The 115,343-nt window shown below is 49.4% G+C and carries 97 protein-coding genes (1 of these 97 cut by a window edge); 74 read left to right on the top strand and 23 right to left on the bottom strand.

Annotation, left to right across the window (positions count from 1 at the left end; genetic code table 11):
- Window positions 1–134: 134 nt before the first annotated feature.
- Both BBD41_RS10225 and ilvA read left to right on the top strand, forming a co-directional pair.
- Complete coding sequence (locus tag BBD41_RS10225) at window positions 135–2,165, top strand: DUF2264 domain-containing protein (RefSeq protein ID WP_099477517.1); 2,031 nt, start codon at window positions 135–137, stop codon at window positions 2,163–2,165.
- A gap of 461 nt (window positions 2,166–2,626) precedes the next feature.
- Window positions 2,627–3,895 (top strand): threonine ammonia-lyase IlvA, encoded by a 1,269-nt coding sequence (gene ilvA, locus BBD41_RS10220; RefSeq protein ID WP_077569728.1) that lies wholly within the window; start codon window positions 2,627–2,629, stop codon window positions 3,893–3,895.
- 395 nt (window positions 3,896–4,290) lie between these two features.
- On the opposite strand, the gene BBD41_RS10215 is transcribed toward ilvA, so the two are convergent.
- The 4 genes from BBD41_RS10215 to BBD41_RS10200 form a co-directional block, all read right to left on the bottom strand.
- Window positions 4,291–4,557 (bottom strand): YfzA family protein, encoded by a 267-nt coding sequence (locus BBD41_RS10215; RefSeq protein WP_223260678.1) that lies wholly within the window; start codon window positions 4,555–4,557, stop codon window positions 4,291–4,293.
- A gap of 111 nt (window positions 4,558–4,668) precedes the next feature.
- Window positions 4,669–5,601, bottom strand: coding sequence for a hypothetical protein (locus tag BBD41_RS10210; protein ID WP_099477516.1), 933 nt, complete (start codon window positions 5,599–5,601; stop codon window positions 4,669–4,671).
- A gap of 130 nt (window positions 5,602–5,731) precedes the next feature.
- Window positions 5,732–6,394, bottom strand: coding sequence for a DUF1129 family protein (locus BBD41_RS10205; RefSeq protein WP_099477515.1), 663 nt, complete (start codon window positions 6,392–6,394; stop codon window positions 5,732–5,734).
- Window positions 6,391–6,732: a PadR family transcriptional regulator gene (locus BBD41_RS10200; RefSeq protein ID WP_099477514.1), complete on the bottom strand. Its 342-nt coding sequence runs from the start codon at window positions 6,730–6,732 to the stop codon at window positions 6,391–6,393. Before BBD41_RS10200 ends, BBD41_RS10205 begins: the two co-directional genes overlap by 4 nt.
- Before the next feature lie 642 nt (window positions 6,733–7,374).
- Here BBD41_RS10200 and BBD41_RS10195 point away from each other — a divergent pair.
- The 7 genes from BBD41_RS10195 (at window position 7,375) to BBD41_RS10165 (ending at window position 15,983) form a co-directional block, all read left to right on the top strand.
- Complete coding sequence (locus BBD41_RS10195; RefSeq protein ID WP_099477513.1) at window positions 7,375–9,420, top strand: penicillin-binding transpeptidase domain-containing protein; 2,046 nt, start codon at window positions 7,375–7,377, stop codon at window positions 9,418–9,420.
- Between the two features lie 154 nt (window positions 9,421–9,574).
- Window positions 9,575–9,958 (top strand): penicillinase repressor BlaI, encoded by a 384-nt coding sequence (gene blaI, locus BBD41_RS10190; RefSeq protein ID WP_099480556.1) that lies wholly within the window; start codon window positions 9,575–9,577, stop codon window positions 9,956–9,958.
- Window positions 9,959–10,334: 376 nt separating this feature from the next.
- A complete protein-coding gene (gene bla, locus BBD41_RS10185; protein ID WP_099477512.1) occupies window positions 10,335–11,276 on the top strand; it encodes a class A beta-lactamase in 942 nt (313 codons plus the stop codon).
- A gap of 67 nt (window positions 11,277–11,343) precedes the next feature.
- Window positions 11,344–13,116, top strand: a complete 1,773-nt coding sequence (locus BBD41_RS10180; RefSeq protein WP_099477511.1) for a BlaR1 family beta-lactam sensor/signal transducer — start codon at window positions 11,344–11,346, stop codon at window positions 13,114–13,116.
- Window positions 13,117–13,563: 447 nt separating this feature from the next.
- Window positions 13,564–13,815 (top strand): hypothetical protein, encoded by a 252-nt coding sequence (locus BBD41_RS10175; protein WP_099477510.1) that lies wholly within the window; start codon window positions 13,564–13,566, stop codon window positions 13,813–13,815.
- A gap of 492 nt (window positions 13,816–14,307) precedes the next feature.
- Window positions 14,308–15,129: an alpha/beta hydrolase family protein gene (locus tag BBD41_RS10170; protein WP_099477509.1), complete on the top strand. Its 822-nt coding sequence runs from the start codon at window positions 14,308–14,310 to the stop codon at window positions 15,127–15,129.
- Between the two features lie 77 nt (window positions 15,130–15,206).
- Window positions 15,207–15,983: a DODA-type extradiol aromatic ring-opening family dioxygenase gene (locus BBD41_RS10165; RefSeq protein ID WP_099477508.1), complete on the top strand. Its 777-nt coding sequence runs from the start codon at window positions 15,207–15,209 to the stop codon at window positions 15,981–15,983.
- 910 nt (window positions 15,984–16,893) lie between these two features.
- On the opposite strand, the gene BBD41_RS10160 is transcribed toward BBD41_RS10165, so the two are convergent.
- The 3 genes from BBD41_RS10160 to BBD41_RS10145 all read right to left on the bottom strand — a co-directional run bounded on the left by BBD41_RS10160 (window position 16,894) and on the right by BBD41_RS10145 (window position 19,022).
- The gene (locus tag BBD41_RS10160) at window positions 16,894–17,436 is read right to left on the bottom strand and encodes a DoxX family protein (RefSeq protein WP_099477507.1); all 543 of its coding nucleotides are present in this window, start codon (window positions 17,434–17,436) and stop codon (window positions 16,894–16,896) included.
- Between the two features lie 238 nt (window positions 17,437–17,674).
- Window positions 17,675–18,199 carry a DoxX family protein gene (locus BBD41_RS10155; protein ID WP_099477506.1) on the bottom strand — a complete coding sequence of 175 codons (525 nt, stop codon included), beginning with the start codon at window positions 18,197–18,199 and terminating at the stop codon, window positions 17,675–17,677.
- 283 nt (window positions 18,200–18,482) lie between these two features.
- Entirely contained in the window at window positions 18,483–19,022 is a 540-nt protein-coding gene (locus BBD41_RS10145; RefSeq protein ID WP_099477504.1) for a DoxX family protein, read from the bottom strand.
- Between the two features lie 408 nt (window positions 19,023–19,430).
- Here BBD41_RS10145 and BBD41_RS10140 point away from each other — a divergent pair, with 408 nt between their 5' ends.
- From BBD41_RS10140 to BBD41_RS10120, 5 genes are all read left to right on the top strand, one after another.
- The gene (locus BBD41_RS10140) at window positions 19,431–20,777 is read left to right on the top strand and encodes a DUF3048 domain-containing protein (protein ID WP_472462629.1); all 1,347 of its coding nucleotides are present in this window, start codon (window positions 19,431–19,433) and stop codon (window positions 20,775–20,777) included.
- 215 nt (window positions 20,778–20,992) lie between these two features.
- Window positions 20,993–21,607 carry a DUF47 domain-containing protein gene (locus BBD41_RS10135; protein WP_077569712.1) on the top strand — a complete coding sequence of 205 codons (615 nt, stop codon included), beginning with the start codon at window positions 20,993–20,995 and terminating at the stop codon, window positions 21,605–21,607.
- A 14-nt stretch (window positions 21,608–21,621) separates the two neighbouring features.
- Window positions 21,622–22,602 carry an inorganic phosphate transporter gene (locus BBD41_RS10130; RefSeq protein WP_077569711.1) on the top strand — a complete coding sequence of 327 codons (981 nt, stop codon included), beginning with the start codon at window positions 21,622–21,624 and terminating at the stop codon, window positions 22,600–22,602.
- Between the two features lie 108 nt (window positions 22,603–22,710).
- Window positions 22,711–23,667: a magnesium/cobalt transporter CorA gene (gene corA / locus BBD41_RS10125; RefSeq protein ID WP_077569710.1), complete on the top strand. Its 957-nt coding sequence runs from the start codon at window positions 22,711–22,713 to the stop codon at window positions 23,665–23,667.
- Between the two features lie 227 nt (window positions 23,668–23,894).
- Window positions 23,895–24,260 carry a YrhK family protein gene (locus tag BBD41_RS10120; protein WP_077569709.1) on the top strand — a complete coding sequence of 122 codons (366 nt, stop codon included), beginning with the start codon at window positions 23,895–23,897 and terminating at the stop codon, window positions 24,258–24,260.
- Window positions 24,261–24,537: 277 nt separating this feature from the next.
- Here the strand turns inward: BBD41_RS10120 and BBD41_RS10115 are convergent, their stop codons facing one another.
- Window positions 24,538–25,164: a hypothetical protein gene (locus BBD41_RS10115; RefSeq protein ID WP_099477502.1), complete on the bottom strand. Its 627-nt coding sequence runs from the start codon at window positions 25,162–25,164 to the stop codon at window positions 24,538–24,540.
- A gap of 300 nt (window positions 25,165–25,464) precedes the next feature.
- On the opposite strand from BBD41_RS10115, the gene BBD41_RS10110 reads away from it, so the two are divergent.
- The 6 genes from BBD41_RS10110 (at window position 25,465) to BBD41_RS10080 (ending at window position 32,118) form a co-directional block, all read left to right on the top strand.
- Window positions 25,465–25,755 (top strand): YerC/YecD family TrpR-related protein, encoded by a 291-nt coding sequence (locus tag BBD41_RS10110; RefSeq protein WP_028406870.1) that lies wholly within the window; start codon window positions 25,465–25,467, stop codon window positions 25,753–25,755.
- A gap of 2 nt (window positions 25,756–25,757) precedes the next feature.
- Window positions 25,758–26,522: a sirohydrochlorin chelatase gene (locus BBD41_RS10105; protein WP_099480555.1), complete on the top strand. Its 765-nt coding sequence runs from the start codon at window positions 25,758–25,760 to the stop codon at window positions 26,520–26,522.
- Window positions 26,523–26,540: 18 nt separating this feature from the next.
- Window positions 26,541–27,422: a diacylglycerol kinase gene (locus tag BBD41_RS10100; RefSeq protein ID WP_099477501.1), complete on the top strand. Its 882-nt coding sequence runs from the start codon at window positions 26,541–26,543 to the stop codon at window positions 27,420–27,422.
- A 484-nt stretch (window positions 27,423–27,906) separates the two neighbouring features.
- Complete coding sequence (gene rlmD, locus BBD41_RS10090; protein ID WP_099477499.1) at window positions 27,907–29,622, top strand: 23S rRNA (uracil(1939)-C(5))-methyltransferase RlmD; 1,716 nt, start codon at window positions 27,907–27,909, stop codon at window positions 29,620–29,622.
- 155 nt (window positions 29,623–29,777) lie between these two features.
- Window positions 29,778–31,138 (top strand): IS1182 family transposase gene (locus tag BBD41_RS10085; protein WP_099476497.1). Its coding sequence is split into 2 segments (ribosomal slippage): window positions 29,778–30,345 and window positions 30,345–31,138, totalling 1,362 coding nucleotides; the frame shifts between segments, so codons are not numbered across the junction.
- Window positions 31,139–31,329: 191 nt separating this feature from the next.
- Window positions 31,330–32,118 (top strand): class I SAM-dependent methyltransferase, encoded by a 789-nt coding sequence (locus tag BBD41_RS10080; protein WP_099477498.1) that lies wholly within the window; start codon window positions 31,330–31,332, stop codon window positions 32,116–32,118.
- A 401-nt stretch (window positions 32,119–32,519) separates the two neighbouring features.
- Here BBD41_RS10080 and BBD41_RS10075 read toward each other — a convergent pair whose 3' ends face one another.
- Window positions 32,520–33,335 (bottom strand): class I SAM-dependent methyltransferase, encoded by an 816-nt coding sequence (locus BBD41_RS10075; protein WP_099477497.1) that lies wholly within the window; start codon window positions 33,333–33,335, stop codon window positions 32,520–32,522.
- Between the two features lie 211 nt (window positions 33,336–33,546).
- On the opposite strand from BBD41_RS10075, the gene BBD41_RS10070 reads away from it, so the two are divergent.
- The 7 genes from BBD41_RS10070 (at window position 33,547) to BBD41_RS10040 (ending at window position 39,538) form a co-directional block, all read left to right on the top strand.
- A complete protein-coding gene (locus BBD41_RS10070; RefSeq protein ID WP_157929288.1) occupies window positions 33,547–34,242 on the top strand; it encodes a hypothetical protein in 696 nt (231 codons plus the stop codon).
- Window positions 34,243–34,388: 146 nt separating this feature from the next.
- On the top strand, window positions 34,389–35,387 hold the full coding sequence (locus BBD41_RS10065; RefSeq protein ID WP_099477495.1) for a hypothetical protein: 999 nt from the start codon (window positions 34,389–34,391) through the stop codon (window positions 35,385–35,387).
- Window positions 35,388–35,529: 142 nt separating this feature from the next.
- Complete coding sequence (locus BBD41_RS10060) at window positions 35,530–35,778, top strand: hypothetical protein (RefSeq protein WP_099477494.1); 249 nt, start codon at window positions 35,530–35,532, stop codon at window positions 35,776–35,778.
- 215 nt (window positions 35,779–35,993) lie between these two features.
- The gene (locus tag BBD41_RS10055; RefSeq protein WP_099477493.1) at window positions 35,994–36,698 is read left to right on the top strand and encodes a response regulator transcription factor; all 705 of its coding nucleotides are present in this window, start codon (window positions 35,994–35,996) and stop codon (window positions 36,696–36,698) included.
- Between the two features lie 4 nt (window positions 36,699–36,702).
- Entirely contained in the window at window positions 36,703–38,151 is a 1,449-nt protein-coding gene (locus tag BBD41_RS10050; protein WP_099477492.1) for a sensor histidine kinase, read from the top strand.
- Window positions 38,144–39,175 carry a hypothetical protein gene (locus tag BBD41_RS10045; RefSeq protein WP_099477491.1) on the top strand — a complete coding sequence of 344 codons (1,032 nt, stop codon included), beginning with the start codon at window positions 38,144–38,146 and terminating at the stop codon, window positions 39,173–39,175. Before BBD41_RS10050 ends, BBD41_RS10045 begins: the two co-directional genes overlap by 8 nt.
- A gap of 117 nt (window positions 39,176–39,292) precedes the next feature.
- On the top strand, window positions 39,293–39,538 hold the full coding sequence (locus BBD41_RS10040) for a hypothetical protein (RefSeq protein WP_099477490.1): 246 nt from the start codon (window positions 39,293–39,295) through the stop codon (window positions 39,536–39,538).
- A gap of 149 nt (window positions 39,539–39,687) precedes the next feature.
- Here BBD41_RS10040 and BBD41_RS10035 read toward each other — a convergent pair whose 3' ends face one another.
- The 5 genes from BBD41_RS10035 to BBD41_RS10015 form a co-directional block, all read right to left on the bottom strand.
- Complete coding sequence (locus tag BBD41_RS10035; protein WP_099477489.1) at window positions 39,688–40,668, bottom strand: BtrH N-terminal domain-containing protein; 981 nt, start codon at window positions 40,666–40,668, stop codon at window positions 39,688–39,690.
- Entirely contained in the window at window positions 40,652–41,224 is a 573-nt protein-coding gene (locus BBD41_RS10030) for a PadR family transcriptional regulator (RefSeq protein WP_099477488.1), read from the bottom strand. The genes BBD41_RS10035 and BBD41_RS10030 overlap by 17 nt, the downstream gene beginning before the upstream one ends.
- Window positions 41,225–41,590: 366 nt before the next feature.
- Complete coding sequence (nhaC, locus tag BBD41_RS10025) at window positions 41,591–42,967, bottom strand: Na+/H+ antiporter NhaC (RefSeq protein ID WP_099477487.1); 1,377 nt, start codon at window positions 42,965–42,967, stop codon at window positions 41,591–41,593.
- Between the two features lie 231 nt (window positions 42,968–43,198).
- On the bottom strand, window positions 43,199–43,843 hold the full coding sequence (locus BBD41_RS10020; RefSeq protein ID WP_099477486.1) for a nitroreductase family protein: 645 nt from the start codon (window positions 43,841–43,843) through the stop codon (window positions 43,199–43,201).
- Window positions 43,844–43,873: 30 nt separating this feature from the next.
- Window positions 43,874–44,857, bottom strand: coding sequence for a DMT family transporter (locus BBD41_RS10015; RefSeq protein ID WP_099477485.1), 984 nt, complete (start codon window positions 44,855–44,857; stop codon window positions 43,874–43,876).
- Window positions 44,858–45,062: 205 nt separating this feature from the next.
- On the opposite strand from BBD41_RS10015, the gene BBD41_RS10010 reads away from it, so the two are divergent.
- Together BBD41_RS10010 and BBD41_RS10005 are read left to right on the top strand one after the other, a co-directional pair.
- Window positions 45,063–46,403 (top strand): aminotransferase-like domain-containing protein, encoded by a 1,341-nt coding sequence (locus BBD41_RS10010; protein ID WP_099477484.1) that lies wholly within the window; start codon window positions 45,063–45,065, stop codon window positions 46,401–46,403.
- Window positions 46,404–46,524: 121 nt separating this feature from the next.
- Entirely contained in the window at window positions 46,525–47,232 is a 708-nt protein-coding gene (locus BBD41_RS10005; RefSeq protein WP_077569685.1) for a DNA alkylation repair protein, read from the top strand.
- A gap of 150 nt (window positions 47,233–47,382) precedes the next feature.
- Here BBD41_RS10005 and BBD41_RS10000 read toward each other — a convergent pair whose 3' ends face one another.
- From BBD41_RS10000 to BBD41_RS09985, 4 genes are all read right to left on the bottom strand, one after another.
- Window positions 47,383–47,565, bottom strand: coding sequence for a hypothetical protein (locus BBD41_RS10000; RefSeq protein WP_077569684.1), 183 nt, complete (start codon window positions 47,563–47,565; stop codon window positions 47,383–47,385).
- Complete coding sequence (locus tag BBD41_RS09995; protein WP_099477483.1) at window positions 47,546–48,706, bottom strand: hypothetical protein; 1,161 nt, start codon at window positions 48,704–48,706, stop codon at window positions 47,546–47,548. The genes BBD41_RS10000 and BBD41_RS09995 overlap by 20 nt, the downstream gene beginning before the upstream one ends.
- 45 nt (window positions 48,707–48,751) lie before the next feature.
- Window positions 48,752–50,005: an MBOAT family O-acyltransferase gene (locus tag BBD41_RS09990; protein WP_223260643.1), complete on the bottom strand. Its 1,254-nt coding sequence runs from the start codon at window positions 50,003–50,005 to the stop codon at window positions 48,752–48,754.
- A gap of 396 nt (window positions 50,006–50,401) precedes the next feature.
- Complete coding sequence (locus BBD41_RS09985) at window positions 50,402–50,797, bottom strand: winged helix-turn-helix transcriptional regulator (protein WP_099477482.1); 396 nt, start codon at window positions 50,795–50,797, stop codon at window positions 50,402–50,404.
- 208 nt (window positions 50,798–51,005) lie between these two features.
- On the opposite strand from BBD41_RS09985, the gene BBD41_RS09980 reads away from it, so the two are divergent.
- Window positions 51,006–51,608, top strand: coding sequence for an NAD(P)H oxidoreductase (locus BBD41_RS09980; RefSeq protein WP_099480553.1), 603 nt, complete (start codon window positions 51,006–51,008; stop codon window positions 51,606–51,608).
- A gap of 35 nt (window positions 51,609–51,643) precedes the next feature.
- Here BBD41_RS09980 and BBD41_RS09975 read toward each other — a convergent pair whose 3' ends face one another.
- On the bottom strand, window positions 51,644–52,261 hold the full coding sequence (locus tag BBD41_RS09975) for a hypothetical protein (protein ID WP_157929287.1): 618 nt from the start codon (window positions 52,259–52,261) through the stop codon (window positions 51,644–51,646).
- A gap of 344 nt (window positions 52,262–52,605) precedes the next feature.
- Between BBD41_RS09975 and BBD41_RS09970 the strand changes: the two genes are divergently transcribed.
- From BBD41_RS09970 to BBD41_RS09915, 12 genes are all read left to right on the top strand, one after another.
- A complete protein-coding gene (locus BBD41_RS09970) occupies window positions 52,606–53,775 on the top strand; it encodes a DUF4317 domain-containing protein (RefSeq protein ID WP_099477480.1) in 1,170 nt (389 codons plus the stop codon).
- A 305-nt stretch (window positions 53,776–54,080) separates the two neighbouring features.
- Complete coding sequence (locus BBD41_RS09965) at window positions 54,081–54,785, top strand: ABC transporter ATP-binding protein (protein WP_099477479.1); 705 nt, start codon at window positions 54,081–54,083, stop codon at window positions 54,783–54,785.
- Window positions 54,785–57,112, top strand: a complete 2,328-nt coding sequence (locus BBD41_RS09960) for an ABC transporter permease (RefSeq protein WP_099477478.1) — start codon at window positions 54,785–54,787, stop codon at window positions 57,110–57,112. The genes BBD41_RS09965 and BBD41_RS09960 overlap by 1 nt, the downstream gene beginning before the upstream one ends.
- 167 nt (window positions 57,113–57,279) lie before the next feature.
- Window positions 57,280–57,849 (top strand): SF0329 family protein, encoded by a 570-nt coding sequence (locus BBD41_RS09955; protein ID WP_099477477.1) that lies wholly within the window; start codon window positions 57,280–57,282, stop codon window positions 57,847–57,849.
- 204 nt (window positions 57,850–58,053) lie between these two features.
- The gene (locus BBD41_RS09950) at window positions 58,054–59,214 is read left to right on the top strand and encodes a cobalamin-independent methionine synthase II family protein (RefSeq protein WP_099477476.1); all 1,161 of its coding nucleotides are present in this window, start codon (window positions 58,054–58,056) and stop codon (window positions 59,212–59,214) included.
- A 286-nt stretch (window positions 59,215–59,500) separates the two neighbouring features.
- Window positions 59,501–62,953: a HEAT repeat domain-containing protein gene (locus tag BBD41_RS09945; RefSeq protein WP_237087052.1), complete on the top strand. Its 3,453-nt coding sequence runs from the start codon at window positions 59,501–59,503 to the stop codon at window positions 62,951–62,953.
- Window positions 62,954–62,968: 15 nt separating this feature from the next.
- A complete protein-coding gene (locus BBD41_RS09940) occupies window positions 62,969–63,778 on the top strand; it encodes an AAA family ATPase (RefSeq protein ID WP_077569674.1) in 810 nt (269 codons plus the stop codon).
- A 218-nt stretch (window positions 63,779–63,996) separates the two neighbouring features.
- Complete coding sequence (locus tag BBD41_RS09935) at window positions 63,997–64,578, top strand: TetR/AcrR family transcriptional regulator (RefSeq protein ID WP_077569673.1); 582 nt, start codon at window positions 63,997–63,999, stop codon at window positions 64,576–64,578.
- A gap of 39 nt (window positions 64,579–64,617) precedes the next feature.
- Window positions 64,618–65,907: a cytosine permease gene (locus BBD41_RS09930; RefSeq protein ID WP_099477475.1), complete on the top strand. Its 1,290-nt coding sequence runs from the start codon at window positions 64,618–64,620 to the stop codon at window positions 65,905–65,907.
- A gap of 4 nt (window positions 65,908–65,911) precedes the next feature.
- Window positions 65,912–67,027 carry an S-methyl thiohydantoin desulfurase family protein gene (locus tag BBD41_RS09925; RefSeq protein WP_099477474.1) on the top strand — a complete coding sequence of 372 codons (1,116 nt, stop codon included), beginning with the start codon at window positions 65,912–65,914 and terminating at the stop codon, window positions 67,025–67,027.
- Complete coding sequence (locus BBD41_RS09920; RefSeq protein WP_099477473.1) at window positions 67,024–68,601, top strand: hydantoinase/oxoprolinase N-terminal domain-containing protein; 1,578 nt, start codon at window positions 67,024–67,026, stop codon at window positions 68,599–68,601. Before BBD41_RS09925 ends, BBD41_RS09920 begins: the two co-directional genes overlap by 4 nt.
- Before the next feature lie 511 nt (window positions 68,602–69,112).
- The gene (locus tag BBD41_RS09915) at window positions 69,113–70,081 is read left to right on the top strand and encodes a tRNA dihydrouridine synthase (protein WP_099477472.1); all 969 of its coding nucleotides are present in this window, start codon (window positions 69,113–69,115) and stop codon (window positions 70,079–70,081) included.
- Window positions 70,082–70,359: 278 nt separating this feature from the next.
- Here the strand turns inward: BBD41_RS09915 and BBD41_RS29980 are convergent, their stop codons facing one another.
- Both BBD41_RS29980 and BBD41_RS30640 read right to left on the bottom strand, forming a co-directional pair.
- Window positions 70,360–70,533 carry a hypothetical protein gene (locus BBD41_RS29980; RefSeq protein WP_167392967.1) on the bottom strand — a complete coding sequence of 58 codons (174 nt, stop codon included), beginning with the start codon at window positions 70,531–70,533 and terminating at the stop codon, window positions 70,360–70,362.
- 331 nt (window positions 70,534–70,864) lie between these two features.
- Window positions 70,865–70,939 carry a putative holin-like toxin gene (locus tag BBD41_RS30640; RefSeq protein ID WP_397311365.1) on the bottom strand — a complete coding sequence of 25 codons (75 nt, stop codon included), beginning with the start codon at window positions 70,937–70,939 and terminating at the stop codon, window positions 70,865–70,867.
- 304 nt (window positions 70,940–71,243) lie between these two features.
- On the opposite strand from BBD41_RS30640, the gene BBD41_RS09910 reads away from it, so the two are divergent.
- The 5 genes from BBD41_RS09910 to BBD41_RS09890 all read left to right on the top strand — a co-directional run bounded on the left by BBD41_RS09910 (window position 71,244) and on the right by BBD41_RS09890 (window position 74,409).
- Window positions 71,244–71,534, top strand: a complete 291-nt coding sequence (locus BBD41_RS09910; protein ID WP_077569668.1) for a type II toxin-antitoxin system Phd/YefM family antitoxin — start codon at window positions 71,244–71,246, stop codon at window positions 71,532–71,534.
- Window positions 71,512–71,829, top strand: coding sequence for a type II toxin-antitoxin system RelE/ParE family toxin (locus tag BBD41_RS09905; RefSeq protein WP_099477471.1), 318 nt, complete (start codon window positions 71,512–71,514; stop codon window positions 71,827–71,829). Before BBD41_RS09910 ends, BBD41_RS09905 begins: the two co-directional genes overlap by 23 nt.
- A gap of 308 nt (window positions 71,830–72,137) precedes the next feature.
- Window positions 72,138–72,989, top strand: coding sequence for a P-loop NTPase family protein (locus tag BBD41_RS09900; protein ID WP_099477470.1), 852 nt, complete (start codon window positions 72,138–72,140; stop codon window positions 72,987–72,989).
- A 31-nt stretch (window positions 72,990–73,020) separates the two neighbouring features.
- Window positions 73,021–73,464, top strand: coding sequence for a YhfM domain-containing protein (locus BBD41_RS09895; RefSeq protein WP_007131066.1), 444 nt, complete (start codon window positions 73,021–73,023; stop codon window positions 73,462–73,464).
- Window positions 73,465–73,659: 195 nt separating this feature from the next.
- On the top strand, window positions 73,660–74,409 hold the full coding sequence (locus tag BBD41_RS09890) for a superoxide dismutase family protein (protein WP_007131067.1): 750 nt from the start codon (window positions 73,660–73,662) through the stop codon (window positions 74,407–74,409).
- 114 nt (window positions 74,410–74,523) lie between these two features.
- Here BBD41_RS09890 and BBD41_RS09885 read toward each other — a convergent pair whose 3' ends face one another.
- Window positions 74,524–75,180: a helix-turn-helix transcriptional regulator gene (locus tag BBD41_RS09885; RefSeq protein ID WP_007131068.1), complete on the bottom strand. Its 657-nt coding sequence runs from the start codon at window positions 75,178–75,180 to the stop codon at window positions 74,524–74,526.
- 164 nt (window positions 75,181–75,344) lie between these two features.
- Between BBD41_RS09885 and BBD41_RS09880 the strand changes: the two genes are divergently transcribed.
- From BBD41_RS09880 to BBD41_RS09795, 18 genes are all read left to right on the top strand, one after another.
- A complete protein-coding gene (locus BBD41_RS09880) occupies window positions 75,345–75,959 on the top strand; it encodes an FMN-dependent NADH-azoreductase (RefSeq protein WP_007131069.1) in 615 nt (204 codons plus the stop codon).
- Window positions 75,960–75,997: 38 nt separating this feature from the next.
- Window positions 75,998–77,536 (top strand): DHA2 family efflux MFS transporter permease subunit, encoded by a 1,539-nt coding sequence (locus BBD41_RS09875; RefSeq protein ID WP_077569662.1) that lies wholly within the window; start codon window positions 75,998–76,000, stop codon window positions 77,534–77,536.
- Between the two features lie 38 nt (window positions 77,537–77,574).
- The gene (locus BBD41_RS09870) at window positions 77,575–78,714 is read left to right on the top strand and encodes an NADH:flavin oxidoreductase (RefSeq protein WP_099477469.1); all 1,140 of its coding nucleotides are present in this window, start codon (window positions 77,575–77,577) and stop codon (window positions 78,712–78,714) included.
- Window positions 78,715–78,911: 197 nt separating this feature from the next.
- The gene (locus BBD41_RS09865) at window positions 78,912–79,307 is read left to right on the top strand and encodes a hypothetical protein (protein ID WP_099477468.1); all 396 of its coding nucleotides are present in this window, start codon (window positions 78,912–78,914) and stop codon (window positions 79,305–79,307) included.
- A gap of 512 nt (window positions 79,308–79,819) precedes the next feature.
- Entirely contained in the window at window positions 79,820–80,773 is a 954-nt protein-coding gene (locus BBD41_RS09855; RefSeq protein ID WP_099477466.1) for a carbohydrate ABC transporter permease, read from the top strand.
- Window positions 80,770–81,615 carry a carbohydrate ABC transporter permease gene (locus BBD41_RS09850; RefSeq protein ID WP_099477465.1) on the top strand — a complete coding sequence of 282 codons (846 nt, stop codon included), beginning with the start codon at window positions 80,770–80,772 and terminating at the stop codon, window positions 81,613–81,615. Before BBD41_RS09855 ends, BBD41_RS09850 begins: the two co-directional genes overlap by 4 nt.
- A gap of 113 nt (window positions 81,616–81,728) precedes the next feature.
- A complete protein-coding gene (locus BBD41_RS09845) occupies window positions 81,729–83,453 on the top strand; it encodes a sensor histidine kinase (protein ID WP_099477464.1) in 1,725 nt (574 codons plus the stop codon).
- A 112-nt stretch (window positions 83,454–83,565) separates the two neighbouring features.
- Window positions 83,566–84,891 carry an ABC transporter substrate-binding protein gene (locus BBD41_RS09840; RefSeq protein ID WP_077569655.1) on the top strand — a complete coding sequence of 442 codons (1,326 nt, stop codon included), beginning with the start codon at window positions 83,566–83,568 and terminating at the stop codon, window positions 84,889–84,891.
- A gap of 207 nt (window positions 84,892–85,098) precedes the next feature.
- A complete protein-coding gene (locus BBD41_RS09835) occupies window positions 85,099–86,721 on the top strand; it encodes a response regulator transcription factor (RefSeq protein WP_099477463.1) in 1,623 nt (540 codons plus the stop codon).
- A 410-nt stretch (window positions 86,722–87,131) separates the two neighbouring features.
- Window positions 87,132–87,458 carry a hypothetical protein gene (locus BBD41_RS09830; protein ID WP_099477462.1) on the top strand — a complete coding sequence of 109 codons (327 nt, stop codon included), beginning with the start codon at window positions 87,132–87,134 and terminating at the stop codon, window positions 87,456–87,458.
- A 3-nt stretch (window positions 87,459–87,461) separates the two neighbouring features.
- Complete coding sequence (locus BBD41_RS29780) at window positions 87,462–87,755, top strand: hypothetical protein (protein WP_157929286.1); 294 nt, start codon at window positions 87,462–87,464, stop codon at window positions 87,753–87,755.
- Between the two features lie 331 nt (window positions 87,756–88,086).
- Entirely contained in the window at window positions 88,087–88,530 is a 444-nt protein-coding gene (locus BBD41_RS09825; protein ID WP_099477461.1) for a DUF6308 family protein, read from the top strand.
- A 73-nt stretch (window positions 88,531–88,603) separates the two neighbouring features.
- On the top strand, window positions 88,604–89,110 hold the full coding sequence (locus tag BBD41_RS30115) for a hypothetical protein (protein WP_206098297.1): 507 nt from the start codon (window positions 88,604–88,606) through the stop codon (window positions 89,108–89,110).
- 68 nt (window positions 89,111–89,178) lie between these two features.
- Window positions 89,179–89,454, top strand: coding sequence for a hypothetical protein (locus tag BBD41_RS09815; RefSeq protein WP_099477460.1), 276 nt, complete (start codon window positions 89,179–89,181; stop codon window positions 89,452–89,454).
- A gap of 237 nt (window positions 89,455–89,691) precedes the next feature.
- Entirely contained in the window at window positions 89,692–90,042 is a 351-nt protein-coding gene (locus BBD41_RS09810; protein WP_099477459.1) for an HIRAN domain-containing protein, read from the top strand.
- A 101-nt stretch (window positions 90,043–90,143) separates the two neighbouring features.
- On the top strand, window positions 90,144–93,032 hold the full coding sequence (locus tag BBD41_RS09805) for a PD-(D/E)XK nuclease family protein (RefSeq protein ID WP_099477458.1): 2,889 nt from the start codon (window positions 90,144–90,146) through the stop codon (window positions 93,030–93,032).
- On the top strand, window positions 93,025–96,324 hold the full coding sequence (locus BBD41_RS09800) for a UvrD-helicase domain-containing protein (protein ID WP_099477457.1): 3,300 nt from the start codon (window positions 93,025–93,027) through the stop codon (window positions 96,322–96,324). The genes BBD41_RS09805 and BBD41_RS09800 overlap by 8 nt, the downstream gene beginning before the upstream one ends.
- Window positions 96,325–96,513: 189 nt before the next feature.
- The gene (locus BBD41_RS09795; RefSeq protein ID WP_099477456.1) at window positions 96,514–97,470 is read left to right on the top strand and encodes a helix-turn-helix transcriptional regulator; all 957 of its coding nucleotides are present in this window, start codon (window positions 96,514–96,516) and stop codon (window positions 97,468–97,470) included.
- A gap of 9 nt (window positions 97,471–97,479) precedes the next feature.
- Here BBD41_RS09795 and BBD41_RS09790 read toward each other — a convergent pair whose 3' ends face one another.
- Window positions 97,480–98,142 (bottom strand): 3'-5' exonuclease, encoded by a 663-nt coding sequence (locus BBD41_RS09790; protein ID WP_099477455.1) that lies wholly within the window; start codon window positions 98,140–98,142, stop codon window positions 97,480–97,482.
- A gap of 401 nt (window positions 98,143–98,543) precedes the next feature.
- Here BBD41_RS09790 and BBD41_RS09785 point away from each other — a divergent pair, with 401 nt between their 5' ends.
- From BBD41_RS09785 to BBD41_RS09745, 9 genes are all read left to right on the top strand, one after another.
- The gene (locus BBD41_RS09785; protein ID WP_099477454.1) at window positions 98,544–100,217 is read left to right on the top strand and encodes a hypothetical protein; all 1,674 of its coding nucleotides are present in this window, start codon (window positions 98,544–98,546) and stop codon (window positions 100,215–100,217) included.
- 20 nt (window positions 100,218–100,237) lie between these two features.
- A complete protein-coding gene (locus tag BBD41_RS09780; RefSeq protein WP_099477453.1) occupies window positions 100,238–101,827 on the top strand; it encodes a hypothetical protein in 1,590 nt (529 codons plus the stop codon).
- Entirely contained in the window at window positions 101,820–106,955 is a 5,136-nt protein-coding gene (locus tag BBD41_RS09775) for an FtsK/SpoIIIE domain-containing protein (RefSeq protein ID WP_099477452.1), read from the top strand. The genes BBD41_RS09780 and BBD41_RS09775 overlap by 8 nt, the downstream gene beginning before the upstream one ends.
- A gap of 32 nt (window positions 106,956–106,987) precedes the next feature.
- On the top strand, window positions 106,988–107,863 hold the full coding sequence (locus tag BBD41_RS09770; RefSeq protein ID WP_099477451.1) for a DUF4007 family protein: 876 nt from the start codon (window positions 106,988–106,990) through the stop codon (window positions 107,861–107,863).
- A complete protein-coding gene (locus tag BBD41_RS09765) occupies window positions 107,863–111,207 on the top strand; it encodes a hypothetical protein (RefSeq protein ID WP_099477450.1) in 3,345 nt (1,114 codons plus the stop codon). Before BBD41_RS09770 ends, BBD41_RS09765 begins: the two co-directional genes overlap by 1 nt.
- Before the next feature lie 33 nt (window positions 111,208–111,240).
- Entirely contained in the window at window positions 111,241–112,038 is a 798-nt protein-coding gene (locus BBD41_RS09760; RefSeq protein ID WP_099477449.1) for a phosphoadenosine phosphosulfate reductase domain-containing protein, read from the top strand.
- A gap of 82 nt (window positions 112,039–112,120) precedes the next feature.
- Entirely contained in the window at window positions 112,121–112,510 is a 390-nt protein-coding gene (locus BBD41_RS09755; protein WP_099477448.1) for a hypothetical protein, read from the top strand.
- A gap of 249 nt (window positions 112,511–112,759) precedes the next feature.
- On the top strand, window positions 112,760–114,919 hold the full coding sequence (locus BBD41_RS30260; RefSeq protein ID WP_237087051.1) for an McrB family protein: 2,160 nt from the start codon (window positions 112,760–112,762) through the stop codon (window positions 114,917–114,919).
- On the top strand, window positions 114,891–115,343 hold the 5' end (the start) of the coding sequence (locus BBD41_RS09745) for a restriction endonuclease-like protein (RefSeq protein ID WP_099477447.1). Its footprint extends 1,971 nt past the window's final position; only the first 453 of its 2,424 coding nucleotides appear in the window; the start codon lies at window positions 114,891–114,893; the stop codon falls past the right edge of the window. The genes BBD41_RS30260 and BBD41_RS09745 overlap by 29 nt, the downstream gene beginning before the upstream one ends.

Genomic DNA, 115,343 nt, shown 5'->3' with positions numbered 1-115,343 from the left:
CTGCATACTGCGTGTCCGCAGCTGCATGGCCAGAGCGGCCGCCGATATGATGTATGGTTCGAAGCACGGAATGCCGCCCGGCCATATGTCCCGGGCCCGGAAAGTTGAAGCTTGGCGAAGGAGCGTGAAGCAAAATGAGTCTTCAAGGAAATAGGAGTATAGATAGGACGAACTGGCCTGCAGCCGGCGCTGGCCTGCACCCTGTTGCGCGGAATCCGCTGAAGAGCCGGCAGGATATGTACCGTGCTCTCGGCGAGCTACTTGCACCCTTGCAGCCGTATTACAGCAAAGGGCATGCGAGACTGTCCATCGGGAGCACGGGCACCGGCTATTCGGCGAATGTCGCGGAAATGGAGGGCTTCTCCAGGGTGCTCTGGGGGCTTGTTCCAGCCATTGCCGGCGGCAGCCATGAGGAGCTGTGGGAACGGTGCCTGGACGGCATCCGCGCAGGCACCGATCCGGAACATAAGGAGTATTGGGGAGACGTCGCCGATTATGATCAGCGGCTTGTCGAGATGGCTGTCTTCGGTTTGGCGCTGGCTCTCGTGCCGGACCGGATCTGGCATCCGCTGAACGAGCAGGAGCAATCCAACCTGTATCAATGGCTGAATCAAATCAACCGGCATCCTTGTTACGACTGCAACTGGCTGTTCTTCAACGTGCTGGTCAACATCGGCTTCCGAAAGGCGGGCCTTCCTTACGATGAGGAGCAGGTGGAACGAAACCTGAACCGGATCGACGAATTCTATCTGTCAGGCGGGTGGTACAGTGACGGTATCGGTGGACACTGCGATTACTACGGGCCTTTTGCGATCCATTATTATGGCCTGGTCTATGCCCGGCTCATGGCAAAAGAGGACCCGAAGCGCGCCGAGCGGTATCTGGAGCGGGCCGCTGCCTTTGCCTCGGACTTTGTCTATTGGCATGCGCCGGACGGTGCCGCCATCCCCTACGGCCGGAGCCTGACCTACCGGTTCGCGCAATCCGCTTTCTGGTCGGCTGCGGCGTTCGCAGGCATGGCTGGGTTCAAGCCGGGCGAGCTCAAGGGCCTGGTGCTTAGAAATCTGCGATGGTGGTTCCGGCAACCAATCTTTGACCGCGGCGGCATTCTAACGATTGGGTATGCCTACCCGAATCAAATTATGTCCGAAAATTATAATTCACCGGGCTCCTCTTACTGGGCGCTAAAAACCTTCCTCGTACTTGCATTGGCAGAAGACGACCCGTTCTGGGCAGCGGAGGAAGAGGAGCTTCCGGCGCTTAAGACTATCTCGGTGCAAGAGCCCGCGCATCTGGTCGTCTGCCGGGAGCCGGAGACCGGTCATGCGGCAGCTTTTAATACGGGGCACTTATCCTCCAATGAGCATACGCACACGTCGGCCAAGTACGAGAAGTTCGCCTACTCAACCGCCTTTGCGTTCAGCGTACCGCGGGCTGAGTGGGGGCTTTCCCAAGGCGCCTTCGATTCCATGCTCGCCCTCAGCGAAGGAGATCAACTGTTCAGGGTGAAGCGAACGTGCGAGGAAGCATGGATTCGGGATCAGGTGTTGTATGTCGGATGGAAGCCATGGGCGAACGTGGACGTCCGTACCTGGCTGGTGGCGGGACTGCCTTGGCATATTCGGATTCATCGGATTCATACCGAAAGGACGCTGGAGGCGGCAGAGGGAGGTTTTGCCTTAGGGCTGGGCGACCATGGTGTGGGGGTGGCCGAAGGCGGCGGAGCTGACGTCGAAGGCCGAAGGGCTGCGGCTTCTACCGTCTGGGGAGCAAGCTCTGTGCACGGCCTGCTCGGTTATGACGCAGCTGAGCTGATCTATCCGCAGGCGAACACGAATCTGCTGCATCCACGCACCGTCATTCCAACGTTAAGAGCAAGGCTTGATCCCGGTACCCATTGGCTGGTTTCAGCAGTATACGGAAAACCGCGGGGGATACGATCGACATCAAGCCAAGCCTGCCTTGTTTCGAGCATTAAAGGTGTCGATTCGGCGGTTATGGCCGGCAATGATCCTGCTTCACAGCAGCGACGTTTCTCGTTGGGTGAAGGTGCTGATCAAGGTGCCGGTCAGGCTGCCGCGGAGAAGCTTGGGGTACGCATCGGGCAGGGGAACATTATTATCACTTCTCTGTCCGGAACCCCGATTACGATCACGATGGATTAGGCGCAGCGTCTTTGCAGAAGCCAGATTACGGCAGCGTATCTAACAGGGGAAACAGGCCTATCGCCTCTTGGCGGTTTATTTTACAGTACGGATGAGGTTTACCTTACCTGCAAAAAACGGATCAGGCTGGAGAACACGCCGGCCTTTTTTGTTTGGGAAGTCATCGGTGTCTGGAGAAATGGTGATTGAAAGTGATTGTTTGCATTTCGTTCACTTTGTTTTTCGCTTAGGTCAGAATCGTGCGTTTGCGGGTGATCCAAATGGCTGGTTAGCCAACGAGTTAGGCGTCTCTTGTTTTTCCGATGGATACTATTAGAGGGAGGAGCGGATTCCGGGCTTAAATTCGTGTAAAATGACCCGAGAAATTACGATGAAAAGTGTTACAATAGGAGAAATAAAAAAGTTCAAGGGTAGAGATAAAGGCGATTTTGCCGCCCGGACGGTGAAGTGGAGTGAGAGAAGTGAAGGAATTGCAAGCTGAGCGCAAAGCCGTCAGCATGGAAGATATCGTACGTGCGCACCATGTGCTTCGCGAAGTGATCGTCCGCACCCCGCTGCAGCGGGATGCCGTATTATCAGCCAAATATGATTGCGATGTGTATTTGAAGCGGGAGGATCTGCAGGTGGTCCGGTCATTCAAGATCCGGGGCGCTTACAATATGATTCGCAGCTTGTCCGATGAGGAACGCCGTGCTGGCATCGTATGCGCCAGTGCCGGCAATCACGCCCAGGGCGTGGCGTTCTCATGCAATGCGTTGAACATCAAGGGCAAGATTTACATGCCAAGCACCACCCCGAACCAGAAGGTGAAGCAGGTGAAGCGTTTCGGCGGGGACAGCGTCGAGGTGATTTTAACGGGGGATACGTTTGATGATGCCTATCATGAAGCGATTAAGGCTTGCGAGGAGCATGGAATGGCCTTTATCCATCCGTTTGACGAAGCGAAGATTATCGCCGGGAACGGGACGATCGGCATGGAGGTCATGGAGGACCTTGATGCTCCGGCTGATTATGTATTTGTGACGATCGGCGGCGGCGGACTTGCGGCCGGGGTGGCAACCTATGTGAAAACGGTAAGTCCTGCGACCCAAGTCATCGGTGTTGAGCCGCTTGGCGCGGCCTCCATGCTGGAGTCGAAGAAGCAGGGCGAGGTTGTCACGATGGATGAAATCGACAAGTTTGTGGATGGAGCTGCGGTTAAGCGCGTCGGGCAGCTGACCTATGATATTTGCAATGAGCTGGTGGACGACATCGTGATGGTACCGGAGGGGAAAGCCTGCACAACCATCCTGGAGCTGTACAACGAGAATGCAATCGTAGTTGAGCCTGCCGGCTCGCTGGCGGTGGCTGCACTGGACTTGAACCGGGATAAGATTCGCGGCAAAACTGTTGTGTGCATCATCAGTGGCGGCAACAATGACATCGACCGGATGCAGGAGATCAAGGAGCGCTCCCTGATCTATGAAGGGCTGAAGCATTACTTCATGATTAATTTCCCGCAGCGTGCAGGGGCTCTGCGCGAGTTCCTCGAAGAGGTGCTCGGCCCGGACGACGACATCGCCCGGTTTGAATATACGAAGAAGCACAACAAGGAGAACGGGCCTGCGCTGGTAGGCATCGAGCTGCTGCGACCTGAGGATTACGGCCCTCTCATCGAGCGGATGCAGCGCAAGGGTCTTGACTATACCGAGCTGAACAAGAACATGAACTTGTTCAACCTGCTGATCTGATTGGGGTGCGGAAAAACGGAGGCCACGCGTTGAAAAAGTGGGCTTGACGGAGCGGGGAAGGTGACCGCTGGCGTGCCAGCGGCGTATTCCCGTGAACCAGTCCCTTTTGGGACTTGTAAGTGCTTAGCGGCGGGAGATTCCGCAAACAAGTCCCTTTTGAGGACTTGTTGGTGCGTCGCGGCGTGAAATCCCGTGAACCAGTCCATTTTTGGAACTTGTAAGTGCGAAGCGTTGACTTGCGCCCACATTGAAAAGCCGGATTCCCCTTCCAGGAATCCGGCTTTTTGGTTGTGCTCCAAGTGTTTAACCTAATGCTATTAAACCAATTGGACACATAACAATTAGAACGTAAATCAGCAATCGGTATTTGCTTTCCTAATGTGTGGGAGAGGTTCTTAAACTTTGCGAGAAAAAACCTTTGTTAGCACATTTACTATTCCAGGAACAAGAAAAAAGATGCCAAAAAAGACAGTAAGTAAATTATATTGGGGCGTTTCGTAGAAATTAAACCATTCAGTAAAAATCGTAGAGTCAAGGATCCTTCCAAATAACGTTCCATCCGTATCTCTGTAGTTAAGGATCCAACCTGTTGCTTCAGATGTGAAAAAGAATATTTGTGATAATAAAAATACGCCAATAGTAGATACCCAATAGCTTTTCAAAAATGGTACAGTCGTTTGTTTCCTAACCAAAGTAATCCCATCCTAATCAAGTTACTATTCTCTATATAGTACAAAATAAATATGGATATTTAAGAATTAAGTTCCAATCGATTATTCCAGCGGGAACTCCTTTTGACGGTAGTCCTCGACTTCCTTTGTCAGCTTGTCATTGTTGCTTTTAAGGACGTCGGACCAGGCTTTTAGCTTTTTCAGGAACGGGCTGTTCTCGATGTCATTGCTCTTCAAGGCTTGATCCAGCGCTTGGCGCACCTCGGGATCGAGGAGGTTATCTTCATATGCGAAGAGCGGCGTGTTGTTATAGCCGTAGAACAAGCTGAACTCCATGAACCACAGCATGCGCTCCACTTCTGCGGCACGGTTTGATTTGGGATAGGCTTTCAGGAAAGCTTCCTGGACAAGCCCCCGATCGATGACGTCCGACCAAGGAATAATGAGTGCGGCATCGCTGACGGATACCTTCTCGGATTCAACCACCATGATGTCGATATAGGCTTGAATATCTTTGTTAAGATACGGCTTGTAAGACACCAGCGACTTATAGTCGACGATCGGGAACACGACGCCTTCGGCCGTGAACAACCGGTAGCCGCTGTCGCGCAAATTGATCAGGACCTTTCTGAGATTGTCGTCCTTCGTGCGGCTGAGCGTAGCGCTGATGGGCTCATTGTATTTGTAAATGTTCATTAGTTTATCTTGGATGCCGGTCTTATAGACGATGTCGGTCTTGGCAGACAGCTGCTTTTTCATCGCATTCTCCAGCTTCAGCACGAGCATGGTCGCCTGATAACGGGTTACGCTGCGAATATGCTTGGTGATATACGTCTTGGCATATGCCACATCTTTCTCCTTCAGTAATTTGCTGGCCTTGTTATATACGGCATTGCCGAAGGCAGTGGCTTTACTTGAGGCGGCTGTTGATGCTGATTTGGCTTCCGCAGCAGGGGCCGCACCCGCGATGACCCCCGTCGGGAGGGATAGAGCAAGGGCAAGGATCGCAGCCACGGCGGACTTTTTGGATTTCATAAAGGGATTTCCTCCTTTTACCACGCATTACCCTTATCCTACCACCTTCCGATGGACATTGGATTACAATATTTTTGGAAAATATTAAAAAAATCTTCATGAACTATAACGAAATTGCGGCGATTTTGCCTTATTTGCTCGAAAAAAGCAGCTTCGTTCCCAAGAGCCCGATGACAAAAATGACAAGGCTGACCCAAGGCTGAATATGAAGCACAGGGAGGAGCCGTCCCAGCCATACGCCGCCGACAAGAATGACTACAGCGATGACGACGTAAATGCCCATATGGCGGAAATTGATTTTGCGCCGCTCTTCTTCCGGCTGGAACGTTCCGTTCTTCATCCATTTCATTACCAGTTGAATCAACACGTAGGAGCCTCCGGCCAGGAGAACCAGCGTTGAAACCCGTACCTGCGTCATCCGCTCGACCGGACCTCCCGTCCAAGTGACAATAAACCCGGCGATTGCCTGCACGAAAAAGAACCAAGTCAATGCGATCCATGGAATCATAACGTGTAGCTGCAGCTTGTTAAGGCCCTTCATTGGCGGGAGCTGCTCCACCAGGTCTTTGCAATAGGCTTCCGGATCGCTGCCGAAGACTTCTTCCGCAGTCTTTCCTTTAGCTTGGGCATCCAGCAAATGCTGGCCGATTTCCAGCAGCAGCTCCTCGCCCTTGGCTTCATTGACGGAACTGCTTCGTATATAGACAACCATGTCCTGATAATATGACAAATTGCCGGGTGTCATTGCATCCTGAAGCCGGTTGTTTTCTTTAATCATCTGTTTAATGTTCATGCTTGTTGTCCTCCGGAAGTTAAAATAAAGTCCACGCTCTCTTTAAGCGTTCCCCAATGCTGCTTGAATTGCTTTAGTGTCTCCTGTCCTTTGTCGGTCAGCCTGTAGTATTTGCGCGGTGGTCCGCCTGCACCCGGCTCGGAGCGCAGGGTGCCTTCGATTAATGCTTCTTTCTGCATACGAAGCAGGAGCGGATAGATGCTGCCCTCGCTTACAAACGTCAGCCCGCTGTTTTCCAGCAAGGTGCTGAGCTCGTAACCGTACACTTCCCGGTGCTCCATAAGCGCCAGGATGCAGCCTTCGAGAATGCCCTTGAGCATCTGGCTCTGAGTTGTCATAGATGGTCTCCTTTTCCAGGTGGGTTGCTATGCAAGGTACTTGGGTACGGCAGAGAATCCCGATTTCAAGGAGTCCCCTCGGCTGGCGATTACCTTACATTAACCACTACCTTGTTATGCAACCTATCTTAGCATGGGTTGACTTGCAATGCAAGATAGTCGATCCAATCTACCCGCATGTGCCTGCCGTGAGGAGGTGTGAACAATACGCGCCCCTGCCTACAAGGGAGAATCTGTTTTCCTTCGTTGTTTGGCCACCGTTGCCGAGCCATGTCATCGAGCCGAAGTCGTCCAGCTTCCGTTTATGGAGCTACCGACTGTGTCATTGAGCGAACAATGTGGAGCCACCAACGAGGTGCCTTCGTTGGCGAGCCACGTTGTCGAACCACCATCACCCGAGCAACCATTTCCGCAACCAAAACGTCCATCGCGGGAAGCGAACCGTGACGGGATTCCCATTAGCAACGATCAAATCGAGTTATTGACACATTTTGATTACAAATGTAGTATTCAATTTGGATTACATTAGTAATCCGTTTGGGGGAATGCATTTGAAAAGGCAGTAACAAGAGAGCCGGAAACTTCGGCAAGCTCAAATCTAAGGGCTGCCATCCTATCAAGCAGCGGAAAAGAGGGGATTTCATGCGTTTTGTTCGATATGCGGGCTGTATCCTATTCATCCTGATCATGTTTACGGGCTGCAAAGAGAAAGAGACCCTGCCGGAAGACGTGTTCGATCGCTACATCGGGCTCTGGCAGCAGGGACAATATGAAGCCATGTACGAGCTGGTCTCGGGAACGGCAAAAGAGACGGCTTCCGTAGAGACATTCGCGGCTCGCTACCGTTCCATTTACGAGGGCATCGGCATGAGCAATCTGAGCGTGACCGCGCTGCCTCAAGCCGGCGAGCCGGCGAATGACGACGGATTAAGCGAAAAGACGTTTGCTTATCAGCTTAAGATGGATACGAGCGCAGGCCCGATTGACGTTGAAGGGGCCATGCGCGTGGCGAGGGACCAGGAGACGGGCGAATGGAAGGTGGATTGGAAGCCATCCTTGCTCTTCCCATCGATGGAAGAAGGGGATAAGGTGACGGTTCGCACGCTGCAATCGAGGCGGGGGGAAATCTATGACCGGTCGGGCAACGGGCTTGCCGTGAACGGAAGCATTGAAGTGATCGGGATCGTGCCGGGGGAACTTGGAGAGGCCGGGGAGAAGACGATCGCCGAGCTAGCGAGAAGGCTTGAGGTTCCGGAATCGTTCATTCGGGAAAAGCTTGCAGCATCATGGGTCAAGGATAATGTGTTCGTGCCGATCGTCAATGCAACGGGGGATCGGGCCGGCCTTGATCTCAGCGATTTACAGGGCGTAACGAAACGGGACAAGAGCGCAAGGATTTATCCTTACGGGGAAGCGGCTGTCCATTTGACCGGATATATCAGGCAAGTCACGGCGGAGGATATGGAGAAGCATAAGGACAAAAACCTGGAAACCGATGACGTGATCGGAAAAGCCGGACTCGAACAAATGTACGACGACCGGCTTAGAGGAAAGGACGGCGTCCAAATCTCGATCGTCGCGGCGGACGGTATGGTGCGTGAGACGCTGGCGAAGGTCGAGCCGGTAAACGGCGAGGACATCCGCCTGACCATCGATGCCGATCTGCAAGAATCGATGTATCACTCGCTGGATGGTGACGCGGGAACGGGGGCAGCCATTCATCCGCGGACGGGGGAGATTTTGGCGCTGGTCAGCAATCCGGCATACGATCCGAACCTGTTCATCCAAGGGTTATCGGAGGAGCAGTGGACATCGTGGAACGAAGACCCCAAGAAGCCGCTATTGAACCGATTTACGAAGCTGTACGCTCCGGGGTCGGTGTTTAAGCCGATTACCGCTTCCATCGGATTGCAGCTTGGCGTGAGCTCCGTCGATGAGGTCAAAACGATCGAGGGATTGCGGTGGGCCAAGGACGGCAGCTGGGGCAGCTACTATGTAAAACGGGTGAGGGACGTTCCCGTCGAGGATCTTACGGACGCGATCGTCAATTCCGACAATATTTATTTGGCGCAGGAAGCGCTCGAGATGGGCGCGGACGATTTCACCAGAGAGGCTGAAAAATTCGGGTTCGGCCGGGCGTTGCCGATTGACTATCCGTTCCCGAAGGCCAGCCTGTCCAACGATGGGATCACGAACGAAATCCTGCTGGCCGATTCCTCCTATGGTCAAGGGGAAGTCCAGATGAGCCCGCTGCATTTGGCTCTGTCCTACACCCCGTTCATCAACGACGGGGAGCTGATTGCCCCCGTATTGGAGCTTAAGGAAGAAAGGGGGGTTAAGGAAGGCAAGGAGCTTAAGGGGGAAGCGCAGGGGGAGCGGGTTCTGGCGCCGGATACGGCCGAAGCCATCCATCGCATGCTGCTTAGGGTCGTCGATGATCCGAAAGGGACAGGGCACGGCGCGTATATCCCGGGCCGCAAAATTGCGGGAAAGACCGGCACCGCAGAGCTGAAACGAACGAAAGCGGAAAGCGGGCAGGAGAACGGGTGGTTCGTCGTGTATGACGCGGAAGGATTCGATTTTTTGATGGCCGTCATGATCGAGGACGTGCGCGAGCGCGGCGGCAGCAGCTACGTCGTTCGCAAAACTGCTCCCGTGGTGAAGGGGTATGTAGAGAACCGGAACTAAAACGTCCGGTTTGAAAAATCGCAACAGACATGCGATATTAAGATCAGCAGCCGGATCGGGAGCGATTGTGTCCATCCGGGATTGGACCGCGAAGGTATGGCGGCATGCCCCTTCAATCAGCGGCGGAGTCAAAATAAATCGGGAAGTGATGAAAGTGCCTGAGCAAGTGCCAAAAATTTCGGAAGCGGAATGGGAAGTCATGAACGTGCTGTGGGAGAAGTCTCCGCGTACCGCCAGCGAGGTCATACAGTCGTTACAGGAAAAAACCGATTGGAAACCGAAAACGATCCGTACCTTGCTTGATCGTCTGGTCAAAAAAGAGGTCGTCGGCGTCAACCAGCATCAAAAAGTGTACACGTTCACGCCGCTGTATTCCCAGAGCGAGTGTCAGCGGGCAGAGGCGAAGTCGTTTCTCAATCGCATCTACGGCGGGACGATGAAATCGATGCTTGTTCATTTTTTCGAAGAGGAATCGCTAACGGAAGAGGAAATCAAGGAGCTGCGCAATATGCTAAATGAGAAATCCGACAAGCGGTAACCGATGGCTTTTAGCGGAAATAGCGGTCTCGCCGCTGCCTCTCCCGGCGCGCGGTGTAATGATGACTGCTGCATGATGCTAAAGCGTCGACGCTTGGACGACAAGCCAGCGGTAGAGGCCCGAAAACAGCGGATAAAGCGATAGTTGTATAGCCAAGGGGAGTTCGTTCTGAAGGTCGGAACGGGCTCTCTTTTTTTGAAAATAATAGGGTCAACTTGCATAACCGAACGTTTCGAAACGAGATTAGGGGGAGCATTTGACAATGACGGATTACAAATGTAGTATGTTGTTACGGATTACAAAAGTAATCCAGTTCGCGGGAAAGGAGGGTTAAGGGGACACTTGGATCTAGATCAAACCGAAATGAGGATTGCATATGTTAAACGAAAAACATTCCTATCATTTTCGGACCCGTCCGAAATGGACCATAGTACCGATGATGCTAACTGCTATACTTACACTTGTTGGTTGCATGAAGAATGAAGCTCCAGCCGCTGAAATGGGGAAAGACGCGCCGACGCCGACCGTGGAAGCAGCAACCGACTCTTTGTTCAAAAGCCTGGAGAACGAATATGACGCGAGGCTCGGCGTTTACGCCATCGACACGGGATCGGGGGAGACGATCGCTTACCGGGCGGATGAGCGTTTTGCGTATACGTCGACCTTCAAGGCGCTGGCTTCGGGCGCAGTGCTGCTGCAGAATTCCATCGAGGAGATCGACGAGGTTATCTCCTATTCCGCCGAGGACCTCGTGACCTATTCGCCCATTACGGAGAAGCATGTTTCGACGGGCATGACGCTCAGGGACATTATGGATGCAGCCATTCGCTATAGCGACAACACGGCAGGGAATCTGCTGCTTGAGCAGCTGGGCGGACCGGAGGGGTTCGAAGCGGCTTTGCGGCAAATCGGCGATACGGTTACGCAGGCCGATCGTTACGAAACCGAGCTGAACGAGGCCGTGCCCGGGGATGACCGGGATACGAGCACGGCCCGGGCTTTAGCGACCTCGCTCAATGCCTTTGCCCTTGGCGATGTGCTTCCAAAGGACAAGCAAACGATACTCACGGATATGCTGCGGGGCAACACGACAGGCGATGAGCTGATTCGCGCGGCCGTCCCCGAAGGCTGGGCCGTCGGGGATAAGACCGGGGCCGGTAGTTACGGAACGCGGAACGACCTCGCGATTGTCTGGCCTCCGGAAGGCGATCCGGTCGTGCTCGCGGTTTTATCGAGCCGGGATACGCAGGATGCGGAGTACGACAATGCGCTGATCGCTAAGGCAGCAGAAGCTGCGCTTTCGGCCTTGAGGGATTGATTTGATATATCGCCCGGGTCATGCGATAGTGGTAGTATCTCATGAAGGAAGAAGGGAGAGCGGCGACATGTTGTTTTCGATGTTGGTCGCAGGCTGTATCGTATCTAGTATTTCAGCTGCGGGAATGATGGGCATCAAAGCCGTGTTCCGAAAACAGCTTACCGCGAAGTGGCACTACCGGATTTGGATGCTGCTATTGCTCGCGTTAGCGATTCCTTTTATGCCGGGGCATTTATTTCAATTCTCATCGTGGTTTCCGGTCTTGGGCGGCCCGCTGCACCGTGACACCGGCGTTACCGGAACCGGGGCCGGGGTCCAAGACGCAGCCGATGCGAATATGCTTCAGGACTTCACCATCTCCGTGAACCGGGGAACGCCGGAATTTCTGCAAACCATGACGGTTGCCGTATGGATCGCGGGTTTGCTTGTTTTTGCCCTGATGATCATGCGCGCTTGGCTGGATATCAGACGGATGAAAAACGCGGCCCGGCCCGTATCGGATGAAGAAGTGCTGGCCGTATTGGAGCAGTGCAAGCAGCAGCTTCATATCACCCGGGAAATGGTGGTTCTGGAGTCGCCGCTTGTTCAATCGCCCATGCTGGCCGGGGCGCTGAAGCCCTGCCTGATGCTGCCGTCCCGGTGCACGGACTGGGTTTCCACGGATGAAATCCGATATATTTTGCTGCATGAATTGAACCATTGGAAATCGAGGGATAACCTTACGAATTACGGGATCGTGGCCTTTCAAGCGATCTACTGGTTCAACCCGCTCATCTGGATGGCCCTGAAGCAAATGAGGCTGGATCGTGAAATCGCCTGCGATCATGCGGTGCTGCAATCCCTGGACGAACGCTTCCACGGCGATTACGGACAAACGATTCTCCGCTTTGCAAGCCGGGCGTCGCAGTCGGCGCCTTTCCCGCTGGCGAGCCCCTTTGTCGGCCCGAAGAGCCCGATCCGGCATCGGATCGAAACGATTGTCCGGTTTCGGGCGGACTCCAGGCGGCAAAACATCAAGAGTCTAGCGGTCGTTGCCCTTGCAACTCTCATGGTGGCAAGCCAGCTTCCCGTTGCAGAGGCCGTGAACCGGAACGACTCGCGATACGTTTTTTCGGATGAACGTACCGAATACGAGGATTTGAGCGCCTATTTTTCGGATTATGAAGGATCGTTCGTGCTGTATGACTTGAATGCCGGTCAATATCGCATCTACAATGAATCGCAGAGCACGCGGAGAGTGTCTCCGGACTCCACCTATAAAATCTACAGCGCTTTATTCGGGCTTGAATCAGGTGCCATTGCGGATGAACACTCGACCATCGAATGGAACGGCCAAATTTATCCGTACGATGCATGGAACCAGGACCATAACCTGTTTACGGCAATGGCGAGCTCGGTCAATTGGTATTTCCAAGCGATGGAGAACCGGATGGGCCGCGGCGAGCTGCAGGGGTATCTTGAGCGAATCGGGTACGGCAATGCCGATCTATCCGGCAAGTCCGAGCCGTTCTGGCTGGAGTCCTCATTAGCGATATCGCCCGTTGAACAGGTTCAATTGCTGAAGGCGCTCTATACGAACCAATTCGGATTCAAGGATAAGCATATCGAGACGGTGAAGCAAGCGATCCAGCTGCAGGAGCGGGGCGGTGCCCGCCTGTTCGGCAAGACCGGCACTGGAACGGTTCATCATAAGAACACGAACGGTTGGTTTGTCGGTTACGTCGAGAACGGGGGCAACGTCTACTTTTTTGCAACGAATATTCGTCATGAAGATCAAGCGAGCGGGAGTAAGGCGGCCGACATTGCTTTGCGGATTTTGCAGGATAAAGGCATCTATTGAGGTTGGGAAAAAGAAGTGAGGCGTTTTTATCCGGTTAACAAGCAGTTCTAGACTGGAAAAGCTTGCTGCCCGATCTGCATCTTTATTCATGGATAAGGCCATGAGGAAGCACACTCACGGTACGCCGGTTGAAAACAAGTTACGGCGAGTATCTTACCCTGAACAGTTATTCCCCCTTCAATTCGTCAATTGAAGGGGGATATTTTTTTATATAGCAGGGCTCCAAAGCTTCATGGTGCCAATGCCGCAGTATCCTAAGAATCAGGGCTCTGCTTCTCGTTGCGTCGCTGGTATTTTGCATGTGCTGCTGGTATTTTGCATGGCTTGCTGGTATTTTTGCATATTTGGGAGCGGGGGTATAATTCGGCCTTTCGTATTTCACAATAATAAGCATTCGGAAATGACCATACAGCACCTCGCCATGCGGGGCAGAAGGAGGATTTTCAGATGAGTGCTTACTATAACGATCCGTATAACGAGAATGAAACCGTATCCTCCGGATACGCCGTAGAGATTGACCCGGACTATGCCTCCGGTGGACAGGAAGGCGCTGAAACCGCGCGAGACGCCGTGCATCCGGATCAGACGGGAATGTCGGATCCGTCGTTATGGAACGACGGGGCAGATGGGGAGAACTGGATGAATGGCTGGGACGGCCGTGAGGAGACCCATGCGATGTTCCGCCAAAGCTATGAGTAGGACGCAGGATATCAGCAGGATACAAGCAAGATAAGGCTCAAGGATAAGGATGTACCAGACATACGAAGGGAGTCCTTTGAATCCTCGAGCGAAAACGTAAATCCGGCTTAGGCGGCATTAGACGCCAACCACATGGTCCGGCTATTCAGGTGAATCCGGCAAAAGGCCTGTGTTAGCCCGTTAAACCGCCGGCAACCTCCGGTAATCCCGGTAACGCCAGGTACTCCGGCAACTACGGTAACCCTCGGTAACTCACGGTACCCCCAGGTACCAAGGTCCCCCGGTAACCATTGATAACTACGGCAACCCCCGGTGTTAGCCAGCATTCGGGGAATTACCGAATCGAGCAGCAGCCACCTTTTTGGATCCGATTTATCGCACGTTGACAACCCGCGCATCATGATGCTAAGATAAGCTTAATTAATTCATATTAAACTTATCGGAATTGTTATAGTATCTAAAAAGCGTCTGATTTCGCGGGGAGGAATTAGAATGGAGCGTCAAATTACGATCCGGCATCGTCAAGAGGAGCTGACAGCAACGATACATTATCCGCAGAAGGAGGCGGATGCGGGCAGCCGCCGGGTGCCGCTGATTATTATTTGTCACGGATTTGTGGGGAGCCGTATCGGGGTTGACCGCCTGTTCGTAAAAACCGCGCGTGAGCTCGCCCAAGACGGGCATATGGTCATCCGGTTCGATTATATCGGCTGCGGCGAAAGCTCGGGGAGCTACGGCAGCGAGGGACTGGAGTCGATGATCGCCCAGACGCGGACCGTTCTGGACTATGCGCTCAGCTGCACCGATGTCGACCCTCAGCGAATTACGTTGATCGGCCACAGTCTGGGCGGCGCGGTCGCGCTCCAGACCGCCGTGCGGGACCGCCGGGTGAAGAATCTCGTGCTGTGGTCGGCGGTAGGCTATCCTTTTAACGACATTGTGAAGATCACGGGCCGCGACGTTTATGACACCGCCGTTCAATCGGGTGCCGCCGATTATTTGGGGTACTCGTTCACCCCGGTGTTTTTTGAGTCATTGGCGCAGGGTCAGCCGTTCCAAGAGGCTCTGAAATTTACGGGCAATGTCCTGGTCGTCCACGGCACCTCGGATGATATCATCCCGGTGGACTATGCTTTTCTGTATCAAAAGGTGTTCTGGATGCGCTCGGAAGGCCGGTGCGATAAGGAGATTATTTTTCAGGCGGATCATACGTATTCTGCAGGCCCGCAGCGCGAGCTGCTGCTGAAGCGAACCCGGGATTGGCTGGAGGAGCAAGAGCATATTCAGCAGGAGTGGCAGCATTGGAGCATTTGAGGAAGATATTTGGCATATTGGGCAGAATAACGGTACAATAGAGTTGTCCCTTGATTTTGAAGCTGGAGGTGGCATCCATGACGTTACCTGCTCTATTTATTGCACACGGTTCGCCGATGATGGCGCTGGAGGACAACGAGTATACCCGTTTCCTCGCACGTTTGGGACGGGAACTGCCGAAGCCCCGCGGCATTGCGGTATTCTCAGCTCACTGGGATGATCCGGATCAGCGCCTGACTGACGATGCCGAGCATGGCACAATGCATGATTTTTATGGATTTCCCGAGGAGATGTACCAGATCACCTATCCGGCCAAAGGCAGCGCGGAGCTGACGAATCAGATCATGCAGCGCTTCGAGGCAGGCAATCTTCATGCCAAACCGGTTACCGGCAGGGGATTGGATCATGGGGCCTGGGTCATTTTGCGCAAAATGTATCCGGATGCGGATATCCCCGTCGTTGCTCTATCCATCGATTCCAAGCGCTCGCCGAGCGAGCAGTACTCCATCGGCGCGATGCTGTCCGATCTGCGTGAGGACGGTATCCTTATCATCGGCAGCGGCGGCCTCGTGCACAATCTGCGGATGGTGCATCCGAGCGACGAGCCTGATGATTGGGCGGTCCAGTTTGATGAATGGATCGCGGAGCAGCTGGAGACGTGGAATCTCCAATCGTTATTCGCGTATGACAAGAAAGCGCCTCATGCCCGCGAAGCCGTACCTTCTTACGGGACGGAGCATCTGGTTCCCCTGTTCTATGCCATGGGGGCCGCCGATAACGGCCGCAAGGCGGAACGGTTGTTTCAATCTTATCAATATGGCAGTTTGAGCTTGAACTGCTGGTCATTTCAATAAAAAAAGGAAGCCGGGCTTGGCGATCAAGCCCGGCTTTATTGTGCTTTGGGTGTGGCGGGGAGGGGGAGCGGGAGCTTGGGCCGGTGCACTTGGGGGTGTCGTCCGGAACCCCCGTCTCTGCGCTCGCTTGTTGTCCGCCCTTTGCCTGAACGTATATTGTGTAAAGGTAGCAAAGGGCTCCCAAAGAGCGACCGCTGCGCTGCTCCGAGACGGGGGCCCTCCCTGCAGGTGCACCGGCCCGCTCCGTAGGTTGTAAGCCGCCCCAGGAAGCACAAAGCAGCCCGGCTTGAGAAGCCCAGCCGGGCTTTGGGTGTGGGCGGGGAGGGGGAGCGGGAGCATGTGCCGATGCACTTGGGTGTGTCGTCCGGAGCCCCCGTCACTCGCTCGCTTGTTGTCCGCCCTTTGCCCGAATGTATATTGTGTAAAGGTAGCAAAGGGCTCCCAAAGAGCGACCGCTGTCGCTGCTCCGAGACGGGGGCCCTCCCTGCAGGTGCACCGGCTCCGCTCCGTTGGTTGTAAGCCGTCCCAGGAAGCACAAAGCAGCCCGGCTTGAGAAGCCCAGCCGGGCTTTGGGTGCGAGCGGGGAGGGGGAGCGGGAGCTTGGGCCGATGCACTTGGGGTGTCGTCCGGTCCCCCCGTCACTCGCTCGCTTGTTGTCCGCCCTTTGCCCGAATGTATATTGTGTAAAGGTAGCAAAGGGCTCCCAAAGAGCGACCGCTGTCGCTGCTCCGAGACGGGGTTCCTCCCTGCAGGTGCACCGGCTCCGCTCCGTAGGTTGTAAGCCGCCCCAGGAAGCACAAAGCAGCCCGGCTTGAGAAGCCAAGCCGGGCTTTGGGTGCGGGCGGGGAGTAATGCATGTTACTCTGTGGCCTTTTACCAACTCCCTCGTCCCTGCATCAGCGGATGCCGGTTAAGCGGTTTGCTTTGTCAAAGGCGTTGGCGTTGTGCCGCCGTCATGGCGGGTCGTTCTGTGCGTCCATCTGTTCCACAGGCCGCGGAGGTAAGGGATCACCCAGCGGTCGAGGCCGATTTTACCGGCATTCGCCGCAGCAACCAGGATGAACATTTGCAGCAAGAGCATTTGCGCATTCGTGCTTACGGTGCCCGAGAAGAGGAACGCGGCGTTCATCACGATGCCCATGAGAGCGGCGAAGGTGGTGAAGGTACCCAGGATCAGCCCGAGGCCGACGAGGAATTCACCGAGCGGGACGATGAAGTTAAAGATCTTTACGCCCGGCAGGGCCGCGTGCTCGAGGAAGGCTGCCCACCAGCCTTGTACGGCGGGATGGTCACCGGTCGCCTTGGCAATGGCTCCTTGCAGGAAGCCTGTCGCTTCAAATCCACCGGTCAGCTTGCCCCAGCCGGCCACCATCCATTCGTAACCGATGTAGACCCGGATGAAGGTCAGCAGCCACATTGCCACTTTGTTTGTTCTCAGCCAATTGTTAAACATATCAACCACTCCTTGGGATGAAGATTTTTTATTAAGTCTATTGTTGTTGCTTGCCCTCAACCGACTTTATGGGTGCTGCCGGGATGAGGGAGGAAGATGATCATCTCTTTCTGATTTCATTATAAGTGAAACAAATCACAATATATGTGATTAAAATCACATTTGTGATAAAAATCATAATTTAATTCAAAAAAGAAATAACCCTGGGCTCGTAAGTGGAGCACACAGGGTTACGCGGCTAAGCGGTCTGATTATTCATAAGAGGTTCATGATGACTGACATTCATTTGACGGCCAAACTTCCGTTTGAGCAAAGGCATAAGCCAGCGGTCCAGCCCGATCTTCCCGGCATTGGCTGCAGACAGGATAAGAAGGAATTCAAGCAGCAGCAGCTGACCGTTCGTGCTGATCGAGCCGGAGAAGAGATAGGCAAAATTCATCACCAGTCCCATGAGCGCGGCAAAGGTGGTAAACGTACCGAGGATTAAACCGAGCCCGACAAGAAACTCCCCAAGCGGGACGATGATGTTGAAGAATTTTACGCCCGGCAGGGCCGCATGCTCCAGAAAAGCCGCCCACCACCCCTGCACCGGCGGATGCTCACCGGCTGATTTGGCGATCGCTCCTTTCAAAAAGCCGCTGGCATCGAAGCCCCCCGTCAGCTTGGACCAGCCAGCGGTCAGCCACTTATACCCGAGCCATATCCGGATCATCGTCAATACCCACATTGCGATTTTGCTTGTCTGAAGCCAGTTCATCCACATCCAACACCACTCCTCCATGAATAATCATTCTTTATTTTGTTTTCGGATTTTTGCGAAAATGAAAATAATTACCGCGGATAGCGTGAATGTATCAAAGGATTTGGCTCACGCTAAGAAAATGGATGTCAATGTATATTTACAAAAATCCGTATTAAAATACAGTATTCATTTCAGCCTGGCTTATGCCTGTGCGTTTTGGAATGCGATCCGGTCATACAAAAAAGTGATGAAGAACACAAGGTTCTCCATCACTTGGATGCTGTCTAATTAAGGTCGCAGCCGATTAAGCGGTTTGCTTCTTCAGCGGCGTTGGCGTTGTGTCGCCATGGTGGGCCGTTTTGTGCGTCCATTTGTTCCACAGGCCGCGGAGGTAAGGGATTACCCAGCGGTCGAGGCCGATTTTACCGGCATTCGCCGCAGCAACCAGGATGAACATTTGCAGCAACAGCATTTGTGCATTCGTGCTTACGGTGCCCGAGAAGAGGAACGCGGCGTTCATCACGATGCCCATGAGAGCGGCGAAGGTGGTGAAGGTACCCAGGATCAGCCCAAGGCCAACGAGGAATTCACCGAGCGGTACCATAACGTTGAAGATCTTTACGCCCGGCAGGGCCGCGTGCTCGAGGAAGGCCGCCCACCAGCCTTGTACGGCGGGATGGTCGCCGGTCGCCTTGGCAATCGCGCCTTGCAGAAAGCCTGCAGCCTCGAAGCCGCCGGTCAATTTGCCCCAGCCGGCCACCATCCATTCGTAACCGATGTAAACCCGGATGAAGGTCAGCAGCCACATTGCCACTTTATTTGTTCTCAGCCAATTGTTAAACATATGAACCACTCCTTAATTGAGTTATTTTTCGTTAGCATTTTAAGTGATCACCTTTCTTACACTTTCATTATACGTGAATTAATTCACAATACAATGTGATAAAAATCACAAATTTGTGAACGTTGCATTCTCCCTCATAGTAGGCCCAGCGTTGCGTTCTCCCTCATAATAGGCTCAAGCGTTGCATTCACCCTCCTCCCAATAAAGCCGTAGCATTTCATAGCCCTCAAAAGAGACTGAAACATTACACTCATTCTCTCAACCAGGCTGATGAATCCACCCGTCACAGGATTGGTTCTTTATTACAGACAAAGCGTGGCGTTTGTGATTAAATGTAAATTAAAGTTGAATTGTCGGTTGGAAATTTCGGGTAATAAGTATTTGGGAGAGTCCATAGGGGGAAATGATATGCGCAGTAAACATCGACTTGGCAAGTTTGTATGGAGGACAAGCTTCATGGCGATTGCGGCCGTCCTCGCATTGTCTGCCTGCGGGGGGAAGCCGCAGGCGGAGCCGGTAGAGGGTCCCGAGGTGCACAGTCCGGTACAGCCTCCGGCTGAGGATGTGCCGGAGCCGGCGGCACCGGAACCGGCTCCGTATACGGCGCCTTTAACCGGTCTGGCGGTTGAGGCGCCGGTCACGCAGCGACCGCTGGCGGTCATGATCAATAACGCGCCGGCGGCACGGCCGCAGTCGGGTCTGAGCCAAGCCGATATCGTATACGAAGTATTGGCCGAGGGCGGCATTACGCGATTGATCGGGATTTTTCAAAGCCAGGCAGGCATCGAGAAGATTGGACCGATCCGCAGCATTCGTCCTTATCTGATCCGTCTTGGCGAGAGCTATGGCGGCGTTCTGGTTCATGCCGGCGGGAGCCCGGAGGCTTATTCGATCATTCAGAAGCAGGGGAAGCAGGATCTTGACGAAATCGGCAATGCCGGTGCTTTCTTCTGGAGAGCGAAGGACCGCAAGGCACCGCATAATCTGTACTCCAGCGATGAGAAGCTGCGTGAGGCAGCCGCCAAGCTTGGCTATGATCAGCAGGTTCAGGTTCCGCAATACAGCTTCCTTGCGGAAGAGCCTGCAGGAGGCACGAGTGGAACGAATGGCACCGAGGGTACGAATAGCACCGATGACACCCCATCCTCCGGTGGAACTGCGGACGGCACGGAGGGTTCGACACAGCGAGACGGAACGACGAATAGCGGGAAACCATCTGCTGATGCTGCGGAAAATACAAGCAATGCGGAGCAATCTTCAGCATCTGCGAACAGCGCAGGCGGTGCAGGACAATCGGCAAATGCCGGGAATGCAGGCAGCGAAGCGGGGTCCCAAACGGAGGCAGCCGGAGAAGCCGCGGGCAAGGTGGACATTACCTTTTTGCTGAACAGTTATGTGGTTTCCTATGAATACGATGAAGCAACGAGCACGTATAAGCGATCCATCAATGGGTCTCCCCATGTCGATCTTAACAACAATGAGCAGCTGGAAGCTGCCAATGTGATCGTGCTCGGAGCCGACCATAAAGTGCTGGATGATATAGGGCGTCTAGCCGTGGATGTAGAAACCGGGGGCGAGGCCATGCTGTTCCAACGGGGCGAGGTGATCCGGGGGCAGTGGGTCAGAGCCGCGAATGATGCGATCCGGTTCGTCAAGGACGGAGCAGAGGTGGCGCTTGTTCCGGGAACGACATATTTCAACATTGTGCCTAACTCTCCGTCATTTGAGAGCCATGTGAGCATATCCAATCCATAATTCATGGGCGGCGGGATAATATATCCTTTTACGGGGATGTTAAGTATCAGGCATAGAGGTGTGGAATAGCCTAGGGATGCGCTTCCTTGTTAGTTTCTTACTTTTTTGAGTGTTAGTTTTCTATACACACCCTGCGGCGGATGTGATAAGATATTCAAGGTTGTCTATCTTTTCTTTCGTTCGCGGCAATTTATCCGGTAAAGGGGTTAAAGAGTATGAAAATGAAGAAAAAGGATATATTTTTCCAATGCCTGGAGAATATGGCCGACACGGTGGTTCAAGCCGCAGATTATTTTTCACAGCACGTTTCCAATCTTCAGGATGTGCTAGAATTCGCCAATGAAATGAAAAAATTTGAGTCCCAGTGCGATTCCTATACCCATACGATCATCACGGAGCTCAACAAAACATTTATAACGCCGATCGAAAGAGACGACATCATGGACCTGGCAACCAGCATGGACGATGTGATGGATGGGCTGGAGGCCACCGCATCCCGGTTTTATATGTACCAGCTCGGACAGCCTGATGAATATATCGTGCAATTTGCAGAAATTCTTCGTCAATCGGCCTACGAAATTCAGAAAGCCATTCATTTGCTCTCGCAGAAAAAACTTCTGGCGATCCGCGAATACACGATCCGCTTGAACGATCTGGAGAACCAGGGCGACGAGCTGCTGCGTATCTGCATCAAGGATCTGTTCGCGACCGTTTCCGATCCGATTCTGCTGATCAAGAAGAAAGAGATCTATGAGCGTCTTGAGACGACCACGGACACCTGCGAAGACGTGGCGAATATGCTGGAATCCATCATTATGCGTAACTCGTAAGGGAGTCCTGAACTATGGATATCGTAATCATTCTCGTTGTTTTCCTGGCACTCGCCTTCGACTTTATTAACGGGTTTCACGATACGGCTAATGCCATTGCCACATCGGTGTCGACCCGGGCTTTGAAGCCGCGAGTTGCCATTCTGCTTGCAGCCTCGATGAACTTCGTCGGTGCGATGATGTTCACAGGCGTTGCCAAAACGATTGGCGGCAGCATTGCAGACCCCGCTACGCTGGATAACGGAATCCAGGTTGTTATCGCAACGCTGTTGTCCGCGATTATCTGGAACCTCGTGACCTGGTGGTTCGGCTTGCCTTCTTCCTCCTCGCATGCCCTGATCGGTGCATTGACCGGTGCGGTCTTCGTCGGAGCGGGAAGCGATAAGCTGAATTACGGCGGCTTTACGGATATCGTATTGGCGCTTGTCCTTTCGCCGATCATCGCATTCGTAATCGGTTATCTGGTGATGCAGCTGCTCAAAGTGATCTTCGCCAAACGCAGCCCGCATACCGTAAACAAAGGCTTCCGTACGATGCAGATCTTTACGGCGGCGCTCCAATCCTTCACGCACGGCACGAACGATGCGCAGAAGGCGATGGGGATCATTACGTTCGCTCTCGTAACTTCCGGTCATCTCTCGGAGATGGAAGTTCCGTTCTGGGTTAAGCTGGCGGCCGCAACCGCAATGGCGCTGGGTACCTCGATCGGCGGCTGGAAGATCATCAAGACGATGGGAACGAAAATTTTCAAAATCGAGCCGATTAACGGATTTGCCGCAGATTTCTCGGCAGCGTCTGTTATTTTCTCGGCGACACTGCTTCATTTGCCGATCAGTACGACCCATGCGATTACTTCGGCAATACTCGGCGTAGGCTCGGCGAAACGCTTCTCCGCCGTGAAATGGTCCCTGGCAGGGCGGATTGTCGTAACTTGGTTCATTACGATTCCGATTACGGCTGTGCTGGCGGGACTTATCTTTACAATTTTCTTCTAGAACCAATACTTACTTATCAGATAGATAACGGATAGATGTGGAGCCAATCAGCATACGATTGGCTTTTTTTAATAGACGATTACATATGTACAGAGGGGAGGACGCCCTATGATTCGCACGTTGGCCATCACGCCGAGCTATGAGCCGGTGCTGGGACTGCCGCTGGCCGAGTTGAATATGGCGGAGTACGCCTGGGTCTGGGTGGACTTCAGCGAGCCGACGCCGGAGGAGGCACGGATGCTGGAGACGTATTTTCATTTCCATCCGCTGGCTATTGAGGATTGCCTGCATTTTCTCCAGCGCCCCAAGCTGGATTATTACGGCGAAATGCAGTTCTTCGTCCTGCATGCACTGCATCCGAGTACACTCCAGGCGGTGGAGGTGGATCTGTTCCTCGCGCCAAAGCTCGTCGTGTCGTTCCATCAGCAGAATCTGCCGGAGGTAAATGATGCCTGGGATCGGGTCGTGGAGGTTGCCAGGAAGGGATCGGTTGGCGAGGAGGGTCCCAGCTTCACCGCTTATACGATCATGGATAAGATGGTGGATCAATATTTCCCGAGCTTGTACGCGATCGAGGACGAGCTGGCCGATCTGGAGAACGAAGGAGAACGGGAGTCGATAGAGGAGCTGATGAATCAGGTGTTTGCCCTACGCTCGCGGCTGCTTCGCCTCCGGCGGACGGTTGTCCCGATGCGGGATCTGCTCTACCGGATTATCAACTCGCAGCATATGAAGCATCATGTGCATCTTGCGTATTTTTCCGATATCTATGACCACCTGCTCAAGCTGTCCGACATGATCGAGACCAATCGCGAGATGACGGCCGATCTGCGCGACAGCTACATCTCCCTGAATTCGAACCGGATGAATCAAATCATGAAGACGCTGACCGTGATCACGACGATCTTCATGCCGCTGACCCTGATCGCCGGTATCTATGGCATGAACTTCGAAGTAATGCCGGAGCTGCAGTGGAGGTATGGTTACTTTGCCGTCCTCGTTCTGATGTTCCTGCTCGGCGGCGGCATGGTGATGTGGTTTATACGCAGAGGGTGGTTTAAATAATGGAGCTGCTGGAAAATGACGGGGTTAACCCAAATGCATGCAGGGGAAAGGATGCGCCGGGTGAAAAGCTCTATTTGGCTTGAGACAAGCCCAAAGACGAAACCAGGATCAGGCTAGCGGGCCTTAATCGTCAAGGATTTCGTTCGGCGTACGCCCCTTCGGGTGCTTGGCTGCCGGGGTTTATGGATGGTCCATCACGGGTAAAGCTTCCTGAGGAGGGAGTTGCGATGGTATCCGGTCCGAATCAACAAGGCAAACATCATAGAAAACGGCACCTGGGCCTGATTGGAAATACCGGAAGGCTGCGCCGGCTGCTCCGGTTGTCGCGGGCACGAAAGCGCCGACTCACTGTCACCAGCCGCTTCGAGGCGGGGATGATGCTTAGCGAGCTGCTGACCGGCTTGCTGTTCATTACAGGGAGCATCTTAATGTTCTACCCGGGGACAAAACGCTTCTCCACGGTGCTGTATCTGCTCGGCAGTATTATGATGCTGCTGCGCTCCGGCATTCGAGGCTCGTATTGGTTCCGGTTAAAATCGCTCGAGCATTCATCCGACGCGGAGAGCAGCTCGGATCAGAATTGGTCGCGTTGAAGAGCGAACGTGCACGCGCGCAAAAAGAACCACGCCATTTGAAACCTTTTGCAAGCCCGTAGTCCTCATGATCCGTTAGACGAAAGGCTCTGAGGCTCTGCTTGGCGCAAAATAGTGCCCCAGCCCTGAAGCTTCCAGGGCTGGAGCTGTTCATGGAGCGGTCATATGCTGCAGCCGCTTATCATGTCTGTATCGGGGCAAGCCGGACGGTGCCCTGCGCTTACATACAAGGGCTCTGCGGGGGGATTGCATTGCCCTCGCCTCAGGGCGCTGGCGGCTACCGCCGGCGTCTGCGTTTGCTGGAGCCGGACGACTTGCGCGAGCCGGTCCGGCGTTTGCCGCCTCCGGATGAACGTCGTCTTGGCGGCGAATACTCGTAGTTCCCGCCGCCGTCGGCGTAATCAGCCGATGGCGGACTGTTTTTCTTCTTGAACGCTCCTGCCAGCAGGGACACCATCGGCGCTAGCTGCTGGAAGCCCTGCATGACCTTTTGAACCTTGCCGAGATTGTTGACGATGCCGTCAATGCCTCCCATCCGGTCGATAATGTTTTTCACATCGCCCATGTTCTTCAGACCCAGGCCTCCGAGGAGGCCTCCTAATCCTCCGCTTCCGCTGCCGCCTCCTCCGCCGAGAAGGCCGCCGAGGCCGCCGTTCGAATTGTCGGACGGCGCGAACGACGAAGCAGTAGCTTCCGTGCCGGGTACCGGCGCTAAGGCCGGAACCGAATCGGTGTATGGATATAAAGCGGATGGATTAGCATCTGGATACTCGCTGTAGGAATCCAGGCCGGGGTACGGCGACGATTCCTGGGGAAGTGATTCGTTCAGCGAGCGGTAAGTACTGCGATGGGGAGGACGTTGGGAAGAAGGTCGACGGTGATAATAGTGCGAATGACCAGTCATCATATCACTTTCCTTTGTAAGTTAAGATATTATACTGTATGTTCCGGGCGGGCGATGGGTTTAGGCTATTGTCCCGATTTTCGGGATAGGAGCGGAATCGGGCGGATGCCTAAGGGAATGATGTGAGGGGACAGCTGCGGATTATGGGAATAAATGAGATAGAGATTTATACGGCAAAAGATTATAATGTATGGTCGTCCTGTAGTGCGTGAAATCGTTAATGCTTGAAAAGACTGTACCCGCTCGGGTACAATGGGAGTGCGAGTGTTATACACAGTAACAATAGGGGATGATAATTCAGTGCAGCTGAAGAAACTTAATGATAAGAGCATTGATCAATTATTTGAGGCTATATTAACCTTGAAGAACGTGGAAGAATGCTATGTATTTTTCGACGATCTCTGCACCGTTAACGAAATCCAGTCCTTGTCCCAACGGCTCGAGGTGGCTCGGATGCTGGGCAAGGGATGCACATACAACCAGATTGAAGCCGAAACGGGAGCCAGCACCGCGACGATCTCGCGCGTGAAGCGTTGTTTGAATTATGGCAATGATGGGTATAAAATGACTTTGGAGCGTCTCGGACGTTAATGATGGCACAGCCGGGCGTGCTCGTGATCAGTCATGGCTCCAGAGAACCAGGATGGGTGTCGCTTGTGGACGAAGCCGTCGGCAAGCTGGCCGCCCGTATGGATATACCGGTCGTAGCTTCATATTTGGAATTGGTAGAGGGCCGTCTGATTCAGGACGGCATTACGGCTTTGGAGGACCAGGGTGTTACGGACATTGTGGTCATTCCGCTATTTGTGTCATCAGGCAGCACACATGTCGACGAAATAGCTTATGCTATAGGAGCGAAGGCGGTTCCGGAGCTGGAGACGGACCTGGAGCCGTTCCGGGTCCGCGCCGCCGTTCATTTCGGCACGCCGATGGACGATCATCCGGACATCGCCGCCATGGTGTGGGATAAGGTAAGCGAGCTGTCCGTTCAGCCGGAGAAGGAGGTCATCCTTCTCGTGGGACACGGCAGCCGGCATGATGGGTTTCGCCGCCGCTGGGAGGAAGGCATGTCCCGGCTTGCCGGGCGCGTTGGCGCCTTAAGCGGCACAAGCGTCGATTATGCCCTGCTGAGCCCCGGGAATGTCCGGGAGAAAGCATTGCATTGGAAGGAGCGCGGCTGCGAGGTGATCGCGGCTCCGCTTTTTTTAAGTGAGGGGTATTTTACAGAGGTGGTCATTCCGGACAGGATTCAGGGGCTGGCTTGCCGTTATTCCGGCAAAACCCTGCTTCCGCATCCGCTGCTGTCGCACTGGATGGAGTCCCAGGCCCATCTGATGATACAATCCTTGAAATCATGAGTAGGTGGCGTATCGTTAATGAGAAATGCAAGATTAATTTATAACCCGACCTCAGGGCGGGAGGAAATGAAGCGAAGATTAGCTGATATTTTGCACCGTCTGGATAGCGCGGGCATCGAAACCTCCTGCCATGCAACAACCGGGGAGGGGGATGCGACCCGTGAAGCGGCGGATGCCGTGGAGCGGGGGTACGATCTTGTGATTGCGGCCGGCGGCGACGGCACGCTCAATGAAGTGATCAACGGGATGGCGGGAAGGGATAACCTGCCGCCGCTTGGCATTTTTCCGCTGGGGACGACGAATGATTTCGCCCGTGCGCTCGGCATCTCGAGGAACTGGGAGGAGTATTGCGACCTGGTGATCCGGGGCGAAACCCGACCGATCGATGTCGGCAAGGCGAATGACCGCTACTTCATTAATATCGCCGGGGGCGGTACGCTGACGGAGCTTACGTATGAGGTGCCGAGCAAGCTAAAGACGATGATCGGGCAGCTGGCGTATTATTTGAAGGGGATCGAGAAAATGGTCAGCCTCACGCCGCAGGAGCTCATCATCCAAGCCAGCGGGCAGGAGATCATTCATGACGAGTTCATGGTGTTCCTCATTGCCAACAGCAACTCGGTCGGCGGCTTCGACAAGCTCGCGCCGGGCGCCAGCATTGACGACGGCCTGTTCGACGTCATTGCCCTGCGCAAGTGCAACCTGGCGGAGTTCGTGCGTGTAGCCACGCTCGCGCTGCGCGGCGAGCATGTGAACGACAAGAAGGTGGTGCATTTCCGCACCGACTACATGGAGGTTACGTCACCGGGACAGGTGCAGCTGAACCTGGACGGCGAGTTTGGCGGCATGCTGCCGGGCACGTTCCGGATTTTGCCGCAGCATCTGCGGATTTTTGCTTGATGCCGGCAGGACATGAGGTGCCGGGTGGTGCCAAGTAAATAGGCTAAGGGTTGGCTGTACGTTAGGCGTTGAGTGAATGGAGCAAGGGATGGCGTGACATTTGGCGTTGAGTGAATGGCGTAAGCGGCGTATGATGTTCGTGCCCGGGTCTGTGCGGTCTTGTGCGGATGCTAGCCGGGGGCTTCTGCCGATTCAACGCATCCGTCTCCCGGCTCTTGTAAGTAAATGATTGGATTTGCAGGCGATGCCGATTGAATATGGAAGGAAGCTCCCGTATAATGATGGACGGAGCTTTCGCGGGCAAGCTCCCTTGGGGGAGCTTTTTGTTGTACCCGGGAGAAGCAACTCGTTCGGGAGTCTCATGGGTCTCCTCGCATGGGAGATATTATGGATGCCGGGCGATATGGGAATAGATGAAGAAGACGAGTAACCGTACGTATGGATCGATATAGAAGCTAAAGCGGAAAGAAGTGAATGTCACATCATGAATAAAAAGCGCAGCGGGCGCGATTCGCGCCGCAGCAGCAAGCCGGCCGCAGCCTCGGCGGCCATCGCCGATCTGCCGGTGGCGAAGAATGACGAGGTTATCCTCGAGATTATCGGGATGACCCATGACGGCGAGGGCGTCGGCCGCGTCGAAGGATATACGCTGTTCGTGCAGGGAGCTTTGCCGGGCGAGAAGGTCCGGGCGAAGGTGCTCAAGACGAAGAAGCAGTACGGGTACGCCAAGCTGCTGGAGCTTGTCGAGCGCAGCCAGCACCGCATTGCTCCACCTTGCCCGATCTATGACCAGTGCGGCGGCTGCCAGCTGCAGCATATGGATTACACCGCACAGCTGGAATGGAAGCGGCAGCTTGTGATCGACAATCTGGAGCGGATCGGGAAGCTGCGGGTGGCGCGCGAGGGGAGCGGGGTTGAAGGAGCTTCCCCGGCAGCGGGTGGCTTGAGTGGGCAGGCTGATGCCGCGGCTGCTGGTCAAAACGAGTCGGATCGCGAAGCGCAAGTCAGCGGCGATCACCGAAACAACAGCACCGGGCTTCATCATGAGCCGGCCAGCAACATCAGCACCGGACTACATCAAGAGCCGGGCGACGATATCAGCGGCACCGGACTACATGATGAACCGGGCGCAGACATCGGCACTGGACTACATCAAGAGCCGGAAGCCGGCATCATCGTCCGTTCAACGCTCGGCATGAACGAGCCTTGGCGCTACCGCAATAAATCCCAGGTGCCGATCGGCGTGACCGAGGGCGGTCTCATCGGCGGCTTCTACGCCCGGGGCAGCCACCGGATCGTCGATATGGAGACCTGCCTGATCCAGCATGAACAGAACGACGAAGTGGTGCGCCGCGTTAAGGCCATCGGCCGCCGGCTCGGCATTACCGCTTACGATGAAGAGAGCGGACAAGGCCTGCTGCGGCATGTCGTGGTGAAGATCGGCTTTGCCACCGGGGAAATGATGATCGTGCTCGTCACGAACGGCGAGCGCATCCCGCGCATGAACGAGTGGATCACAGCGATCCGCGAGGAGCTGCCGGCTGTCGTGAGCGTATGCCAGAATATCAACACACGCAAGACGAATGTGATTTTCGGCGATGTAACCCGCGTCCTGTGGGGACGCGAGGTCATCCATGACTATATCGGCGACGTGAAATTCGCCATTTCCGCGCGTTCGTTTTACCAGGTCAACCCGGCCCAGACCGAAGTGTTGTACGGGAAGACGGTGGAGTATGCGGGGTTAACCGGGGAGGAAACCGTCATCGACGCTTATTGCGGTATCGGGACGATCTCCCTGTTCTTGGCCCAGCATGCCAAGAAGGTGTACGGCGTCGAGATCGTGAAGGAAGCGATCGAGGATGCGCGCGCGAACGCGGAGCTTAACGGCATGGCACATGTCGAGTTCGAGGTCGGCGCCTCCGAGGACGTCATCCCGCGCTGGAAAGAGCAGGGCATCGAGGCCGACGTCATCGTCGTCGACCCGCCGCGCAAGGGCTGCGACCCGCGCCTCTTGGAGACGATTCTTCAGATGAAGCCGGAGCGGGTTGTTTATGTGAGCTGTAACCCGAGCACGCTGGCAAGGGATCTGCGGGTGCTGGAGGATGGCGGGTACCGGACGGTGGAGGTCACGCCGGTGGATATGTTCCCGCATACCGTGCATGTGGAGAGTGTGGCCTTGCTGGTGCGGAAGGACAATTAAATCGGAGATGTATTGCTAATAGCAAAGAGGGGCGACAAGCCCCTCAGGCTGTCGAGAAAGTCTCGACAGCTATTTTCTTGTGAATTTAATTCAACACGACACCGCGTTAATGTTGTATAATAATAGTAAATAAACCGTTCGGAAGGGTGTTACATATGTTGCGTTCGAATCGAGAAAAACAGCAGGCTTACGAATTTGTTTCGATTGAAGAATTGGTTCCTCAAGATCATCTGCTCCGTAAAGTGGACAAGTATATCGATTTCTCTTTCATCGACGAAAAGGTTCGTCCGCTTTACTGTGCGGATACTGGGCGGCCTGCTATCGACCCTGTCGTGTTATTTAAGATGATTTTCCTCGGTTATTTTTATGGCATCCGTTCCGAACGCCAACTCGAACGTGAAATTCAAACCAACCTTGCTTACCGCTGGTTTTTGGGGTTAGGTTTAACCGACAAAGTGCCGGACCACTCTACGATTAGCTGGAATCGTCGCACGCGCTTTAAAGACACCGAGATTTTTCAGGAGATCTTCGATGAGATTGTGCTTCAAGCTATCCAGCACCGTATGGTGGGCGGACGTGTCTTAGTTACCGACTCAACCCACGTCAAAGCGAATGCGAACAAGCATAAATACACAAAAGAACAGGTTTTGCAAAACACTCGTGGTTATGTGAGTGAACTTAATGCGGCCGTAGGGGCTGACCGGAATGCACATGGAAAAAAGCGCTAAAGCCAAGAGAGGACGTGATCGAGGAAAAGGAAGTTAAAGTGAGCATGACAGATCCCGACAGCGGTTATATGATTCGTGATGGGAAACCGGAAGGATTCTTCTATTTAGACCACCGTACCGTGGACCTGAAATATAATATGATTACGGATGTCCATGTCACCGCCGGAAATGTCCATGATTCTGTACCGTATTTGTCCCGTTTGGATCGTCAACAAGAACGATTTGGTTTTAAAGTCGAAGCCGTTGCTCTGGACTCCGGGTACTTGACTTCACCCATCTGCAAAGGGCTGCAAAGCCGAAACATTTTTGCCGTTATTGCTCACCGAAGATTTCACCCGACCCAGGGTTTATTCCCTAAATGGAAGTTCACGTATGATGCGGAGCGCAATCTTTATGTTTGCCCTGCAAAGCACGAATTACCATACAAGACGACCAACCGTGAGGGATACCGACAGTACGCTTCGGATCCACAGCACTGCAAGAACTGCCCGTTATTAAATGAATGCACGCGGTCTCGCAACCACCGAAAGGTGGTAACTCGTCATGTCTGGGAGGACAGCAAAGAGTGGGTGCGAGGCAACCGGTTGAGTCGATCCGGGAAATATCTCTACCGAAAACGAAAAGAAACGATTGAGCGAAGCTTCGCGGATGCCAAAGAGCTCCATGGGTTTCGCTATTGCCGTTTGCGCGGGCTGCAAAACGTCAGGGAACAGGCCCTGATGACAGCAGCTGTACAGAACATGAAGAAGATGGCGATCCACCTGGATCGCCTGGAAAAACGGGGGTAATCTCCCCGTTTTCACTTTTGAAGTGACCACTTGAAATTGAGAAACCCTGCACTTTAGAAAAAAGTACAGGGTTTCTCGACAATCTGAGGGGCGACAAGCCCCTCTTTTTCTTCCTTCCGAAATAGTATTGCAAGTCTGACTGGTAAATTTTATAAAATCAGTTCTTCACTATTATTTTTTGGAGGTGTTTTATGAGTATTAAATCTTTTAATCCGAAAACACATACGGATTGGGTGCGTCCCCATTCAATTGAATGGTATGCTCAATTAGGAAGACTAACAGGACAATATTCGTATTCATGGAAATCGACAATTACTGAGCCGAATGGTGAATTGATTTTCACTCATGAAGTGTCTCAGATGGTTCCGGGTAAGAAGGTACTGGATATTGGCTGTGGACACGGTGAGTTTGCCTTACAATGGAGCCCGGTCGTAAAGCATATTGTTGGTATAGATATAACGAGTGACTTCATTAAACACGGAAATGATGCAGGTTTGCAAAATGCAACCTTTGTAACGGCAAATACAAAAGACAAGCTGCCTTTTGAAAACGAGGAATTTGACTGTGCATATAACCGTAGAGGACCTACCTCAGCTTACCTTGACGTAAAGAGAGTCATTAAACAGGGTGGGGAACTCATCGGTCTTCACCCCGGTGATAATATTACCTCAGAGTTGTGGGAGTTATTCCCTAACTTTTTTGAACCTTCCCCTTCGGGTACTCCTATACTCGACAACTTAATCTTAAGATTAGAGGAAGGGGGGCTAGAAAATGCTGAGATTGAAACTGTAAGAAGCCTTGAATACCTGCGTGAACCAATTGACGTAATTAGAATGAGTCTTTTCGGTCAAAAGCCTTCCGTGGTTGAAGCGGTAATTCAGCAGTCTATGTCTGAGATAACAAGGATATTTGAAAAGAACGCAACGGACAAAGGCTTACCCACAACCTTTGAACGCTACATCGTTCGTGTGACAGTCTAAAGATTATTGATGTGGGACAACATCTCAGAAAATTTCCCAGCGTACATTACGAGCCTAAACTTCCACAAGAGCCGACATTGATTCCTACTAGGCACTCCATTTCCATCCCCACGTATAGAGTAAAAGGCTGAGGGCGGACTTAATCAGCCGCCCCTAGCACAGTTGAAGTTGCTCAGTTCTCATTGGGCTGACTTGAAGACCTTCAAGTATATATCCGACTATATCCTCCTCGATATACCATTGAATACCCTTAGCTCCTTTAGTTGCTTCTGTTTAGTACTGACACCAGTAATAGCGGCGCGGAAAGTATGTTGTGAATGAAAAAGAGAACTAAAGAAGTCCATGGGGCTAAAGGAGCTCACGCCAGACATGCTTCATCGTTTAATGGATAAGATTGTAGTTCAGGCCGATGGTTCGGAAACATTCAATACAAGAGGCTGCTCTTTAATAGCGAACCATACCGTCCATGAATCCTTCTCAATGATAGGTGGTTGACTGCCGTTGAGTTTGCCTTCTATGAAAGATATCAAATCTTGAAGTTCCTCATCCGTCAGATCATGAAGAATGGAACGCCCAGTTCTTAGCAGTAAGTCCTTGTTTAATTCTTGAAAATCATTGTAAACCCGTCTTGTTTCCCAATGCGAGACAGTTTTAGCTAATCGAAATCCATTCGATTCCAGCGCTTGCTGTACTTGACCTGAAGCATATCTACGAGAAATTTCTTTATCCATCAACTGAGGAAATTTTTCGAAAAAATAACCTCTAATATGACTCTCATCCCCGGGCAGTAAACAATCAGCAGGAGTTCGATCCTGAACAATGAGCATACCGCCATCTTTAAGGATGCGATAGGCTTCCTTGAAACAAGCATGCAAGTCGCTTAGATGGTGGATTAATGCTCTTTCTAATACAATATCAATCTTATTTGCAGGTAGGTTTGATTGGTAAGCGTCTCCCTTTAGAAATGTAACGTTTTGAATGTTCTTACAGTTATTTGCCGCCCCTTTTAACATCTCATCTGAGAAATCTACACCAACTACATGGGATGCCCCCATCTTAATAAGAGCCTTCGTATAAATGCCGCCTCCACAACCTATATCCGCAATCCGCTTATTCGATACATCAACCGTATCTTTTATTAAAGATATCCAAGATTCATCCGCGTTTCTTGTTGCATACGTCTGCTTGTTTGTTTCATCGTGAAAATCAATTGGCATTTGTGAATTCCCCTCTCACCAGTAGGTTTCACTATATGGAACTAAGTTTCAATTATCCTCAGTTTACCATATAATTCCTCCGATGAAGTAACGCGAAAAATGAATAATTTACATATCCGATACATGTAAGGCCCGGGATGATACATCTGCCCGCTATAGTTTGGACCGTGAGGGTATCTTCACGAAAATTTGAAAAAGGAGATTGTTGCTATTGATGAAAAAAGCTTTAATTGCCGCATCCGTAATGTCCGTAATCGCCGTATCGGGATCTGGCGCATTTTTGACAGACTCCGCAGATGCTGCCGCTTCCAAGGCACCCAGGGTCACAGCCAAAGCGTCTGGTACGGGAGTAGAAGCAGCCAGTGTGGAGTACATGAAGAGAACTGTTTTTAGCCCTGACGGTAAAATCATGAATGCCCAGGAGCAATGGCAGGACACGAAAGCCTCACGCAGCAAAAGTATGTTTCTTACGCCTGCCAAAGACGATCCGAATAAAATGGTAACCGCGGTGACCATCGTGAATGGTAAGCAGGGAGTTAGTTTTACAATGGATTCGAATGGCAATATTCTGCAGGGAGACAGGCATGCCTATCCGCAAGCCATGAAGCCAACCAGTATTTTTGCAGCAGAAAAGGAGCGCTATACCCGAAAAGAATGGAAGAATAAAGGGAAGGTCACCGAAAACGGAGTCTCTTACACGAAAGTGACCAGAACCTATACATCAGTCGGCACTAAATTTACAGAGGACGTACTGCTGAACCATAGTGGTTTGCCTATTAAAGAATCGATCTCTACAATCAAGGGCGGGAAATCCAAGCTCCTGTTCAAGGCCAGCTACGAGTATGACAAGCTGAAAGCAGATAACGGTCTGTTTAATCTGGATGATGTAAAGCTTCCCAATAATTAAGCAATCATAGCGCGAAAATAATATACCGTTTGTTTACATGCAGGATACAACCCACCCATGGATCGTTACATCTCTTCCCTATACTTGGGATTAAGGTGATCGGCTGTATCACCAAATAATAATGAAATTAAAGGAGAGTATTGTTGATGAAAAAAGTACTTATCGCTGCATCCTTAATGACAACCGTTGCACTGTCTGCTACTGCCGCACTGGTAGCCGCCAATTCGGCAAACCCGTTGGTCCAGCCCGTTGTTGTGAATCCTCAGGCTGCCGACTCTGCGGCTGTGTCGGACAATGATTCGCTCTTATTGCAATATGTAAAAACATCGATTTACGATGCAAAGGGCAATTTAATAAACGCAGAGGAAACCTGGGGAGATCCGCTTACCTACAACCAAAGAACAGATTCCCACTTTAAAGGTGGCGCTATGAGTTTTTATTCCCTGTTCAATGGAACGACCTCAGCTAAAGTAACAAGGGACGCTGGCGGGAACGTTACAGGCGGAACCGTGGTAACCGTAGCTCCGGAAGACGGTGTTCCAAGCGGCCCACTTTATGAATTGATGGCGAAGGAATATCAAGGACCCGAATGGAAAAATGCCGGTATGGTTGTACAGGATGGAAAAGAACTTATAAAAGTAACAACAGACTACTTCTCACACGAAGGCACATCTGCAGAAAATATGAAGAAAGTTCCGGTTAAAGAAACAGCCTATCTGGACCCTGCAACCGGGCTCCCGGTAAAAAGTGAAATCCTTGAGGAAAAGAACGGGAGAATGGTGCTCGTATACTCCTACACGTACGAATATGACCGGAAGGACAGAGAACAGGCGCTGTTTGATATCAGCAGCATGGATTTGGAGGATTACACGGATGAAGAGGTAAAAGCAAAATACCCGAACCTGCCGATTGGCGGGGAGCTTCCAAACCCGATGGCTGATCTCGTAAGCGAAGGGAAAATTACGGAGGCCCAACGTGCTGCTATCGACAAGGCTCTTAGCCAAGCCAAGCAGAATGGCATTGCAAACGGCGTTGATAAAAAGGTAAGCAGCGAGGAATATCTGAGAGCCGCTCTGGCGGGAATTGTAGCCGACGGTACCATTACACAGCAGCAGGCTGATATTATTGTGAATTTATTTAAATAAGAAACGCTGAAAAGGGCGGTTCCAGGGTTTGATTGACCTTGAAGGCTGCCCCTTTTTATAGCAGTTTGAAATCACCGGAATACAAACCCAGGACGACCAGCATACTAAACGGGTATGTTTCGGCAGAAGGGAGGAAGAACAGATGGACAACAAACAAGGAGCCAAAGCTCCTTCGAAAGCGGAGCAGGCGCTGAATTCAGTGGAAGCTGCGCATCATGCCGTGCAGCAGGCGGAGGAGCACCCGACCGATCACATGATCGGGCAGGCGGAACGCTCGCTTCGTCACGCCAGGGCAGCGGTAGACCAGTCGCATATAACGGGCTCGGATGAAGCGGCAGACCGGGCGGAAGCACAGCTTGCCAAAGATCGGGAGAGAATGGAAGGCAAATAATCGTGCTGAGAAGCACTTTGGTGAAGCCGTTCCTGTGTCAACCCAGCTCTGATGAACCAGACCTCTGAGTAAAGTAGGTGCAGCCTTTCAGATGATAGAAAGGAGACTGCACCTTTTTTGTTTGTTTACAATTTGGATACATCTATGTGTACAATTGAAACAAGCAGGCATTATACTGCTGGAGTGAAACCAGAAGGGCCGGGAGATTTGCAAATATGGAAACCAAAAAAATTCTTATTATAGAAGATGAGCCTTCCATATCGGATATGCTTGCCTTTTCTATGCGGAAAGAAGGATACGGAGTAAAAACAGCGGAGTCCGGAAGAGAGGGGCTAGAGCTTTTTACCCGTTGGAAGCCGGATCTGCTTTTGCTGGATTTGATGCTTCCGGATATGACGGGGTTCGACGTATGCAGACAGGTGCTTGAAGCTTCCAATACCCCTATTATCATGCTGACGGCCAGAACGGATACGTTTGACCGGATTCTGGGCATCGAATCGGGGGCGGATGACTACATTACCAAACCCTTTGATATCCGGGAGGTCATTGTGCGCATTAAGGCGGTCTTTCGGAGAATTGAATTGACAGCGGAAGCAGTGGAGCATATGTCCAGCCAAGTTCTTAACCTGGGCTATGGTATTACGCTGGAAAAGGAGAAGAGGGAAGTCCGGAAAAATGGTGTCCCGGTCGTACTCACGCAAAAGGAATATGAGCTGCTGCAATGCTTTGCGGAGCATAAGGGCCGCGTATTCTCCAGATCCGAGCTGTTGGACAAGGTATGGGGCTTCGAGGTAGTCATCGATACGAGAACCGTTGATATTCACGTACAGCGGATCCGTAAAAAACTGGATGAGCCGAACCGTCCCTCCTTAATCGAAACCGTGTTCGGAATTGGATATAAACTGGTACAGCAAGGGTGAGGGCATGAGGTTTCGGATTCAGCACAAAATGGTAATTCTGTTCTCCGTAATAATTTTTGCCGGCCTGATTTCGCTGTTAATCGTATCCTACCGGATCACAGAGATGAATATGCTGCAGACAGTCAAAACGGACATGATCGCCGCTAAGAAAAGTCTGGATATCTATATTAACCAATATTTTCTGTTGAGCAACCGCGAGCCTGGCGAGACCTCCCTTTCGGATGAAGCGGAGGGGCTGTCCAGACAGCTCAGTGCGGATCTTGGCAGTGAAGTGCGTTTATATGACCGGGATGGAAATCAATTGGGCGGAGGCGCGAGCGATAGCGAGGGAGAGGAGCTGGATGCAGCACAGCGTGGCGAAATCGCTTATAACATTCATTTCTCAGAGAATCGTGCGACTGCCGCACTGGCGTACCCGCTGGAAGCTGGTGGGAAGACCTACGGCATCGTCCGATATCAAAAGGACTATTCTCAGCTCTATACCGCCAGTCTGCGATTCAAGCAGACGATTCAAATTTTTGCTGCCGTTATTTTTCTGATTGTATTCGTCAGCTCGATCATCATTTCCAGACAAATTACGAAGCCTGTCCGCCAATTGTCCAAAAGCTCTCAGCAGGTGTATGCCGGGGATTACAACATAGATATACGTGTGTCTTCACGCGATGAAATCGGTGAATTGGCAGGCATGTTCAAGAAGATGGTGCAGAAGATCAGGGAGCAAATCCGTATCATTGAACAGGAACGAGATGCATTAAAGAAAGCTCAAGCGCAAAACAAAGTGTTTTTCGATAATGCTACGCACGAGATGAAAACTCCTTTAACAACGATCATAGGCTACGCCCAGATTATAAAGGAGAACGGGTTTACTGAGCGCGAGTTTTTTGAAAGGGGGCTGGACTCGATTATTCGGGAGGGCAAGCGGCTGAATCAAACGGTAATCGAAATGCTGACGCTGGCCCAGGCATCGTCCGCCCAAACGGAATATCGAATGGAACCGGTGAATCTCGGTGAGCTGGTTCTTGAAACGAGCGAGGAGCTGCAGATCAAAGCCGCCAAATATGGCATCCGCATTCAAACCAGCGCACAGGACAAGCTGTACGTAATGGGAGACCGCAACCGGTTAAAGGAAGTGATTATTAATCTGCTCGACAACGCTATTAATTACGGAAGGGTAAATTCTGCCGTGCGGGTTGACGTATTCAAAGAGGGGGAGGCCCCCATACTGCAGGTGGCAGACCAGGGAGAAGGGATACCGCCAGCTCAGCTGGAGCATATTTTCGAGCCGTTTTACCGCGTGCCGGGAAGGAAAGGGCGGGAGCGCGGAAGCGCCGGACTCGGCCTCGCCATTGTTAAAGGGATTGTTGCGAAGCACGGGGGGAGCATTCAAGTGAAGAGTAATATTAACGAAGGCACCACAGTTACTGTGCGTTTTGCGGGTGAGCCGAATGTTTAAACGGATTCTTCCTGACCGGGTCAAGGATATACTGCTGCTGGCCGGTTTACTTGGCTTTTTTATACTCGGCTTTTATGCGGCAGGCCATTATTTTACACCTGGACAAAATCAGACCTTTTCGCTGGAGGAAGAGGATTTTGCCAGCTCATATCCGGCTCCGTCATCAGGACCAAGGCTTGCTCATGTAACAACGGAAAGTATTCCTTTGCAGGAGAAAGGTAACTCCACTTTTTATGTTACGGGACCAAACAGGATTCTCTCCCTGCCCAAGTGGGGGGGCGAGCAGATCACCGTCAGCTCCTATAATTTACTGAATAAGCAGATGAACCATCGGGAAATGAAGGTGCCGTCCAAAACCGTTTTTTACAGTGAAGGCTGCTTCATCTGGATCGACTCAGACAGTGCTTATATGCAAAACAGTGCCGATCAAGACGACTACAAGCATCTAATTGAAGGATTATATTTTAAAGAACGTTTGAGGCTTTTAACGGGCTCAGGTGTACAAATAGCAGATTTACAAGAAGAAAGGATCACGGATGTATTTTATGACCGGGAAACTGAGAGTTTATATGTATCCGCTCAATACAACGATCAAACTGCCGGGCTTTTTCACTACCAAATTGGGACACGTACACTCAAACTATTGACTGCGGCAGCCTACATCGATTCATTCCAAGTGCTCCCGGGCCATAACGTTATGTATCTTAACCACGGCGGTCTCTTTCTGCTGGATGTGCATACCGGGAGTGCGCAGCAGCTTGTCGAGGGGAAGGTGATTAATTTTTCCGTGTCGGGTGACGGGTTGAAGCTGGTATATACGGCAGTAAATGAAAGAGGGGTTACCGAGCTATACGGTATGTATATGGACCGGAGCATGGCGAAGGAGATGCGGGAGCATTCCCTTTTATACAGCAACCTATCCAATGTTCAGGCGCTCGAATGGTCGAATGATCAGGTGTTGTGTATTACCCGGCAGGCAAACGGGAGCTACCAGTTGTATAGGTTTACTTTGAAGAGCGAGTAGAGAGCAACGATGATCTTAGGCACGTGATCAGCGGACCGTGCCTAAATAATTCTGCTTCTAAAGGTATCTCCTTCCTGAGCGATTGATGAGTATTTAATAATAGAGAGGAAAGATTTTATGCCGAAAGTTGAAAAATATAACCTAAATGAAGAAACCTTTAATTTTATTCTTGATATCGAGAGGAAAATAGAAAAGGGGAAAGTTTATACTAACAGAGAATTAGTTCAATTATTTGAATCCTCCTCTTTTTACAATGATGTTGTTCAATCTTATTATAGAACAGCAATGCAAAAATCTATATGGTGGGCTGTTAAACGGAGTAATAGCTGGTTAATTGAAAGAGGTAAATATACAAAATTATAGTTTGGTCATTTTAAATAACACTTTTATACATAAATTAATTATTTTTTTACAATTGAATCCAAACGCATGACGAATGCAAGCAAAGGATAGAGTCATCAGTATAACCTCTGGTGCTCTATCCTTTTTTATATTAGGAACGATTTATTTTCTTACAACAATAACTCCATGGCTGTTCGTTCTTTATCCGCAATCTCGAGCAAGAGCTTGGAAGCCTGCTGCAGTTCCTGGTGGCTGCCTGTTCTTCCCGCACGGTCGATTAATGCAGAGACACTGACCCACATTGGAGCGATCTTCGTAAACAAAAGGTAGGCTTGCTCGATTCGCGGGTCTGCTAATTGATCGGCGCATTCCTTCAAGTAATCCCGATACAGATTCCGAAACAAAGCGCCGCCGGTTCCCGCCCGCTCCATCAGCAAAGCGGTCAGGCATAAATCATGCTCGAAATGGCTGCTGCGGGAAGGCCACTTCAGGATTTCTTTGCTCATTTTCACGATGCCTTTATTTCCGATATTGCGAATGGGCGGGTTCAGATAGTCCTGCGCATTCTTGGTCAAGGATTGGCGTAAAGCGGGAGCGAGCGGAGGTAAGGCGTCAATCGGCTCGAGCGTAAAGGAACGATTCCGGGAACTCATGGGCCCCTTGGCATTTCTGGCTTCGGCCAAGCTTGTCAAACGCGTCTTCACCAGACTGCCCTGTTGCCCGGTATCCGCCATGTAGGCATATTCGTCATCCACGCCGTATAGGACCGCATAGTGACCGGCAAAGTGCACTTTGCTCGTGAAGTAGTCCAAGTAATACGAATCCAGTTTCAGCCCGACCGGAATTCCGCGTTCGATGGAGCCCCGTACGTTCCGCCATGCTTTGTCGACGGAGGATGTTTCTTGAACGTTAACGGTCAAACCCAGGATGGCGGCGAGATTGGCCGTCAACTGATCCACCTTCACTCTTCCGCCGATGAACGGAAAATCCATTCCCTTCGAGTCCCAATAAATGAATCCGAGCCCTTGTCCGAGTCCGAACAGCATCGGCTCTGACAGCCGGACTCCCGCAAATTGCATTAAATTGCCCATGGCCGTCGTTTCGCAATGTTCGCCTGGGTAAGGAACGAAACCTTCAATGATCGTGCTCATCCTTCCTGGCCTCCTTCGACAATTCGTTAATTAAACTGGCAACAAACGCTTGCTCGCTCTCTATCAGGCTGAGCGGATGCAAGAACAGCGCCCTTACGTGCAGGGGCAATCGAACGCCGCCCTGGGATTCGAATTTTTGCCGTATGCCTTCTGAAGCCTCCCGAAGAAAATCCAACCTATTACGCAATGCGGCTATGGCCAAGTCGTTCCCGATAAAAGGTATAGCGGCCAAGCCGAGATCGAAGCGATTGTCGCGCTCGCGTGCCGACGACAAACTGTCAAGGATCTCATCTTTCAGCCGGGCCATGCCGGCTTCGGTAAGGACATACCGGGTCGGCGTTGGTCCCTTGCCGGATTTTTCGTCGGATTCCTCGGCTGCAATCCATCCTTTATCGCTCAGTTTCTTCAGTCCGACGTAGATCGAGGTCGTGCCGATGTTCGCCCATTCCCGATAGCCTCGTTGATCGACTAACTTCTTGATATCGTAGCCCGAAGCCTGACGGGATTCCGCGATCATTTGCAGCAGCATAAATTCGACGTTGGAAATAGGGTGCATGAAGAACCCCCTTAAATTTATTATTTCACATATGTAATATAACACTAGTGAAATATAAGATCAATAACGGGATCTATGGCAGGCGCGTACGACTGGTCATACGTGATTGGTAACTCCTCGGAAATGCTATTTATTTTTTCGCAAATATGATCTAATCCCAATCCACATCATACAAAAATTCAAAACTTCTTTAAGTGCCCTTCTTATGGGTTACAGTTCAATAGCTGCGGGGCTTTACAGATCATTCCTCGTCCAGAGCCATGACTTTCAATCTCCAGGGACGTAAAGGGCGCATTTAGTCACAATAAAAAAAGGTCCTGCACCTAATTGATAGGGTACAGGACCAGAAATGTTAAAGCTTTAATATCATTTACTTTCTCCAAGCGAGTTCCGCTGTAATTGCGGAATCAAGGCAAAGCCGAACGTGAATATCGGACTTAACCATAGGAATGCAGCGAATGGGGCATATTCAAGAACCGGAACGCCAAGGGTCGCAGCGAAGAAAGCTCCGCTGACGCCCCAAGGTATCAGAGGGTTGACGAGGGTTCCGCAATCCTCCAAGGTTCGTGACAGGGTTTTGGCCGGTATTTGTCTGCGGGTATACTCATCCTTAAACATTTGGCCCGGCAGCAGGATGGATAAATACTGCTCCCCTGTCATGCCGTTAACGGCGATCGATGATGCACCGGTCATAAGAACAATGCTGCTGCGCCGTTTTATCGGCTCAATCCATTTACGGAACAAGGCTTCGATGACTCCGCAGTGCTGCAGCAATCCGCCTAATGATAGAGCAATCAGGATCAGAGATACCGACCCCATCATCGATTGCAGGCCGCCACGATTCACGATCTGAGCTACAGTTTCATTCACGATGCTACTTTTGTAACCGCCCTGCATCACGCTAAACCAGCTGCTTATCGTGGTTTGCTGTTGAACGAATGCCGTTATCAACAGTCCGGTAACGATGCCTGCTATTAGTGTAGGAAGGATCGGTATACGCTTTGCGGAGCATACAATGACCGCGAGGGGGGACAGCAGCGTTAACCAGTGAAGATGAAACCCGTCTTGCAGCGACTCCTTGATGGACTGAATAGAGCTTAAATCGACAGATCCGGTTGTCGGGATCAGAAGAAATAATATCGTTGTGATGATTAACGCGGGCACCGTGGTATACATCATATTACGAATATGAGTAAATAAAGAGATGCTGGCCACGGCAGGCGCGAAATTCGTCGTATCGGACAGCGGAGACATTTTATCCCCGAAACAGGCACCCGAGACAATGGCTCCTGCGGCCAGAGGAAGCGAAATTCCCGTCGTCATGGCAATTCCCATCAAGGCGACGCCGACCGTGCTGACCGTGGTGAACGAGCTGCCGGTAAACATCGATACCATGATCGTGACATATAGCGCGCTCACTGCAAAATAATGCGGTTCGATATAATCCAGCCCGTAATACAGGATGGTCGGCACGGTTCCACTCATCATCCAAACGGCAATTAATATGCCGATAAGCGAAAGAATCAGGATCGGCATAATCGCGGATTGTATGCCTTGTATGATAGAGGATTCAAGCTTTTTCCAGGAGAATCCGTATAGGCGTAATATGGCGGCAGTTCCGATCGTTGCGCCCAGAAGCGGGATATGAGGTTCTGCCTTGAATATAAAGATCGAAACGAACAGAAAAACAAGAATGAAAACGATAAGAATGATACTTTGTACAAAGCCAAGCTGTCGGTCCATGATGCTGGAGCTCCTTATACATGAGGTTAGCGGTTGAAGACATGGAGTCCCCATCCGCTCTTTTTTCGCTTTTTCACTTTTGTGCTTTTTGGCTTTTTTGCATTGAAGCACGTAGGTACTATAAACGATAAGATGAGATCGAGTCAATGTTATAAAAATACATTCCATAAGAAAAAGCCAATTTCCCAGCTGTACTGAGAAACTTGGCTTTTCTGCTCTGGCATACAATACCTACGATCCGAATCCATTCCAATGAATCTTCTCTTCGACCGGCCGTCTTACGGAAGGCCGAGCCGGCTCTGCTGCCTTACCGATGGCAACGAGCATGACCGGCACGTAACGGTCGGGAATCGCGAAGGCCTCGATCAGTTTATCCGGATTAAAGCCGCTCATCGGACAAGAGTCCAGTCCCATCGCTTTTGCGGCGAGCATCAGCTGCATGGCGGCAAGCGAGGCATTGGAGAAGGCCTGATCCCGCGCCCAGTTAGGTTTGTTCGTATAGGCTCCCTGGATTTGCAGGATCAGATTTGCCTTTATCTCCGGAGTTAACCGACCTGCCTGCACATCCGCTTCGAATATGCTCTCCGCATTCCGATCGGCTTGCAAATCCCCGAGAATCGCCACGGTCGCCGATGCTTCGACGACCTGCCGTTGTCCGTTCGCAATACCGAGGAGGACATCCTTACTCGCTTGATCCGTCACGACGAGGAAATGCCAGTGCTGCAGATTCCAGGCGGAAGGTGCTTGCGAAGCGATTCGGAGCAGCTCTTTGATATCGTCTTCGCTCATCCGATAAGTGCGGTCATAACGCTTTACGGCATGCCTTTCTTTTGCTACGGTCAAAAAATCCTGCTTGCTGTCGAGGTTTACGTTCATTTTCTATACACTCCCTTTATTTAGTATGGGTCAAACGACATTATTCTTGGGCACGCTTTGCTCCGTATCCCGGAGCGTTGCCGCTTCTTTGGGCTTCGGTTTCACATTCGTTCCAATGACCCCAGCGACTATGAGTACCGAACCGATCAGATGGTAGACGGTCACGGCCTCTCCGAGCAGAAAGGCTCCGGCTGCGATGGAGATGACGGTGGACAGATTGGAGAATACGCTGATCTTCGAAGCCTCGAGCTTGGAGAGCGCATAGCTGGACGAGAAGGCCGTTACCAGCGATGCCAGAATGCCGAGATACAAGATAGACCAGATAAAATCCGGATTTGCCAGCGGTGTCAAGATTTGATTCATCGTTCCGTTGGCCGCATGATCCAACAGCGACGCCAGCCAAAAGGTCACGCACCCGATCGTCATCATGAAGCTGGTCACTTCGGGGGGCGTGAACGTACGCAGCAGGAAGCGCGATAGGACGGTATACCCTGCGGATACGAGACAAGAGAGGAATAGCAGCAGCATTCCGGCCGCATTCGTAAGATCCATGCTTGAGCCTTGCATGACAAAGATCAGTACCACCCCGAATACGGACAGCAGAATGGAGAGCTTTTGCCGCAGCGTCGTGGATTCCTTCAGAAAAAATCCCGCGAGCATGGCGGTTAGGATCGGCGTGACGGCAAAAATGATGCCGCCTTCGGCAGAGGATGCATGCTTCAGCCCGAACGCCTGCAAGGTGAAGAACCCGAGCGGATACATCAAAGCCAACAGAAGCAGCCTCGGCCACGGCTTGCCCTTGAGCGAAAGGCGAAATACGCCTGTGGCAACCAGGATCACAATTGCCGCGAAGGACAAGGTGAAGCGAAGCGCCAAGGTGTCGATGGCGCTTGCGTACGCCAAAGCGACTTTCGTATACATAAAAGATAACCCGATGATCGACGCGTAGACGAGAACAGCTAAATACGCAAACGCGCGATCGCGTCGCGACTTGTTGGATCGCATGGATGACATGAATAAAACCTCCTATTGGCGAGCGGTTGATGAAGCTTGCAATTGAAATCGTACGGGATTCCCGATCATGCGACAATGCGAAAAATCCATAACTGTATCGGTACAGTTATGGCCGGCTGTTATGGTGTGGAAGTGCTTTTTTCGGTATAGTAGGGTATGAGAGGAACTTCGGGCCGATTCGGGGGCTTAGGGGGCGAGGCAAAAGATGAACAAATATTCGGCGATCCTGGCGGATATTGAACAAAAGCAGGCTGCAGGCGAGCTGCGACCGGGACAGAAGCTGCCATCCGTACGTCAAGCGGCCGAAGCATACGGCTGCAGCGTCAGCACGGTGATCCGGGCCTATGCGGAGCTGGAGAAACGCCATTTCATCTATTCGATTCCGCAGAGCGGTTATTATGTGGTGCAGGACGAAGAGAAAGGCACCGATGTGAATGACGGGATCATTGATTTTGCCTCATCGTCGCCCGATTTGAATGTGTTTCCTTACCGGGATTTCCAACATTGCTTGAACAAGGCGATCGACACGTACAAATACCATTTGTTCACTTATGGGGACCCGGAAGGCCTGGGGGCTTTGCGCGAAACGCTTGTGAAGCATCTCGCTGCGGATCAGGTGTTCGCCAAGGCAGAGCAGATTGCGGTGACGTCAGGCATCCAGCAGGCGCTTCACACCTTAGCGGAGATGTCGTACCCTAACGGCAAGTCGGCCATCCTGGTGGAGCAGCCGAGCTATAATAAATTTTTGGACTTCCTAGAGGCGGAAGGGCTGCCGGTGAAGACCATCGCTCGCACAGCGGACGGTATCGATCTGCAGCAGCTGGAGGAGATATTCCGCAGCGGCGATATTAAATGCTATTACACGATGTCGAGGCATCATAACCCGCTTGGCACATCATATAGCGACAGGGAGAAGAAGGCGATTGCCCGTCTGGCCGCCAAACACGACGTGTATGTGGTCGAAGACGATTATATGGCGGATTTGGGAGATCGGCGCGGGTTTGACCCGATTTTTGCGTATGACCGGAGCGGGTATGTGGTGTATTTGAAAAGCTTCTCGAAAATCATCTTTCCGGGACTGCGGATCGGCGCCGTGGTGCTGCCAGAGTCGCTTACAGCCAGCTTTCACAAGGCTAACCAGCTAAACGGCGCTGCATTGCTGTCTCAGGCTGCGCTGGATATCTACATGAAGAACGGTATGTATGATAGGCACCGGGATAAGATCCATCGGCAGTATGAATCGAGAATGAGGATCTTACACGAAGCGGTGAACAGGTATAACGAGCCGGGATTGCTCGAAGTGTCGGAAGTCCGATCAGGCATATATGCGCAGTTCAAAATGCCGCAGGCGGTCAATCTGGAGCGGGTGGTGGAACGACTGCAGAAACGGGGCGTGCTCGTATTAAGCGGGAAGCTGTTTTATCTGACGGACTATCGGCAGAGGGAGAAGTTTCTGCGAATCAGCATCTCCCGCGCCCGCCCGGAGCAGATTCATGAGGGCGTGCAAGCCGTGATTGAGGAAGTCAAGCGGGGGATGAATGTGTAAGGCAGGCTTGCTATGGCTATGATGGATTGAGGAAACGGTTTAATTCGTCAATATATTGAACTCTGGAGCGGTTACAATCGAATTTTTCAAATAACTAAACTTATGACGGGAGTGTGCGATGATGAATTTCGAAACGGTGATGCAGGAGCTTGAAGCGCTCGGCAAGGAACGGCTCAAGAAAATGTATATGTCCAATGGAGCGCGCGAACCGCTGTTCGGCGTGGCGACAGGCGCGATGAAGCCCATGGCCAAGCAAATTAAAATCAATCAGCCTTTGGCCGAGGAGCTTTACGCGACAGGAAATTACGACGCGATGTACTTTGCCGGCATCATTGCAGATCCGAAAGCGATGACCGCGGCGGATTTTGAGCGGTGGATCGAGGGGGCTTATTTCTATATGCTGTCCGATTACGTGGTTGCGGTCACCCTGGCGGAAGCCGATATTGCGCAAGAGGTTGCCGATCAATGGATAGCAAGCGGTGATGAGCTGCGAATGTCAGCAGGATGGAGCTGTTATTGCTGGCTCTTGGGCAGCCGGCCGGACACCCAGTTTGACGAAAGCAAACTGGCGAGCATGCTGGAGAGGGTGGAACAGACGATTCACGAATCTCCTGAACGCACGAAAGCCTCGATGAATAACTTTATGTACACCGTAGGGGTATCCTATCTGCCGCTCCACGATAAGGCAGTCGAGACCGCCAAGGCCGTAGGCCCGGTTGAAATTAAGCGGGATAACAAAAAGAGCAGCATCGTTAACGCTTCCGAAAGCATTCAGAAGGCGATTGACAAAAATCAGCTTGGTTTCAAACGCAAATATGTAAGATGTTAAACCATCCGGGGTGGACGAGCCTCAGAGCGAAAAGTCCGTTCGGACACCGCGGCGGGCGAAATTGCAAAACGGCATGCAGGACTGAAAGTCAGTCATTTGCATGCCGTTTTTTATGCGAGGTTTTTGCAGAATCCTGTTATGCGTTAAATGTTAGAAGTTCATATAAATAAATTCCTGCGTTTCTCCGGAAAAAAAGATAATACCAAGCACGACGGCGATCAGGACGACGGCTCCGCCGAGCGCCAGACCGACCATGATCAGCGCCCGTATGACACGATCCGTAAGGCTGCGGGCTTTCGCTTCCGCCGCTACGCTATGGGGCTGCAATTCCATAATTCTTCATCCTCGTATACAAGATTTCGCCAAACCGGTAACTCCCTTGGTCGATCAGATGGGCCGGGTCGCGATAATATTCATGCGGAATGGTATTGATCGCTTCTTGATTAAATTCGATAAAGGGGTAGCCTCTTGATTCTACCAGCTTCTGATAGGCCCCCATCGCTTCCGTATACTCGCTCCAATGGAATAGCTTCTTGTCGGCGATATGCTCCTTATCGAGCGGAGCGGAATAGAACACGGCTTGCTTCTGATGCTCCTCCAGCAGATCAAGCGTTTGCTCGATCATGAACAGCCCGAAGCTGTGTTCTGGATCGAAAGGCTTATTCCAGCGATAGAGCTCTTCGTAGTGTTGGTCGATGCCTTCCTGCTGAGCGTCATTCATGTTGTCATAAGCGGTATACATCGGCGTATAGCTTTCTTCGATCCCTTTTCTTTCATTTTCATTCTTTTGGACCTCCTGGCGGATTTTCTCCATCGGCGTACGGGTCTTGAATAGACGGTAGCTGATCGCGTCGCGGTCATGATAGAGGGTCCATTGATTCAGCAGGTGGGACGTCACCCAATTGTGGGCATTACTCGGAAGCGACTCGCGGTTTTTGTCCGGGAAATCAGCCAGCCAGCTGCGCGGGATCGGCTGCCCCAGCTTCTCCACCAGCGACGGGTAGACAACAACGTTCGGCTCGTTATCCGACACGACGACGATCCCGTAGTTGATCTCAAAGACAACATAATCAACCTTATCGATCATGGAGGCGAGCAGGGCATAGGTCTCCGTAAATCTTCCTCCGGAAATACCGAGATTGATCACACGGCTGTCCTTCAAATGAGCCTGAAGGACGCCGGCCGAGGTGTTCTCCCCTTTTCTTACGGTCGTGCCGAAGAGCGTGGAGGGTCCGAACATGCCGATCACCCTGGTGCCGTCATCCAGATGCTTCTTCAAATATTCGACCCATAACGGCGTATAGACAATGGCATCATAGGTCGGAACGCGCAGCTCTTTCTCCGCATGCGTCACGACTTCTTGTCTCATTTGTTCGACCGCTTGATTCGCCCGAATGCTCAATCCGAGCAATCCGATCAAGGCAAAGGAGATCATCATGACAAACACGGTTTTATTCAGAATGAATTTAGGCAAGACAGCTTACACTTCCATTTCCATCCATATTCGAGTTTCGATAACTTATCGCATGCCAAGCAGCCGGAGCATTAAATCCCATCCGTCTGCGATCGGCAAAATGAAAAATACGCGGCTGATCGTCACTCCAAAGAATGTAATCAAAATCGCGACAGTGACCGTCACCGGCTTCAGCCATTTCGGAACGGGCTTTAAAGCAGGCTTCAGCTTCTTTACATAAAAGCGGTGCACGCACAACATCACGCCGTGAAACATGCCCCAGACCACGAAATTCCAGGCGGCTCCGTGCCAGAGACCGGAAACGGTCATCGTGGCCATCAGGTTGAAGTAAACCCGGGGAGCAGAGACGCGGCTTCCCCCGAGGGGAAAATACACATAGCGGGTCAGCCATGAACCGAGCGAGATATGCCAGCGGTTCCAGAACTCGGCGATGCTGCGGGCCAGATAAGGGAAGCGGAAGTTCTCCGGGAGGACGATGCCGAACAAGCGGGCGGTCCCGATGGCAATGTCCGAATAGCCGGAAAAGTCAAAATAGATGACAAACGTATAGGCGATCAGCGAAATCCAGAGTCCTCCGGTATCTGCCCCGGCGATGCCGGACGCCGAATAGACAGGCTGCGCCAGGATATCAATCGAGCCGGCGAGGACGAGCTTTTTGAACAGGCCGATCCCGATCCGAATGACGCCGACCAGCAAGTGGTCCACGTGAAATCTCGCTGTTAGCTGTGAATGAAACGTCTGAAATTGCTTAATGGGGCCGGCCACCATCGTCGGGAAGAAGAAAATGAACGACAACAGACCCTCCGGCCGATGCCCCGGCAGCGTTCCGCGTTTGCGTTCAACCAAGTAATGAATCAGCTCGAACGTAAAGTAGGAAATGCCGAGCGGGAGCACAATCTGCTCTGCCTTAGGCAAGAAGGGCTGATGAATAAAACCGAATAGATTATGTAACGTATCCAGCATCATATTCGTGTACTTGAAATAGCCAAGGACCAGAATGGCGGTAAGGATCCCTGCGGGATAAATCCATCGCCTGCCCCATTTCGCTGCAGATTTCACGACAATAATCGCAATGACAACTTCCGCAAGCAGCAGGAACAGGTAAGCACCTGCAAAATTGTAGTAAAAAGCGACACCTGAGGCAAAGAGCACCCAAGGTCTGACACGTTGCGGCACGAGGTGGTACGTGACGACAGCCACGAGCACGAACAGCCAGTAAAACCAATCCGTATACATCATAATTTTTCCGTATCCACCATCCAAGCCGTCAAAAATACGTAACTTTATACCCTTGTTCATGTTACACGATCCATAAGTCGAAGCCTATGGAAATTTTATGAACAAGTTTAAATTATTGACGAATGATACATTAAAGTGCGTAACTTAAGCTATGAAGGCTTCGTGAGCTAACCGCCATCCTGGGTATTTACGGGGGCAGTTAATACGAAGTGCAGCAGCAGTCCGGGCCAATATTCTATCGAACTCATTATAAGACGATCCCTTGGGAAAGCACAGCACATAGAGTAGACGGATCCATTTCAATAAAAGTTGCAACCGGATATAGGTCAAGAGAATCGTCTACAAAGGTTGTTGTGAAAAAAAACTGCCCTTAAACCGGCAGGTTTTCTTTCGTTACGTAATATCAAGTATCATGCAGTCCTAGTTTTTCGTGGCTCGAAAATTACACTTAAAGGCTTACTTCTCCTCCGTACGGCAGCCTTGGAATTCCTCCAAAACCTTGGATTTGTCTCCGTACATCTTATCCAGGTGATCCTCTCCCCAATAGCATAACAGGTCCAGCGCGGGCTTTAATCCCCAGCCGTAAGGCGTTAGCTCATACTCCACTTTAGGCGGGACCTCGTTATATACCTTCCGTGTCACGATCTCATCCTTTTCCAGGCCTCTGAGCTGGGTGGTCAGCATTTTTTGAGTAATGCCGGGAATTAACCGGCGAAGCTCAGACGTACGTTTCCGCCCTGTCATCAGATGGTAGATGATTAAAGGCTTCCATTTCCCTCCCATGACCTCTAAAGCCGCTTCCACACCGACTTGATATTTTTTCCGAGCGCTGTTGTTCATCGGTTCCGTCATCTCTCATCCTCCAATCCCGTTTATCCATTGCTCAGGCCAAGATTCAAGGGATTCCCCCAGGGAACTTCCGTGTTCCTATGGCACATGTATCTTCCTATAGCACATCAAAGTGCGTACTTCCGGATCATTTTCCTACTGTTTATAATAACAGCAGCCAGGGGTCATGGCTACAAATCAGCTGCTTAAGAAAGGTAGTGAAGATGCAAGCATGAGAGTACTAACCGTTGTTTCTCACCCGAGAAAAGATTCCTTGACCTTTAAGGTTGCCGATCGTTTCGTACAAGGTCTTGCCGAGGCTGGCCATGACTATGAGATATTGGATTTGCACGGGATTGGTTTTGATCCTGTCCTTAAAGGCGCTGATGAACCCGATTGGTCCGCTTCGGTCCAGACCTTTTCCCCTGAAGTGGAAACGGAAATAAGGCGGTTGAAGGAGCATGATGCGTTGGCATTGATTTTCCCCGTCTGGTGGTGGCATCTGCCGGCAATGCTAAAGGGGTATATTGACCGTGTATGGAACAACGGGTTTGCGTACGGTGCGAACCACCTTCATCATCAGCATGCCTTGTGGATTGGTTTGGCTGGCGCTTCGGAAGAACAGATGAACAAGCGCAGCTATGGTGAGATGATTACGCATTTGCTGAATGTGGGAATCGCTGATTATTGCGGTATTTCCAATTCCAAGGTTGAATTCTTGTATGAGACCCTGGAATCCGAGCCTGCTCATTACGACATGTTGCTGGATCAAGCTTATCGCTTAGGGTTGAATTATGGCAAGGACGGCCAATCTCGGAAAAACGCATCTCCATGAAGAGGTGCGTTTTTGTGTGCGATGGCTTATTGGGATCAATCGACATTAGTTATGAGCTTACGCTTCACTTTAAGAGCGCCAAATACCCACTGAACCATATCCTCATCCAGATGTTTTTGTATGGTTTGTTTATGCTTATGATAATTGTCTTCGGTAATGTATACGTTCATTTTATTAAGCTTGGTATTCATGCCGACCCCTTCTAGATTCAGCTCTGCTGCCAAAGCGGATAAGGCTTCCTTAGAAGCTAACAGCTGCTCTTGGGTATATTTCACTTGTTGAAATTTGACGTTATCCTTGAACTTCGCAATCGCTTTGATGGTTTCTTGATTAGCTGCTGACGTGTCTGTCAGCAAAATCACGTTATTGCCATGTTCATCCGTATAAACGCCGCCGTAAATATCGTCCATGTTGGCGTTAATGAATGTTTGGATCCGTGCACGGTCATCAAGAAGCTCCGGTCTCGGTGCGCTGTCTTCCGGGAAAGCCTGAGCTGCCGCATTTTCGGGTGCAGGACCTGCTTCCACGGGAATTTCTTCTGAAAGGACGGGAGGCTGCCCGTTAACGCCTTGTGCCGATATCGAGCTTGAGATAAGAGACAGAGACACTAGAATGGTCAAACTAAAAGGATTTAGGAATCGTGAATTTTTCATACCAACTCTCCTCTGCTTCCATTTCTTTTGAACAAAATAGGCTCACTTCACCATGCTCGATTTATCTTTGACGCCATAACCTATTATTTATCCTTAGTCGGGATCAGCTACTTAGACGCAAATTTCATGGCCTTTGTTGCAGGGAAATCTGTGCCTGCCTATATCACTACACATGGATACATATCTGAAAAATGCAGCGAAAGAATGCTTGAGGACTGCGTGGACGACTATTTGCGACATTGTCACTTGAACACGAGCCATGTTGAAAGCCCTTCTAGCGAAGGGTTTTTAATTCGTTTATACTGGTAGAGCCAATTTACTTTCTAGGAGTTGTCTGCCGAACTATGAACAAGAAAGAAGTCGCACATATACGCAAGCAGTTTAAGATGGATAATGATTTGCTGAATATTGAGGATATTCTCAACGTGTACATTATGAAGGAAACCAATGAAATCTATCACTGGGAGCGGCTGCCGTTTGGTCTGCTGGATCGAGAGAAGCAGGAGCTGCATATGGGCAATTTCAAGAAACTGCTGACCGGTGAGCTGGATCATAAGCTGTTTGAATTGAAGTTTCAGGAGGAGGCAGGGGAACCTACGCGGGCGATGCTTCATCAAGGCTTGTCGACAGGAGATCCGGAAGAATGGCAGGACCTGATGCTGATGCTGGTGGACAAAATGATGGCGGATACCAAGTATGAGCGAGATACGGTGATCACCTTCGTTCGCGGACAATATTACCGGCCGACCAAGGCCCGGAATGAGGAAGCCGAGGAGAGTGAGAAGGACGAGGTGTTCGGGCATCCGTTCATTCTATGCAGCGTGAATTCCACAGAGAAACAGCGGAAGACGCTCTTGTTCGATTATGTGGAGAAGGAATTCAAGTACAATGTCATGGTGGACCCGGTTATCAAATTGAGTTCCCCGGAGCAAGGGTTCTTCTATCCCAGCGTGACCGACAATTACTCGGATGTGAACCGTATTCTGTATTGTACGGGAAAATCCAATTTCCCGGATCAGGATTTCATCGAACAGGTCTTGAATGCCGAGAGGTCCATGACCGCAATGGAGGAGAGAGGCATCTTCGAAGAAATCGTGAAGGAAGTGGCTGGCGAACAGCTGGACTCGGCTACCCTCGCGCAGGTGTATGAGGAGATCAACCATGTCATTGAAAGCCACCAGGAGGAGGAAGAGCCTCCGAAGCTGGATTATAAAGATGTGGAACGCGTGCTGACCGTAAGCGGCGTAGAGAACGTGACGTCGGAAAAAGTGGAACAAGCGTTTCAAACGGTTGTCGACGATACGAATTATGAACTGAAGGCCAGCAGCGTGATGCCGAAATTTTCGTCAAAGTCGATTAAGATCGATACCAAGGTGGCCACGATTTCGATCAGCCCGCAGGATTTACGATATGTGAAGCAGGTGAATTACCAAGGGAGACGCTGCATCCTGATTGAGGTCGACGAGGATGCCGTCATCGAAGGCTTTACGCTTAGTACGGAAACGCTATTATAGACTCGTTCATTGTACGCAAGTGCTCTAATTTCGGACGGAAGATTAAGAGTCATGTAGGTTGTTAACCTGCGTGGCTCTTTTTTTGCGTTAAGGATGCTTCCGGAGAAGCCAGCAACGAAGATCATATCTCCTTCTGTAGACCGATACGAAAATACATCGGCTGCCGGAAGCAGCATCCATAATGTGGGATATGATGGAAATGCGAAGGATAACTAGCGACTAGCGTGCATCGGTGGTTCTTGATAAAGAGACTGGGAATGGCGGGCAGCTCCATTCCAGAAATTAATTGTGGGGAGATGTAAGAAGTGACAACGTTCATCGAATTCAAAAACGTAACCAAGACATACCAAATCGGCGAAGTGACGATTCAAGCTCTTGCGGGGGTTGATTTTTCGATCCGGGAGGGGGAATTCGTCGTTATTCTAGGGGCCAGCGGGGCAGGGAAAAGCACGATTTTGAATATCCTCGGCGGGATGGATACGGCGACCTCGGGGCAAGTGTTGGTTGGGGATCAAGAACTGACAGGGTGGAACGAGAAGAAGTTAACCGAATACCGCGGCGAGCGGGTGGGCTTTGTCTTTCAATTCTATAACCTGATTCCGAATCTGAATGCCCTGGAGAACGTTGAATTTGCGACAGAGGTATGTAAGGACCACCTGGATGCCCGCGATATTTTGCATCAGGTTGGGCTGGCGAATCGCATGAAGAACTTCCCGTCCCAGCTATCCGGCGGCGAACAGCAAAGAGTTGCGATCGCAAGAGCGGTTGCCAAGAATCCCGCGCTTCTCCTCTGCGATGAACCCACCGGTGCCTTGGATTATGTGACAGGGAAGTCGGTCTTGAAGCTTCTTCAGGATTTGAACAAGGAAACGAAGAAATGCGTCGTTCTGGTCACCCATAATTCGGCCATCGCGCCGATGGCGGATAAGGTGATCCGGGTCAAGAGCGGGAGGATCGAGAGAATCACGATCAATGAGCATAAACAAAGCGTTGAAGGGATCGAGTGGTGATGAGGACGTTAGGGCTGAAACTATTACGGGATATGAAGCAGTCGATCGGTCAATTCGTAGCCATCGTATTGGTTATCGCGGTGGGAGCTTTTTTCTACACGGGGCTGGTCACCTTGAGCAGCAATCTGAGCGCCTATACGACGGGATATTTTGCAGAGTATAACCTGAGCGACTTGAACGTCTATTACAGTCATATTTCACCCGAGGAAGCCGCCGGTTTACGAGAGATTGAAGGCATTCAACATATCGAAGGGCGTTACACGGTCCAAGCGGAACAGGCTTTTGAGGATGATAAAGCTTCATTAACCGTGCATTCGATCCCTGTACCTAATGAAATCAACACCTCCAAAATGATGGAGGGCAGGATGCCATCTGCGCCGAATGAGATTCTGTTGGACTCCCATTATGCTGACGCGCATCATTACCGTGTCGGTGATTCCATCACCCTCCGCGTGAATGACAAGGACATGACGTTCGCGATCAGCGGCTTGAACGAGAATGTGGAGCATGCCAAGAAAAACGAAACCCAGGACCATCACGCTTTTGGAATAGCCTATATCCCCGAAGAGACCATACCCCAAATTGCAGACAGCTTCTTCTATAATGAGATCCTGATCGATGCCAAGGACGGTTACGACATTGACAGGCTGGGCCAAGCCATTGAAGCGCATTCCCGGTCCCTCCCTTATGTAAGCCAGGTCAGCAAAGAACGGACCTTCAACTATTCCCAGACCCAGCAAACGATCCATAACAATAAGCTGATGAGCAGGGTAATCCCGATCGTTCTCTTTGTAATAGAAGCGGTGATCCTGTTTCTGATCATGTCGAGGATTATCGACTCCCAGCGGAATCAAGTGGGCATTATGAAGGCATTAGGCGTGAAAAATCGGAGCATCATGCTCCATTACATGGGCTACCCTGTGCTCGCAGGTGTCATCGGCTCCATTCTGGGCTATATAGTCGCCGCCGCCCTGTTCATCCCGCTCATTACAACGTCGATTGGAAGATCCTACTCCCTGCCTGACCTGACGTTTTCCCTTTCGTTGTTGTCGATCCTTCCTCCAATCGTTTGCTCCAGTGCCTTTGGCATGCTGTCCTGTTATTTGAGCGGTAGAGCGGTACTACAAGAACGCGCTGCCCAGGCGATGCGTCCGAAGCCGCCCAAGAAGATGAAGAGGCTGCTTATTGAGAAAATTCCGGGGATGTGGAGCCGGCTGCCTTACAGCTACAAGATCATTCTGCGAAATATTTTTCTAAATAAACAAAAAGCATTAGCGAGCTCCGTTGGCGTTGTGGTGAGTACGGTTTTATTGATCACGGCGTTTGGCACGCAGACGGCCCTGCTCAAGGTAGCCGGCCAAATTGAAGAGGTCTACACGTATGATTTGCGTATTGATTATGCGGCGGGAGCGTTCCCGGATCCGGCAAGCCTGCCCTCCGGCATTGCTGACCGTTATGGGTTGTCCACTTACCCTGTAGAGCTTATCAAGGGGGATGACCAAGAAAACGCTACGCTTGTGGTTACGGAGCAAGAAAATCAGCTGATTCACTTTTATGATGAACAAGGCAATCGGATATCGTTAGGGGATCATGGCGTGCTGGTACCGAAATCTTACGCGGATCAATACCGGATTTCTGAAGGGGATACGATCCAGCTTCAATTCACCGCACCGGAGGTTAACCAAACCCTTGTCGAGATGAAGGTTCTGGACATCTCCACCCAGTATTCGAATCCGTCGTTCTACAGCACCCCGGCTTATATGAAGAGCTTGGGGATCGACTATCATCCAACCTCGCTGTTAGTGAGCGTTCATAGTGCAGCCGATCTGGCGAGCGTTCGCAGCTTCTTTGAGCAACACCCGCAGGTGGATGCCATTGCAGACAAGGATGATCTCAAAAAATCCGCGCAATATATCCTGAAGCAAAACAGCTTTATCTTCATCATGTTTATCATCTGTGCCGTCATTCTGTCCTTCGGTGCCATCTACACGATCTCTTCCATTAACATTTATGAACGGAATCGTGAGCTTGCCACCCTGAAGGTGCTGGGCTATCCCAAACGTAAAATCAACCGGCTGATTTTCTCTGAAAACATGCTGTTAACCGCTTTTGCGGTCATTGTCGCGCTGCCGATCAGCGGCTATGTCTATTCCATCATCATACAGGCGCTTTCGAGTACGCATCAGCAAATCCCGGATCAACTAAACCTCGTGATCCTGCTGGCATCGGTTGTTCTGGCGTTTATCCTGACCCTGCTCTCCAACCTGATGCTGCGAAAGAAGGTGACGCGGATTCATATGATTGAGTCGTTGAAGGGTGTGGAGTGAATGGGATTCCGGGCGGTGGGCTGTACAAGGTTGAGAAATAGGTCGTCACCCTTGCCTAGGGCGGCCTATTTCTTTTTGTTTTGGCTCAGTGCTAAGATTAAATATCACCCGAAATCATGGTATGATTGACCTTCACCCAAGGGTAATATTTTCAATTAGGAGGAACCATGTCCTGGAGCAAATTGAAGCAACAACTGGAGAGCTTTCTCTCTCCTGCGTTACATGGAAGGGTCGAATACCGGGCAACCAGTTATCGTTATCTGCCTGGCAAACCCGGAATCTGTTATCTTGCCGTAGATAAGAAGAACGTGCTCAATATGAGCGAGACCACGGGTTCCATCCGCTGGTATCAGACTGAGCAGGAAATAAAGAATGATCCGGATCTCCAAATTCCTATCAGCCAGGAGGAAATTGAAGCGATCCGCAAGGAAACCAAGGGGACCGTTCCCGAGGAGCGTCTGCAAGTCATCGCAAGAAACCGAAAAATAACAGAGCTTGCAAAAGAGCTTTTGACGGCACAGGCCGCATTAAGCAAATCCAATTTTGTGACTACAGCGAATAAGTTCTTATCTACTTCTATAGAAGAAAGCTTGGAGAGCGATGATATCTTATTGAATATTTTAGCTTTGATGGACAGACGAGTCGGCAAAAAGCGCATGTTGAACATGGCCGAGAAGATGAAGCTAAAGCATCCCGCTGTGCAGTATTTTTATGAGCTGCGGCGCAGTACGTTGTGAACGAACCATTTAAAAACACAGCAGCATATCATTTTGGATATCCTTATCTGAATTCTGCAACTTCACTATTTAAGTTGGCTTGCTATACATTTTTCGCACCTTTTTGCTATAGCTTTTAGCTATAACTAGTCATATTCTTTTGGTATGCCTTCTAACCCCGCTCGTCGTGATATGATCATCGTATACAACGAGGGGGGTTATTACATGACTGATAAGTTTCAGATCGTAGGAAGTTTGTTGCGTCCTGAAGAGCTGCTGAAATATAAAAAGCAAATTGAACATCGTGATGATATCCAGTATCCGTTTTATGAAAATTTTGAAGGGTATGCCAAGTGCGAGACCGAGGCCATCAAAGAGGTCGTGAAGAAGGAAATCGAGCATAACCTGTCGGTTATTACGGACGGCGAATTTTCCAAATCGATGTGGCATCTCGATTTTGTATGGGGCTTTGGCGGAGTAGAGCGTTATATCGCGGATCATGGCTACTTCTTCCGGGATGTGGACGGAACCTCGAAATATGAAACCCGCAAAGATATTGGATTGCGTATTACTGGCAAACTGAGCGGAACGAATCATCATTTCATCAAGCTGTTCAAACAGCTTCAGGATTTCGCAGGCGATCACCAAACGAAGCTTTGCGTACCGTCTCCTTCCCATATTTTCGGCGAGCTCTCCTGGTCGGATAACATTGGCGGAACGGATGCCGTTTATCAGAACAGACAGGAGCTCAAAGAGGGCCTTGTAAGCGCGTATAAGGAATTCGTGGAGGAATTCGCAGCGGCGGGCGGCACGATCCTGCAATTCGATGATTGCTTATGGGAGCTGTTTGCAGACGATAACCCGAACTCTCCGTTTACCGGGGAGCATATTAACCAAGCGGAAGTACAGGGTCTCGCCACCGAATTTATTGAACTAAACAATACATTGATTGACTTCGGTCATAGCCTCGGGTTGAAAATGTGGACACACAACTGCCGCGGGAACTATGATTCCCGGAACATGGGCGGTGGATCTTACGCGAAAATCGCCAACCTGTTCCTGAAGCAATTGAAATATGACCGCTTCTTCCTGGAGTGGGATGATGAGCGTGCGGGTTCGATTGAAGCGCTGGAGGTTTTCAAGGACCGGCCGGAAACGGAGATTGTACTGGGCCTTCTGTCTTCCAAAACAAATACGCTCGATGATGAAGCCCGCGTCATCCGTCTGCTTGACGAAGCATCCAAAATCATTGACAAGGATCGTCTGCTGCTCTCGCATCAATGCGGCTTTGCATCCTGCGATGGCGGTAACGAGCTAAGCGAAGCCGAGCAATGGGCAAAAATCGATCAAGGTCAAAAGATTGCCGAGCAATATTGGAATAACTAAATTCGAATAAATATCATGGAGCTAAAAAGGGATGACTCAGAGGGCTGCTAACGGCCCCGCGAGGCATCTCTTTTTGTATGCGGCGTGTTGTACGCAGCGAGTTACTGTTCCCCCGTTCACAGGCAGAAGTCCCGAATCAGGACGTGACCACTGGATATAGATCGTGAATATGGATTGAGTGCATAGCTTCCACCATACATCCCGGCTTCAATGGCCGATTCCGTAGGCTATTCAAGCCCGAACTGTCGTATCGAACAGGAGAAGCTCTCGCTTATGGAGAAGTTATATGTTTCCAGAGAGCTTGCGCAAACCGGTTACGAATAAATGGGTGATCGGCCATAAGAGCATGAGGGGAGAGGAAATATTGACATATAACCATGATCTGTTGAACAAAGAGCAGCTGCTCAAGGAGCTGGATTTGCTGGGTTACTCGGACAGGATGAAGCGGATGGCGCTTCTGGGGCGCCAGTATAAAGGAGATGCGGATTTTTCTGCGCTGCTCATATCCTTGCTCGAAAGCGGCACCGCCTATGAGGCGCATTTGGCATTGACCGGTGCGGGTGTAGTAAATGATGCGCGTGCGGTTTTGTTTGCCCTGAAGCACCCGAAGGCAGGGGTCAGAGGACGGGCGGCCAGATTACTGCCGGAGGTGGTGACAGCTCCGGACTTTTCGGTTGAATCCGAAATCGTGCAGATGTCCTATCATTGCCGCCGTCAACTGCTGCGGAGCATCGTAAATACCCGTCGCCAGGATTGGGCGGAACGGCTGCTGCCGCTCGTGCTTGACCGTTGGGGGGCGCAAGAAGCCTCTTTATTATTAGCCGCGTGCAGCGAAGAGATGGTTCGCAGCAGGCTTCCTGAGCTGGGGTATGCGCTACGCCATTGGCGGCTTGTAACGAAGCGCTATCCCGATCTGGCTGCAGCGTATTTCAAGAATGCTTTGCAGAACGCAACGCATCGGGAAAAGGTCAGCGTATGGTGGACGCTCTCTTCCGCGATTGAGGTACTGGGTGTTTCAAGGCCGGCAGTCGTGTTGGAATGTGCCTTGAAGCTTGGACCGACGGATATGATTCATCCCGTACTCAAGTTGCAATTGGGCATACTGATTCAGGCCAGCCCTGCGGACGTATTCGAGCTGCTGACACGTGAGGATGCGCGTGAACAGCTTTTGAATCAAGGCATTCCGGCAGGAGTTTTGAAGAAGAGAAGATGGTTCACCACAGCGCAGTGGACCACGCTGACGACTTTGCTTGCAGATCGGCCTGAGCATGTTGCCAAGGTGCTGGATACCCTTGCCCCGTCTTGCCGTGAAGCGATGTTTGATGCCGCTTATAAGGAGGATGAGCGGAAGACGCGTATGTTCCCTATGCCGCTGCTGGATGTACTGCCGCATCGGCTGCGCGACAAGGAAGCCGCCCGCATGCTGGGGCTTCGCGATGTTCGCGATCATCGGGATAGCATGCTCGAAACGACGGCGCGTCGTTTCATTGCGAATGCCAGGGAGAAGCTGGTGCAGGCCGTCCAGGTGTCAAATAGCGATGAGCGTGCTGCGGCCTATGCCCACCTCGTTCGGAGTACGGCGTTATCCCGAAGCGGAATGGATGAGACGCTGCGCTTCCTGACCCGGATCAAGAACGACCAGGATCCGGTGCGCTGGCAAGTGATGGTCGAGCTCTCGAACTGTCCTGCCCCCATGTTTAAGGAAGAGCATGTGAACGATCTGACTGTGCTGGTGGATAGCGTCGTGGAAGCGAGAGACACTTCGTACGGGACAAGGTCGGCCACGGAGAAGCTCGCTTTTGCCCTGCTGCGTGCACATGCACTGGAGCCGAAGAGCGAGCTGTTCAAATTCGCTTTGAGAACGTTCGGAAGATTGACGATGCGGGACGGTCAGTTGGCGCTCTTCTTGATGGATTGGGAGAGCATACCAAGCTCTGCGCTGGAAGCGTTGTTCGATGAGATTTACGCCTTTGGCGTAGAAGCGAACAAGCGCGAAAACGTGAGTGTGGTCCTGCGTATGGCGAATTTTTTCGGGAAAGCCGTGGATCGATTGCCGAAGCTGCAGCTTCTGCTGGAAGAGCTGATGGATTCCAAAACGGTATCGCCGCAGGCGGTCCATTATTGGCTGGCACCGTACAGAACGCGGGATGAGAGAGTTAGAGAACTGCTGGACAGAGACCCATCCTTCATCTCATTCCACGACGTATTTAAGCATCTGCATCTGAAGCGTCAGGAATGGCTGGACCCGTTCATCTCGGGGCAAATCATCCAAGGCAAGCATTTATCGGGAAAAACGATTTATGTTGTGCCCGCCCACAATGGGTTTCACCGGTGGCTGCCGCGTCAGCAAAAGGCACTAGCCTCCCTCTTGGAGCGGGTGGCATTGGATGCCAAACGAAGCTTCCATGAACGTGCAGCGGCGATGCGAAGCTTGGCCGTCATGCCGGATTATCGCTCTGATCAATTCGAGGTTCTGCTGCAGGACCAGGAAGTGCATGTCGTCGAGGCAGCGCTTCACGCCTATTCGTTAGGGGAAGAGCCGGAGAAGGCACTTCCTGTATTGCTGGGCAACCTGGATGGAGACCGTGCCAGGGTTGCCATGTACTCGATCCCCAGATGCATGCGCAGGGTGAGCCCGATGATGTTGACGTCCACGCTGTCGGACCTGCTGAACCGGGAGAAGTTGAAGATCACGGTCAGAAAAGAGGTCATCCGGCTCCTTGGGGCTCATAAAAGCAGTGAGAGCATGGCGCTTCTCATCCGTGAATACGAAAAGCCGAATGTGCACAAAGACGTGATGATCGCCATCGGGCATGCTGCCAGACAATGGCTTGATAATGAACGCAGCTGGTCCATGATGCGTGCCATGGCTGCTTCGCCGCAGCGTGATATCGCAAGAAGCCTGCTTAACCAGTACCCTGGCGGACTTCCGGTGGAGGCTCGGCCAAGGTATTTGCAATTGATTGCCGAGATCGCAGGACATCCCGATGCTGTGGTGGCAAGAGAGGCTTTCCAGGCGATGAGCTATTGGGTGAATGGAAGCGAGGAGAAGGTGGCGGCTAGCACCGGCAGAGCGATTCTTGATATGGAGGACAACGCCAGATGGAAGACGGCGATGGATACGCTCGTGGTGGCATGCCGTGACGGCAAGGTAAACGATCGGGTCATCAGCGTTTGCACACAGCTTGCCGGCATGGAGACGAGGGCGGAATGGAATGCTGCGCCGGAGAGAGACCTTCCTCAGCGGCAGCGTCTGGCGGCGTTGATCGACAAGCTGACCTCGTTGCCTCTCAATGCAAGGCGGGTGCTCATTCCTTTATATACGGGCCTGATCGATGCTCTTAAAAAATTCCGAGAAACCCTGAAACCCGCCGTGATCAAGTTATATTTGGCGATGGTGGAATGGAGCGAGGCGGATCAGGCGGCCCTGCATTTGGACCCTGTGATTCAGGTGGTGGACACGCATCCGTATCTGCTGGATCACGTTTACAGACAGATCGCTCAGGCAGCCAATGCCAGCAAGGCGTATTGGAGCCCGGAGGCGATGCTGGATCTGGTGGATCATTTGAAAGATCGGCAGTCGTTTGCGGCCCAATATTTCGGTCTTTCTTTGCTGCAGGTTGCGGGGGCAGCCTTATTGTGGAACCAGGCATGTACCGGCCGTTTGAGAGCGTACCGGAAGCATGAACATGAGGCGATCCGTCTGGCTGCGTTGGATATTTGGACCGTGCGTGAATAGAGGTGAGCGAAGGCGATGCTATATTTAAGGAACTTCAAACTCTCTTCTTCCATTTCCAGCAATCCCAATATATATCCCGATCATGTGTTCAGGCACATCGCAGGGGAAGTTCTGCTGTTTGATCGAATCACAGTGTTATATGGCAGTAATGGCTCAGGCAAATCCACCTTGCTGAATTTAATCGCTAACAAATTGAACATCGCGGGCGCTGAGCGAATGACGAGTTATGGTCACAACGCGTACGCACAGCGGTTTATCGAGGAAAGCAGCTATGAGCTCGGGCATGATGATCAGGAGCATCCCGTATATAAGCTTCCCGAAGGGAGCCGGTACATTAAGTCAGAGGATATATTGTATGAAATCAAGAAAATACAGCAGGAAAACGTGCTTCGCGAAGGGCTGCTGCATGAGCAGCTCGTAAAGGGAAAGAGCAAGGAAGAGGTAGAAGAGCTGGAGCAGTCGTATGAGTTCAAAAAGAAGATGGATATCATTCAATTCGCTCAGGAGAAATATTCGAACGGGGAAACGTCGATGCAGTTTTTTGAGGAGCATTTGCTACCCGGTAAACTGTATTTACTGGATGAACCGGAAACATCGCTCTCTCCGGCGAATCAAATCAAGCTGGCCGAGCAGATGAATGATCTGGCGCGTTATTTTGACAGTCAGTTTATTATCGCTACACACTCTCCCTTTGTTCTGGGTACGCTTCATGCGAAGATCTACAATCTCGATGCCCAGATTTTGCACACGGCAGAATGGTTTGAACTGGACAATGTACAATTCTTTTACCGATTTTTTCATAAGCATCAAAGATTGTTTGAATGAATAGGTTTGAGTTTCCAGAAGAGGTATCCTTCGAGTTGGGATATCTCTTTTTGGTATGGGAATTTTTATCTACCTTGGTCCATTGTCCTGCTTAAATCATTGAACGTATAAAGATTCGAAGACAATTCGGCTGGGCAATTAAATCAATTGATTTTTATGCAGAAAGTTGTATAATCTACTTAATTAACGTTAATTAAACCGGAGAAAAGGGGATGAACATGACCAGAACGAAGCTGAAAGAAGCTGCGCTGAGGTTATTCGGACAGAAGGGCTACGACGGAACGGCATTATCGGAAATCGCGAAGGAGGTTGGTGTCAAAACCCCGGCAATCTACGCTTTTTTCGAGAGCAAGGAAGATCTGTTCATGACGGTCTTCGAAGAATCGATGAGTGCCTACAACGAATATATCCAAGCGATGGCGGAAACCAGCAAAGGAATGAGCACGGAGAAAAAATTGCATGCGCTGCTGCTTCGTCAATACGATTTTCACCGGGACAAGCGGGAGCTTGCCGTATTTGCCTTCCGGTACTTAATTTTCCCGCCGGATTTCTTGCAAGATCGGATGCACGAGGCGTTTGGGCGGTTCGATACGCTTCTGAGCAGCATTATCGGCGAGATTATGCAGGAAGGTCTGGATCGCGGCGAACTGGCCGTCATCCCGATGGAGACGCTGGTGGATTCGTACCTTACCTTGATGGACGGGCTGGGCATGCAATATTACTACTATAAATCGCCGGAGCTGTTTGAACGGAAGCTGAAACATGCCTTTGAGATGTTCTGGAGATCCGTCAAAGCTTAGGCAATCAACAAGATGGTACAGAAAGCAGAGGGTGGGAGCATGAGCAACGATACGAAAATAGAAGATTACGAACGGGAGCCCGTACCCCAGCATTTGCGGAAATCATGGCTCTCGATGGCATTCGTCTGGATTGCGATCGGCATTGACCTGTCCGCGATGTTCCTGGGGGCACAGCTCGGCGCGGGCATGAGCATCGGCGACTCGTTTACGGCGGTCATCGTCGGTTCGGCCATTTTGGGCTTGATCGGGGCTGTCTGCGCTTATGTAGGAGCCAAAACGGGCCTGTCCACGGCCATGATCAGCCGGTTTCTGTTCGGGAACCAAGGGGCGCTGATCGTCTCGGTCATTCTCGGCATTTCATCGCTGGGCTGGTTCGGCGTTCAGGTCGGCTTCTTCGCTTCCAACTTCCAGACGGCGTTAAGCGAGCTGTGGGGTTGGCATTGGTCGCTCTGGGCGCTGTCGATTATTGGCGGACTTCTCATGATGTCCACGGCGATCTGGGGCTATAGGGCGATTGAGAAACTAAGCGTCTGGTCGGTACCGCTGCTCGTCGTGTTTATCATTATCGCGCTGGTCATGGCGCTTAACGGGGAAGGCGGAAGCACCGTCTGGTTACCGTTCGAGGGCGAGGCCCTGCCGATGGGGACGGCGATCTCGCTGGTCATCGGCATCTTTATTCTTGGAACGGCGCTGTCCCCTGACATCGCGCGCTGGGCCAAAACGCCAAAGCATGCGGTTACCGCCGCGTTCATCGGTTTCTTTGTCGGCAACAGCTTCATGACCATCATCGCGATCTTCCTGTCGCGTGCGATGGACTCCGACGATCTGACGGGCATTCTGCTGACGCTCGGACTCGGAATTCCGGCGATTATCGTGCTGACGCTGGCACAATGGACGACCAATACGAACAATTTATATTCCGCGGGACTGGGTTTCTCCGTCGTATTCAAACGGGTGCCTAAATCCGTGATCACGATCATTGCAGGTTTAATTGCGACGGCGCTTGCTTGCTTCGGTATTTATGACCGTTTCATGACGTTCCTGACGTACATTACGATGCTTGTCGCACCGTTGGGCGGCATTTACACGGCTGAGTATTTGTTGGTGAACAAAACGAGATTCTCGTTTGACGGGCTGGATAGCAATCGGAGCTGGATCCCCCGCTCCATCGTCGTATGGGTCATCGCCACGTTCTTCGGGTTTATGACAACGATGGCCCCGGATGGGCTCGGATGGTTCCAGGTGACGCAGGTTCCCGCGCTGGACAGCTTCCTGATGGCATTTACCGTACAAGCAATCATTGGCAAATGGGTCGTAAAGAAGGGATGAAAGCATGAACAAGGCAACCAGATTAACAACATTGGATGAACAGTCAATCGAATATATCGCGATCGGCGCTGCGGTGCTTGGCACGGGCGGCGGCGGAGATCCTCATGTCGGAAAATTGATGGCCGTGGAGGCCATCCGCGAGCTTGGCCCGGTTCGAATTGTCCAGCTCGAAGAGCTGGACGATGAAGGGCTTATCGTGCCGGTATCGATGATCGGAGCACCGACGGTGATGCTGGAGAAAATCCCTTCGGCAGACCAGCTGACCAAGCCGCTGGATCTGATGGAGAGAGAGCTCGGCCGCAAGGTGGACGCCGTCATGCCGATCGAGGTCGGCGGCGGCAACTCGCTCGTTCCGGTCATTGCGGCGGCACAGCGTGGAATTCCGCTTGTCGATGCCGATGCGATGGGGCGCGCGTTTCCCGAATCGCAGATGGTGACCTTCCATCTGGAAGGCATCCCCTGCAGCCCGGTGGCGATGGCGGACGAGCGCGGCAACAGCGCGCTGATGCATACGATTGACGGGGTGTGGGAAGAACGGCTGGCGCGTGCGCTGACGGTGGAGATGGGGGGCTCTGCCTCGATCTGCGATTATCCGGTATCCGGCGCGCAGGCGAAGCGAAGCGCGATCGGCGGCACGCTGACGCTCGCCTATGAGATCGGGCGGACGCTGTTCGAAGCGAAGCAGCAGAAGCTGAATCCTGTGCGCGAGCTGCTCACGAAGCTGAACGGCCATGCGCTGTTCCATGGGAAGGCCGTGGATATCCGTCGCCGCATGGACGGCGGTTTTACGCGCGGCGAAGCGGTATTTGAAGGCACCGGTGAGAACAAGGGAGAAACGATGCGGCTGTTTTTCCAGAATGAATTCCTGCTCGCCACCGTTGACGATCAACCGCTCGCCATTACGCCTGATCTGATTACGCTGCTGGATCAGGATACGGGCATGCCGGTGACGACGGAGAACTTGAAGTATGGCGCCCGGGTGACGGCAGCAGGTTTGCCGTGTGATGACAAATGGCGGACGCCGAAGGGCATCGAGACGGCCGGGCCGAGATACTTCGGTTATGACTTTGATTATGTGCCGATCGAGACGTTGGCTTCGAAAGGAGGTGCGGCGAAATGACCGAGACTACAACATCTAATGCAAACCGGATTTACCGCATCGGCATTGATGTGGGTGGAACGAATACAGACGCCGCCCTGCTGGATTCCGACTTGCGCTGCGTGCACAAGGTGAAGGTCCACACGACGGCCGACGTGAACGAAGGCATTGTGGAGGCCGTTCGCCTGCTGCTGCAGGAAAGCGGCGTAAATGGCTCGGACATTCGCTATGCGATGCTCGGCACCACGCATTGCACCAATGCCATCGTGGAGCGCAAGCATCTCGGCCGGGTTGGCCTGATACGTATCGGCGCTCCGGCAACGACGGCCGTTCCGCCGCTTGCCGGCTGGGACGAATCGCTGCGCGCTGCGGTAGGGCCGCATAGTTATATCGCCTCTGGCGGCTATGAGTATGATGGCCGCAAGATTGCCAATCTGGACGAAGAGGAGATCGCCGAGCTGTGCCGCCGGATGAGCGGAGAAGTCGACGCGGTGGCGGTGTGCGGGGTATTTGCTCCTGTGAACCGTGAGCAGGAGAAGCGGGCCGGAGAGATCGTGCGCGAAGTGTTGGGTGCGGATATGCCGGTCACGTATTCCAGCGAGATTGGCAGCATCGGGCTGCTCGAGCGGGAGAATGCCTCCGTGCTGAACGCGGCGCTGCTGCAAGTCATTGCAGGCGTGGTGCGCGGCTTCGAGAAAGCGTTGAATGGCTTCGGCATTGAGGCGCAGCTGTATATTTGCCAGAACGACGGAACATTGATGAAGAGCGAGTATGCGCTCCGCTACCCGATTCTGACGATTGCGTGCGGACCGACGAATTCGATTCGGGGCGCGGCGCATTTGTCCGGGCTTAGCGACGCGTTGGTCGTTGACATCGGCGGCACAACGACGGATATCGGCGTGCTGGTGCAAGGCTTTCCGCGCCAATCGTCGGCAGCGGTGGATATCGGCGGCATTCGCACGAATTTTCGGATGCCGGATATTTTGTCCATCGGCCTCGGGGGCGGCACGATCGTCCGGCTTGATGACGCGGGCGGCGTAATGGTTGGCCCGGACAGTGTGGGCTACGAGCTGACGAAACGGGCCCGCATCTTTGGCGGGGATACGCTGACGGCGACGGACGTAGCGGTGAAGCTGGGCCGAGCCGCATGGCCGGGCACCAACGCGGATGCCGTGGACGAAGTCGTCTGCAGCAAAGCGGATGCAGTCATGCAGCAGAGCCTGGAAGATGCCATTGACCGGATGAAGACGAGTGCAGACCCGGTCGATGTCATACTGGTCGGCGGCGGCAGCTTGTTGGTGCCGGAGACGCTGGCCGGGGCAAGCCGAATCATCCGGCCGGACAACTATGATGCGGCGAACGCAATCGGCGCAGCATTGGGATTGGTCAGCGGGGAGTCGGAGCGGATCTATTCGCTGGACGACTGGAGCTATGACGACGTCATCCGCGATGCGAAGAAGAGCGCCATGAACGAGGCAGCGGCTGCCGGCGCGAACCCGGAGACGCTAGAGATCGTGTCTGTCGAGGACATTCCGATTGCGTATTTGCCAGGCAATGCGCTGCTTGTGAAAGTGAAAGCTGCGGGTAAGCTGTAACGCGCTTAAGGCATTAGCCTCGCTCGACCGCTATTCGCTGCCGCATGAGAAGTTTGCGCATAGCCAGTGGGCATTTCGCATAACGGAGCTAGTCGCGATCGGCGAACAGCGCGGGACCCAAGTAACATGTAAATGGCGGTACGGATTCCATTCCGGTACCGCCATTTTTTATTTCGCTGCCGAACGTTTCCCGGCAATCTTGTTTGGGTAGAGACTATTAATTCCCATGGGATTCTGGACATATGATAGCCATCAACTTAAGGGCAGGGGCCTTGGACTCTTCAGGCTCTCTGAGAAGGGGCGATGCCCTTTTTTCACAAATCTATGGGAGTATGCTCCTCACTTCGGATTGTGATATATTCATTTATGTGTCTACGGCTTTAACATATACTGCCGTTTGATATGCATGGCTTAAATATGCTATAAGTGAAGAAAAAGCAAGGGCATGAACGAGCTTACATTTACTATATCGGGATAAAGATTTCCCTGCATTTATAGAGGAGTATTGGATATGACAGAAAATTTTTGGCGGGATTTGCCGAGGCCTTTTTTTGTGCTGGCGCCCATGGAAGACGTGACGGATGTAGTGTTTCGCCATGTCGTAAGCGCAGCAGCCAGACCGGATGTGTTTTTTACGGAGTTTGCGAATACAGAGAGCTATTGTCACCCGGAGGGGCATCATAGCGTGCGCGGACGTTTGACGTTTACAGAGGATGAACAGCCCATGGTAGCGCATATCTGGGGCGATAAGCCGGAATACTTTCGTCAGATGAGTATCGGCATGGCGAAAGAAGGGTTTAAAGGCATCGATATTAATATGGGTTGTCCTGTGCCGAATGTAGCAGAGCATGGGAAGGGAAGCGGCCTGATCTGCCGTCCCGACGTTGCAGCGGATATTATCCAGGCCGCAAAGGCCGGGGGACTGCCCGTCAGCGTAAAAACAAGGCTCGGCTTTAGCAGGGTAGACGAATGGCGCGGCTGGTTAACCCATATTTTGAAGCAAGACATTGTGAATCTGTCCATCCATCTGCGGACAAGAGACGAGATGAGCAAAGTAGACGCTCACTGGGAACTGATTCCGGAGATTAAACAGCTTCGTGATGAGGTAGCGCCAGATACACTTCTAACCATTAACGGGGACATTCCTGACCGTCAGACCGGCCTGAAGCTCGCTGAACAATACGGCGTGGACGGAATTATGATCGGGCGCGGGATTTTCCATAATCCATTCGCTTTTGAGAAGGAGCCGAAGGAACATAGCAGCGAGGAATTGCTGGGTCTGCTGCGGCTGCATTTGGATCTGCATGATCAATATTCCGAACAGATGCGGCGCTCCTTCAGCGCCCTTGTCCGCTTCTTCAAAATCTATGTCCGTGGATTCCGGGGGGCAAGCGAGTTGAGAAATCGCTTAATGAACGCAAAGTCAACCGATGAAGCACGTGCACTGCTTGATGAATTTGAGGGTGGAGGAGTAGTATAAGCTCGGAACCGTATAGGTTCACATCCAAACCATTCCTTACGTTAAAGGAGTGGTTTTCTTATTGTCTTTTGAATGCGAGGGTTGTGGCTGCATCCGTTAGCGAGCCGTGGGCGGTGCGTATATCGGCTTCGGTCGCTGTTAAAATCGGGAAGCTGAGTGGATATCAGCTAAATGCCCCGCGTGGCGGCCCGCTTTATTAGCCAGGGACTACCCCGGTCGATAGGGGACGTTGCTGCGTCTTCCATTGGACAAAGAAAAAGACCGCCCCTTGACGGTCTTTATCCTGCGCTCACAAATTGGAGGATCCCAATAAGAACTAATAAGAGAAAAATAACGAGTATTATGATGATTCCTATTTTAAGTGTCTTGAAGCCATTTGACTTCTTTGCCAGCTGCTCTTCAACAGAATTCATTCGCTCTTTAAGCGCTTGGATTTCATCCTCCTGCCTCATGCCAACCTCCTTACAAGCATTTTGTAACCTATCATATGTATTCAATATTCAGCAACGATACCCTCTTTCGATGCAGAATGGATACGAAATGAGGACTTGCTCTGTACCAGTGGCTGCTGGATATCGCTGGTTATTGAAGTGGCAGAATATCGGATCGAGCTCTCATCTGAAAATCAGCTCTGATCATTGTGGACTAAAACCGGGTAAATGATATGATAAGAATAAATAAGGGACCGTGCTGTAACACGATCCCCTGCACAACAACCGCTAAAAGAGCGGCCGGCTGCAAGTCTTCAGTCAGAAAATAGACCGTAACCTTGCGACGGGCGGTCTATTTTCGTTTATTCAACGATAACAATGCGACGATTAACGTCCCGAAGGTAAGCATTAAGCTCATCGCTTCCATACACTGTCATGGGCATCACCTCCCGTCCGGGAGACTAGCCGACCGCCCTTATTAGCCGAATGTCGTACATTCCAAATTAAAGCATACAGGCCTCGATATTCGGGGCTTTTTCTTTTGCCTCCATGCATGAATACAACCATCAGAAGTGAATTGGATATATCATTGAGTTTTTGAAGGGTACGGAGTGAGTTTCGTTATTGCCCATTTTCAAAAGTGTACAAGTGAAAGTAGGGGGTTACATTGAATATATAGCAGAATATAGGTACAATATGATTAAAGAATGGCTATGAAAGGAGCGGATACGGTGTTAATTAAACCATCGGCGAGTATACGTCAAAACTATAATGAAATTGCTGATTTGTGTAAAACGTCCGGGGAACCCGTGTATTTGACCAAAAATGGTGAAGGGGATCTCGTCGTCATGGACATTGAGGCATTCTCCCGTCGTGAGAAGATGTTGAAGCTCCGTGAAGAGTTGCTGGCTGTTCAAGAGGATCGATTGGCTGGACGCATTGGTGTAACTCCTGACGAATTGGATGCCTATTTGGACAGTGTTATTGATGAGGTCGAACATGGAAAAAAAACCTCGTTATAACGTAATCATTTCTGACCGTGCCCGTCAAATGTTAGCAAACCATGTGCGTTTTCTTGCGGAAAAAAGTCCCGAGGCTGCACGCAACACGAAAAACGAATTGCTCCAAGCGATACGTTCATTGGCGCGGATGCCAGAACGTTATCCTTTTCTAGAAGCGGAATTTATACCTCCGAACAAATATCATAAGATGTTTGTGGAGAAGTGGTATCTAGTGCTGTACCAGGTCCAAGATGAGATGGTGTATGTGGATCATATTGTAGATTGCAGGCAAGATTATCGCTGGCTGGTACGCTAACAACACTAAATTGAAGGTATATGCTGATGGAAAAGTTAGCAGGGGAAAGGGACATTGCCGCCACTGCTCTTTCAGTTCGTAATCAACCATTCCATATAAGGAGTGGTTTTTTTCTTATGATTGAGATTACTTACCTAGTAAATCCCTATCTTCGATTCAATTTCGGAATACGGTAAGATACCGAGTATTTCTCACTGCTGCGGACGCAAAGTCTTTCGCAGCCTTTTTATATGGGGAAGAGGATATCCGTTGGGTCCTACAGAATAATTTGAAACTGTAATTATTTTGAGCTTTGAAGGGGATTTGTAATGAAAACAAAATTGATCCTGGTTGAGGGCCTGCCTGGGTTCGGCAAATTCACGACGTCCCGGATGATTCATGACATTCTTACCGAACGAAACATCGAGGCCCGGCTTGTCATGGAAGGGGATGCAGAACATCCGGCAGATTATGAGGGAACGGCGTGTTTAACTGAAGAAGAATTCGGACGTCTGCTGCAGGTCGCAGGTCCTTTTAAACAAATATTGATCGAACGGGCTGCCAAGAAAGGCAGCTGGTATCTCTTGCCCTACCAGAAACTGAAGAACGAATATGAAGCCTCTATGCCGGATGATCTATATCATTCGTTGTCCAAACAGGATATTTACGAGCTCCCGCCGGACCTCAACAGAAGACTCATCACCGATCGGTGGGAGACATATGCGGAGCAGGCGGTGCATGAGAATACGGTCATGATTTTTGAGTGCTGTTTCATTCAGAATCCGGTGACCGTCGGTATGGTGAAGCATGATGCGCCGGAAGAGCAAGTGACGGACTACGTGCTGGGGCTGGAAAAGACGATCCACCCGCTGAATCCCCTATTGTTCTACATTGAGCAAAACGATCTCGGATACGCATTCCGCAAGGCCATCCGGGAACGCCCGGAGGCTTGGGCCACAGGATTCGTCCATTACTACACCCAGCAGGGATACGGCAAGCATTACGGTCTAGAAGGCGTCGAAGGGACTTTGCAAGTCTTGGAAGCCCGGCGCCAGCTGGAATACAGCATCTTAGACAAGCTCGGACTGAACAAGGAGCGAATCAATAACTCCCTTTATGATCAAGACACGTACAAAACCATGCTGATCAACAAGCTGAAGCTGCATGGCGTTATCCAGTAATATTCTTCCATAGATAAGAAAGGCCGGTTTAATGAAGCGCTTATTAACGATCACGATTCTGTGTATTACAACGGTCCTAATGGCAGGCTGCGAGAAAGAGACGGGTTGGGCGACGATGCAGCTTCTAGACGAACAGATCGCCGAAATCCGGATCTCGGCATTCGAGAATTGGGACGAGATGAATGGGGATACGCTGCTGTCCTTGAAGGAAGCGAAAGATGTAAGCGTATTTGAGGAAGCCATCCGTACGACCCGCAAGCAGCCAGATGATGCCAAACGAACGGAACCGAATTACGATGTGATGGTTGTCTATGCACAGCAATCTCCCGTTCATGCCATCAGGCTGTGGCTAGGGGAAGAGGGACAGGAAAGTGTATTCAGCTATGCTTTCAAAGATTGGGGAGAAGATGTATATGTGGTACCGTCCAAATATACGGATCGGATGAGAGAACTCATTTTGTCTGAGGGGAATTAAAGCCGTAGCCTGTATCCGCTTCTGCTCCGCCGTTTCAGATGATTCAAGTTCTAAAATTTATCTGTTATCGCTTGAACCTGTCTTTCGGAATCAATCGCCAACGCCGAAAGCCCCAACTCTCATAAAATCACGGCCCAGACGTATAAAATCAGAGGATTGGGAGATGAATGATACCATCATTCAGGAGGCGATGAAGTGAAGAAGAAGACTAACAAGTTAAAATATATGGCGGGAGCTTTTCTTGCCGGAGCCCTATTACTTATAGGGATCTTGATTGCTGCGAATCCCGAAGGAACCCTAAGCGCGATTAAACACACAACGTCTAAAATAAGCGATTACGTTAACGGGAAGGACAACTCCACCGCTGACGGCCCATTAGCGAAACAAGGGACGGCAACCTCGGATCCTAATATGCCTGCCGGCCGCAACGGTGTGTCAGCTCGCATGGATTCGGAACCAGTTAACCAACCCGTCTACTGGAGCGAGGCTTCCAGGAAGGAATCCATGGGGCATCCTGTAGTCAAGCTGTACAATGCGGCGGGAGAGCCTATTGGTTCCGCTACCTTGGAGCAGATCCATGACGGGGTGAAGGTGAAGATTACCGCATCCGGACTAACTCCGGGCAAGCATGGGTTCCATGTGCATGAGAACCCGATTCAAGATGGGGATTTTAAATCTGCCGGCGCCCATTTTAACCCGACCCATAAGCATCATGGCCTTGAAAATCCGCAAGGAAGCCATGTCGGCGATATGCCGAACCTGGTCGTAGGCGCTGACGGCACCGTGGAAGCGGAGACGATCATTCAGCATGGAACGCTAGAGAAAGGCCAGCCCAACTCGGTACTGGGGCGCTCGCTGATCATTCATGCCGGCGAGGATGACAACGTCACCGATCCGGCGGGCAATTCGGGCGACCGTGTGGCCGGAGGAAATATCCCGGAGTAATCCGGCAAGCAGGCGGCGCTATCGGTTAACACATAGAAATGCCCGTGAACAACGCATCTCCACAGGGAGATGCGTTTTTTAGTTACCAGAAAGTATAAAATGATCCGGTGATCTTCACAGACCCTGATTGTCCGTTATCCGATAGGCACAGCTGGGGCCGTCTGACAAAAGATATTCAACACGTTCGATGGTCACATGATCGCCAAGCACCGATTGAAAGAGTTCGAGCTCGTTATCGATAAAACGGGAACTGACAGCGACAGCCTCTGCGATCGGGCAATGTTTCTGTACGAATAAGAAGCTTCCGTCCTCCTGCTCTTGTATTTCCGGAAAATACCCTTCGTTCATACGGATCATGACCAGCTTTTGGAGCCTGTCCATTAGGCTGTCCGCATCGGACAAATGCTCCCGATATTTTATTATTTGATTATGTTTGAGGTCCTCAAGCACTCTCCCCAATCCTTCATCTCCGAACGTGGCCCTGACCGAATGAATTAAATCGATCGATAATTGCAAATAGCCGTTAGGAAACCAACGGTTGGCCAAGGCCGTCAGCCTCCATATTTTTGCTGGCCTGCCGATGGGACGAGCCTCTTCCTCATATTCAACGACTTCCTGTTTCTGTAGTTCATATAAATGCTGACGCACAGCCATCCCTGTCAATGATAACTTCGAAGCTAACGTAACGGCATCCATAGGACCATGCTGCTTCAGCAGCGTTACAATGGCTTTTCTGGTGGATGTTACAGATGACTCGTCCTTCTTTTTCAATGGTTCACGACCCCCACATCACATATTACGAGAGATGCTTCTCCCCTTACATTCTAAAGAAAGTTCTTTACAAAGTCAAAAGAAACTGGTTAAATTTGTTTTATAAATAAAATACTTTATAAAGTATAGTCCATCAAAAGTGGCCTATGAATGGAGGAAATGAAATGACAACAACGTTATTTATTCAAGCGAGCAATCGCCCGGCGGAGCATGCCGTCAGTGTGCAAATGTACGAAGCCTTCTTGTCAAGCTATAAGGAATCGCACCCGCAGGAGACGATTGTGGAAGTGAACTTATTTCATGAACCGCTACCCTATCTGGGGACCACGATGATTACGGGAAATTATAAAATCGCCCAAGGCATGACGCTCACCCCGGAAGAAGAAGCCGAGCAGCAGATTGTTCGTAAGTACCTGGATCAGTTTCTTGCAGCCGATAAAATCGTCATAGCTTTCCCGCTCTGGAATTTGACGGTTCCAGCCGTCTTGCATTCGTATCTGGACTATCTGCATCAGCCCCGCAAAACCTTTAAATATACAGCGGAAGGCTTGGTTGGACTATTGCAAGGCAAGAAAGTCGCTCTATTAAGTGCCAGAGGCGGTATCTATGCGGAGCATGATGAGCTTGCGGTTAGCTTCGTCAAAAAGCATTTGCAGGTGTTCGGCATTACGGACATTACCACGATTGTTATAGAAGGTCATAACCAATACCCCAATCGCAGGGAGACCATCATTGCTGAAGGTCTCAGAAACACGGCACTTGCGGCAAAAATGTTCTGACGGCGGCTGGATATCGAAAATAGAGGGAGTGGAGTCGATTGGCCCAACAACGAAGGTTTATCATACTGATGTCCATTGCTTTAGGCTTGGTGCTGACCGCACTGGATCACACGATCGTATCGGCAAGTGTCAACAAAATCATAGACGACATCGGCGGTCTGGATAGAGTCACCTGGATTTATACCACCTACGCACTGGCCGGAACGAGCACGATGTTAATATTCGGCAAGCTCTCCGATCTTTTCGGGAGGAAGACCTTGTATTTGGTTTCCATCGGCATCTTCCTTCTGGGCTCCGCACTCTGCGGAACGGCCCAGACGATGGAGCAGCTAAGCATTTACCGGGTCATACAAGGAATCGGATCCGGCGGTATTTTTCCGATATCCTTCTCCTTGATATATACCTTGTATACCGATCCCAAAGAATCGGGGAAGCTGTCAGGAATATTTGGTGCCGTATTCGGACTCTCTTCGATTGCGGGGCCGCAGATCGGCATGTGGATTTCCGAAACGCTATCCTGGCGTTGGTGCTTCTATATCAACCTGCCGATCGGGATCCTCTCGTTCGCGGCACTGCTCCTGACGCTCCGGGAATCCCGAGCGGAGACAAAGCCGAAAATCGACGTGCTTGGTGCCATACTGATAGTCATTGCTACGGTCTGTTCCATGATTGCGCTCGAGCTTGGCGGTAATAACGTATCATGGACCTCCTGGAAGATCATTGCCCTGTTCGGGATCTCGGTTTTGGCGGTCATAAGCTTTTTCATGGTGGAACGGCGGGCCATGGAGCCCATCTTGCCGCTCAAGCTATTCAAAAACCGTATGGTGACAGGAACAAGCATCGTCGTCTTCTGTCAAGGCGCCATGATGTTCGCCGCGATGACCTACCTGCCGCTCTATACCAACTATGTACTGGGAGAAAGCCGATTAAATTTATTGCTGACTCCGTTGATGTTGTCCATGATCATCGGCTCCGTTCTGATGGGTTTAATTCTCACCCGTTTCCAAATCCGGACCGTCATGGTGGTCAATATGGTGGTCGGAATCGTTGTTTCTAGCTTGTTCATGAGTCTTTCGCCGGCTGTTCCTTTTTGGCAATTCATTGGAATGGTTGTCCTGCTCGGGCTGGGCGTTCTCGGCCCCTTGAACAGTCTCAGTCAGAACGCTGTCGCTTACAGCGTTGAAGAGCGATTCATCGGTATTTCTTCATCGCTTGTCGGCTTCTGCCGCAGCATGGGCGGCGTAATGGGTGCTTCGATCATGGCCGTCATCGTCAATTCCCAAATAACCGCGTCGGTCGAGACGGCAATTACACGATTCAACCTGAATTCGAGCTCCAACCCGTCCTATCATCCGCCGGATGCTGAAACCGTGCTGCGATATAAAGATCGTTTTGAACCGGAGTTGGTGTCCTACTTTACACACGCGATGGATCATGCTATTACACAAGGATTTGTTCTGCTTCTTGGCTTCTCTGTCCTCGGTGCCATCGCGGCTCTGACGGTCGGATCGATGAAAATTAAAAAACGTTCCGAAGAGGCGTCCCGGGCTAAAACAAGTTCACGGCTTGAAATTTAAAAATTACGCAAGAGAACAAATAAGGAGGATTCATTATCATGTCTAATCAATCAAACGGGAACGCATCTGCCGTTCACCCTTCCGTACAGCCTTTATTTACGCCATTTTCGATCGGCAAATTGTCGCTTCCTAATCGAATCGTCATGGCGCCTATGACCCGATCATTTTCGCCGAATGGCCTGCCCGGTGCTGATGTTGCCCGGTATTACCGGCGTCGTGCCGAGAATGGGGTGGGTCTGATCATAACGGAGGGAACCGTCATCAACCACCCTGCATCAGCTGACCATCCGAACGTCCCCCATTTCTATGGCCCTGCTCTGAAAGGCTGGTCGTCTGTCGTGGAGCAAGTCCACGCGGCAGGAGGCCGAATTTTTCCTCAATTGTGGCATGTCGGCATGGCACGGAAAATCGGCAGTCCTCCGAATCCGGAAATTCTCCCTATAGGACCATCCGGAATCGACCTGTCCGGCCAACAAGTAACCGCCCCTATGACCGAATCGGATATCCTTTCCGTGATTGACGCATTCGCCCAAGCGGCTGCCGACGCCAAGTCACTCGGTTTCGACGGTATCGAAATCCATGGAGCCCACGGCTACTTGATCGATCAATTTTTCTGGAAACAAACCAATAGGAGATCGGACCGATACAGTGGCGACAGCTTCGAGGGGGCAACGCGTTTCGCTGCAGAAATCATTCGCGCCGTTCGGCATGCGGTCGGTCCCGATTTCCCGATTGCTCTGCGCATATCTCAATGGAAAACCGCCAACTATACGGCCAAGCTGGCGGAAACGCCGGAGCAGCTGGCAGCATTCCTTGAGCCGCTGACAACCGCAGGTGTTGATATTTATCATTGCTCGACCCGGCGCTTCTGGGAACCCGAATTCAAAGGCTCTGACCTAAACTTGGCAGGATGGGTCAAATTATTGACCGGACGACCGACCATTACCGTCGGTTCCGTAGGGTTAAACGAAGAATTCATGCGTTCCTTCGCTTCCGGCCAAGCGACACAGTTTACCGGGCTCGATGGTTTGATCGAAAGACTTGAGCAAAATGAGTTTGATCTGGTGGCCGTTGGGCGCTCGTTGTTAGTAGACCCAGAGTGGGCGATGAAAATCCGGAACGGACGGTTCTGCGAGCTGAAACCTTTCACAGTCGATGCGCTGAATTCCCTATACTGATCCATGATTGAATATCATTCGGTGCACCGGATCTGAACTCATAAGAGGATTTGGTCGGGGATTTATGGAAAGGTATATAGATCCTTACCGCAAGCGCAGGACCCTGAACGGCAAGGATTCGAAGAACGTGGACTTTAACTTTATTTTTTTCATACTAAACTACCGGGCTTATCGGAGCCCATCCGCGGGGGATGATCATGGGAGTAGCATTCAAATTGGAGTGCGGTACGTGCCAATACAACAGCATTATTTATGAAGGAATCGGCTTTATGTACATCTCCTTGAAGTCGATCGCTTCGTTTGTCACAGATCCGGTGCTTAAGCAGGTGATCGGAGAATTTATGGAGGAAGGTTCCGTCTCGTACGACGCGCATCAGGCGCTGTACGTGTGCCCGCAATGTGACGGCATTCAAAATGAATTGTACATCGAGATGCAGTCAGACCGGTCACAGTATCGGCGCGTTTGCCATTGCAAGAGATGCGGAACTGAAATGAAACAAACACCGATCGAGCACAACGTCCCGATCCGTCTAACCTGTCCAGATTGCAGGGAAAGCGAGCTGATGGTGACGTCTTTTATGGATTGGGATTGATGGGGCGGCGGATCGTGATGAAGATAAAACCAATAAAGGGGAACTCTCATTGTCAATATTACTAATTTTCCTTCTGGTTGTTGCCGGCGCTTGTCTCACTTGGTTGGGATCGAAGCTGTCTTACATGAGTATTTAGGCCTCCCGATCCATTGCGAGTTCAAGTGCACCTGGTGAGCTAACCCAGCAAGATAAAATTGAATTGCTCGCTATGCACATGGCTGGCTTCTTGGCCGTATTAGGCATCCTTCTTCTTCTGTTCTACCTGCTTACCAAAGGTCGGCAAAACGCAAAGGCATATCATATCTATGCACTGATCATCCAAATCCTATTTGTCATTGGATTTTTCATCATCAACTATACTTATCTTTTTGTGGATTATCCTTCAAACCTGGATTCCGGATTTCCGTTCTGACGACATTCTGAAAATATTGAATGATTTTGAGCAATTGTCTTATGTAGTTCCCGGCGGCTCTCCTTCTATACTGAAGGTACGAATAAAGGAGAGTGAGTTCATGGAACGAGCAACATCTGCAGCATCCGGAATACCTGTTCGCAAAAAGCCATTACGCAAGCGCTGGGACTCTCCCCTTGCAGGTTATCTGTTTATTTCCCCTTGGCTGATTGGATTTCTGGCGTTGACGGCCTATCCGATGCTGTTGTCCCTCTACTATTCCTTCACGGATTATACGCTCATGAAGCCGATTGAGTGGGTTGGCCTGGACAATTACGAGCGCATCCTAATGGCGGACGACAAATTTGCCCAATCGCTCAAGCTCACATTTTATTATGTACTCGCCTCGGTGCCGCTAAAGCTGATTGCCGCGCTGATGGTTGCGCTCCTGCTGAAGAAGGCCGTGCGCGGGATATCCGTCTATCGGACGGCCATTTATTTCCCTTCCTTAATCGGGGCGAGCATCGCGGTGTCCCTGCTGTGGAAAAATATTTTCGGCGTGGACGGCTTCTTCAACAAGGTGCTTGGATTTTTCGGGATTCCCGGCACGGGCTGGGTCACGAACCCCGATACCGCATTATGGTCCTTGATCGGCCTGTCGGTATGGCAATTCGGCTCCTCGATGGTGATATTCCTCGCGGGCCTGAAGCAGATTCCGAATGATCTGTATGAAGCCTCCGCGGTGGATGGGGCGGGCAAGGTGAAGCAATTTTTCAAAATCACGCTTCCGATGCTGTCACCCACGTTATTCTTCAATCTCATTATGGGAGTCATTAACTCCTTCCAGATGTTCACGCCTGCATACGTCATCACCGGCGGCGGGCCGATGAACTCTACCTATGTCTATGCGTTATACCTGTATGAAAGGGCATTCAGCCGCTATCAGCTGGGCTATTCCTCTTCCTTGGCCTGGATCATGCTGATCTTGATTGTGGCTGCCGCCGTGATCATTAACCTGACTTCGAAATACTGGGTATTCTACGAGTCCGAGAGCCAAGGAGGGAAAAGAAAATGACCAGACGCAAATGGAATCCCGTAATTCGCCATGCGATGCTCATCCTATTCAGCTCGGTGATGGTGTATCCGGTCATTTGGTGGATTGGCGCCTCCCTGAAAACAAACCAGGAGCTCAGCTCCCCGTCCATCTTCCCGTCCGTGCCGCAGTGGTCCAATTACATTAATGGATGGAATTCCGTTCCGGGCTTCACCTTTACCGACTTCTATCTGAATACCTTTTATTTAATTACGGCGGTCATCATCGTAACGGTCATTTCCTGTACGCTAGTCGCCTTCGGATTTGCAAGGCTGGACTTCCCGCTTCGCGGCTTCTGGTTCTCGCTGCTCATGCTCACGCTAATGCTGCCGGGCCAAGTGCTCATCATTCCGCAGTATGCGATGTTCCACCAGTTCGGCTGGGTCAACACCTACCTGCCGTTCATCGTGCCGCATGCGTTAGCGGGAGGGGCGGGAGGAACCTTCTTCGTCTTCCTGCTCGTTCAATTCATACGCGGGATCCCGCGGGAATTGGATGAATCGGCCAAGATCGACGGATGCAGCTGGTTCGGGATTTACTGGCGGATTGTAATGCCCTTGATGAAGCCTTCGATCGTGACGGTCATCATCTTCTGCTTCCTATGGAACTGGGATGATTTCCTGGGCCATCTCCTGTACATTAATTCCGTCGACAAATACACGGTAGGCTTGGCTTTGCGGATGATTAACGATTCGCAAGGCGGCGCGGAATGGGGGCAGTTGCTCGCGATGTCGCTCGTATCCATTCTGCCGGCTACGCTGCTGTTTGTCTTTGCCCAGAAATATTTTGTGGAGGGCGTGGCTACCACTGGATTAAAAGGGTAGTAGCTAGGCCAGCCGATATATTATAAAATGAGAAAACATTGAGGCAGCGGTTCGCCGCACGGCTTCAATGTTTTTTTCGGATCGGAATGGATATGCATGGAGGATGAGCGCTTATGATCAATCCCTTCAAGAAATACCGGATCGATTCCCTGTTTATTATTTGTTTTGCAGGGCTGATCACGATTGTGCTGGCGATCACGGTATGGACCAGTTATGCCATGACCTCGCGGGAATTGGCCGACAACACGTCGTATTACCAGAAAAGGCTGCTCGAGGAGCTGAACAATGAAATTACGGGACGTCTGACATCGATCGAGCAGATCTCGCTGACCACGTCCAGGGACAATGATTTGCTTACGTTTCTGTCGGGCAAAGAGGATGAGTTCAACCACTACAGACGCTCCAAAGGCATACAGGAAGCGCTGGCTCATCTTACGTATTCGATTCCGCAAATTCAAGCCATCGATTTATATATGGAGCAGCCGGAGTGGGGAGACCGGCAGAGCTATATTCAATTCCATGAGCTAAAGGCTGCCGAGGCACAGCCATGGTATCCTTTGCTGCAGAACAATGACTTCTCCTGGTCAGAGGAGCATGATTTAACGACCTATAATGGGAACGTGCCTGTGCTCAGCTTCTCCCGCAAGGTGTACAACAACTCCCGGTACCTGGGCATTCTTGTCGTGCATGTGAAAGCCGACTGGATCCGCGGGATTCTCGAGGGATATTCCAAGGATTCCAACCGGATGCTGCTGGATCTGAACGGCAGGGAGCTGCTGAGCGTCGGGACATCGATGAAGGATGCCGGGTTGCAGGAGCACGATTTGCGGTTCAAGGATCAATCCGGGGTGCTTCGGCTGCATACGCAGCCGCATGGGGTCGAGTCTCTGGTCGTCTATTCCAAAGTCGCCGACTCCAACTGGATGCTGGTGGAGATTACTCCATGGGAGCGAATAACGTCAGGCAGCGTCAAGCTGGCCGGAGCCATCATTACGATCGGCATCGGAGCCTTATTGCTGGCTTTCTTGTTAACGCTATGGTTAAGTCGGCAATTGTTGAAGCCGATCGCCCAGCTAGTGAGAGCGATGAAGAATTACGATGTTGGAGGGAAGCAAGCGGAGCTGGCCGGCGATTACACCAATGAATTCGGCATACTGTTTGCAGGGTTTCGCAGACTGAATGAGCGAATTCAGGCGTTGTACGCATCTCTGGCGCAGCGTTACGAGCAGCAGCGGAAGGCCGAAATCGAAGCGCTCCAAGCCAATATTAATCCGCATTTTCTATATAACACCTTGGATCAGCTGAACTGGATGGCGATTGCGGAGGGACAGGAGAAGATGAGCCGTATTCTGGAGCTGATGGGCCGCATGTTCCGCATCGGACTATCGCATGGAGAGAGCTTTATTACGATTGATGAGGAGCTGACTCACGTCGCATGCTATTTGGAAATCCAGCAGATCCGGTGGGAAGATGGTCTGGAATATGAGGTGCAGGCCTCCCAGGAGGTCCGGAATCTATTCATTCCCAAAATGACGCTCCAGCCTTTCGTCGAAAATTCCATCATTCACGGCTTCAATGCAAGGCAAAGCGGCCGAATTCAGATTAAGGCGGAGGAAGAGGACGGCCGGGTCCTCATGACAATTACCGACGACGGAAGCGGGCTTGCTCCCGAGAGCAAAGGGAACCATCGCCGCAAGGGCGGTTACGGGATCCGGAATGTGAGAGAGCGGTTCTCGGCGTTTTTCAATGAAAATTATGAGATCCAGGTTAAGGACGGCGAGATTGAAGGGGTGGTTGTAACGATCATCTTCCCAAGGCTTGAGGTAGCACAGACGTAATGCATAATCAGACGATTTTATAATAAATTGTGCATCTCTCTTATACTCCCGTCATCCCGGAATTGATAGGATCATATTGACCACAATATATTGTTTCTAGGGGGAAGTCGGCATGAATAAATGGAAGCGATTGCAGATTCTCGCGTTATTGATGGTGTTCTCCTTGCTGGCAGCGGCATGCGGCGGCGGTAACGGAGGCACCGGCACAAACACAGGCAGCACAAACTCATCCAAGAACAATACACAGGCCGAAGGCGGTTCGGCAGACAACGTCAAGCTCCGGATTATGTGGTGGGGCTCGCAGCCGCGCCACGAAGCGACACTGAAGGCATTGGAGGCCTACACGGCGAAGAATCCGCATGTGACCTTCGAGCCCGAATACTCCGGGATGGATGGTTATCTGGATAAGCTCTCTACGCAGGCAGCGGCGCATAATGAGCCGGATATTTTCCAAATGGACCCGGGCTGGATTTCGGACTGGACCTCCCGCAACCAGCTCGAAGAGCTCGATTCCAAGGTTAAGCTGGATGAATTGACGCCGAGCCTGCTGCCGATCGGGCAGAGAGACGGCAAGCAATACGGCGTGCCGCTCGGATCGGTTGCCTTCGGGATGATCTACGACAAGGCGGCTCTGGAGAAGCTGGGCGCAACGATGCCGAAGGACGGCTGGAGCTGGGATGATTTCTTCGCATTGGCGGAAGAGGTCAAGCCTAAGCTGGCGGAAGGCCAATATTTCACGCTGGATTATGCCGGCAACTACTTCATGTTCAGCGCGTATCACTATGCCAAGGGCAAGGGTACCTTGATTACGGAAGACGGCAAATTCAATATCGATGAAGCGACGTTCCTGGAATGGACGAAGAAGTTTGAACAGCTGCGCAAGGACGGACTTGTGCCTCCTGCGGATCTAAACGCATCCGACAAGGAGATGGATCCGACGGCAGACCTGCTGGTCAACGGCAAAATCCTGTTCCGCTACTCCTTCTCCAACAACTACACCACATGGGACAGCATGAAGGAAGGGGCGTACGATCTGGTTACGATGCCGCGGGCCGAGGAAGCAGGGGGCTGGCTCAAGCCGTCCATGTACTTCAGCCTGTCGCCGAATTCCAAGCATAAGGAAGAAGCGGCCAAATTCATCGACTGGTTCATCAACGATCCGGAGGCAGGGGCAATTCTTGGAACCGCTCGAGGCGTGCCAGCCAATGCCAAGATCGCCGAGTCGCTGATTCCGAAGCTTCCGGAAGGCGAAAAGGTCGGGATGAAGCTGATCGACGCCACGACGCCGGACGGACAGATCTTTACGACAGGGCCGGAAGGCTGGGTGAACTTCATCGACAAAGACTTCCCGCTCGTCCGGGATGAGCTGAGCTTCGGCAGAACGACGCCGGAGAAGGCCTATGAATCGTTGAAGAAGGCCGCGCAAGAATATGAATAACTCCTATACAATGGGATGAGTGAGAACGAGATGCCGGCAAGGGAGTAAAAGGATTCGGTTATTCGGTGAAAGCTGTCTGTTAAAATAGTTCCAGTCTATTCCTGGTTTACGTCATGCCTGAGCGGTTTTACAGCCGATCGGGCATGGCGTATTACCGTTAGATTGAAGCTATTTTCCTTTTTTGCAAATAAGAAGGGGGCTCTTCAGATGTGGAAGATAGGAATCGTGGATGACGACCGCGCCGTGCTGCAGGGAATCCGCAAAGCCATCCCTTGGGATGAACTGAATGCAGAGTGGGCAGGGGAAGCGTTGAACGGGGAAGAAGGGCTTGAAATGATTGCATCGGCCAGCCCCGACATCGTGATTACCGATTTATACATGCCTGTCATGAACGGTCTGGATATGATCGAGCACCTGCGGAAGAACGCCGGCTATACGGGAAAAGTGATCATTCTGAGCGGATACTCGGACTTCGAATATGCTCGCCAAGCCTTGCGTCTGGACGTAAGCGATTATTTATCCAAGCCGGTCAGCCTTCCGACGCTGAAATCCGTGTTAAACCAGGCGATATCCGATTTGGAGGAGCGCGAAGAGCTGCGCATCAAGCAGGATGAGCTGCTCCAGAAGCTGCACCTGTACGAGCCCTTCGTCGAGAAGGAGTGGGTCAAATCGGCCGCAGCCGGCACCCTGCTGCAATCAGGACTTCAATCGGAAATCCCGGAGCCTTATCGGTATTGGACCGATCACGATCATACGGTCATCGGCATCGAGCTGGTCTACGACCAACGGGCAGCCAAATTAAGCTTGCCGGACTGGAGCCTCCTTCGATTTGCAATCAGCAATATGGCGTGCGAAATTACGCAGGCGGCATTTCCAAGCTTCGACCATACAGATCTCCACACCAACCGTTCGGTGATCATTATTCATCATGACCGAATAGAGCCTGCCGAGCGAGTGCGGCAGCGGCTGGAGCAGCTGGGCGTCCGATTAATCGACTGTGTCCGGAACTACTTGAAGCTGAAGATCCGGATCGGCATCGGTGAGCGGAAGAGCAGCATAAGCGAAATCGGCATCTCGACGGAAGAAGCCTTCCGCGCGATCGATGTGACTTCCCGGCCGGCGGTTCCGGAGCATGAGTTGTATTTCTACAGTGCACAGGAGCCGGGCAATGCGGAGGCCAAGTCTCCGGTGCGTCCGGTTAAGCTATACCTAGAGCTGGCCGGCGCGATTCGTACCTCACAGGAGAATCAGGCGCAGACGATGATAAGGGATTATATGAAGCGGCTGGAGCAGGAAGGGGGCATCACCAAACCCTACGTCGGCATGCTGGCCGGCGAGCTGTGGGGCATTATCGCCTTTGCTTTCTATGAGACGGGGACCGTCGTTGACGATATCTTCCCGTATGACGGCATTACGCGTGAAATGGCGAAGCTGCAGCGTCCGTCCGAGCTTGCCGAATGGCTGATCACCAAAATCGGGCTCGTGTTCGGCAGCCGCGAATGGGGCGGGAACGGAAAGCATCGCCAGGCGGTCGACTTTATGATCGAGTATATTCACGAGCACTATGCCGAGGACCTCACGCTTGGGGGACTGGCGGATAAGGTATACATTTCGAGAAACTACTTGTCGATGATTTTTAAGAACATGACCGGAGAGACGTTCAACAATTACCTGACCCGAGTACGGGTCGAGAAGGCCCGTGAGCTGCTGATGGAGAAAAATGCGCTGGTTTACGAAGTGGCCGAAAAGGTCGGATATAAAAACGTTCCGTATTTCAGCACGGTCTTCAAGAAATTCACGGGCATGAACCCGACGGAGCTTGTGAGATGATCTCGGGGAGGCGTGATGAAGAGCTGGGGAGCCGCAAAGGAGTGGTGACGCAATGTCATCAATGCGTATTTTTATCGGAAATCGGGGATCAAGGAAGGGCATAATTGAGTGATTTATTCGTAGAGGTCAGGGCCTTGAATTTCAACTTGGGTTGGGATTCGGGGTCTTTTTTGTTGGGGGTGTAGGGGATGTGGGAGGCGGGTTAAGTGAAGCTAAGTGTGCTGCCGTTGGTTTTTCCGTTTTCAGGAAAGTAGTAGTCTGTGTTCGAGTGATTCTTTGATATGATACAAATATCGTCATAAACTTGTCCATCTATACAAACGGGAAGGACTGAGGGGAAGGATAACTTTGAACAGGATTTATATCGTAAATCCTCAAATACAGGAGCATTCGAGAACCTCTCTGAGCCAATGCAATTAAGACACGTTGAAAAGATTGCTGAAGATGCAGGTATTGGATTAAAGGGAATAAAGATAGAAATAGTTCGAGATGCTGAATTGATAGGTAAGGACTTGTACGGGTGGGCTGACCCAAAAGGAAACAGGATATTGTTGTACCCCGATGCTTTTAGCAGTAAGGAAAACTTAGTTAAAACGTTAGGACACGAGAGAATTCATATCTATCAAACTAAAACTTTTGGAAAGCCCCTAGCTTACGAGATGCTGATCGAATTTGAAAAAGGGGCATATGGCTCAGAAGACGCATGGTGGGAATATTTTAAGCGAAAGGGGCGGTAGTAATTGATTAATTCACATTTTAAAGACTGGATTAAGTTAACCACTATCATCACTAATAACAATACAAAAAGACATGAAATTGAATGTCCTAATTGCCAAAAACGTGGAATAGATTATCAATATGTCGGAGATATGAAGTCAAGAGTAGGATTTTTAGACATATGGTGCGATGTTTGTCTACACGGTATTCATTTATCTCGAACAAAAGCACCGGAACATGTAAGTATGATTCCATTTGATGCGGCGAAAGAATACAAAGAAAGAGTACCTAGATTCACTCATATAGAGCCTTCGTAATCAAAAGCTCATACTTGATGAACTTTTAAAAGCTCTTTTCCACTTGAATTATAAGTAGGAATGAGCTTTTTTGCATGCCCAAGATGGAAGACAGCGGTGGAACATTGAAGAAGGCTGGAGTGACGGGAGATTGTGGTAGGATAATCACAAGGCGACTTTGAATCAAAGAGGAAAGATTGGAGTAAGATACTGTGATCTATAGGAAAAAGAAATTGAAAGAGTATTTGTCTATTGAAGAATATGAAGATATTTCATGACTTTCTTGATAATATAGAGCCAACAATAAACAATAGACGAAATAACGAGTCTGTTAAAATGACATGAAGGTTTCTTGAAGGTTGGTACCGATTCTTATTTAGATGGACTAAATGATCCGATAATCGGCATGCACCATGGCGAGCGGATTTTTGGCGCAGCATTTGGAAGACCTCCTGTATTGATAAAACAATTTGTTCAAGTTGCTAACGCTACTATTAATTATGGCGATCAACGGTTGAACTTTCCGACCACGACAAAGCTGATTCATTTCATGCTTCCAGAGCTATTTCCCATCTTCGACAAAAATATTTGCAAGACCGTGTTTGGAAGTGACCGAATCGAAGACTACTACAAGTACCATGCATACATATTTGCTCTACAAGATTATTTGAACGATGAGCCGGCGGCGGAACCACTATTTCAATTGGCCCAACAGTACAATTTGTCACCGTTAAGAATTATCGATTTGATTTTGTTTCAGGATGGATTGAACACTGCTGAGAGGAAATCGGTTTAAGAGAATGGATGAATTGAACCACTAATGCAAGTAGGGGAGTAATCATTAACTATTTTAGAAGGTTGGAGATTAGGTGAAGGTAGGATATTTCAATGATACCGGTAAGGAAATCAATATTCACCCCGGAACGCTCTCACATGGGACCAAAACTTCCACTGAGCCTATCAAGCCCTTGGAAGAAAGAGTATTTGAGCTGCCAGAAGGAACCTATCCTTGGATTATGATGTGTAAGCATGATGGTCAGCTTTCTATTTTCGTATCCGGTAAGCAGGACGACGAGCAGGAAGAAAGTCTAGATGAAGAGTATGATGATGAGGATGAATATTACGAGGAATACGAAGAGGCTGAAGAGTATGGAGAGTATGGAGATGATGAAGAGGAATCCGATCATGCTCGAAGGATTAAGGCCGTCCGGGAGTATGCGAAATCTTCAGCGAACTTGGGGGCGGTGTTGTTTGTAGCAGGGGCAGCATTGACCTATTTTGCGGATAGTAAACTGCCGCTTTATGCAGGAGCAGCTTTAGGTGCTGTATTCTTCTTAATTTCTTTGGTGGTATTCATAAAGTCTTTTAGAGTCTGAAGGATATATAATTTGGCAGTAAAAGTTCTCACTAAAGGTGCTATAACCAAAGGAGAAGACGTTACAATATGAATCGATTTGTGATGATATTACTTTTATTATTGGCTCTTGTTGGCTGCGCCGGGGAACAGAATACCTTTCATGTCGAGGGTCCAGTAGAAGAGATTAATGAACAATCTTCACAAATTTACGTAGATGGATTCTGGCTGCCCGTTAAAAACATAGAAATTTACAATGTGGGTGATGTGATCAGTGCGGAAGTTGAGAGTACTGCAGAAGGCGATCAGTACGTTCCCGGAGATATAAAGGTTAACGAAATAAAGTTAAATGAGAATCCTGGGTGAAAATCGTAAAATCACTAAAACCAATATCCACTACATGGTTATGGAGCTCCTCTCCTAGAGTAGTTACTTGATCAGACCTTCACACGTCATTCGTGTGAAGGTTTTTTAGTTAGAACATGCATTCGCTGACAAACAGCTGTTCATCCTGAGCTTTAAAATAAGCTTATCAATGTTCGGGGTTGAATATCCGGAATACATAAACTATGAGTTTCGGTTAGGAATGGAGTGTAGGTGTGCATGGGACAAATTTATATAGCTATAACCGGGACATCGCATTATTTCGGCGCAAGTTTTTTGAAGCCGGGGATGGTCGTGCAGCTCATTAAAGATCCGGGCAATCCGTATGACGAGGAGGCGATCCAGGCGGTGATTCCTCCGCTTGGAAAGATCGGCTACGTTGCGAACAGCACGCATACGGTGCCTAAAGGATGTCGGAGCGCTGGTCGGATCTATGATTCATTTGAACAACAAGTTTACGGTGTGATCCGGTTTATTGTGAAGGATCTGGCCATTGTTGAGCTTATGGAAGGAATAGCATCACTCGATATATTTCTCCAAACAGAACATCAATCTTTTCCCTGGAAATGAGGAAAATTGGCGTATTTTGTTTTTTGTTGCGGATTTAGGAAGGGGACAACGGGAAATTTGGCGAATGTAGGTATATAGAATTACAAGGGAGGAGGATTGGCATGGACCTAATAGATCGATTGTATCAGAAAATAAAAGAAGATCCGCTATCCCCTAAGATGCTGATTGTCCCGTCCTATTCGCAAGGCCACCAATTGCTAGAGCGAATTTGCGAACGTTTCGGCTCTGTTTTTAATGTGGAAGTTGAGACACTTCAGGGCATGGTGCATGCCAATACGGCATTCGAGCTGTCGCGTCGAAAGATGCGTTTTCTTGAGGACGAGCAAGCGTTCTGGGTGATTCGACAGCTAATGCTGCATCAGGCCGAAGCAGATCCGCATAGTTATATTACGCATAAATCAATGGTAAACCCCGGGGTGGTCCGTAAAGTTCATCAGTCGCTCGTTGAATTACGGATGGCTGGGGTTCGTTCCGGAGAAATACATCCGAATGACTTTTCGAACGAGAGCAAGGGCTGGTATCTCCAACAATTGCTTGATCGTTATGAGACTTATCTCCAAGAGCAGGCGCTGACGGACTTTGCGGGTTTGGCCGAGTATTGTACTCCAACTGCGGATAACACAAGATTTTTACTTCTGCAGCCCGCGGGATGGTCGAGAATGGAATGGGATCTGATCGAGAAAATAGCCGGGAGCCAACTGGACATTATCCATTTCGAGGAGCCTTTTTATTCTCATGCAAGATTCTCTAACAATCGACTAATGATGTTTCGCGCCGCTGGAAGTTTAGCTGAAGTTCGCGAAGGGTTTCGCAGAATGATTGCAGAGCCCGAGCCGCTGGATCAGATGGAAATCATGTTGTCGGATTACGAACGATATGTATCTGTACTTTACTCGCAGGCCGAGGCATCGGGGGTCCCGTGTACCTTCTCCAATGGGCTTCCGATCTCCTACTGTACGGCAGGTAAGGCTGCTTTAGCCATTCTTGCTTGGATTAAGGAAGGGTTCCCAGTGGCTCGCCTTACGGAGATGCTTCGCAGCGGATGCCTGCAAATCGCTGACCACCAAGCATCCGCCGTGGATTGGATTCGCCTGCTGGAGCAGAGCGGAATCGGCTGGGGCAGGCATCGCTATGCCGGAATCCTTGATTCCCGACAACGCATGGGGGACGGGCAGCAGGAGCTTGGAATGAAGCTGCATGAGGTGCTTCAAGGCTGGTTCGACAAGCTTCCGGAAGGAAGCGGGTGGAGGCCCGATCTGTTGCTCGAATGGTTGGGGGATTTTGTTGAGAAGCATGTACCTCTTCATTCGAGCGATGACCAGAACGTAAAAACGGCCATTCAAGCTTGGAGCACACGTCTATCGGGAATCCGAGTTGGGTCCATGACGCCCGAGTGGGCGGTACGATATGTAACTGAAATCTTGAACGGCATACGGATCCGGGTCGATGCAACACCGAAGCCGGGGGCAGTTCATGTTACTTCCATCCACAACGGCGGCTTCAGCGGAAGATACCGAACATGGATCGTCGGCATGGATGAGCGAACCTGGAGCATGCCGATCATGCAGGATCCTCTGTTGCTGGATGAAGAGCGGGCGGCGGTATCTAAACATTTACAATTGGTCCGTGAACAATCCAAACAATTCAGAAACGTTCGTGATGCCCGGTTATCACTCATATGCGGGGAATTGTGGCTTAGTTATGCTTCGTACGATCCGGGGGAGCGGGAAAGCCGAAGCCCTGCATTCGAGATGCTGCAAATAATGAGACTGCAATCTGGGGATGACACGCAGGATTTCAGCGCTTTAGAGAGAGTATTAGGGCAGCCGTACAGCGTAATGGATGTGCTGCATCCGGAAGAACGAAGAAGTACATATGATGAGATCGATGTATGGGCGCAATATCTTCGGGATTCAAGCGGAACAAGAGATGGATGGAAGGCCGTATCACATGCTTATCCGGCTTTGGCGCAGGGATATCTGGGACAGGTGAATCGCCAAGATGAAAGGCTGTCGGTTTATGACGGGTGGCTGAGCACGAACAAAGCGGGTTCGGATGGCATACTGGGGCAACAAGCCATCAGTGTGAGTCAACTGGAGAAATATGCGGCATGCGGACTGCAATACTACTTTTATTCCGTGTTAAGACTGCGTCCTAAAGAAATTCCTGTCTTTGACCGTGCCCGTTGGCTGCAGGCCGATGAACGGGGAACGCTTCTGCATCATATTTACAGGCTGTATTTAGAGGAGGTTACGGAGTTCGGTACGAAGCCGCCGCAGCATGACAGACGCAAGCTATATAGGATTGTAGACCAAGCACTTGATGATGCCGCGAAGTCTATACCGGCTCCCAGCCCGCATGTACAGAAGAAAGAATGCGAGGAGATCCGGCGCGATGCAGAGGTTTTTTACAGGAACGAAGAAGGGAAGACCGAAGAGCCCTGCTATTTCGAATTGGAACTAGGTACACCTGAGGGTGAGCCGATGGAGCTGACATTGCCGGAAGGCATGCGAGTGAAATTGAAAGGGTTCGTCGATCGGGTGGATCGCATCGGCCCTCATGAATATCGAATCATTGATTATAAAACAGGCAATATGAAGAAATACGCCTCAGCCGAATATTTCAGCGGAGGAACACAGCTTCAGCATGCTCTGTACTCCATCGCGGTTGAACAGTGGCTTCACCTAACAGGCAAAGATATTGAGGCCAGGGTAACGGAAGCGGAATATTCTTTTCCAACCGTACGGGGAAGAGGAGAGTATGTCAGGAGGAAGCAAGACCGCAGGGAGGAATTAGGCGACATCATCTCTAAACTTCTGGATTCCATGAATCAAGGTCTGTTTATTCCAGCTAAAGATGTTAAGACATGTACGTGGTGCAAATACCAATCCGTGTGCGGCTCGCACGCCGAGTGGATGGGGAATAAGCGGGGAGCTGCTGTCAATGCAGCTGTATTAGGTTCACTGCGGGAGGTGGAAGAGATTGATTGAATCCAGTTTATTAAACTTGCCGGCGGATCAAGCAGACCGTCATCGAATCCTTCATGATTTAGATACGACGCTGCTTGTGGAGGCAGGGGCCGGATCGGGTAAAACGACCAGCTTGGTAGGCAGGCTTCTTGCCTTAATTGATCATGGCGTGCAGGCAGAACAAATCGCAGCGATTACATTTACGAATAAAGCTGCCGGGGAGCTCAAGGAAAGATTCCGGGTCGCGTTGGAAAACGCTAATCGAACAGCTGAACCCGGTTCAACGAGCCGCCGTCGATATTCGTTTGCTCTAAGCAAGCTGGATCTCATGTTTATTGGAACGATCCATTCTTTCTGCGCATTGCTGCTGCGGGAGCGTCCGATTGAAGCAGGGCTGGATCCGTATTTCGAGGAGATGGCCGAAGAGGAGGACAGGCTCTTTCGGGATGCTTGTTGGGATGAGTATATTACGGAATTGAATGAAGCGCAGCTGCGGCTCTTGGACGAGCTATCGCTGCTCGGCGTTGATGTGAATACACTGCGGGATGTTTATGATCGGGTAACCACATTCTCCGATGTCGAGCTGCCTTGTCAAGAACGACTGTATCCGAACTTCGACCGCATTCGGGATACGCTCTTCCCACTGCTTGAGGCGGCGGCGCCGTATATACCATCGACTGAGCCTGACCAAGGATGGGACAAGCTTCAAACGCTTGTACATACAAATCGCCAAAAGCTGCGGCTGATCGACGTGAAGGATGATACGCGCATTCTTGAGATTGCGGAGCAGTTCGAGAGCAAGATCCATGTAACGCAGAAGCGATGGACATCCAAAGAGCAGGCAGCCCAGCTGAAGACCAGATTTATCGATTGGCAGGAAACCGTGTTATTTCCCTTTCTGCAGGAATGGCGCGAATTTTTATACCCGAAGCTGATTGCGTTCGTTCGCCCGGCTATTCTCTATTGCCAGGAACGCCGCTTATCTGCAGGACGGTTGAATTTTCAGGATCTGCTCGTAGAAACGGCCAGGCTGCTTCGCGACCATCTTGAAGTTCGGGCTTACTTTGCGCAAAAATACCAACGGATTCTCGTTGATGAATTTCAAGACACGGATCCGGTGCAAGCTGAGCTTATTTTTCTGCTCACAGGCGTTACCGAGTTGGGAATGGAGGATCAGGACTGGAGGCGGCTGAAACCGCGGCCCGGTTCGTTATTTCTGGTGGGGGACCCGAAGCAGTCGATCTATCGTTTTCGCAGGGCAGATATCTCGATTTATAACGAGGTCAAAGCGCGAATCCGCGAGTGCGGGGGTGTGCTTAAATTAACGTCTAATTTCCGTTCCGTACCATCGATCGGCGATTATATCAACAGTCGGTTTGCAGAAAAATTTCCTTCAGTCGAAACGGAATATCAAGCGGCGTTCGCGAAGATGGAGACGGACTGGGATATCTCGTCCCAAGCAGCAGGGCAAGGTGTATACGTGTTGAACTATCCCAAGATTACCGGGGGAAAAGCAGCGGCTGCCCTGGAAGATGCCAAGCGTATCGCAAGTTATATTTCATGGGCTTGCACTGACGGCAACCTGCAGATCATCCAGAGGGACGGCACAAGCCGGAATGCAGTTCCGGGGGACTTCCTGATCCTCACCAAGACGAAAACATTCATTCATGTCTATGCGGAACAGCTGGATCTAAGCGGTATTCCTGCCGATACTTCCGGAAGTACGGCCGCTTATGAAGAAATGCTGATGCTATGGCAGCTGGTCCGCTATCTTGAAGACGCCTCCGATCAGCCTGCATTGCTCGCGGTTCTGCGCGGCATGTTATTTGGATTAAGCGACCATCAGCTGTGGGCCTATAAGCAGGAAGGCAGCCGGATATCCATACACGAATCGATATCGCAGGCAGAACTGAGCGAAAATGCGCAGCCGGTTGGCGCAGCGCTGGCCAGATTGCGCATGTATTTGGAATGGGTCCGTACATTACATGCAGCGGCAGCCTTTAACCTTATCGTTGAAGATTTAGGGATCATACCGTATGTATCGGCATTGCCCGCTGGTTCGGTACGCGCGGGAACCTTGGTCGGATTGATGCAGCTTGTGCACAGCGATGCAAGGGCTGCTTCAAGCTGGAGTGAACTATGCCGATTGATGGAAAGAGCATGCCAAGGGATGGAAACCTCGAGTCTGTATGTCGGAGGCGATCAAGCCGTCCGTGTGATGAATCTGCATAAAGCCAAAGGGCTGGAGGCGGCTGTCGTCATTCTTGCGGGCCCATGCGAAGAATCCGAACACGAGCCCGCGCAATATATCGATCGATCTTCCGACCCGGCAGCCGGGTATTTTACGATCCATAAGAAAACAGGGGGATTTCATCCGAAAATAGCTGCGCAGCCTCCCGGTTGGGACGAAATGAGCGAGCGGGAGCGGACATTCGCAAAGGCAGAGAAAGATCGGTTGCTGTATGTAGCAGCCACGCGGCCCAAGCAAATGCTGGTCATCAGTTTATATCCCGAGCAGCCGGCCAAATGCCCATGGACCCCGCTCGTTGAAGGAATGCCAGAGCTTCCGGAGCTTCAGGTTCCTGAACGCATACAAACGTCAAAAACGGAGTTAACCGAAGGACCGGATATCCTCGGCATTCGGGCTGCTCGTCAGCGCCAATTGGATGATATAAACCGGCCTACCTATTCGCTGCTGTCGGTAACGGAACAGACCAAGATGCTCCATGACCGTCCGGAATGGTCCTCGGAGGGGAAAGGGATGGCATTCGGCAGCGTTGTCCACCGCTCGCTGGAAATGCTCGGCAAGGGATTGGCGGAGTCGGATCTGGATGAGGCCGTACATTGGCTTGCGAGCGAAGAAGGATTGGCAGCAGAGTACATCCCCGAAGCCGTACGGATTGCGCAAAGCATCCTGGTCAGCGAACTGTGGCAGCGAAGCTTGCGTGCACGCCGCCGGTTATTCGAGCTGCCCCTGTTACTTAGGAAGAACGCCGCGGAGCTTAAGTCATTCAACAACATGGCAATGGAAGACATAAAGCTCGAAGCGGCCCCGGCTTCGGCAATCGGAGATGATGCTGTGAAGCATGCTTATTTGCGAGGCGTCATTGATTTTCTGTTCGAAGAAGAAGACGGCTGGGTCATTGTTGACTTCAAGACCGATCACGTCGAGGAGGGGGCCCTGCAGACGTTCGTTAATTTCTATCGTCCTCAGGTCCTTGTCTACGCTTCGGAATGGGAACGCACCTTTGACTTCAAAGTGAAAGAAGCAGGGCTTTATTTCGCAGGAATCGGGCGGTATGTAGTGCTGTGACACTAGCTCCATCGTGCTAGCATCTTCGTAATTCTTCCCGGTCTTACATAATGCTGCGGGCGAGTTGCGCAGGACTTTAAGTTCGCTATTTGATTTGGGGAGGCTTTTTTAGTTCTATGGAAGGATATGGGCGGATATTGTCGAAGTGTGTATATATCATAAATGAATAGATAACAGGAGAATAGAACTATGTCCGATAAGTTGTTCAGATGGTTCAAAATTATTTATGCCATCCAAGCAAGGCCGGGGATCAGCGCTAAGGAATTGGCGGAACGATGTGAAGCCGAGGAAAGAACGATTTACCGGGATTTACGTTCACTAGACCTCGTAGCGCCGATTACCAACGAAGGGTACGGTAAAGGCTACACGTTCGCCGGGGATTTTGCTATGTTTCCATTCAATTGGACGCAGCAGGAGGCGTTGGTCTTCTCCATGCTCCCTTCCTTTGTCGATCAGAGCAATATGCCGCCGGGATTCGACACAGCGTATGACAAGGTTATGGCTTCTCACTTTCGGCAGAAGAAGCGGGATCGGGAAATCCTGAAACATGTCACGGATATTATCCAGATGGGTTCTCCTGCTTATCGGGAGGATGCGCCCAACTATTTATATCAAGTCATTCAGGCCATCGTGGAAGAAAAGACGATCACCGTTGTATATCATACGCAGAGCCGGAACCAACAAACGAAACGGGAGATCGATCCGTACTACCTCGTCCCGAGGGATCAACGATTCTATCTGATCGGGTATTGCCATCAGGCGAAGGATATTCGGACCTTCCGTCTGAGCCGTTTCCGCTCTATGGAGATGACCAGCCGCACTTTCGAGCGCGGGGACTTTAACCTGAAGAATTATATGAAGAACACCTGGTCGATTGAACGCGGCGAGGAACAAATCCATTTCAAAGTGAAATTCTCGCCGGATGTCGCCCGTTACATCAAGGAAGAGGAGATGTTCGTGAGACCAAGGATGAAGGACCTTCCGGACGGCAGTTTGTTGTTCGAGGTTACCCTGAATCACGACCGGGAGTTTATGAACTGGGTAAGTCAGTACGGGCCGGATGCTGAAATTCTGGCCCCGGTATCTTACCGGGAACGAATGAAGGAACGGCTTGAACGATGGCGCAAGCTGTATGAGGGGAAATAAGGAACGGCACTATTGCGCCATTCCCAGCATTTCCGCCAATTTACTGAATGGGTGATTCTCTTCCGAGCCTGTGGAATATACCATTTCCGAGACGTACAGCTGATCTTCTGCGGCATTATTCGTAACCAACTGGATGTTAGGGAAGATCGAAAGAAAGACTTTCGCCGTGTTATAGGCATCATCGGTTGCTCGATGCGGCTCCCCGATGAATGGGAGCTGCAACAAGTCAAGCGCCCGTTTCAATCCGATCCTCTGTCGATGATCCGATTGGTGAAGTCGAGTAAACGCCAGCTGAAGATCGTTATAATTTTGCAGCCAATCCAAGGAGATCTGATGATACCGGCAATGCTGGATGAACTGGTATTTATCGTCCATTCCCCATGCGCATAAATAATAGGGCGCCTCGCCGATCCACTCTTGAAAAGCCTTTAGCGCTTCGGGAAAAGACGGTGCTTGATCGACTTGATCCTGCGTAATCCCCGTAAACGGCGTCGTTTCCGGTGTTAATTTATACTGTCTCGAAGGTTTTACATAGGATTGAAACACATCGGTCATGACCAGAGTTCCTTCTTGCTCGGTCATTTTAATCGCACCGATTTCGATAATGTCGGCAAGATGCTGATGTTTACGAACCACCATGAATTCAAGATCGAAGATGATATAAGTTGGCATTGGAATGCTCCTCTCTGCATTGGTTGTTATTAGTTTAGCAGGGGGGAGTGGCTGGGGTTGTCAGGGAATGGGTGTTCGGGGATGGGAAAAAGCAAAATAAATTTAATAGGAACATATGTTTAGTGACAGAATTCTAAAACTTTAATTTGTTATGATTATTACAAATCTCGAAGAGCTAGAGAAGTACCACAAAGCTCCGCTAGTATCCATGAAAACTGTGTGTAATTCATAAGTTTCTTTTCGGCTTTAAATATAGCATTCATTGTTCTACAAAAACCAACATTATATTCTATTGTTAAATTGATCCAATAGACTAATGGTGTTAATATACATTATAGAAAATCAAATACTACTGTAGATTCATTACTTTTGAACTACTAGAGACACGTAAGGAGAGCGACATGAATTCTTTCGTACAATACCTCGATCAATTTAATGTCCTATCCCCGAACCACGCAAAAATATACGACGAGTATACCCAGAGTACGGATCAATATCGATTTGCAATCGATACCAACATTGAACGCTTTTTATTGACGTTGTTTAATGAAGATCCTCGCAGCGTAATAATGACGGGTAACGCCGGTGATGGCAAAACCCGCCTATGTCGTACTATATATGAGCGTATTACGGGGCAGCAATTACTACAATGGCCGGATAGCGGAATATTGGAAGCTTCTTTTAACAAGGGTACCTTACGAATTGTAAAAGATTTGTCAGAGCTTACGGATGCAGTAATCTTTAAAGAACTTCGATGTCTTCAAGATATGATAGAAAACGGGCATGAAAGTAGACTCTATTACTTAATTGCAGCTAACGAAGGAAAACTTACAAAATTTTTATCCCAGCATTCTGAACTGTTTGAACTATCCCAGATGGTAAATAAGAGATTTCTCGATCATAAGACTAATGATGAACAACTTCATTTGGTCAATCTACAAGATGTTACTTCTTCAATATATGCTGCTCGTATTATAGAAGAATGGAACCGTGAGGAGAATTGGGGGGCATGTGAGGCTTGCAGTCGTAAGAAAAACTGTGTGATCCAGTTGAATCATCGACGAATGTCTAATCCTCTGATACGGAGTCGGCTTGTAGAGCAGTATCGATTGCTGGATTGTTTAGGTATACATGTAACGATGCGTGAGATACTCATACATATGAGCTACGTATTTACTGGGGGGCTGACGTGCGAGCAAGTAATGAGTGCTGGGTATAAAGATATCGAAGAACATTCGAAGCTAGCCTACTATGACAACTTTTATGGGGTGAATATGAAAGGAAGCGGAGCCGGGGAGCACGGGGCTATCCGTTACTTTAAGTACCTTGATCCTGGTACGCTGTCTATCTCTTCGATTGATGATTTTTTGTTGAACGGGGATATAAGCGGAGAAGACCAAACCGTTCAGAAGCATCGGATGTTGTTCGATGATGAAATCGACTTGTTGTTTGGTTATTATCGCAAATTAATTGAAAGGTATCGGATTCAAGATCCGGACAAGCAATCCAATACTATCTTCGATCAAATGTCTAAATTTAGACGAAAGTACTTTTTCGAGACAGATGAGCGAGATGAGAGTACACGGAAACTGTTGATGCCTTATCTGCACTTCTATCGATTCCTCGATAGCTTAAAGGATAAACAAACTCTTGCTTCTGTTCGCAAAGAACTAATTCAAGGATTGAATCATAACTTTTCTAAAAAACTAATCAGTCGCAACGAAACAAATTTGTATATAGTGAATGAAAATTTGCTAATTCATGAAAGCTATTCACCAAGCCAAGTGAGGTTGTCAATAGATGAGGAGCGTTCGGATATTGACTATTTGCCATCAAAAATCTTCATAACAGTAAATCAGCAAACCAGGCTGGAGGTAAAACTACCGGTGTTTGAATATTTACTTCGATTAGCCGGAGGGGGATTATTCGTTACATTAAAACAAGAAGTTGATATTTTGCTGGGCACCTTTAAGAATGATTTAATTAGTCAAAGCGAACTAGATGAGTTCACTTTGCAAGTATTCGCAATAGATCCAGATAAAGGTGTTTACAAGCCATATGAAATCGACATTTGATGCGGAGGTACTGCTAAAGAATGAAGACAGTAGCGGAAAAAGGTTTGGATAAATTTACGTCACAGCTATCTGCTCACATATGGGGACACCGTTTTAAAGATGGGCAGCGGGGACCAGAGTATGTACTAGAATTTCTTAATGTATTATATGGTACGAATTACAGCTTTAGTGATGATTATTATCAACGTAAGAGATCAGTAGGACTTCGAAAATTTATATTTGAAGGCGTGAAAGAAGGCTCAGGTTCTCGAGACATATTAGTTCTTCAGGAAGAGGAGAAGGAAAAGCTATTTAAGGCGATTCATGAGAATGATGTACACGTGCTTAAACAATTCCTTCGAAATTTGGAAGTCGTTCTATATAATACAACGGGGAAAGAAGCAGATCGTTCCTGGTTTGCTCGATCATTATATCCTCTTCATGAATCGTTACTATATGTTGAATTACGTAAAAAAGGAAAAGAGCTATCCTTTGAACGTAACTTTTATGCTCGAGGCGGCGAACTTTACTTTTTGATGCTGGCATATGGAACAGAAAAACACGAGGAGCGTCGTAGGTTTATCGAGAAGAGGTTCAGGCAATTATTGACGAAAAACAAAATTATCGAAAAAGTCGTGGATAAAATTACATCTGTCTTTGAAGAGGAGGAAGCATCTACAGATCGTGCACGGCTTCGCTCTGCCACTCATGAAGAAAACGTACCATTGTTGCCAGCCTCTGCTCCAAGAGAAAATGAGCAATTATTTGAGTGTTTTGCGGTAGAATTGGAGTATCTACTTTCTATTGATCTTGATATTTACGAAATGTTCAATCTCTTGACCTCTTTAGTCTGCTTTCAATTAGCACGTTACATGCATGAAAGGGCCTATATCCAATCTGGCAATCACTATTATTTTATTGATTGTTTAGATGGTGGTAATAAGCAAATATCGCAGTTGTCATCTAAGAGTTTTGAGCAGCACGAGAATCTCATAAAAGCAAAGTTTGAACATGAATTCGAGTTAAAGATGCAAAACGCCTTTGGAACTGATGAGGAAATCGAACAGCAATTACCTTTGTGGAAAGCTGATCCTGAACAATTTTTGAGTAAAATGGGACTGAGTCAGATGCGCAGTCGCAAGCAGGTTATTATTTCAACATTGTCCCGGTGTAACAGTGTGGCTGATGTAACGGGAAGGCTCAAGAGAATGATTCGCGAGGCTGTCTCCGATCAATTAAAAAAGCATCAGCTGAACATCACTCGGGTTATCTCAAGGGATGGAGGTTTTGCGACTTATCGACGCGGCTCTGCCTCGAACTATAGATATACGATTTCGGATGCCTTTTTACAAATGCTTGTCTTCACGAAAGTAAAGCCGCAAGAAAGGATGGAATACTATAGTTTCTTGGAGTCTATATTTCAGGACTATGGAATTGTAATTGGAGAAATCCAAGCCAAAAAATCGGGTTTATATGATCAATCACGTCTTAATATTCGTTACTTTAATGATAACGAAAGGGCGTTGCGCGAAAAGCTACGCCATAATGGATTGCTTATCGAATTCTCGGATGCTACTGCAATGGTTCAAAACCCGTATGCATTTAGCACAATGGAGGTAAGCTATGTATAGTTCTGCAAGACAATTACTTGGTCAGTGGGTTGTTAGGTTGATTTTACGTTATTTTGAGGAACAGAAAAACATTCATAGTGATAAATTGTTTATTAAAATTGCGGGTATTGACGATTCAGCCTGGTGTGATGTGCTACAAGCGTTCCGGGATGCAGAGGATAGCCTTTCAATTTATTATAAACCAATTATTCGCACTTTAAACAAGGTTCAAGACTTCGAGACTTATGAGTGTCAGCAGCATGAGACTAGCACATGGCTTCGTAATAATACACCGTCAGGCAGTGCGCTTCTTATCTTTATGAATGACTTGTCTCCAGAAGCTCAAAGTCTAGAAAATATCTTTACTATTGATGAAGCTAGACTTTTAAGCCCACAAGGTCTAGAAGTGTTATATCAGCTCTTTGCAGATATTCATAATTGTATTAGCGATGAATTGGAGGCGCTGAAACAGTTCCTAGGCTTGTATGGTCGAATTGCTGAACCGCAGTTGCGTAACGTACTTGCATTCCTAGCAGCTGTTTCGGAAGATTCCCAAGTCTCTATGGTTGATAAAATCCAACAAAATATGGATCAGCTCTTGCTATTCCGTGATAGCAAGCTATCCTTTCGTGGAGCAGACGGACTAAGACGTTTGAAACAAAACTATCAGCTATCTAGGCTGGAAAGAGAAGGGAAGACGGTTAAGAAAGACGATTTGATAGACAATTTGTATTCATTTATCGAAAAATCGACTTTACCGCAAGAGGAACATGAGCTTTGGGAGAAGGTACATCCCGACACATTCCGACAGCAAGCTTTGGGATTTATCCATAATCAATCCTACGAGCTCCTACAATATGAGTTTGATATTATTTCTGCCGCTTTGTTCTTTAAAGTAAAAAAGCAGAAGATTAATGAAAGAATCAACGATTTTAAGTCTTTACTTGAAGTGCAAGAAAATTGGGAGCCTGAGAAAGACCGGATGATAACGGAAACATTAGAAGCTATTGATGAGGGTCGTAATCCAGATAGAATTCAAGAATTTATCGATGAGTTCTCGGATGAGCTGAATGAACAACCAAAGTTAAAGAAAGATTTGGAGCGAATTATAGCTCGCCAGCGCCAACTTTCCGAGTACACAGAGCTTAGTGATGCTCTACTTCAGGAAACAATTCAGATGTTGGAAGAATACTCATCAGAACAAGAAGATTACGATTTAGACGAAATAAAGTTTGTCCTTCAGTTGAATTCTTCCATTCATGAATCCGTCTATAAGGCATTGGCCTTCCATCTTCTTAATCTGGATAAATTAACAGGATATATTAGGTTCGACCATTCGTCGCTAGACTATTCTAACTCGCAAGAAAAGGGAAGCGATCAGTCATTCAAATTGCAATTGATTGTTAGGGACAAATTCGTTTCAGAAAACCGTTTTAAATTGAGTAAAGCGTTCACAGGGGCGCTTTCAGGAATAATTGAACAATTTCAAGAAACCGGAAAAATACCTTACGTTCGAGAATTTTATGGTTCGGATATACAACTAGTAGATGTGCCGAATAAGATCAAGGATCGAGTCAGTGGCTATGTGGCAACGGGCGATATTATTGTTGAAAACTCAGCTTCAAGTATTTATGAGTTTATTGATTGGTTTACCTCTCAGATTGAGCAAGGTTTGAAATTAGGTTTAAGTAGTATGAATTTTACAGAGTTAGAATTGAAACTGGAAACGCTACTAAGCCAAATTCATCAATCTGCGCTCCTTTCGAAGCATGTATTGCAATATATAAATTGTTTAGGGGTTATAGACCGTTACGATTGTAAAATAAGTGATCCAGTCGGTCATGCTCAAACCCGTGTACTAACTCTATTTAATCCACTGAGGCTTCTAAGTTATTCTAAGCGTCTATCGCGTGTTCGTGAAGAGCTAGACAATTGGATGAATGAGCAGGAGGTATCCCCTTCAACTATTGATGAAATGAAAGCTTTTTTACAGCAGAAACAAGAGGAAACAGCCCATCTATTCCCTCGTTATTTCGTGCTTGAAGGTATTCAAGACCAATTTCTAATTGAACAATATGAGCAGATGGGTGAGGGAATATTTTCATTAAACGGTAGGAATAGCGGAGAGGAAACTCTTGTAGATACGTTCAGCGAAGAATTTCTTCACACAGTTAAAACGTATTTGGATGTTTATCCTTATGCCCGAGATTGTTTAGATATAGTCTTCCTATATTGTCCGCATGCAGAGTATGTTACTAACGCTATTGACCGTATTTTTAAACATTATTTGAACGTGCGTAAAGTTAAGGTAATTGTTCATTGTGAAACAAATGGTGCGTCTGTGCACGAATATTTGAATGATTGGATGAACCAGGATGAACAACATTCCGAACGTTATAACAGTTTTCCTAGGGTTGAGATTCAGGTAATCGCAGATAATTCTATTAACTCGATGATGCAAACTGTATCCCAATATTTGCTTGATGCAGATATCGGGGTATTAATTAATTATTTTGGTCAGACAGATAATATTCAGTACAAGCTTGAAAAGGTGTCGGTGATAGATTCGGAAGATTGGTTCGATACCATCTACAAAGAGCCGCTTAAGAAAGATGATGCAGTGAAACGTGTAAGCTTTGTGAGCGAGAAAATGCCAAGAGTAATGCAGTATTTCTACCAAATGCAGTATATCTTGCATAACCATGAGATTGTAAAGCCTGAAGAACATTACTTACTGCGTAATGTAATTTCGATCACGAAGCTGTCTGATACTAAACTAATCAATTATATGCATGATCAGTTTAATTGGTCTCTCTTTATTGATCGGTACTTAGATAAATCTTTGTTAAGACAGGTTTCCTCAAAGGCACAGATTATAAAATATAAATCAAAAGCAGGAAATAATAAGGATTTTAGGACAATACTGTCCTCGTCAAAGTACATTCGGAAACTCGCAAACGAACTTGCTGATCATGAATACTATGATAGATTACATCAGAAGTACACACGGTTACTAAAAAATGAAAATATTGATTCTCAAATAATTGTGAAGGCCACTGAGCGAGTTAAAGAAATTTCAGGGGCCGTTGTACTTAGAGCAATAGGTCCAGGGAAGTTTGCCCATGAAATGATGGCAATTTACTTATCGACGCAAACTCGAACAGAACAGCAAGGAGAGATGGTTGTTTGGTCTGTTTGCGACGAATTGCCTTGGTTCCAAGGATCAGTTCGGAGGCCCGATCTCGTTCGTACGGCGATCAAGCAAAACGAAGGAAGATTTATTATTCATTTTGAATTAATAGAGCTAAAATTTATTTCGCATACAATATTTGAAACAGAGAGATATGACGCTATAAAACAAGTGAAGGCGGGTCTTGAATTATACGAGAATCGTTTCCGATTTAAAGAAAATAAGGCGAGTTCCTCGTTGTGGCTTAAAGAATTGATTTATTATCTACTAGAGTATGGCACCTATTCCGTAGAGCATGCTTTGCTTTTGAAGGAGTTACAATCGATATCAACAGACTGCATCGATGTGAAGCTTTCCGGCTCTATTGATACGTTTGTTTATACATCTAATTTGCTTGAACTTAGTGTTATGGAAGGACATACTAATGGTTACCAAATGGAACGGCTTCATAATGAGTACACAAACCACATCTATAACAGATCTTATATTCTGAGAGCATTGGGTGCTTCCCAAGAAGAAGCTACACCTTCCTATGAAGCATTAGAAGAGCTTCCGGAATATGTTACGAGTAAGTTGGGACTTGAGGAACTTGGAGAAGTTAAATTAACCTCCTCTACCGATGAACAGGTGAATTTCAAGGTTCCAAGTTCCCATGAGGATAATGTTGAAGAGAACTCTGATGTCACGACCTTAAGTGATTCAAATACAAAAAACGATTTGGACGACGTAGTGACAAATGAACTTGTGAAGAGTAAGGATCAGGCAGCTGCTTCTATTGAAGAGGTAGTCGAAAAGTGTCCGAGTGTTACGAGTACTTATCCCGAAATTCAGGCACTGGCTTCTGAAGTTAGAGAGAGTTCGCCCGGCGTAGAAGATATGCTGCCGCTTGTGGAAAGCTATCAGAAGAAACTGCGCTATAATTTTAATCAGATTGGTATCCCGATTAAAATTGTTGAGTCGTTTATTGGCGTTAGCGTAATTCGCCTTGTCTTGGAGATTCCGGTAGATAAGTCATATAGCAGTATTGAAAACAAAGCTAAAGACATTTGTCTATGGTTGCAACTATCATCTATTCCGTTAATCGCTTTGCGTAAAGGCAGGATTAATATCGATATTAACAGGGAAGAGCCAGAAACAGTTTATTTCGAAGACTTCATGGAGCTCGCTAGGATGCAGTTTCCGAAAGAAAAACTAAAGGGGAAGCTCATAGCGCCGATAGGTGTTGGCCAGCTACGCGAATTGATCACTTTGGATTTCTCAAGTTCCAATACGCCGCATCTTTTGATCGGAGGAACAACAGGAAGCGGTAAAAGTGTGACAATAAATTCAATTATTTTGGCTATGATGTGTCTCTATGAGCCATCAGAGGTGCAATTCCTGTTCATTGATCCAAAGAAAGTTGAGTTTATGAATTACGAAAATCGTACTCATACCAAGCAGGTTATTACTGAAATTGAGGAAGCAATACTCGTATTAGAACAGTTGGTAGAGGAGATGGAGCAGCGCTATTCATTGTTTGCACGTGAGAGTGTAATGAGCATTGACGAATACGTAGAGTTTACCGGAGCACCACTACCACGGCTCGTTGTCGTGTTCGATGAGTTCGCTGATTTTATGGAGCGGGAGAAAAATTTGAGCGGAAGAGTCGAGAATGCCATTCTGAGACTTGGAGCAAAAGCGCGGGCTGCTGGAATCCATTTACTCATTTGCACACAGAATCCAAAGGCGGATATAGTGCCAACGAATATTCGAAACAACCTGCCGGCTCGATTGGCTTTGAAGGCGGCAGACCACCATGCTTCTAAAATTATTATTAATGAGGAAGGTGCCGAAAAACTTGGAGGTAAAGGGGATTTCCTGATAAAACTAGAAATGCCGGAAATTGTTAGGGCCAAGAGTCCATTCTTAATGCCTCGTGTTAAACGTGCGCTCCTAAAGTACTTTGAGAAGAATGAATAGCTGCAAAGCAATTGAAAGGATGAACTCGCGACATGAAATTCGGACATCATCAAAGTTTTTACTTGCGGGTGAATTGGCTCTCTAAAGCTATGAAGATGACACAGAACGATGCTAGGTTTTTCTTTGATGAATTCGCCTTCGAAAAAATCGGGCTCGGCAAAAATATGGTCAAATCACTTCGGTATTGGGTTGTGGCTACAAACGTAATGGAAGAAGAAAAAAATGAACAGCGTCAATCGATTCATCGATTGACGCCGTTTGGTAAACTGCTATCGAAATATGACCGTTTCACCCGTTTTCCGCTGACAGCGGCAGTGCTCCATGTTAATTTAGCATTTAACAAAGAATTATCTCCAACTTGGTATTGGTACTTTAACGAATTCAATCAGCGTGCTGCTTCTAATGAAGATTTGCTTACTGCTTTGAACGATTGGGCTTCGATTCATCTCAATCGGCGTGTATCTATCCACACTCTAAAGAGGGATATCGATTGTTTAAAGCAAATGTATACTGCTCGAACTCAAAACGATGATGATCCTGAGGACGTTGTGGCCAGCCCCTTATCGGGTTTAGATTTGCTTTATGAATCAAGAGACCAATTTATCAAACGTACCCCTAACCTGTCACAGCTTGACTTGGATGCATTGTATTTTACACTGCTTCGCTACTGTGAGCTTCATCAAGTGAACAGTGTAACCTTGGAAGAGGTCCTAGTCAAACCTTTACTGTGGGGAAAATTGTTCCATTTGTCATCTAATCAGATTTTAGAGGTAATGCAGACCCTTCAAGCCAATTCAGATTTTCCTGTAAATCTTGTTAGAACTAATCAACTAAACATTTTAAACATTGATCCACAAGATCCATACGCCTTCTTGGAAAAGGCTTATGAACGGAAGGCGGGCTTTTGATGCAGAGATATCGTTCTAGCATCCATATGCAATTTGACTTTCCCGATCCACACTTGTTGGAGCGGTATGTCCTGACCCCCTCACATTGCAAAGTATTGAACGGGATATTAGAAGGGGTTAGCGAAAAAGGAGACAAGCATTCTCATTTATTGATAGGGCCCTATGGAACAGGAAAATCACTTATATCTACGATACTATGTCAGTTACTCTCTCGAAAATTTTCGGAAGAATGGAGTAAACGCCTGCTTGAACAAGCGGAAATGATTGATACACAGTTGGCGTCTTTGCTCCGCCATGTGAACGATGGACAGATCACGTATATTCCAGTTCTAGTTAATGGAAAAACGGGGTCCTTATCAAAGATCATAATAGAAGCTGTATATCGTGCGCTCCATCAAGCTGGTATTCATATCCTTACACCGAATGAAGCTTCGGCTATACTTAGTACAGTAGAACGTTGGAAGCAATCTTATCCAGAGGCATATAGTGCATTCTTGCAATTCTTAGAAGAGAGGCTTATAGGAGAAAAAGAGTGGAGCAAACGGATTAGAGAGTGTAATGAAAAGTTTATGGAGGAGTTCATAGCGTTTTATCCTAGTGTTACAGCAGGTACAGAGTGGACTTATGTTCATGATACCTATTTTATTGAGGATTTGGAGTCCTTGACCAAAGAATTAAAAGCGAAACAACTAGGATTATTCATTGTTTACGATGAATTCGGACGATTTCTACAAACGTTTGAGAATCTAGACTCGACCAAAAATATGCAAGATTTGCAATCGCTGGCGGAGTTTGCGGATAGAATGGATAACATGCAGTTGCTGTTAATTAGCCATAAGCATATTCGGCAATACGCCTCTGACGATCAAGAATCTATAAGATTAGAATTTGAAAAGATTGAGGGACGTTTCCGCCACTATACACTTGAAAATGATGCTGGAACCTATTTGCAACTTGCTCAAGAAGCTATGCGAGACATTAATGAAGATAGCATGGAACATAATTCCGAGCTCATAACAGTTGACTCGTTAAGGAGATTTTCATTATTCAACGAGTTTACTTCATATCAGCTTGAACAAGGAATATTGACATCGTTGTACCCTGTTCATCCGGTTACACTAATGTTGTTACCACAACTTTCAAATATATTTGGTCAGAATGAAAGGACTCTGTTCTCATTTCTATCGGATCACGAGCGAGACAGCTTACGTGAGCATATACAGCAGCAACGTACAGGATATTACTATGCTGATCGGTTGTTCCGTTTTTTTCAATTAGAGGCGGCAGAGATCAAGGAACAATCTGCTCTTGAGTTGTACCATTACGTCGTACCATACGTCGATAGTCAGCGCCCCCTGCAGCATCGAATCGTTGAATTGCTGACTATGTGGTCTGAGACAAGAATGACCCAAAAGCAACCGGTTACGATACCGTTTCTTGCATTTGCTCTAGGTGTTGAGGATAAAGAAGCCGAAGCCGAGCTTGAGTATTTAGCTAATGCTAAAATCGTTCGGTATAACAGCGTGAGAGGACAATGGGAGCTGTTTAATGGAAGCTCTATCGATGTAGAGGATCTTATATCGAAAAAATCGGCCTCAACCTCTCTTAAATTGCGTGAAATTATGGAAATTATGGATAGCCATCTTCCAGTGACCTTCATTTTGCCCTATGAATATAACGACAAAATGGACATGCTTCGTTACGCTGACATCAGATTTGCTGATGTTTCGGAGATGATGGATTCTAATGATAAGGATTGGCCAGGAGATGATCGAATCTGGTTTATTGTTTATGAAAATCTCGATCAATATGATGATCCTAGTGCTGTTATGCAACAATTAAACAAGCCATATTTAGCGGTATTTCCTACATTCTCAACTGAAAAAGTACTCCCTTACGTATTGAAATACAAAATAACGGAACAACTTTTGCATGATTCAGCGCTGCTAGCATTGGATACTCGTTTGAAAAGTGAGCTGAATCTCATACGAGAGGAAACAAGTTTGAAGATCCGGGCATTCGTGGATCGATATTTCGAGTTTACCAAGCATGAGTGGTACTCCGGAACGCAACGAGTGCAAATAAAGACATCAAGCGATCTAGAGAAATTAATTAGCATTCGCCTACTAGATAAATATCCTTATAGTCCTGTCATTCGTAACGAAGCATTTAACAGAAATCGAATTTCTGCTATCCAACGACGAGCTCTTATAGATGTCATCGATCGTCTAATTCACCAACCGTTGGAGCCTTCACTTGGGATTACCGGCTATGGTCCAAATTATTTAATATTTGCAACTGCGTTGAAAAATAATGATTATCTAATTGATGAGAATGGAAACATTCATTGTAATGAGTCGTTTGAAGCTATTCGGCAAGACTTAATTCGTCAATTGAATAGTAAACCAATCGGTCAGTTGTTAGAGCTCATTGAAATTATGCAAAATGCACCTTATGGGGTACGCTCTTCGGTCATTCCGCTTCTGTTCGTTGCCTTATTACGAGATCTATGGGATCAGCTTCTTTTCTATTCTCATGATATGATGGTAACCCACTTGAATGGTGCTTCTATTCTTGAAATGATTGAATTGGCTGATTCTTTTGAATATCGATACTATAATTGGTCAGTTGATGAAAAAAGTCAACTTATTGAAGCGTGCAGAAAACTAAAGTTTCCTGTCGAAGCTTGTAGCAGTTTCTTACAAGCATCTGAATTTTTACTGCAATGGCTCCGCAATTTGCCAAAGTTTACACAAGTTACTCAGCAATTATCAAAAGAAGCTCTGTGGGTTCGTGATCGGATTCGATCTACTGAAGTGGATCCATATTCCCATATGAAGCAATTGGTGGCTGACGTGGATTTATTAGTGGCAGCCAAGGAAGAAATGGAACTTTTTATGATAAGGAATGAATACGAGTTAGAGAAGCGTATTTTGACTTTAACGGAACAGCCTTCATTTGATAGCTTTTTTGAGGTTGTATCACGTAGTCGTGAGGAGGCAATTGGTAAAAACAGCAAATTGATGACTGTTTCCAATGCGGATCATTTGACGGGGGGCGTGATAGATCGGGTAGCTGAGCATCTTGTAGGAGTTGTTAGAGCAGATTGGTCAGACTCGACGGAAGAGCTTTTTTTGAACCAGATTAAATATGAGTGGGAGTTATTAATGTCAGATAAGGAAGTAGCAGTTTCTATCAATCAGACATTAGATGTAAACCAACCATTATCTAAAAAATCACAAACACTCTATGCCAACGTTAAAAACATGTTGAAATATGCTGGAAGAGACGTATCAAAACAAGAACTAAAACAGCTACTGGCAAAATTACTTCACGAATTGTAATAGATTCGTTGGATAAGAGGAGGAGCAGATATAATGGAACGCAAACCGGTTCATGTTGCTATGTATAGTGGTGGTGCATCTTCCGCTTATGTCGCGCATCATATGGTGCAGACGTATGGTAGAGAGAACAGTATTTTATTTTTTACAAACACGCTATGGGAGCATGAGGACAATTATCGATTCATGCATGAAGTAGCAGACTATTTAGGAATGGAAATTACATATCGTACAGACGGAAGAACACCTGAACAGGTCTTTTACGATTACAGATTCATGGGCAATTCGCGACTTGCGAAATGTTCTGAAGAATTAAAAGTTAGGCAAACAGTTATATTTCTTGAAGAATTAAGAAGCGAACACGGGCTCGAACCAATATTATATTTTGGTATTGGGAGACATGAACAGCATCGTGCAGAAAATTTGAAAGAGTTCTATGCACATGTTCCACTTGAGCCAGTAGAAACAAGATTTCCTTTAATTTCCACATTTCGTGAAGAAATTGACGCAAAGCGTATTATAGAAGAAAAGTGGGGTATTCGGCTACCGGTCATGTATGAGCTTGGATTTTCGCATGCCAATTGCGGAGGACGGTGTGTCAGGGGAGGGTTACAACATTATGCACAATTGTACCGCATTTGGCCAGACGTTTATCGGGAGCAGGAAGAAATGGAAGAAGAGTTCAGACGGCATTTTGATAAAAATGTTTCAATTTTGAAACGTAATGGGGGGCCATATACACTAAGGGAATACCGTGAAACATTGGAAAGGGAGGGCGTTGAGTCCTATCTTAGCCGAGAGGACGATACGGTTCCTTGCGTTTGCACGATATAGATAAATTTTATCAGTAATCTGTATTAAAAATACATACTCTTCGCATAATAATAAGTAATACGTCAAAATAGGAAGGAAACCTATGCGGAGAGTAGAAGAATGTCTTTTAGTTGAGGACGGGCAAAAAGTGTTAGTTGCATTACATTTGCATAAACAATGTTTTTCGATTCGCCTTGCTTCAACTCGAAAAGTAGCAGGTTATACAGATCGAATCGTTGTCAGCGATGTCCGCTTTCCTGTGTCCCCTTCTGGAAGACTTCGTGTACTGAAAGAAAAGAAGAAAAACGTTCACGCTTTTGTTCTAGGTAAGTATTTGCAAGAGATGCAGAATTTATCACGATTGAATTTCAGAGAGGCCTATTATAATCCATATCAGTGTTCTGGTTTTGTGGACAGGGAAACATCTAGGTTGATTGAGTTCGCTGATTACGCAATTTGTGAGAATAAGAGGGTTTATTATTTGGTGCTTTAATGAATGTCCAGTAAAGTTTTAGTCTTTAATTTGAACAGAAGCATCCCATCCATTTTAGAAGTAAAAGGCAGCATCTCCGCAATTGCGAAGATGCTGCTTTTTTTGCATGTAATTTTTCTAATAGTCACTTAAGTTACCTCATATGCATATGAGAAGTTCCTTAATTAGTTATTTGAAGAAGGATTTCAACCAATTTCATTGAAAACTAACTATAATTAATTTACTTAGTAGAATAATGAGAGGTACAAGATGATCACTCAAGTAAGAAGCTGGACACACGATGATAATATTCCAGACTTGATCGGCAGAAAAAAGGTTGACTGGTCTATTTTTGAATACGGATCCACAGTTCCTAATGATTTCAAGGTTTATTTTTATAAGGCAAATGGTGGTGAAGAGATCGAAGTTGGTAAGGGAAAACAGGTTACTTTAATATACGGAGGAAAGAAGTATAAAGCTTCCCTAAGAAATGTTGACCAGATAAGTGCTGGGAGGGAATCTTTGCAATTGCGATATCATTCTAACGATTTAAAAGATCTCATGATATCAATTTTTAAACATTCCTACGAATTTATAACTGCACGAAAACCACGGGATCCTAGAAATAAGAAACAAGTGGTAGTTCCAGATGAATTAGCAGAATATATAGAATTCTACACAACCGATATTCCGTACAATTATGAGTTGAAGCTGATAACTTTAGAAGGTAATCGAAATCAACAAATGCCAAATATTTGGTGGGTTAATCAAGGGGCTACTTTATCTGAAGAAAAAGAAGAAGGTATTATTTGGGCTCCTTTGAATGGCAAGGGAGGTCGCTCGCAATACCATTGGGATACTATGGACGAAGTAAAACAAGGAGATATTATCCTGCATTATGCTAACGGCTCTTTGCGTTACGTAAGTAAAGCTCTTGAGGACTGCGTTCATGCAGAGAAACCAAGCTCGATGTCAAATTCAAATTGGGATGCACAAGGCAGATTAGTTCGAGTCGAGTACCATCCGCTACAACCTAATATTCCATTAACTTTGTTCTCTCAGGAGATTATGAAATTACAAATTCACCAAGGTCCAATTCACTCGGGGGCAGGAGTTAAGCAAGGATATCTCTTTCGTTTCAAACTACAAGGCTTACATAAGATTCAAGAAATTTCTCCACAAGTGAAATGGCCAGAATTTACGTTGTTTAGCCGAACACAAATTGAAGAAAAGGCAGTGGTGACTAACTTGCCTAATATCGTAGAAGATCAAGAAGTTACTAGTAAAATGAATGATATTAAGTTGTTCATCTCCCACCGTGGCTTCCACTACCCGCCTGGACTTATCGAGAACCTATACCTCTCCCTAAAAACGAAACCTTTTGTCATCCTGGCAGGGGTATCTGGTACTGGCAAAACCAAGCTCGTGAAGCTATTTGCCGAAGCGCTAGGGGCCACCGGGGACAATGGTCAGTTTTCGCTGATTCCGGTACGGCCAGACTGGAGCGATCCTTCGGATTTGCTAGGGTACAAAGACTTGTCGGGAGTGTTCCGGCCTGGTCGCTTGGCAGAGGTACTAGTAGAGGCGTCTCAACCAGAGAATCAGCATAAGCCTTATTTTATCTGCATGGATGAGATGAACTTGGCACGGGTGGAGTATTACTTTAGCGATGTGCTCAGTGTCATTGAGACGCAGGAATGGAGACAAGACCGAATTGTTACTTCCAAGCTCATCAACCGGGAGTCCTTGCTGCCGCAGGACCAATTACTGTATGGAGACTTATCCATACCGGATAATGTTTATTTGATTGGCACGGTGAACATGGACGAGACGACACATCCTTTCAGCAAAAAGGTGCTCGATCGCGCGAACACCATTGAGTTTAACTATATCAATTTGCAGCAATACCCGAGCTTAGCGATTCATGAGAAGGAAGAAACAGATCTAACGGTCCATAACTCATTTTTACGAAGTGAGTATTTGCAATTGATCGACGTTTATTCCGAGTATACAGAACTAGTACATGCCACAACGGAGAAGCTGGTGAAGATCAATCACATCCTAGAAGAGATCCATTCCCATGTTGGGTTCCGGATTCGGGATTCGATTTGCTTTTACATGGTTTACAATCAACGTTTTGAACTGCTATCGGATGATGAGGCTTTTGACTTGCAATTACTGCAGAAAATCCTACCACGCATCCAAGGCAGTAGCCTATCGGTTAAGCGGGTGCTACTCAAGCTCCTGCAAGGGGCATTAGGAAGGACGCTGCCCGTGTCGGATCTAATGGATGACGCATCGGAGATTTATCTGAAGTGGAACGACAACCAAGAGGAGAACAAGGCGAAGCATCCACTAAGCGCTCGAAAAATCGCCTTTATGCTGCGGAGGTTAGAAGAAGATGGATTCACCTCTTACTGGCTCTCTTAATCAGAGCGTGGAACTACTGCGAGTTGAGACCAATCTGTTCAACCTCTACATTCAAGGCAAACCGTATCATCCAACGGTAGAGTCTATGCAGCTTCATCGACAGCACGATGGGGAATGGATCGATACAAGCCTCCAGGTTCATTCCCTTACGAGTGAAATAAAGATCGAACAGATTTCAATGTTCTCGCCGGAGACAGGGACACTTATTTCGTGGCAGATAGGAGAGAAGAACTGGCCGCTATTTTTCGAAACCCAGTCGTATGAGCTTGTGGTGGAGAAGAAGCAGCCGCTGGCTCTAACCTTCCACCATGAGAATGCAAGTGTCAGGCAGGCAATTAAGCCACTTGGCCAATCGATCCTATCGGGAATCCTGAACTTTCAGAATGAGGTTGGTCTAACGGATTTGGAGCTTCGTCTGGGCGGT

It is taken from the genome of Paenibacillus ihbetae (assembly GCF_002741055.1).
Lineage (GTDB): Bacteria > Bacillota > Bacilli > Paenibacillales > Paenibacillaceae > Paenibacillus_AQ > Paenibacillus_AQ ihbetae.
Note: the sequence above shows the minus strand (reverse complement) of the source record. Positions and strands in the feature narration are given on the sequence as shown.

Coding starts and splice junctions, on each gene's coding strand:
- BBD41_RS10225 (WP_099477517.1), top strand. CDS start 135: ATGAGTCTTCAAGGAAATAGGAGTATAGATAGGACGAACTGGCCTGCA.
- BBD41_RS10210 (WP_099477516.1), bottom strand. CDS start 5,601: ATGAAATCCAAAAAGTCCGCCGTGGCTGCGATCCTTGCCCTTGCTCTA.
- BBD41_RS10205 (WP_099477515.1), bottom strand. CDS start 6,394: ATGAACATTAAACAGATGATTAAAGAAAACAACCGGCTTCAGGATGCA.
- BBD41_RS10200 (WP_099477514.1), bottom strand. CDS start 6,732: ATGACAACTCAGAGCCAGATGCTCAAGGGCATTCTCGAAGGCTGCATC.
- BBD41_RS10195 (WP_099477513.1), top strand. CDS start 7,375: ATGCGTTTTGTTCGATATGCGGGCTGTATCCTATTCATCCTGATCATG.
- bla (WP_099477512.1), top strand. CDS start 10,335: ATGTTAAACGAAAAACATTCCTATCATTTTCGGACCCGTCCGAAATGG.
- BBD41_RS10180 (WP_099477511.1), top strand. CDS start 11,344: ATGTTGTTTTCGATGTTGGTCGCAGGCTGTATCGTATCTAGTATTTCA.
- BBD41_RS10175 (WP_099477510.1), top strand. CDS start 13,564: ATGAGTGCTTACTATAACGATCCGTATAACGAGAATGAAACCGTATCC.
- BBD41_RS10170 (WP_099477509.1), top strand. CDS start 14,308: ATGGAGCGTCAAATTACGATCCGGCATCGTCAAGAGGAGCTGACAGCA.
- BBD41_RS10165 (WP_099477508.1), top strand. CDS start 15,207: ATGACGTTACCTGCTCTATTTATTGCACACGGTTCGCCGATGATGGCG.
- BBD41_RS10160 (WP_099477507.1), bottom strand. CDS start 17,436: ATGTTTAACAATTGGCTGAGAACAAACAAAGTGGCAATGTGGCTGCTG.
- BBD41_RS10155 (WP_099477506.1), bottom strand. CDS start 18,199: ATGTGGATGAACTGGCTTCAGACAAGCAAAATCGCAATGTGGGTATTG.
- BBD41_RS10145 (WP_099477504.1), bottom strand. CDS start 19,022: ATGTTTAACAATTGGCTGAGAACAAATAAAGTGGCAATGTGGCTGCTG.
- BBD41_RS10140 (WP_472462629.1), top strand. CDS start 19,431: ATGCGCAGTAAACATCGACTTGGCAAGTTTGTATGGAGGACAAGCTTC.
- BBD41_RS10135 (WP_077569712.1), top strand. CDS start 20,993: ATGAAAATGAAGAAAAAGGATATATTTTTCCAATGCCTGGAGAATATG.
- BBD41_RS10130 (WP_077569711.1), top strand. CDS start 21,622: ATGGATATCGTAATCATTCTCGTTGTTTTCCTGGCACTCGCCTTCGAC.
- corA (WP_077569710.1), top strand. CDS start 22,711: ATGATTCGCACGTTGGCCATCACGCCGAGCTATGAGCCGGTGCTGGGA.
- BBD41_RS10120 (WP_077569709.1), top strand. CDS start 23,895: ATGGTATCCGGTCCGAATCAACAAGGCAAACATCATAGAAAACGGCAC.
- BBD41_RS10115 (WP_099477502.1), bottom strand. CDS start 25,164: ATGACTGGTCATTCGCACTATTATCACCGTCGACCTTCTTCCCAACGT.
- BBD41_RS10105 (WP_099480555.1), top strand. CDS start 25,758: ATGGCACAGCCGGGCGTGCTCGTGATCAGTCATGGCTCCAGAGAACCA.
- BBD41_RS10100 (WP_099477501.1), top strand. CDS start 26,541: ATGAGAAATGCAAGATTAATTTATAACCCGACCTCAGGGCGGGAGGAA.
- rlmD (WP_099477499.1), top strand. CDS start 27,907: ATGAATAAAAAGCGCAGCGGGCGCGATTCGCGCCGCAGCAGCAAGCCG.
- BBD41_RS10080 (WP_099477498.1), top strand. CDS start 31,330: ATGAGTATTAAATCTTTTAATCCGAAAACACATACGGATTGGGTGCGT.
- BBD41_RS10075 (WP_099477497.1), bottom strand. CDS start 33,335: ATGCCAATTGATTTTCACGATGAAACAAACAAGCAGACGTATGCAACA.
- BBD41_RS10065 (WP_099477495.1), top strand. CDS start 34,389: ATGAAAAAAGTACTTATCGCTGCATCCTTAATGACAACCGTTGCACTG.
- BBD41_RS10060 (WP_099477494.1), top strand. CDS start 35,530: ATGGACAACAAACAAGGAGCCAAAGCTCCTTCGAAAGCGGAGCAGGCG.
- BBD41_RS10055 (WP_099477493.1), top strand. CDS start 35,994: ATGGAAACCAAAAAAATTCTTATTATAGAAGATGAGCCTTCCATATCG.
- BBD41_RS10050 (WP_099477492.1), top strand. CDS start 36,703: ATGAGGTTTCGGATTCAGCACAAAATGGTAATTCTGTTCTCCGTAATA.
- BBD41_RS10045 (WP_099477491.1), top strand. CDS start 38,144: ATGTTTAAACGGATTCTTCCTGACCGGGTCAAGGATATACTGCTGCTG.
- BBD41_RS10040 (WP_099477490.1), top strand. CDS start 39,293: ATGCCGAAAGTTGAAAAATATAACCTAAATGAAGAAACCTTTAATTTT.
- BBD41_RS10035 (WP_099477489.1), bottom strand. CDS start 40,668: ATGAGCACGATCATTGAAGGTTTCGTTCCTTACCCAGGCGAACATTGC.
- BBD41_RS10030 (WP_099477488.1), bottom strand. CDS start 41,224: ATGCACCCTATTTCCAACGTCGAATTTATGCTGCTGCAAATGATCGCG.
- nhaC (WP_099477487.1), bottom strand. CDS start 42,967: ATGGACCGACAGCTTGGCTTTGTACAAAGTATCATTCTTATCGTTTTC.
- BBD41_RS10020 (WP_099477486.1), bottom strand. CDS start 43,843: ATGAACGTAAACCTCGACAGCAAGCAGGATTTTTTGACCGTAGCAAAA.
- BBD41_RS10015 (WP_099477485.1), bottom strand. CDS start 44,857: ATGTCATCCATGCGATCCAACAAGTCGCGACGCGATCGCGCGTTTGCG.
- BBD41_RS10010 (WP_099477484.1), top strand. CDS start 45,063: ATGAACAAATATTCGGCGATCCTGGCGGATATTGAACAAAAGCAGGCT.
- BBD41_RS10005 (WP_077569685.1), top strand. CDS start 46,525: ATGAATTTCGAAACGGTGATGCAGGAGCTTGAAGCGCTCGGCAAGGAA.
- BBD41_RS10000 (WP_077569684.1), bottom strand. CDS start 47,565: ATGGAATTGCAGCCCCATAGCGTAGCGGCGGAAGCGAAAGCCCGCAGC.
- BBD41_RS09990 (WP_223260643.1), bottom strand. CDS start 50,005: ATGAACAAGGGTATAAAGTTACGTATTTTTGACGGCTTGGATGGTGGA.
- BBD41_RS09985 (WP_099477482.1), bottom strand. CDS start 50,797: ATGACGGAACCGATGAACAACAGCGCTCGGAAAAAATATCAAGTCGGT.
- BBD41_RS09980 (WP_099480553.1), top strand. CDS start 51,006: ATGAGAGTACTAACCGTTGTTTCTCACCCGAGAAAAGATTCCTTGACC.
- BBD41_RS09975 (WP_157929287.1), bottom strand. CDS start 52,261: ATGAAAAATTCACGATTCCTAAATCCTTTTAGTTTGACCATTCTAGTG.
- BBD41_RS09970 (WP_099477480.1), top strand. CDS start 52,606: ATGAACAAGAAAGAAGTCGCACATATACGCAAGCAGTTTAAGATGGAT.
- BBD41_RS09960 (WP_099477478.1), top strand. CDS start 54,785: ATGAGGACGTTAGGGCTGAAACTATTACGGGATATGAAGCAGTCGATC.
- BBD41_RS09955 (WP_099477477.1), top strand. CDS start 57,280: ATGTCCTGGAGCAAATTGAAGCAACAACTGGAGAGCTTTCTCTCTCCT.
- BBD41_RS09950 (WP_099477476.1), top strand. CDS start 58,054: ATGACTGATAAGTTTCAGATCGTAGGAAGTTTGTTGCGTCCTGAAGAG.
- BBD41_RS09945 (WP_237087052.1), top strand. CDS start 59,501: ATGTTTCCAGAGAGCTTGCGCAAACCGGTTACGAATAAATGGGTGATC.
- BBD41_RS09940 (WP_077569674.1), top strand. CDS start 62,969: ATGCTATATTTAAGGAACTTCAAACTCTCTTCTTCCATTTCCAGCAAT.
- BBD41_RS09935 (WP_077569673.1), top strand. CDS start 63,997: ATGACCAGAACGAAGCTGAAAGAAGCTGCGCTGAGGTTATTCGGACAG.
- BBD41_RS09930 (WP_099477475.1), top strand. CDS start 64,618: ATGAGCAACGATACGAAAATAGAAGATTACGAACGGGAGCCCGTACCC.
- BBD41_RS09925 (WP_099477474.1), top strand. CDS start 65,912: ATGAACAAGGCAACCAGATTAACAACATTGGATGAACAGTCAATCGAA.
- BBD41_RS09920 (WP_099477473.1), top strand. CDS start 67,024: ATGACCGAGACTACAACATCTAATGCAAACCGGATTTACCGCATCGGC.
- BBD41_RS09915 (WP_099477472.1), top strand. CDS start 69,113: ATGACAGAAAATTTTTGGCGGGATTTGCCGAGGCCTTTTTTTGTGCTG.
- BBD41_RS29980 (WP_167392967.1), bottom strand. CDS start 70,533: ATGAGGCAGGAGGATGAAATCCAAGCGCTTAAAGAGCGAATGAATTCT.
- BBD41_RS09905 (WP_099477471.1), top strand. CDS start 71,512: ATGGAAAAAAAACCTCGTTATAACGTAATCATTTCTGACCGTGCCCGT.
- BBD41_RS09900 (WP_099477470.1), top strand. CDS start 72,138: ATGAAAACAAAATTGATCCTGGTTGAGGGCCTGCCTGGGTTCGGCAAA.
- BBD41_RS09895 (WP_007131066.1), top strand. CDS start 73,021: ATGAAGCGCTTATTAACGATCACGATTCTGTGTATTACAACGGTCCTA.
- BBD41_RS09880 (WP_007131069.1), top strand. CDS start 75,345: ATGACAACAACGTTATTTATTCAAGCGAGCAATCGCCCGGCGGAGCAT.
- BBD41_RS09870 (WP_099477469.1), top strand. CDS start 77,575: ATGTCTAATCAATCAAACGGGAACGCATCTGCCGTTCACCCTTCCGTA.
- BBD41_RS09865 (WP_099477468.1), top strand. CDS start 78,912: ATGGGAGTAGCATTCAAATTGGAGTGCGGTACGTGCCAATACAACAGC.
- BBD41_RS09855 (WP_099477466.1), top strand. CDS start 79,820: ATGGAACGAGCAACATCTGCAGCATCCGGAATACCTGTTCGCAAAAAG.
- BBD41_RS09850 (WP_099477465.1), top strand. CDS start 80,770: ATGACCAGACGCAAATGGAATCCCGTAATTCGCCATGCGATGCTCATC.
- BBD41_RS09845 (WP_099477464.1), top strand. CDS start 81,729: ATGATCAATCCCTTCAAGAAATACCGGATCGATTCCCTGTTTATTATT.
- BBD41_RS09840 (WP_077569655.1), top strand. CDS start 83,566: ATGAATAAATGGAAGCGATTGCAGATTCTCGCGTTATTGATGGTGTTC.
- BBD41_RS09835 (WP_099477463.1), top strand. CDS start 85,099: ATGTGGAAGATAGGAATCGTGGATGACGACCGCGCCGTGCTGCAGGGA.
- BBD41_RS09830 (WP_099477462.1), top strand. CDS start 87,132: ATGCAATTAAGACACGTTGAAAAGATTGCTGAAGATGCAGGTATTGGA.
- BBD41_RS09815 (WP_099477460.1), top strand. CDS start 89,179: ATGAATCGATTTGTGATGATATTACTTTTATTATTGGCTCTTGTTGGC.
- BBD41_RS09810 (WP_099477459.1), top strand. CDS start 89,692: ATGGGACAAATTTATATAGCTATAACCGGGACATCGCATTATTTCGGC.
- BBD41_RS09805 (WP_099477458.1), top strand. CDS start 90,144: ATGGACCTAATAGATCGATTGTATCAGAAAATAAAAGAAGATCCGCTA.
- BBD41_RS09795 (WP_099477456.1), top strand. CDS start 96,514: ATGTCCGATAAGTTGTTCAGATGGTTCAAAATTATTTATGCCATCCAA.
- BBD41_RS09790 (WP_099477455.1), bottom strand. CDS start 98,142: ATGCCAACTTATATCATCTTCGATCTTGAATTCATGGTGGTTCGTAAA.
- BBD41_RS09785 (WP_099477454.1), top strand. CDS start 98,544: ATGAATTCTTTCGTACAATACCTCGATCAATTTAATGTCCTATCCCCG.
- BBD41_RS09780 (WP_099477453.1), top strand. CDS start 100,238: ATGAAGACAGTAGCGGAAAAAGGTTTGGATAAATTTACGTCACAGCTA.
- BBD41_RS09775 (WP_099477452.1), top strand. CDS start 101,820: ATGTATAGTTCTGCAAGACAATTACTTGGTCAGTGGGTTGTTAGGTTG.
- BBD41_RS09770 (WP_099477451.1), top strand. CDS start 106,988: ATGAAATTCGGACATCATCAAAGTTTTTACTTGCGGGTGAATTGGCTC.
- BBD41_RS09765 (WP_099477450.1), top strand. CDS start 107,863: ATGCAGAGATATCGTTCTAGCATCCATATGCAATTTGACTTTCCCGAT.
- BBD41_RS09760 (WP_099477449.1), top strand. CDS start 111,241: ATGGAACGCAAACCGGTTCATGTTGCTATGTATAGTGGTGGTGCATCT.
- BBD41_RS09755 (WP_099477448.1), top strand. CDS start 112,121: ATGCGGAGAGTAGAAGAATGTCTTTTAGTTGAGGACGGGCAAAAAGTG.
- BBD41_RS30260 (WP_237087051.1), top strand. CDS start 112,760: ATGATCACTCAAGTAAGAAGCTGGACACACGATGATAATATTCCAGAC.